A 115,343-nucleotide genomic window follows, 5' to 3' on the forward strand; every position below is an offset into this window, starting at 1 on the left:
CCCTGTATGGTGGATTCATGGGAAGTCTGGGCAGATGACTTTAAGCCATTGGCGAATCGTCCATTTGGCAATAAACCCGTCTGGGTGGGCTATGACCCTGCCGAAAATGGAGACAGTGCAGGGTTAGTGGTGGTTGCACCACCAGATGCAGATCATCCATATTTTCGGCTACTTGAACATCATCAATTCAAAGGCATGGACTTTGCCAGCCAAGCCCAATTCATTAAGAAAATTACGCAAAAATACCGTGTCACTTATATCGGATTGGATAAATCGGGTATGGGGACAGGGGTTGCTCAATTGGTGCAAGACTTCTATCCAAATTTAACGACTTTTAACTATAGCGTCGATGTCAAAACCCAATTGGTGATGAAGGGCATGGACGTGATTAATAAAGGTAGATTCCAATTTGATGCGGGTGCAACTGAAGTTGCTCAGTCGCTTATGGCCATTAAAAAAACTTTAACTGCATCGCAACGGCAAATGACCTTTGAGGCTTCACGTGCAGAAGCCATTGGTCATGCTGACCTTGCATTCTCTCTCTTTCACGCATTCTTCAACGAGCCTTTAACGCTTGATGACAACTCAAAATCTAAGAAATCCTCTATGGAGATTTACTAAATGTCGGACACCAACAATAAAATTCAAGCCTTTTCATTTGGTGACGCTGAACCAGTACTGAATAAAAATGACTTTTCACAGTTTTATGAAACATGGTTGTGTGGAAATTATTACGAGCCGCATATCAGCATGAATGGTTTGGCAAAATCTTTTAAGTCTATGCCTTATTTGTCTACGGCTATTTTCTTTAAAAAGAATCAATTGGTGTCATCATTTAAACCGACAAAATTAATGAGTGCAGCAGACTTTGAACGGATTGTTTTAGATAAACTGGTTTTTGGGAATGCCTATGCGCAGCGGATCGACAACCGACTGAATGAACCACATCACTACAAGGGTTTAATGGCCAAATATACGCGACGCATGAAAGACCCAAAAGAATTTCTGATGTTAATGAATGGCTATGATGAATTTGTTTTTGCATCGGGTACAGTTTGCCATATTAAGTCAGTCGATTTAGACCAAGAAATTTATGGTACGCCTGAGTATATTTCTGCACTGCAATCTGCTTTTTTAAATGAGTCAGCGACGTTGTTCCGTCGTAAGTATTACAACAATGGTTCACATGCTGGCTTTATTTTATATATGACCGATTCAAAAATTGATGATGACGATGTTGAAGGCATTAAACAGGCGATGAAAGACTCACGTGGTCCGGGGAATTTCCGTAATCTATTTTTACATGCACCAGGGGGGAATAAAGATGGTTTACAGCTTATTCCCATTAGTGAATTGGCTGCTAAGGATGAATTCTTAAATATTAAAAATGTGACCCGTGATGATGTACTTGCTTCACAACGGACGCCACCGCAATTGCTTGGTATTATTCCGTCCAATGCAGGTGGTTTTGGTTCTATTAAAGAAGCAAGAGAGTCTTACTGGTACAGTGAAATTGTGCCTGAGCAAAACCAAATTGCCCATGCAATAAATGAATGGGCAGGGCATGAAATAATTGGGTTCAAGTCTTTTGGAGAGGTAAATCCAATATGATTTTGAAAGTATTAAAGCATCTTTCGCGTATTGTCTTCTAAATGTGAAATCAGATTAGTGCTGAGGCTGATAATTTTATCAATAGATTTTTGATCTAAATGAATAATATGGTTGTTTTTCATTTTATAAATTTTTTTAATATCATTGTTAAATAAAATATCTTTTTGAGTATTGTGAGTTGAATAAGGTAGAAGTTTTTTATTATTATTTACTAGATTTTTTTCAAGACTAAGAATTGTATCATCTAGTATATTCTCTTGATATTCTAACTCTAAAGCATCAGATTTTTCTTTTGCATCGTTGGAAAAATACTTTTTTGTGCAAAAGAAAATAAAATAATTGAGTGGTCCACCATAAGGAAATGCATATAAATATTCACTTAAATAGTTTAGATGAGAATTGATTTTAGCTTTCAACACAATTAATTCAGTTAATGTTTTATCATCAACAATATCGCCAGCTTTTAAGTTATTTAATTTAAAAATAAATTCAATTAAAAAATCATTAATTTTTACGATTTCATCGGAAACTGCTTTCAAAGAACGTTGTTGTGCTTGATTGTGGACTCTTTGGATAAATACATATACTGGTATAATAACCAGAATTTTTAAAAAATTAATCGAAAGTATAAAATTAAAAAAGCCAATAATAATATTGGCTATAAAATTAATAAATTCACAGATCAAAATTCAGCTTCATTTATATAAGTTTCAATACGATCTTTAATAATCGGACGTCTTGGGCTTTTTATAACCAAAACGTTTTGAAGAAAATCTTTTGAAAATTTACCATTACGTACTAGCCCTCCAAATGCCTCTTCAAGAAAAGATGACCCAGCCATGGTTACACCTGTAAAATCTATAATTAAATGACTTCCAGATGAGGACTTAATCGCTTGAAGTTTTGGGGTAAGAAATTTTTCGCGGAAAGTTTCACCCGTGTATTCGCCATCTGCGGAAAAACGACCAGCAGGGCGGGGATAAAAATCCGTAGCGATGTTTATAATCATGTCACTCATATCCATCTCCTACTTCATTCGAACTAAGGTTCTGTGTGGTCAAAGGAGAGTTTAAGGGCAGTTTCCAAAAAATTATTGTACCATCTATTTCATCTTTGTAATTGATCAATTTTTTAAAATCTTGACCATTACTCATCCATATTCCTTTCTTACTATAAACGATTAATTTCGAATTTTGGACAGTTTTACAAACCTCCAACATATCACCAAAACCTTTTCCACGATGTTTTTCTTTTGTACTCGTTCTCCTAAACTCACTTGCAATATCAATAAGTTCAGCATCATTCATACCTAAGAAATTAGAAAAATCGAATAAGTTACTTAAACGATTTTTCATGTGATCATCTAGTCGATCTGGGACTGTTACAGGAATACTTTTACCTAAATCAGTTATCACTAAAGATAAGGATTCCTTTGTAACTTTCAAGGAAATTTTCCAACCTAAATACCGTTGATGTTTTTCATATGCATGATTTAAAACATTACTTACAGCTTCTGAAATTGCATCATTAACGATTAGGAAGGTTTCATCATCTAAATTTTTTTCTAAAATAGATTCGATTCTTGTGTAGTCGTTTCCAAACGTTAAATCTGTACCATTAAACGTATGCCAATTCATCATATCATGTGTCGAATGGCAAGGAGCTAACCCTAATTTGCTGTGCAAATCTAATTTCGTCATCATTGCTCTAACTATATTACTTTTATTAGAGGCTCGACTTCGTATGTTAACTTTTTGGTACTGTTCTAAATTATGAGCAAAAAAGATAGTAGCTGGTGCGTAAAGTGTATCAACTTTATTAAAATCTAAATATAAATTATAGTCAGAACTTGGGTTTTGTTTGCTTCTAATTAACTTGATTGTTCTTAAGAGAGTACTACGGCTTTGCTTATCTTGAAAGCTTAATACAGCGGGAAAAACAATGCTTATATTTGCGTTAAAAGTATCAGATTTATTATATTCTCTGGCCTTACAAATTAACTCTCTACGGATTGCAATTTTCTGTTTTAAAAACCATTTCTTATCTAATTTTTTCATAAAATCTCAAAATATAAATATATTGGTATTAAAGTTTTATTGACTGCATATAGTATCTAAAACATTCTCTAAAAACTACCTTTAAATGGCAGGCGAAATGAATTTTCTACGTCCACTTTACTAAAAATAGGGATGTATAAAATTCATTGAGTAATTATCTTAATTACTATTTAGATTACTTAATTTTAAGTGCTTTAATAATTTCAGCCGAAGATTTTGCCACATCAGAAGAAGTTTTAAGCTGTTCAGTTACGATATTTCCTATCTCATTTAATGTTGAATTATCATTATTATTTCCAAAATATTTAGGTATAAGTTCCTTACGTATACTTTTTATGTCTGCATCTTCGAAATCAAATATATAAGTTGGAAGTGCATCTAGTTCTAAGCGTGTACGTTCAGCTTGATCTTTCTTTTTTTGGTAATGTACAGCTTGTTTAATAAAAAAAGTGATAAGTGTTATAAAAATAAAAATGCTAGTGATTTTTAATGCCCAATAATCATAGTTATCTATACTGTAATTGGTTTTTAAATATGATTTTTGTTCTATGATGAATAAGGAAAACTTCATTATTCCTGCAATTGTAATAATTCCTAAACCAGAATATATATAAAATGCCATAGAATACTGCCTTTCAGCTTGTAGATAAACATGGCTTGTCTTAGAATTTTTGAGCACCTCATTTAATCTCCTGAATTTTTTTATTTCAGTATTCATCTCTTTGTTTATATCACTATAGAATTGTTTCATTCCCCTTTCATAGTTATCACGAATTGATTCGTAATTGGTTAATAATTTAGATATTTCTATGTAGTGATGGGCTAGATCATTTTTAGTAATAAGGTCGTAGTCAACTCCATCTAATGTTTTTTTTATTGTTTCTAATAAGTAAAATTCATTTAAAGTTAGTTTTTCTACACTGTTTTTAAGGCTACTTATTGTAATAAAAGGATTATAATTCTCTAAAAGAAAATTGGGCTTTTTATCAAAATGAATATTAATACTTTTTTTTAATTGATCCATCTCATTTATTTTGTCTGAGTTATTATTTTTACTGAAATTTTCATTGTAAAATTTTCCATTTTGATCCTTATCATTAAATAAATTTTTATAAATAATTGTTTTTATTTTATCGATTATTTTATTTAATTGGCTTGGAATTGTTTTTTTGAAACTTCTTGCTTTCTTTATGAAAAATGAATTTAAAAAAATTATATCTATTAAAAAAAATATATTAATAATTGATAATACTAAAGCCCAACCACTCATATCTAACCATTCAAGTCTTGGAAAAATAGAAAACAATTTGCCGCTGATTAAAAAAAATACAATAACTAACCCAAATAAAATATAATTAACCATTTTCGAAATTTTTATAAAGTATTGACCCGCGCATAGTATCTAAGTTACTCTAATTTCGCCACCCTACATTGGTGGACGAGTTTGGTCGCTCGGTTACTTAAGGCAGATATAAACCGCTGCTTTAGCGGTATTTTTATATCTGGAAACTCCTGTAATCTACGTTATGGTAGATCGGATGGGGAGGCGTAAGCCTGCCGTTTTCCTTTTGTAGCGGTCGACCAACCCTATTCGGTCTGCCACCCTCAAGTTTGGTCGCTTGAAGGTGGCGAAGTACAAAAGGAAAAATCATAATGAATAAATCTATTCAAGTACAACTTCGCCTAGACTCTCTATGTTTAAAGCGTTTAACTTCATCAGACTTTGCTCAAAAACAAAATCTTAAAACTCGCATTATCCGTTGGATGAAAGGCGGTGCAAAATGAATGCACTCGACCTCAGCCAAGCTGTCTTTATTCAAAATCAACAAATCAAAACCGATAGTAAAATTGTAGCTGATGTTTTTAATAAACGTCATGAACAAGTTTTAAGAAAAATTGAGTCTTTAGATTGTCCAAATGAGTTTAGCCAACACAATTTTATGTTGGCGAATTACATAGACGAACAGGGGAAACCTCGACCTATGTACGAAATGACCAAAGACGGTTGGATGTTCTTGGTCATGGGCTTCACTGGAGAGAAAGCCGCGCAAATCAAAATTGCATTTATCAACGCATTTAATGCCATGGCAACACTCCTGCAAAACCAACAAATCACACAACAGCAGGGCATTGCCGTAGGTTCAAAGGTTCGCCTAAATTCAGGCAGTCCAGAACTCACCATCAATCGACTAATCTCTAATGCAGAAGGACTACTCGAAAGCGTAGAAGTAACATGGTTTAGCAACCGACTGCATAAATCTACACTCTCAATTCATGCAGTGGTTTCAGCACCTGCATTGCAAAACAATGAGCTACAACAGTTTTGGCAATCTATTTATGAATACGGTTTAGACAAACTCAATCACAGCAAATACAGTCACTTAATTGCAATCAATTTGGTGCATATCAGTAAAGTTATTCCGAGCTTTGAAAAGAATCATGAGCTGACAAATCTTTTGAAGAATAGTGCAGTACCATATCCAAAATTTATAAAGTGCGGGCAGGTGTGGAGTGGCCTTGAAACCAAAAATGTTAAATGTTGGGTGTTTGAAAACAATAGCCAAGCATTGCTTACAACGTCGGGAGCATGAATATGATTCCATTATTAAAAGCTTCAAGCCATACACCACGCACAACAGAAGACTTATTGGAAAATGTCACCGACTCAATACAAAGGCTTGAGCAACACATTGCAGCCATGACACGTATGCACTTTGATGATGGTCTGCCAAGTGATGAGTTCAATGCCATCATGTGCAGTTTGCATCTACAAATCCATGAGATCACGCTGCAACTCGTACCTAAACCATAAATAATTTAAATAACGCAGAGAATGTGCCAAGTTGCATATTCTCTGTTTCAACGCGGGCGGTTGACCCCCCACCTCACCTGCACAGTAAATGTGTCGAGTATTCAACAGATTTTTGATGATGATCATGGACCATTTAAGCCATACCAGTAGTGGTATAGGGCACATAAAATGACTTAAAGATTAGTTCTACAATATTCCACACCAATTCTACAGATTGCTACAACGCATGTTTTTCTAAAACAAATTTCAAATCAAAATGAAACTTCAGATTGAGGTACAAGACCACTAAATCGTGACTTTTATGTATTTAAGTATCTGATATTTAATAAATATAATTCTAACAATGTTGCGGTACAAAGCTGTTGAGTAAATCCGAAAAAACACAAAATTATGTTATAAAACAAATAGATATTTGGTTGAGTGACCTAACCTTTTTTCGAGGTTGAATTTTACTTCAATCTAGCTAGAATCTAACAATTTTATTTTAACTATTAATTTATATATATTAGATACTTATATAGTAATTTATAAAAACTCAACAATTCTAACCACTTTCAATTCTCACCTGAAATTTTCAAAAATCATCAAAAGCAGCTTAAAAGCCCTTTTTTGAGACTGTGGCCATTATTGTTATTAAATTATGTGTAATACAGACAATGACGAATATAGCTAAGGAATTATCAGGGTAGATGGTGTGCTAAAAGGGGAGTTTCTAGATATTGAAATAGAATCTAAGTGAATGATATTAAATTTGATAATTTTAATTTTGTGTCAGGAATACGTCAGGAATTTAGTAAGTAATTGTATTTAAATTATTTAGCCTGTCTTTGACATCGTAGAGGTCAACAGTTCGAGTCTGCTTATACCTACCAGATATAAATCAAAGACTTATAAGTTTATCAGATGCTTATAGGTCTTTTTTGCTTATTTGTCACATTTTATTTTTTGTTAGACTTGGGTAGCATTTTGAAAAATAACAATATTTCTGATAAGTTTTTGACAAAGTGAAAATACTAATACCTCAAAAATAAGGTGATACATATATAATAAAGTACTACTTGAAGTTTTAATGAGGATTGGTTGGTCTGAAAGGTGGAGCGGTTGGTGATTCAATTTTGCCTGAAACGACTAGTTTATTCGCTGTTTATGAAATATTGTAAATGCTGCAAGACAACTAGCCCGATTGATTATTTCAACGGGCAAGCCGCTATAACCAATATGTTGATTCAGTCGTTGAGCTGTACCATTGATAAAACCACTGTAAATTTTCTGATGATCAATTAGGCAAAGAAAGGCTGATTCTTTTCCCGATGATCTTTGAGATAAGAAATCATTTTATCTGTATAAAAATCAGATGAATAAAATTTTTCAGGTAAGGCTTCTTCTTTTCCATTATTTAAGTAGCGCGCTTTATAGTTGCCCGGGAACATTGGACTAGAGTCAAAATGTGCGGCTCCACCTTGGAGAAGGGCAAAAGAGTTAGAGAAGCCACGTGCGCTAGGAATGCTTTCAGGTGTTCCACCTAAGTGCCATTTTCCTGCCATGAACGTTGCATATCCATTTTGCTTTAAGACTTCCGCAATGGTAATGACTTTGTCATTTAAGCGACCTTCATAACCCGGTTTGCCTTTTTGTTTAGGTTGTAAAAACTCACTCATAGAGCCAATACCCGCTTGGTGGTTATCATTGCCAGTCAGTAGCATGGAACGGGTGACAGAGCAGGTCGGGCCTGCATAGAAATTAGAAAGGACAGCCCCTTGAGTGGCTAACTTTTTAAGATTAGGTGTATGTATTTCTCCACCAAACGGTTCTGTATCGGAGAAACCTAAATCATCGGCAACAATCAGTAAGATATTTGGTTTTTGTGTTTGCGCTGCAAAAGCTGTGCTATTCAGTAATAAGGTTGGAATAAAGCATACCAACGCTATTTGTTTAAATCTCATAAGAATTCCTTTTTTATGAACAAAAATCAGTTATTTGTGTCGCGACGTTCTATGTCAGAAATTAGCGCTTGAGTTCAGTTTTCTACGAACTCGGTATTAAATTTCATGTATTTCAATCGCTTTTACTGGCTAAAAAACGATGAACTAGTTGTATTTACATATCTTGGTTTAATCAGCGGGTTTATTTCTAGGTGGTTCATCAGCTCCTTTGATGTATGAAAAATAGAATGAAATGACCAGTAACGATAATGAAACAGATCATTGCGGTAGTGCAAATTAGCAGTATCTGAGATATCAGCCATGATATAAATGCTTAAATATGCCTAAATAAAGCTGAACGAGATTGGTCAGAAGCGCCATCAGCGGCACTTAAGAAGCGCTCGGTATGAATATCTTTTTCAAATAGGCGACTTTGCATTAAAGTCGAAATGGCAGCATCAATCATGGGTGGTGGGCCACATAAATAGGCTTTATGACCACTGCATTTATGCTCAAAATAATCGGCCACGGCTTCGTGTACAAAACCTGTAAATCCTGTCCAGTGATCTTCTGCTTTGGGTGCATTCAGTGCTGGAATGTAGCGGAAGTTAGGATAGTCCTTCACAAGCTTTTCAAAGATTTCATGGTTATACAGTTCAGCAACATCACGCGCACCTTGGAACAAATAAATAGTACGGTTATCACCTTGTTCCAATAGATCCAAAATCATGGATTGTGGGCTAGATAAACCTGAGCCACCTGCAATAAAAATGGCATCTTTTTCATCCGACTTACGCACAAAGAACTGTCCATAAGGCCCAGAAACCTCTAGTTCATCGCCCACTTGCAGGGTTTCGTGTACATACGTAGTGGCTGCACCGCCTTGTACTTGACGAATATGGAGTTCAATAATGCCTTCTTCGCTTGGTGAATTCGCGATAGAAAATGCGCGTGTTCCTTCAATATTTGGTAATTGAAGATTGATATATTGCCCAGCCTGAAATTCCATTGGACGGTCAATCTGTAAACGTAGCCCTTTAATGGTCGGTGACAGTTGTGTGATCTCTAAAACTTTGGCTTGATAGTCTTGGACTAAATAGCCTAAGAAATCCTCATCTTCATCGACATCGGCTTCAATTACCATGTCAGATTCAGGTTTACAGCAACAGGCGAGGACTTTATTTTCTTCACGCTCAATATCCATCAGCGCAAAAGGGGAGGCTTCACCGACATCATAAAAACCGTCAGTGACTTGAACTTTACACGTGCCACATGTGCCGTGCCCACAGGCAAAGGGTAACCAAACGCCTTGACGTAAAGCGGCGTCTAAAATGGTTTGATTTTCTTCGACTTCAATGGTCATGCCCACAGGTTCAATCGTGACTTGATAACTCATGATGCTTCTCCCTTATACATGCGTGCCGTTGTAGCCATTTAAACCGGGCGTCACAAAGCGCAGTAGAGATTTATGATCAAAACCTAAATCAGCCAAGCTTTTAGAAAAGTCCACATCTGTTAAAAGTTGACGATTCAAAGTGAATTGTACGGTTGACCAATTGATATGTTCAAAGTCTGGATGTTGATTGAAACCCGTCTGAATTTGCTGATCAATCAAGTCTTGTAAACTTTGTTGTGGTGAAACCACAAAAGCATGTGCGGCACAAAAGAGAGTGTGATGATCCCATCCCACATAGAGCAACATGTTGTCGCCGTAATTTTTTTGTGCATCACGTGCATCAAATTCATAATGTTGTTGAATGGCTTGTACTGGCATGAGAAAACTCCTAAATTCCTTGTGTGAAGCCATCCCGAAATTTTTATTCATGAGATGACTTCTGATCCTTTATTATTTAAGCGGTTTGACCTTTCCATTTTCTCCAACGCTCTTGGTCTGGAGAACCTTCAATATCAAGGTTGTCTGCACCGACGTTAAAGTTGTAATAGTCACGTAAAATGCTTTCTAAATCTGGACCACCACAGTTGCCTTGTAGAATTTGGTTCACTGGCAACCACGCTTGAATATATTTTTCAGGTTCACGTTCAAAAATGTCATGACAGCCGTCTGAACAGGTGTGGTAACGCTCACCTTTATAAATACTGTCGCGGTAGCTAAACATGGTTGGGTCGCCATCCATTTCAGTAAAGGTCATTGGAATCTGACAGATTTGACACAGTTGCGGTAAACCATTGCTATAGAAGCGTTTCCCTTCAGCTTCTAACTTACGCGCTAATTCCCATTTCGGACGGTAATATTTATCAAAGGTATCTGGATATTTCTCAGATAACCAATCCATTTCTTCATCGGTTGGAATCCAGGTATGGAAACCTGCAGCATGACCAAAGTTATAGAAAATCCACCATGCTTGATGTGAAATATGCTCTTTTTCTTTCACAATCACGTCTGAATATTTTGGCATACGAATACCGTAACGGCTGAGGTCTTTAAATAACGCACCGCCCGCTTCTTCGAAATAGGTTTCCCAAGCTTCTTTCCAAGACATGACTTTATTTGGCAACATGTAGTCCATCATCATGCCAACAATAGACAGCAGGCGAGTACCGCGCCAGAACCATTTATCAATCCATTCCTGAACAATTGGAACGTTATCTTCATGCTGTTCTAGTAAGAATTTGACGATTTCCAAACCTAATGTCATGTGGCGTGCTTCATCTGACTGCGCACTAAAGCCAAAGGTTACAGTGGCCATGTCACCGTTATAGGCAGCACCTGACATGAATGGGACAAACAATAAGTTGGTCAGCACATATTCAAAAGAGAAGCTAATCGCCAATAAGAACTCGAATGGGCCTGCTGAACGTGCATCTTCAAAGAAAGATTTTGGTACAGACAGATACCAAACGCGGTCATGCATGTGTGCCCAGTCTTGGAAGCCATCAAAGAACTTGTTGTAATGGCTCATAGCATGAATTTGCGTTTGGACATGACGCAGTTCATCAATAGATTGCATTTGTGAAGCAATACGCGCACCGATACCGCTAAATTGGCGGCCGACATGCGCATAACCTTGATAGGCTTGATATTCCAGTGGCGTCACGGCGGTTAAGAACAGTTTGATGGCATTGAGATAGCGTTCATTGCTGACATTCATCTGACCGTTATTTTGAGAAAATGCATCAAAAATGGCATACAGTTTTTTCTCTTTTTCTGCCTGATATTTCCAGTACGAATCCATGGTTAAACGGAACGGGTCTTCCCATTTTGACCAATCTGTAATTTTAATGCCTTCGAACTCTTCGTAAGGAAAAGCTTCTTTACGATCTGCATAGGAAAAATCCCAATCCAGATCACGAGTCAACATACGGTAACGGTCTTTCGCATTGATTTTTTTAGTTGCAGTTTTGGTCGCACTTTTTGCTTGGCTATTCATCTTCTTGATCATCCTTTTCAATCTGTTGAAGCGCTTGGCTTCTGATATTTTTTCCGTGTGGGATTAATTCCACTGCAAGGTAAAAGTGTCATCATCTTCATCAACGTTGCCACCTAGGGTAATCATGTTGAGTTGCAACTCTTGAATATCCCAATCTTGTCCCAGTTTTTCAGAAACCGTTTCAGCACGAACCACTAATTTTCCGAGGTTTTCCACACGAATCATGGCAGGAAGATATTGAATCGTGGCTTCTGGATTGTCTTGCTCAATCGCTTCAATGATGTAGCGTGAAGTATCGTTATCTTGTAATGCCAAATAAACTTTTGAGCTCATGTCTGCGTATCCTTATGCAACTGAATCTAATTCGAGGGTTAAACCCGCTTTTTTACTGCGTTCTGCAATCACGGCTAAGCCATTGTCAATTGATGCAGTCCCAAGCGCCGTATTTGCCCACGCACTAAAAGCATCTGTGACTTCGGGTAACAGAGTGTCTATCCAACCTTGAATAAGAGCTTTATTTTCTTCAGATTCAGCCACCGCTGTTTTAAAAACTGGGTCTGACCATTTGCGTAAATCGGTTAAACAGTCCGTCATAAATTCGGTCAGCATTGCTACATCGCGTGCGCCGTGTTCAACTAACCATTGATCTAGTTCACCGTAAACCAGTTCTTTAATTAAGCTGTCGATAAGTAGATTTTGCAGGACATACAGTTTGAACCAATCGTGTTCAGTTAAACTTTGCTCACACAGCTTACGCAGTGGTTGCCAAGTGGCATCATTCATCCAAGCATCTTTGGCTTGCTGTAATGAGTCGCCTGTATTGCCATCCAGAAGTAAACCAATCCGAGACAAGTATTGCGCCATGCCCAAACGATCCATGGCTGCAAAAATACAAGCTTGGGTAATGACTGTGCCATAGCCGTAAGCGCTACCCGACATCATGTGTAGGTTGGCGGTTTGTTCGACATAACGAAAGGGTAATAAACAAGTGATGATTTTCTGTTTCACTTCATCACTTAAATTTTCCACCAAATGACGTTTTTCAAAGAATGAATAACTGCTTTCGGCCGTGTCTTGTAAACGCGCGCGATGTTGCACATACGCACCATAATAAAATTGGCGTGGATCTTTAAACGCATACCAATCTTGCATTTGCAAAGCAGTATGAGTGTGATCATTTAATATTTTGTCTGGTTTCCATAAGGGACGATAATGAAAATTGGTCGCACCTTGGATGTCAAAACTGACTTCTTGATAACGCGTCGCAGGTTTTTTACCAAAACGACGTTCGATATAGGCATAGGTTTGACGAATAGGTTCTAAATTGGATGTTTTAATTTCTAAAGTCATCACGATTTCCTTATGGGCTTAAGATTGATCTTCTTGATCTAAATGTTCACGGGCTTGGCTTAAAATGGTGGGTTCAACGCCATAACGCCATTTATCTTCTTGTGCATCATTCCAAGCTTGTTGCTCAGCGGTCATTTCAATGACATGGTTAATTTCACAAAAGTGTTGAAAAGCCTGCTGAGGAAGAATCAGTTCGACAAACAGCGTTGGGTCATGAATTGCGAAGTCAAATTCAACAAACTTGGCATTACGGTCACCTGTGATACGAATATATTTGGTCAGTTGATCTGGTTGTAGGGTTTGAGTCATTGGGATAATCCTTTTATCTCTACGCTGAAATCATTTCAGCTGTGACGCAATTTTTTGTTCCTTGCTTGTGATATATCAAAAGTCATGCCAACTTTAATTAATGTTTATTAATCATGTGTTTATAGTTTTTGTATTTTTTTTTAAATTAATTTTAGAAATAGAACTTCATCGAATGATGAATATCGAAATATCGGGTTTCATCAAATCATGAATGGATGGGGTGCAAAGCTAAAAATATATGAACGTGCTTCAATGTGTTCTGTGACTTGAGGATTTTTATATCTATATGATTTTAAAATATTAATTCAAAAGTACTTTAATGGTATAAAGTTATAGCCATAAGATAGTGCCGCTTTTTGGTCGGAATTGAGTAAGATAAGGAATCGACCTATAGCCAAGGATGGATATTCAGTCATGTCTCAAGCCAAAGACGCGAAGTTTTATACTCAAATTTTGGAAAAAAATAAAGATATTCAAGATTTATTGGATAAAATTCAGTTTGATAGCCAGCATGGCAAAATTTGGTTTGAAGAAAACCGCATGTTGTTGCTACATACCAGCATCATGGGTTTTTTAAGAAAAGACTTATACAACATGTTGGGTTGGGAACGTACCAAACGATTTTTTATTCGCTTGGGCTATCAGGCAGGTGTACGAGATGCCGAAGTCACTTCTAAGCTACGTCCGAATTTAAATGAAGCAGAAGCATTTATGGCTGGCCCACAGATGCATGGTATTCGGGGCATGGTACAAGTTGAAGTCAATGAACTGCAATTAAGTCATGACAAACATCAATTTTATGCAGATTTTAATTGGCGTAATTCTTTTGAAGCTGAAGTTCATTTAAGTGAATTCGGTGCTTCTGAAGAATCTGCTTGTTGGATGTTATTGGGCTATGCTTGCGGTTATAGCAGTTTTGTCATGGGACAGACCATTATTTATCAAGAAACCCATTGTGTAGCCAAAGGGGATGATTGCTGTCGTATTGTTGGTAAACCCCTAAAGGAATGGCAAAATGCCGATGAATTGATTCAGTTTATGTCCCCCGATCCTGTTTCGGATGAATTAATTGCCTTACAAGCTGAATTGAATGAGTTAAAGAAAAATATCTATACCGATGTAGAAGCAGACTACACCATGTTTAATTCGATTGGTGAATCTGTGGCTTATCGTAAAGTCTGTGACCTTTTGAAAAAAGCCGCGGGCAGTAAGGTTGCTGTATTGCTACAAGGTGAAACAGGCGTAGGGAAGGAAGCGTTTGCACGAGGGATTCATGAAGGCAGTTCCCGTAAAGGTCAGCCTTTTGTTGCGGTAAACTGTGCTTGTATTCCGCCAGATTTAATTGAAGCCGAACTTTTTGGGGTTGAAAAAGGTGCGTTTACAGGCGCAACGCAAACCCGAAGTGGAAAGTTTGAACGTGCTCATCAAGGGACTATTTTCTTAGATGAAGTGATTGAGCTTTCACCACGTGCACAAGCTGCTTTATTGCGAATGTTACAAGAGGGAGAATATGAACGCGTCGGTGATCATCAAACTCGAAAGGCGGATGTACGCCTAGTTGCGGCCACCAATGAAGATTTGGAACAAGCCGTGAAAGAGGGACGATTCCGCACGGATTTATATTACCGCTTGAATATTTTTCCCGTTATTATTCCACCACTGCGTGAGCGCCGTGATGATATTCCTTTATTGATTACGCACTTTTTATTACGTTTTGAAAATATGTATGGCAAGACTTTAAAAGGTTTAAGTGATAGAGCTAAAAATTTTGTAATGACCTATGAATGGCCTGGGAATATTCGAGAATTGGAAAACTTATTAGAGCGAGCGACCTTACTGACAGATCATCAGCAGGAAATTAAACTTAATCATCTATTTCCTCAAATTAAACAAGATATTGAGCCAAAGTCTGAAAACGTAGATTTAAATGCAATGATACAGGATGGGTTTTGTCTGGAAGATCATGAAAGGCAATTGATTTTGATTGCTATGCAAAAAGCGAATCAGAATGTTTCTGAAGCAGCCCGTGTATTGGGTATTAGCCGAGCAGCTCTGGATTATCGATTAAAAAAATATACTGTACGGTAAATTAGCTTATTCGTGGGATATTAAATTACATGATTAGAGTTCTTTCATAAATCATTTTGCACTCAACTCAATGTTGTAAATTCCAGCAATTAAATTGAATCTCAAACCGAGTCTTTTACCTCGGTTTCGATAATGTTCAGTATAAGTATCTTGAAAGTTTTTAGACGACCAAATACATGCTTAATACCTATTCTCCTTTTATTGATTTCTCGATTATAGACTTTTAGTGCAGGATTTAATTTACAACGTCTCTTGGCTTCAAAGGTAATAGACTATTGGAATGAACATTATAAACTCCTTGATAACCTTCATCTGTAAGGATAAAAGCCCCTAAAAGGAATCTGTTGTAAATTACGTTTGAATTACTCGAAATCATGCACCGAGCCACGACTGCTATATAAACTCAGTATTTGCTGAATTTTGTAGTGAATAATGGCCTGGACTTTAAAGGTATGCTTCTTTTTCTTACTGCTATAGCTGTTTTTAGGCCTTTATATTGGAATTTTCGTGGCATCTACGATCACAACATCCCAGTCAATGCCTTCATCTTTGGGTAAATTCTTCGGTAAACTAAAAAGATTCGACTAAATCAAACTGTCTTCCAGCATGACGTATAACTCTTGAGGCTGTGGGCTCTGAAACCTCGTAACTAGTAGCAACATGAAATAAAGTTCTGTATTCCCGCCAATAGCTGATACAAAGCAGAACTTGATCCTCCCCACTTAACTTTGGAGGTCTACCTTGAGTTGTAGCATACTTTTATCCGCAGATTATGCACGATAGTTCTGAAATGTTATATATGAATATTAATCCAAAAGAAGATCATTTTTTGATTTAGGAAAGAGATCTATTGCTAAGATATTTTAATTAAAATTATCTTACTGTAGCAAAATAAATTATTTATTTCATTGAAAATTATTATTGATGTACATCTACTTTTGGGTGGTTTTTTAGACCTCAGGAAAAGTAGTTATAGAGAGCAGTTGTCATTACAGATTAAACTTATTAATCTTAATATTAGCGCAATCATAGAAAATCTGAATTTGAATCTAGTTTATGAATCGCTTGCAATAGAAATCCAAGCAGCTTTATTAAAATATTAGGTAATCTTTTTTAGAAATCAGTAATTAGGTGCGCAAGTCCATATCCTGAAGTTTATTCCTGCATTTTAAAATTTCTTTATCATTTTTTGATTATATTTCTAATATTGTCGACAATACTGTTGAAATTTATTTTAAATTAGCTTATTTATAGTGTGATTTTATTTAATTGTTGACAATATAGCGAATGACCATCTCTGCGCAATCGATTAAACCAGTCTCAACAGAGACTTTAACCGATCAGATCTTTAGAAAGATTCAAATGGCGATAGTCAGTGGTGAAATTGCAGCTGGCAGTAAAATATCAGAGCCAGAATTAGCTCGAACGTATGGTATTAGCCGTGGGCCATTACGTGAAGCGATTCATCGCTTAGAAGGTCAAAAGTTAGTTGAGCGAACTGCACATGTTGGAGCACGTGTAGTCTCTTTGTCTCAACAACAATTATTAGAGCTGTATCAAATTCGGGAAAATTTGGAAGGTCTAGCGTGCCGTTTGGCCGCACAAAGTATAGATAAACAAAAAATTTTAACCCTAAGAGCACTTTTACAATTACATGCTCAAGATCAAGATTTTAAAGAGGGCAAAGGCTACTACTTGCAGGAAGGTCAGGATGACTTTCATTACTGCATTATTAAAAGTTGTGGCAATAAAACTTTAGAACATATGTTGTGTAATGAGCTGTATCACTTAATTCGAATGTATCGGGTACAGTTTTCCAATACGCCAAATCGTCCGAATAAAGCATTTTCAGAACACATTCAAATTTTAGATGCGATTGCTGAAGGAGATGCGGAGCTTGCAGAACTACTCATGCGCCGACATATCGCAGCGTCCTATCGAAATATTCAACAATACTCAGTGTAAAACAAGGAGACTTTTCTTATGTCAAAATCTACAGCAGGTCAAAAATTTAGAGATGCAGTTGCGAGTGAGCATCCATTACAAGTGGTTGGTGCCATTAATGCCAATCATGCATTACTTGCACAGCGTGCAGGTTATAAAGCAATTTATTTATCGGGTGGTGGTGTAGCGGCAGGTTCATTGGGTTTGCCTGATTTAGGCATTAGTAATCTGGATGATGTATTGACTGATGTACGTCGTATCACGGATGTCTGTGATTTACCTTTGTTGGTTGATGCCGATACGGGTTTTGGTGCTTCAGCATTTAATATGGCGCGAACCACAAAATCGTTGATTAAGTTTGGTGCAGCAGCCATGCATATTGAAGACCAAGTCGGTGCTAAGCGTTGTGGTCATCGCCCAAATAAAGCGATTGTATCGACTGAAGAAATGGTGGATCGCATTAAAGCCGCAGTAGATGCACGTACTGATGAAAGCTTTGTGATTATGGCACGTACAGATGCTTTGGCCGTAGATGGATTGCAGGCTGCAATTGACCGAGCTGGTGCTTACATTGAAGCTGGTGCAGATATGTTATTTCCAGAAGCGATTACTGAACTTGCAATGTATAAACAATTTGCGCAAGTGACTCAAGTCCCAATTTTGGCCAATATTACAGAGTTTGGTTCAACGCCATTATTTACCACGGATGAGTTGGCATCGGCTGACGTGAGTATTGCACTGTATCCTTTATCTGCATTTCGTGCCATGAATAAGGCCGCCGAAAATGTTTATGAAACATTACGTAGAGAAGGTACTCAAAAGAATGTGATTGATAGCATGCAAACACGTCAAGAGCTTTATGAGCGTATTAATTATCATGCTTTCGAACAGTATTTGGATGCTTCTTTTAGCAAAACCAAATAAATTGTCAATGCACAAGTAAAAATAATTTATGAGTCGCAGGTAAGCGATTGCTACAGATGAAAACACACAAGGAATAGAATGATGACAACTGAAACAACAACAGGTTTTAAACCTAAGAAATCGGTAGCACTAAGCGGTCAAGTCGCAGGGAATACAGCATTGTGTACCGTGGGGCGTAGCGGCAATGATTTGCATTACCGTGGTTATGACATTTTGGATCTTGCCGGTAGTAGTGAGTTTGAAGAAGTTGCTCATTTGTTGGTTCATGGCAAATTGCCGAATGCGGCAGAACTTCGTGCTTATAAAACAAAACTTAAAGCTTTACGTGGTATACCATCTGCACTAAAAACGGCTTTGGAACAACTTCCACCTTCTGCTCACCCTATGGATGTGATGCGTACTGGCGTTTCAGTTTTGGGTTGCCTCACGCCAGAGCATGAAGATCACAACTATGCAGGCGCACGTGATATTGCTGATAAGTTAATGGCAAGTTTGGGTTCTATGCTGTTGTATTGGTATCACTTTAGTCATAACGGTCGTCGCATTGAAGTAGAAACAGATGATGACTCGATTGGTGCGCATTTCTTACATTTGTTGCATGGTCAACAACCAAGTGAGCAATGGACGCAAGCCATGCATACTTCACTGATTTTATATGCAGAGCATGAATTTAATGCTTCTACATTTACTTCACGTGTGATCGCGGGTACAGGTTCTGATATGTACTCTGCAATTACAGGTGGGATTGGTGCATTGCGTGGACCGAAACATGGTGGAGCGAATGAAGTTGCCTTTGTTATTCAACAGCGCTATGACAATGCAGATGAGGCAGAAGCAGATATTCGTAAACGTGTAGAGAATAAAGAGGTCGTGATTGGTTTCGGTCATCCCGTTTATACCATTGCTGATCCACGTAACGAAGTCATTAAGAAAGTGGCACATGATCTTGCTGTTGCACATGAAAATCAAAAAATGTATCTCATCGCAGAACGTTTAGAAACGGTGATGAAAGAAGTGAAAAATATGTTCCCTAATCTGGATTGGTTTAGTGCAGTGAGTTATCACTTGATGGGTGTGCCAACAGCAATGTTTACACCATTGTTTGTGATTGCACGTACAGCAGGTTGGTCTGCGCACGTGATTGAACAACGCCAAGATGGCAAAATTATTCGTCCAAGTGCGAATTACACTGGCCCAGAAAATTTAAGTTTTAAGCCATTGGCTGAACGTGACTAAATTGAATGGTTTAATTGAAAAATAAGCTTGGTTTAAAACTAAATAAATGAAAGTGCCTATCTTTTAGATAGGCACTTTCATTTTTACAGCATAAAATAAAAATTACAGATATGTTCTGATACAGCTAAATGGCAGTTTTTGATCATTTGCTTTTTTATTCTTAAAAATATGATTTACGCATCAGGCAGATTCTATTCATTAATTCAAATTCAAAATTCCCCTGCATAGCATTATAAATTTTAATTGATGTGAATGACCAAATGACAAATTTAAATGACTGAAAGACAAAAAAGAATCGGTATTAGTTTGTAGTTTAATTGAAGAGCCAAGGGATGGTTCTGGAAATCAATAAAAATGATAGATGCTGATTAAGTTTATGCAGCATATCGATCTAAAAATGGAAAATAACATGAATTTTCAAGGAAAAATTATATTAATTACAGGTGTTGGGCCAGGTTTAGGCAAAGCATGTGCCGAAGCATTTGCTCAAGCTGAAGCAAAACTAGTGATCTGCGATGTGAATGATCAGAATTTAGCAGATGCAAAAAATGCCGTTGAGCAACACGGTGCTGAGTGTTTGGCCATACAGTGTGACGTTTCTTCAAGTTCCCAAGTGAGTCACATGTTTGAACAGCTTATTCAGCGCTATGGAACTTTAGATGTGTTGGTGAATAATGCAGCATTGACTCCTACCACGGACTTAGACACTCAACGTCGTACCATTTTATATGATTATAACGCGTTGCCAGAACCACGACGTTCTTTAAGTTTTACCAGTTCGATCACTGATGCGGAGTGGGAGAAATATTGGGGAGTAAATGTAAATGGTGTGTTTTATTGCATGCGTGAAGCATTAAAGTTAATGGAAGCACAGGGTTCTGGGCACATTGTCAATATTGCTTCTATTGCAGGATTGTCCAGTAAAAGTGCACATAGTCCAGCTTATAGTGCAACCAAGGGTGCTGTGATTGCATTGACTAAGTCGGTGGCATATGAGGTTGCAGGTGCCAATATTTTTGTCAATGCCTTGGCACCGGGTGGCGTTGCAACGCCGCAATTTAATCAATATTTAGAGACTGTCGGTGAAGAAGCGTGTAATCGACTTTGGCAAAGTGTGCCTTTAGGGCGTTTTGGGACGCTTGAAGAGTATGCCAGTACGGTCTTGTATTTAAGTGGTGAGCATTATCTCGTCGGACAAGTGATTAGTCCCAATGGTGGCATTGTTATTTAGTTTTTCGAGGTCGGTGTAAAAGTGAATAATACATTAAATTATAATGCCTTAAGAGCTGCAGGTTTGTTTGATGCTTCTTTTGATCGGATGGCAGAGTGGGCGCCTGAGTGGACTGAGACATTTATGACCTTGGTGCAAGAAACCCAATTGAACAATGTTCTCGATCCAAAATTGGTAGCATTGATTCGTTTGGTGATTGATGTGACCGCAACACATTTATACGCATCAGGTGTTAAACGGCATATTCGAGATGCACTTAAAATGGGTGCTAGTCGTGTTGAAATTCTAGAGGTTTTTAAGCTAGCAAGTATTGTTGGTATACATGCTTGTGCATTTGGTGTTCCCATTCTAGAACAAGAATTGGAAGCAGCAGGTTGTGTTGATGAGCCTCAAGCGCTTGCAGTAGAAACCCCTATCTGTGACGAAATGCGTGCCCAAGGTAATTTTAATCCTCTGTGGGAAACGCTTTATTGTTGGGATCCAACGTATTTAGAAGATTTTTTAAAAATAGCCACTTCTTTTTGGAAAAGTAATGTGCTTCCACCGCTTTGGATCGAATTACTGTGCATAGCAGGTGATATCACGATTACTCATATGTGGGCACATGGTACGCAGCGACATATTCAAGCAGCACTCACATTAGGTGCAACTCGAGAGCAAATTTTAGAAGTTTTTAAAATTGTGAGCTTACAAGGGATTGAAGCTTGTGAAATAGGCATTCCTCTGCTTGAACAGGCACTACAACAGTACGTTGATTGATTGCTACTTCAGTTTATTGCTGTGCTGTTTCAAGGCGTAAGAGTAATAAGGATATTGATAATAAAACATGAGGAGATTCATGTGAACGGAATAAAAGAAAGTATACCTATTGGGCTTGATTCCATTAGTGCCGAAGAACAAAATGCAACCTTTAAAAAAGTCATATTTCGAATTGTTCCATTTATATTTTTAGCCTATTTATTAAATATTGTTGATCGAATTAATATTTCTTTTGCAAAACTACGAATGTCTGAAGATTTATTATTAAGTGATGCAGCTTATGGAATAGGAACTTCTTTATTTTTTATTGGTTATTTGATTTTTGAAATACCCAGCAATATGTATTTAAAGAGAGTCGGTACTCGTGCAACTTTAACGCGAATTATGGTGTTGTGGGGAATTTTAACGATTCTCATGAGCACAGTTGAAAGCACCACCAGTTTTTATGTATTTCGTTTTCTGATCGGTGTTGCTGAAGCAGGTTTTGTCCCCGGCGTTATTTTATATCTCACTTATTGGTTTCCTAGCTTTTTACGTGGACGAGTAACGTCTATTTTTTTAATGGCCGGTCTTATTGCAGGTATTATTAATGGCCCTTTAGCAACATGGATTATGGCAACATTTGATGGTTGGTTAGGGTTAAGAGATTGGCAAGTTTTGTTTGTTATTGAGGGAATTCCAGCAGTGCTGTTGGGGGTATTTACTTGGTTTTGGTTGGTTGATAAACCAGAGCAAGCAAAGTGGTTAACTGCACGTGAAAAACGTATTGTACGCCTCAGTTTAGAAAACGAAAACCAGACGACGGGGCAAGAGCGAAGCTCTTTTAAACAGGTGTTTTTAGATCCTCGAGTACATCTGATTGGGATCGTGTTTTTGTGTATTTATTCTGCAACCAATACGATTACTTATTGGATGCCAACCTTAATTCAAGAGTTTGGTGTGAAAGACATACGCCATATTGGCCTTACTTCAAGTTTACCTTTTATATGTGCATTGATTTCAATGTATTTACTCTGTCGAAGTTCCGATAAACATTTAGAGCGTCGTTGGCATTTGGCCTTAACGATGGCTGTTGGCGCAATCAGCTTTATGTTATTGGGTTTAGTTCAGCATGATTTGATTTTGTCGGTTGTACTGTTAACGATAGGTGGAGGAGCTTGTTTTTCTGCAGCAACACTTTTTTGGACAATTCCACCTGCATATTTATCTGTGAGTGCAGCTGCACTTGGAATTGCATGGATTAATGTATTGGGAAGTTTAGCAGCAGTAGTCAGTCCTGCTTTGGTTGGAACCATCAAAACGCAAACTGGCAGTATTTATTTTGCTTTTAGTATTATCGGTGCATTACTCATTTTCGGCGGCATTACCATCTTACTTGCCATGCCTAAGCGATTGTTAAAAGAACAAAAGATGAAGGTTAATCTTCAACAAGATGAATCTAATAGTTTGCTGGTATCAGCAGAAAATCAAAAATAAGTCATATCTATATGGAGATGATATGGTGAATAAATCGATAGGTTTAAAGGGAATGAAGAAAAATTTAGTCATGCAATATATAATTGCTTGTGGTTTGATGTTTTCTGTATCTAAGGCAGCAGCGATAACTTTTGATATCAATGAGGATTGGAAGTTTGAAACAAATACCAGTCTAAGCCTTGGGGCTAGTTGGAGTATGCAAGATTCTTCAGCTTCACTGCTTTATAAGCCTGATGCCAATCACATTGGAAAAGAAGGTCATAGTTTAGACGTAAATGCCGATGATGGTCGAATTAACTTCAGTAAGCATGATGCAATTTCGCAAATGATTAAAGGTTTAACCGAGTTTAAGCTGAGTGGCCATCGACAAGGTGCAGTACTGAGTACGAGATATTGGTATGACCATGCGTATGAAACAGGGCATGGGGATTTAAAAGCCTTTGATGACTCACCTTGGCCAACACTTGCAAAATTTAAAGGAATTGCGCTGTGGGATGCCTATGTGTGGAAAAATTTTGAATTAGATCAGATTGATTCTTTAAATGTGAAGCTTGGAAAACACAGTTTAAATTGGGGGAAATCACAGTTTTTCTTAAATGGTTTAAACTCAGTCAGTGCAGTTGATTATACAGCGATGACTCGGCCTGGCGGTGAGGCTAAAGAAAGAATTATACCTGTTGAAATGTTTTCTTTTGATGCCTCTATTAATGAACATCTGAAACTAGAAGGTTTTTATCAGTTTAAATTTAGACCAGCGGTAGTTGATGGTTGTGGGACATTCTTTGCCATTTCGGATGTACTTCCTGCGGCCTGTGGTCCAATGTTGATTGCAGGAGGAGGTGATAAACTGTCAGATACGGCTTTACAAAATCATAGTTATATTCCGAGAACAGCAGATAGAATGCCCAAAGATAGTGGGCAATATGGTGTTGCTTTGAAGCAGACTTTACCCAGTTTAAATAATGCTGAATTGGGGATATATTATGCCAATTATCATAATCGTATCGCAAATTTTGATGCTACTACAGTGAAGGCACTCGGTGCTAAAAATTTTAATACTGCAGCATTTTTTGCGGTATATCCTGAAGATATTGAAATGTTTGGTGCAAGTTTTACTGGAAAATTAGGGACAACCACTGTTTTCAGTGAGCTTAATTATAAACCAAATCAACCATTACAATTGAATGGTCCAGATTTGGTTTATTATCAGATTTTATCCAATGAAACGCCGTTTACACCCCCAGGTACTGCACCAAAGCTAGATGAATATATCCAAGGTTATGTACGTTTGCCTGTCACGCAGTTCTCTATTGGTGCGACGGATAGTATTGCTCATCTTTGGGGTGCTAAAGCATTGTTGTGGTCTGCAGAATTTGGAGCCAATCATATTGCAAATATAGGCAATAATCGTATTGGTCGTAGTAGTGCATTTAGTCGTAGTGAACTCTCTACAGGGGCTTATAATCCTGAAACTGGCGAATTTAAGTGTACAGCCTATGGGACAGCCAACTTAAGTAATAAGGAGGTTGATCGGTTAAATGAACAGTTTTGTGATGCGAAGGGTGGATTTTTTAGTGAGTGGTCTTTCGGTTATCGATTACGTGGGGCATTAAATTATGATGATTTATTTGCTGCGACCGTCATCACTCCTAGTTTAATTTTCCGTCATGATGTCTATGGATTTAGTCAAAATTTTCAAGAAGGGCAAATGAGTGTAGCCGCAGCATTATCTGCGACTTACCAGAAAAAATATACCACTGAAATTGCTTATCAGAGTTTTTTTGGTACCAATAAATACAGTGTCATTGACGATAGAGATTTTGCCTCTTTGGTTTTTAAAGTGAACTTTTAACGAGGCAGTGATGGGCGTTTTATATCTATAGTGCAAAAAAACTGAGCGTTCATTTATAAAGTGGCACGAAAATACATATCATTTAGATATGTGTTTTCGTATAAACACTGAACAAAATATTAACTCTAATTTAATGCTTGTTTTTTGATATTTGAACTTCATATATAGTCAAATCATGACTTAAATCAATTTATTGGTTGATGGAGGATTAAGAGTTAAATATTTATTTTTATGATAATGTAGTAGGTTATACATTGATAAAAATGATGATTGAGTTAACTAAAAAACCAAATGGATTTGGAGTGCAATAAGCTTATTTTGATAACTGTATATAGGAATTAAACTGAGCAGCATTTGGCTTAGGGTTGCAATTTAAATTATTGAAACTAATTACAAAATAATTTTTTCTTTATCTTGAAAAGGAGGTTGAGATGAAAAATGTCAATTTAGAAATTAAAGAAAAATCCACACCTATCGGCATACTTTCTTTCTTATCTCGTTTTTTACAAGATCAAGGTTTCGATCCATGGTTGTTGTTTCAGCAATTTAATATTCGACAAGAAGATTTAGATCACAAGCTCACTCCAATTTCTTTTCAAACCCATGGTGAAATTTATGAAGCTGCAAAGCAATTAACAGGTTGTGATCATTTGGGCTTGTTGGTTGGTCAGGATGCATGTCTGACGAATATTGGTCCATTGCGCTTTTTAGTATTGAATGCAGCGACATTACGTGATGCTATGCAAAGTTTATTTCATTATAGTAACTTGTGGTACAAAGGCATTCATTTTATTTTAACAGAAGAACAAGGATACGCAGGGATTCGGATTGCGATAGAAGGTAATATTCCCAGTAAAGAACAATTTCAAACAGGATATCTGGTTGCAATGGTTTCAATTATGGAGATGATTTTAGGACAATCATGGCGCCCAACATTGGTACGAATATCATATCCTAAGCCTGCATCAGCTCATTTATATGAGGCATTTTTTCGATGTCCTGTATGGTTTGGACAGTCGCAATGTGAGTTATTGTTTCCACAGGTGCAACTCGATCAGCAACGTATCGGACATGACAATCAATTAGACCATTTTCTACGTGGCCATTTATCAGCGTTACACACCACACATAAAGATTTTGATTTAGATGTACAGGTATGCCAAGTGATCGAAGCATTATTACCACAAGGTATCTGTACGATGGATCGAGTCGCAGAACATTTTTCAGTGCATCGTTTTACTTTATATCGTTATTTAAACAAATATAAGACCACATTTGAGTCACTCTTAGATGAGGTTAGAAAGAAAAACTCGATTCGACTATTAACCAATAAAAACCTACTTATTGTTGATGTTGCCAATCAACTGGGTTATGAAGATCAAGCTAATTTTACTCGTGCCTTTAAACGTTGGTATCAGATCACCCCAGGTCGTTGGCGAAGAGGGTTAGCTTAGATATTGTATTTTTTAATAAAATGAGAGGGCATCATGGTTTTGGAAGGATGAGTACATGGCTATTATTTAATTGAAGATAAGAAGAATAAATAAAATAGAAAAAATATTAATAATAGTGACTAAATGATAATTTTTAGTGACCAGATGACAAAATGTAAATCATTAGAGTCTGTAGTTTCTTAGCTTAAAAATCGATGTCATCTGATTTAAAACTTAAAATTTACTTGATTATCATCGGAAGATAAGGACATTTCAATGCATGGAAATATGATGTTTCAGCCACTTTTAATTAGTAATTTAATTGAACATGCTGAAATGTATCATGGGGATACTGCCATCATTTCTAAGAATACAGATGGTAGTATGACTCAAACCAATTGGTCGAAAATTGCAAAAAATTCAAAACGTTTTGCCAATGTTTTACAATCATTTGGATTATCTTTAAGTGATCGAGTCGCAACCATTGCATGGAATAACCATCGTCATTTAGAAGCATGGTATGCGATATCTGGAAGTGGCTTAATTTGTCATACTATTAATCCTCGACTTTTCCCTGAACAGCTCATTTACATCATTAATGATGCACATGATAAAGTGGTAATTTTTGATAAAACCTTCTTGCCTTTAATCGTCTCAATTAAAGCATCTCTTCCCCATGTAGAACATTTTATATGTTTGGATCATTATGATGCAGCAGTCATAGAATCCTTTCCTGAAGTGAAGTTCTATGATGAGTTGATTGCAACGCAATCGGATCATTATGTGTGGCCACAAGTTGAAGAGAATTTAGCAAGCTCACTTTGCTATACATCGGGAACAACAGGAAATCCTAAAGGCGTTCTTTATAGTCATCGCTCAACGGTATTACATAGTTATGCAATTAGTTTGCCTGACTCACTCAATTTATCTGCACATGACACTATATTACCTGTGGTGCCAATGTTTCATGTCAATGCTTGGGGCACACCTTATGCCGCAGCGATGGTGGGTTGTAGTTTAGTTCTTCCTGGGCCAATGCTAGATGGCGTAAGTTTGGTCAATTTAATTGATCAGTACAAAGTCACTAACGCCTTAGGTGTACCGACGATTTGGCAAGGATTATTAACCGCAGCTCATGATTTGGGTAGTCGACTCGTCAGCCTGAAACGGAATGTGGTGGGTGGAGCTGCTTGTCCACCTTCTATGATTACTACATTTCGAGAGCTATATCAGTGTGAAACGATTCATGCTTGGGGGATGACGGAAACAAGTCCAGTCGGTGCAGTCAATCAGTTAAAAGCCAAGCATTTTGAATTATCTGAAGCAGAGCAATTTAATCTTCGATTCTCACAAGGCCGTCCGCCCTTTGGTGTGACATTGCGCATCAGTGATGAAGAGCAAGGCATGAAAGAATTGCAACGTGATGGTCAAACGGCAGGTCATTTGCAAATTAAAGGGCATTGGATTATCGATTCTTATTTTGGTAAGAATGAAAATGCATTAACTGTAGATGGTTGGTTTGACACTGGCGATATTGCCACACTGGATGAAGATGGATATTTATCGATTAGAGATCGCTCCAAAGATTTAATTAAATCAGGTGGCGAGTGGATTTCATCCGTTGAATTAGAAAATATTGCAATAGGACATCCTGAAATTGATAGCGTGGCTGTCATTGCCGCTCGTCATGCAAAATGGGATGAACGCCCAGTGTTGATTGCTAAAAAATCAGTTGCAAGTCAAATCACGGAAGCCGATATTTTAAATTATTATTCGGACAAAATTGCGAAGTGGCAAATACCAGATAAGGTTATTTTTGTGGATGTGATGCCCATTGGTGGTACAGGGAAGCTTCTTAAAAAAGATTTGCGTGAAAAATTTGGTTCAGTCCTTTTAGATGCTTAGAACATTGAGTATTGTTAAAATTGCATTGATATTAACAAGCTAAGTTGGAAAAGTACGGTTGGGTGTGATTAAAAGCAGTGGTTTGATTTTGATATATTATTTACAACTGTACAGGGATGTTAGAAGTAGTTGCCGCCGTTGGTCAAAATTTGGAATGGTGGCAATAAATAAGTGTTTAATAAGTTAAAGTGTTCATAAATAGAAAGTTAAAATGATGATAGTAATCTTTTTTTTAGCTTTCTATTTTTTCTAGTTGCTCTATTCATTCAAATTGGAATGTGGAGTTCCTATTTGAAAGTTTCTTGAGAGTGGATGTTTCAGTAGATGTTCTAAGTTCATTTTACTTTTGAAATCATTATATTGATGTGTTTAATGCTATGAAGTCATCATGCATATCAACATCAAATTTTTAGTCTAACTGATCAATAGATTCATCTATTTAGTAATGAAACAGATTCTATAATAATTTTTCAAATCCAATACTCTGACCGAGTGGTAACAACTTATCATCGGTATTCATAAAAATATTTAAACAATATGTTATAATTCGTAAAATATCATACGATAAAGAAAAATAGTCTAGTCACTATTTCATCTTGATTTAAAAGCTGCTTACAGGCAGCTTTTTTAGTTCAGTAGATTGCTTTATCGGGAAAGTCATTTTGGTATGTTTATTGAATGCTTCATTCGAGCTACATTTGCCAATGTTCATTTAATGAATGCTCAAAACTTCACTTAACGCCTAGCTCAAACTCAATAGGGGCTCAACAATGACCACTTCAAATCCTTCAGCGGGTTTGCTTGAACGCTTATTTAAACTTAGCGAGAACAAGACTACATTCAGAACCGAAGTCCTTGCAGGTGTAACCACATTTTTAACGATGTGTTATATCATTATTGTCAATCCTTTGATTCTTTCAGCAACTGGAATGGATCATGGTGCAGTATTCGTGGCCACATGTTTGGCCGCTGCAATTGGTTGTTTGGTGATGGGGATTGTGGCGAATTATCCGATCGCACTCGCACCGGGAATGGGCTTAAATGCTTATTTCACTTATTCAGTGTGTATTGGAATGGGTGTGCCTTGGCAGACTGCACTTGCTGCTGTATTTATGTCGGGTTTGATCTTTATTGTAATCAGCATGTTTAAAATCCGTGAAGCGATTGTCAATGCAATTCCAATGTCTTTGAAGTTTGCTATTGGCGGTGGTATCGGTTTATTCCTTGCCTTGGTTGCATTAAAAAATGCAGGAATTATTGTTGATAATCAAGCGACCTTAGTGGGCCTAGGTGATATTAAACAACCGACAGTATTATTGTCATTGTTGGGCTTCTTCCTTGTGGTGATTATGCATCACTTCAGAGTGCGCGGTGCAATTATCATCAGTATTCTAGTGATTACTGTATTGGCAACGGCACTCGGTTTAAATGAATTTAAAGGTGTTGTAGGGGCGATTCCATCTATTGCACCGACATTCTTACAAATGGATTTTAAAGGTTTATTCACTGCAAGTTTAGTGGGTGTAATTTTTGTTTTCTTCCTTGTAGATTTGTTCGACTCAACTGGTACGTTGGTTGGTGTATCACATCGCGCAGGTTTACTTAAAGATGGTAAATTGCCACGTTTGAAAAAGGCACTATTTGCTGATTCGACTGCAATTGTTGCAGGTGCAGCTTTAGGAACATCTTCAACGACGCCTTATATCGAATCATCAGCAGGTGTCGCTGCAGGTGGTCGTACGGGTTTAACTGCTGTTGTTGTAGGTTTACTGTTTATTGCATGTTTATTCCTTGCACCATTGGCTCAATCTGTACCAGGTTTCGCCACAGCACCTGCACTATTGTTTGTGGGCGTGTTGATGATTCAAGGCATTGTGAATATCGAGTGGGATGATATTACCGAAGCCGTTCCTGCATTTTTGACCATTGTATTTATGCCATTTACCTACTCAATCGCAGATGGTATTGCCATGGGCTTTATTAGTTATGCATTGATTAAATTGTTTACCGGTAAAGCGGCTACTGTGCCTTATATGGTATGGATTATTGCAGTGCTTTGGATGATTAAATTTGCTGTATTTGGTGGCTAATTTATTCATTTAGATTGAGGGTGTAAACTTGGTTTGCACCCTTTTTTATTTTGGTTATTTAGATGTTTTATACTGAGGATATCTCGTGAATAGAATTGAACTCATTCGTGCTTTACCAAAAGCTGAATTACATGTACATATCGAAGGAACGTTTGAGCCAGAACTCATGTTTGCGATCGCTCAGCGTAATCAAATTGAGATTCCATATAAATCAGTTGAAGAGCTCAAGCAGGCATATAACTTCCATAATTTGCAATCATTTTTAGATATCTATTATGCGGGTGCCAATGTTTTGGTACATGAACAAGACTTCTATGATTTAGCTTGGGCTTATTTTGAAAAATGTGCTGAAGATAAAGTGGTACATACTGAAATATTCTTCGATCCACAAACGCATACAGATCGTGGTATTGCATTTGAAACGGTATTCAATGGTTTAAAACGTGCATGTACTGATGCCCAAGTTAAATTGGGAATTAGCGCTGAATTGATTATGTGTTTTTTACGTCATCTCAGCGAAGAGGCAGCGTTTGAAACTTTAGCACAGGCATTGCCATTTAAAGATCAAATTATTGCAGTGGGTTTAGATTCAAGTGAATTGGGTCATCCGCCTGCTAAATTTGAACGAGTATTTGCAAAAGCACGTGAGGAAGGTTTTCTTGTCGTTGCACATGCTGGCGAAGAAGGTCCAGCGGAATATGTTTGGGAAGCTTTAGATTTATTGAAAGTAAACCGTGTTGATCATGGTGTACGTTCAGAAGAAGATCCAAAATTACTAGAACGTCTGATTGCAGAAAAAATGCCACTCACAGTATGCCCATTGAGTAATTTAAAACTCTGTGTGGTAGATGATATGGCTGAACATAATATTCAGCGATTATTGCAGCAGGGTGTACATGTCACGGTAAATTCAGATGATCCATCTTATTTTGGTGGCTACATGAATGATAATTTTATTGCGATTGCTGAGTCTTTAGATTTGTCCAATGCAGAACTTAAAAAGCTCGCAAAAAATTCGTTTGAAGCTTCGTTTATTACAGATGTAGAAAAACAAAAGTGGATGCAACAAATTGATGCTCTAGCATAATTGTGATGTTCTTGATTTAAAATTTAAGCGTTTGTTTATTTAAATAAAGCAGTATCTGATGGGTACTGCTTTATTTTTAAAGGATGTATTGTGCGATATTTATTAAAGATTCTATTGGGGCTCATTTTTATGAGCAGTTCAATGGTCTATGCTGCAACTTCAGGTAAAGAACTGTCATTAATCCAGAAAATGTTAAAGCCACTGATTGAACAACAATGTGCTTCTGAATTAAAAGCATCAAAAATTTGGCAAGCATCCGCATTGTTTTTATCAGCTGCTCAACAAAGTCGTACTCAAAACAAAGTCTGTGGATGTGTGAGTGAAAATGCAATGCGTGATATTTCCGCAAAAGAAATTTTAATTGCTTCTGTAAATGAATCAGCCAAAAATGAATTAATGACGCGGGCTGTAATGAATAGTTTAAAAGGCTGCGCACAGAATTTTTAAAATAACTATGCTAAAAAAAGCGCATGTATTCGCTCAATAAAATGCGGACATGCGCGGATAATATTATTTTTCCTGACGAAGCATACTGCGTAGAACATTGTCTTTATCAATAAAATGATGTTTTAGAGCCATGAATATGTGGCCTAATACAACGATGCCTGCAAACCATGAAAGATAAATATGAATCGGTTTTATAATATCGAGTAAATCAGGATTATCTTGAACTAAACGTGGTATTTCAAATAAGTAAAGCACAGGTGCGGGGTGTCCAGCACTCCAACTGAATATACAACCAGTGATAGGTAAAGCCAATAACAACAGATATAAAACCAAATGACCTAAATGTGCCATAGTTTTCATGGTTGGTGACATGGCATCGGGTAATTGTGGGGCAGGGTGTGTATAACGCCAAAAAATTCGAATGATCACTAAAAAAATAATGACAGTGGCAATATTCTTGTGCAGGGTGATGATTGTGCCTTTTAAACTGCCATCCGTATCATAGCTGAGAAAATTTCCACTATAAAAGCCAATGAGCCATGCACTTATAAATATAATTGCCATAATCCAATGCAGGTATTGCGCCGTTCTTGTATAGTATTGTGTTTTTTTTTGCATGCTGCTCTCTAAAATAAGTGTTCAATTTAGTTCATATCATATTTATTTTTAAAGATTAAATCAGTGCTAAAAAATCAACGTATTGTTTTATAATTGAAACGTTATTCGATAATGCGTTGAGAATTTAAGCGACTAAGAGCACATTGCGTGCATACCGAGTATTTTAGGTGTTATCTCGGCATAAGATTAGGCACAATACGCGCACTTATTTTCAGAACCAAAGGATCAACTGTGAAAAAATTAGTTGCTATGCTTGCACCTCTTTGCCTTGTTTTAACAGCGTGTGCAACTACTGATTCAATGGGTACATCGGCTGCTGGTACGACTACGCAACAATTGGGTACAGTCGCTTTAAAAATTGCAATTAATACAAAATGTACCACTGAACTGAATAATCTTCCAGCATGGAAAACTGCAACTAAATTGATGACTACTGATCAAAAAACTAATGTTCAAGGTGAAATTTGTGGTTGTGTGAGTGATAAAGCACCACAAAGTATAACGGCTGTAGATATAGCAACTGCTGCATTAGATCCAAGTGCACGTGCAACGATTGTTGCGAATGCAGTCACCAAAACAATTAATGCATGTGTAGCTGAAGCGGTTCGCTAATCTCATGTTAGAATTGAAGAGGCTGACAGGTTCAGCCTTTTTTGATATAGATAGGTAAAGACATGTTAGTTGCTGGTGTAGATGAAGCAGGGCGTGGACCTTTGGTTGGTTCTGTGGTTGCTGCTGCTGTGATTTTAGATCCCAATAATCCTATTGAAGGATTAAATGATTCTAAAAAACTCACTGAAAAAAAACGTGAAAAATTATTTAAAGAAATACAAGAAAAAGCCATTGCGTGGGCAATTGCGGAAGCATCGCATCTGGAAATTGATGAAATCAATATTTTACAAGCATCTTTACTTGCCATGCGCCGTGCAGTCGAAGCCTTAAAGGTTCCAGCTGAGCATGTGTTGGTGGATGGTAATAAGGTACCACAGGGCTTAGTGGTCAGCTGTGATGCTGTCGTGGGGGGGGATGCAATTCACGCTGAGATTAGTGCGGCGAGTATTTTAGCAAAAGTGACTCGTGATCATGACATGGTGGAGCTAGACAAGTTATATCCACAATATGGCTTTGCTCAACATAAAGGCTATCCGACCAAAGCACATTTTGAGGCGATTGCCATACATGGTGTGATTGATCAGCATCGTCGCAGTTATGCACCCGTTAAAAGAGCATTAGGTTTGGAATAAACCTTAAAATTAGACTGAATGATAAATTTAAAGCGGCCTTTTGAGCCGCTTTATTTTTCAAAACTTAATAATCTCATCGATTATAGTTGTTTTGTGCCACATTATCATCTTCGAAAGAAGGCTGATAATCTTGGTCAATATGTTGAAGATGCTCGTGCATGGCGCGTTCATGTTGAATGCGTTGGTAAATTTCTTCACGATGGACAGAAACTTCTTTCGGTGCATTCACACCAATACGAACTTGATTGCCTTTGACACCAAGTACAGTAACACTGACTTGATCTCCAATCATTAATGTTTCTCCGACACGACGAGTCAGAATCAGCATGTTTATCTCCTTGCTTAAACGCTAAACCTGCGATAGTTTTTTCAAAAAAGTGAAAGCAACAACCTCGGTATCAGATGGAATCTTAACAGATAATTGTGATGAATTATGCAATTCTAACAGCTCTGTTCAGTTTTTCCAAAAAAACCTGTGGGTTTAATATAACAGAGCCACTATAAGAAAAACTATAGTGGCTCAGATTTTTTTATTATTTGATATAAACTAATAAATCATTCAATAAAAGCTTAAAAATTAAGCACGAACACTTGATTCGCCATGTTCACGGTCTAAACCAAAAGCGGTGTGAAGTGTACGTACAGCAAGTTCTAAGTAATTTTCTTCAATGATCACAGAAATCTTAATTTCTGAAGTCGAAATCATCAAAATATTGATACCTTCACTTGCTAAAGCAGTAAACATTTTACTTGCAACACCTGCATGTGAGCGCATACCAACACCGACGATAGATACTTTGACAATATCATCACGAGTGGCAACTTCACGTGCACCAATTTTTTGTGCTGTGTCTTCAAGAATTGCGGTAGCTTTTTTCAATTCACTGCGATTAACGGTGAAGGTGAAATCAGTGGTTCCATCTTCTTCAACATTTTGGATAATCATATCCACTTCAATGTTTGCATCACCAATCGGACATAAAATTTTAGCAGCGATACCTGGTTCATCCGGCACACCTAAAATAGTTAATTTAGCTTCGTCACGATTGAAAGCAATACCTGAGATAATAGGATTTTCCATGTTGTCTTCCGTTTCAGTGGTGATTAGTGTCCCGACATTTTGTTTGAAATCTTCATCAAATGCGCCATCATCATCATTATCAAAACTCGATAATACACGTAAAGGCACTTGGTATTTTCCAGCAAATTCAACCGAACGAATTTGCAAGACCTTAGAGCCGAGAGATGCCATTTCAAGCATTTCCTCAAATGAAATACGATCAATTTTTTTAGCTTTTGGTGCAACACGAGGGTCAGTGGTATAAACACCATCGACATCCGTGTAAATTTGGCATTCATCTGCTTTTAAAGCCGCTGCCAATGCAACACCTGAGGTATCAGAACCACCACGACCTAAAGTCGTGGTGTTGCCATTACTATCAAAACCTTGGAAGCCTGCAACAACTATGACACGACCTGCATCTAAGTGACTGGTCATGACATCAGTATCAATCGATTCAATACGTGCTTTGGTAAATGCGCTGTCCGTTTTAATCCCGACTTGACGACCCGTTAAAGACTTAGCTTCGACACCAATTGAATTGAGCGCCATCGCTAACATTGAAATCGTGACCTGTTCCCCTGTAGACACCATTTGATCAAGTTCACGTGGGTCAGGGGTTTCGGTAATGGCTTTCGCTAAAGCAAGTAGACGATTGGTTTCGCCACTCATTGCAGAGACTACCACAACCACTTTGTGGCCGTGGTCATGCCAGCGCTTTATACGACGAGCAACATTTAAAATGCGCTCGGGAGTACCCATAGAGGTACCACCATATTTTTGAACGATTAATGCCATAGTTGTTCCATAAAAGCCATAATCCTGAAGTACCTTTTCAGGATTCGTTACACAAAAAGTGAAGTTATTTTTGCTCAAGCCAAGCAGTTAAACCTGCCATCACTGGATCAAACTTCTCGTTAAGTGGCGCGCCACCTTGTGCTAAATCAGGTTTACCACCACCTTTACCACCAAGTTCAGTAGCTAAGTGTTTGATGATGTCACCTGCTTTAATATTTGCAGTAAACTCTTTCGCTACAGATGCAATCAGGCTCACTTTGTCACCATCGACACCTGCAAGAACGATTACTGCATTGTCTAATTTAGATTTCACACTGTCGTGTAAATTACGAAGGGACTTCGCATCTTGACCTTGAACAGTGGTAATGAGCGTTGAGCGAGTCGCAATCGTTTGAACTTGGCTTAAAAGTTCAGCAGATTGGAAATTCGCTAACTTTTGATTCAATTGATCTATGTGTTTTTGCAGCTGATGTGCAGTTTCAACCATCGCTTCAACTTTTTCAACAGTCTGATTTTTTTGTGCTTTCAATAATGCATTGATGTGTTGAATATCTGCATCAGTTTTTTGCACGATGTCTAAAGCTTGAGTACCTGTAACGGCCTCAATACGACGTACGCCAGCAGCAACACCACCTTCAGATGTAATTTTGAATAAACCAATATCACCAGTGCGTTTGACGTGAATACCGCCACACAGTTCAATGGAGAAGTTTTTATCTTCTTGGATTGAGCCCATAGAAAGTACACGAACTTCGTCACCGTATTTTTCATCAAACAACATCATTGCACCTTTTTCTTTGGCTGCATCAATGTCTAAAAGTTCGGTTGAAACGGCTGTATTGGCAATCACCTCGCGATTCACAATGCGTTCAACCTGTTGCAATTGCTCGAAAGTTACAGGTTGGTCATTGGCAAAGTCAAAGCGTAAAATATCGCTAGCAACCAAAGAACCTTTTTGTTGTACATGAGAACCTAAAACTTGACGTAGAGCCGCATGTAACAAATGTGTTGCAGAGTGATTGCGGGCAGTAGCTTCACGAATGTCCGCTTTTACAATGGCGTCAACACTTTGATTGGCTTTTAAGCTACCCATAGTCACGATACCTTGATGGACAAATGCACCACCAGATTTTTTGGTATCTTGAACTTCAAAAATACCGGTATCGTTTTTGAAGAGACCTGTATCACCAATTTGACCACCACTTTCTGCATAGAAAGGCGTTTGGTTTAATACGATGAGGGCTTCATCGCCTTCAGTGACTTCATCAACTTGTTCGCCATCTTTATAGATTGCAATGATTTGACCTTGACCTTGAGTTGCATCATAGCCATCAAATTGAGTTTCACTCTCTACTTTAATGATACTGTTATAGTCAACGGTAAATTTACCCGCATCACGAGCACGTTGACGCTGAGCTGCCATTTCAACTTCAAAACCAGCTTGATCAATTTCTAAATCACGTTCACGTGCAATGTCAGCGGTTAAGTCAGCTGGGAAACCATAAGTATCATAAAGTTTGAAAACTGTTTCACCAGGGATGATTTTGCCTTTTAGGTTACTCAATTCACCTTCAAGTAATTTCAAACCTTGTTCAAGTGTTTTAGCAAAAAGTTCTTCTTCACGAATTAAGGTTGCTTCAATCACACTGCGACGTTCAACAAGTTCAGGGTATGCTTCACCCATAACTTCAATCAGCGGTTGCAACATTTTGTAGAAGAATGTACCTGTAGCACCCATTTTGTTACCGTGGCGAACTGCGCGACGAATAATGCGACGTAATACATAACCACGGCCTTCATTGGATGCATTTACGCCATCAGCAATCAGGAAGCAGCACGAACGTGCATGATCAGCAACGACTTTTAATGAAGCAGGATAGTCTACAAGGCTATTTTTTTCTTTGGCTTCAGCTTCAAGAGCTGATGCATCAAAACCAATAATGTCGGTCGATGCTTTTAATAAGTGTTGGAACAAGTCAATTTCATAGTTTGAATTAACATGTTGCAGTACAGCAGAAATACGTTCTAAGCCCATACCTGTATCGACAGAAGGGGCGGGTAAAGCATGTAACACACCATCAGCAGTACGGTTGAACTGCATGAAGACGTTGTTCCAGATTTCAATGAAACGGTCGCCATCTTCTTCAGGTGTGCCAGGTAAGCCACCCCAGATGTGGTCGCCATGGTCAAAGAAGATTTCTGAACAAGGACCACAAGGACCAGTGTCACCCATTGCCCAGAAGTTATCAGACGCGTATTTTTCGCCTTTGTTATCACCAATACGGATAATACGATCTGCGGCTAAACCAATCTCTTTATTCCAAATGTCGAAGGCTTCATCATCGGTATGATAAACCGTGGCATAGAGTTTATCTTTAGGCAGTGCTAACCATTCATTACCGGTTAAAAAGTCCCAAGCAAACTTGATGGCATCACGTTTAAAGTAATCGCCAAAAGAAAAGTTACCCAGCATTTCGAAGAAAGTGTGGTGACGTGCTGTATATCCGACATTATCTAAGTCGTTATGTTTACCACCAGCACGAACACATTTTTGTGATGTTGTTGCACGAACATAATCACGTTTTTCTAAGCCAAGGAAGCAGTCTTTAAACTGGTTCATACCTGCATTGGTAAACAGCAAAGTAGGGTCGTTGGCGGGTACAAGTGAACTCGACGCGACACGTGTATGCCCTTGCGATTCAAAGTAACGCAAAAAAGCTTCACGTATTTCAGCAGTTGTCATAAAACGAGTACTCACAACCAAGTCACTCCTTAATTTTCGTATTGGCTAAAAGCATACTAACTGAGTCTAATCATGTTTGCTCGCTTAGTATGCGCGGCTTAATTTTTAAAAAACGCCAAATTATAACGGAAAAAGCCTGATCCACCAATGATTTTAAGCTGAATTAATGACAATTCTAATAATTTGAATTTAGTACTTTAGTTTAAGCTTTAGCAGAAAAATTAACATCTTAATGCATTCTTTATACTGCATGGATGAATTTAGGTGCTTCATAGAAATTGTTGATGAAAAATTTAAAAACATGAATGGTTGATGATTATTTTATGTGAACGTTAAAGTCAAATATTTATTACTGAGTCGAATTTTAATCAATTCAGCAATAAACATAAGATATTTACATTCTGATTTAGCAAATTATAGCGGTCATAAACATAAATCCGATAACATATAGGCAGTGTTAAAAATAATGCTTTTCACATAAAGGACAAATGATGCAACGAGTGGCGATAAATGGATTCGGGCGAATTGGGCGAAACGTATTACGAGCTTGGTTTGAAAATCCAAAGAACTTCCATTTTGAAATCGTTGCGATTAACGATATTGCTGATGTTGAAACCTTAGTACATTTATTTAAATATGACTCAACGCATGGTCGGTTTAATGGAAAGGTCAATGTCGTTCAAGAAAATGAACACATTTATATGCAAATAGAAGCAGCACAAACCCAATTAAAAGTACAAGTTTTGTGTGTGGAAGATCCTGAATTATTGCCTTGGAATATCTTGGGTATCGACCTTGTTTTAGAATGTACAGGTTTATTTCGATCTAGAGTTGCAGCCACTAAACATATAAGAGCAGGGGCGAAACGCGTCATCATTGGTGCAGCTCCGTTTGATACGGTCGATGCAGCAATTGTGTACGGTGTAAATCATCATGAAGTTCAAGCCAGTGATCAAATTATTTCAGGTGTTTCATGTACGACCCAAGCCTTAGTTCCATTGGTTAAAATTATTGATGATGCTTTTGGTATAGATACCGCATTAATGACCGAAATTCATGCAGTCACAGCCGATCAATCCGTTTTAGACCATGCGCATCGTGATTTACGTCGTGCGCGAGCATCAGGGCACAATATTATTCCAACAACATCTTCTGCTTTGGGGGCTTTAAAACAAGTGATGCCAAAAATGGAAGGTCGTATTGACGGTTATTCCATACGTGTTCCAACCATTAATGTAGCGGCCATTGATTTAACTTTTATTTCTCAGTCGCGTATTACAGTGCATTTAATTAATGAAGCGCTGATCAAAGCGGCTGCTGTGGATTATGCTGAAATTATGTCAGTTACAGAAGAGCCACTCGTCTCGAGTGATTTTAATCATTCACCTTATTCTTTGATTGTCGATTTAACTCAAACCATGGTGGTTGGGCAGCAAGCGAAGGTATTTGCTTGGTATGATAATGAGTGGGGGTATGCAAACCGATTACTGGATTTATCTGAATCTTTTTATTTTTGATAGATTGGATTATTATTTTAAAATAATTTTACAAGCTAGGGCACTGTAACCTAGAGGAGACGAATATGACGTCTGTAATATTGGGTATGATCTTACTCTACGCTGCGGTTGTTTTTTAGTATGGCAGTTGGGATTATTAAATAAAGAGCAAAAGCAATTGGCGCAAATGATGGGAGAGGAAGACTCTCGTATTGTTGCGCAGGAAGAGCATCTAAAAAGAACCTTGGAAATTATGCAAGATCTCGCAAAAAAAATGCACATGCAACAAGAGGTTTTGGATAGAACGACAGCGAAATTGAGTCAGATAGAGTTACAGAATGCTGAACTGATTCAAATATTACAAAATAGTTCTTCAAACCTGAGATAAAACGATTGTTTTAAAACAGATTTTGAGCGGTGGTTATTATTTTAGATATTATTTCTGAGGTTTAATCAAAGAAGGTTTGTAGAAAATCATTGTTTTTGATAGGGAATTTATGATATTAGCTTGGCGTAGATAAACAAGAAAGATTTCTATTTTTTTCTTAAAAAGTCTAATGCACAGTGCTGACTATCGTGCTAAAATAAGAGAAATCGGGTGTGCTCCCGATTTTTTTATGCGGATTATTTCCGCGCTGACAAGAATTTAGGTTTACAACATGCCCATTTCAGAGACATGGTTATTACCAGATGGTGTAGCTGATGTATTACCAGAACAGGCGCAAGTGATTGAAACTTTGCGTCGTGACGCACTAGATTTCCTCGCATCCCGAGGTTATCAATTGGTGTACACGCCATTTATCGAATACATTGAATCTCTATCTTCTCTTTCAGAATCAAATCAAGATTTAGACTTAGCCACTTTTAAAGTCATCGACCAACTTTCAGGCCGTTTACTGGGTGTCCGTGCCGATATGACACCACAAGTGGCTCGTATTGATGCACATGTACATCAAGTACAAGGTGTGGCACGTTACTGTTATGCAGGAACGGTTTTACATACGAAACCTCAAGGGTTTAATACCACACGTGCACCACTCCAATTGGGTGCAGAGTTATTTGGTTCAGACAGTATTGATGCCGATGTCGAAATGGTCGACCTCATGCTGAATCTAATCAAAACAGTTGGTTTGGTTGATGGTATTCATCTTGATTTAGGACATGTTGGTTTATTCCGCAGTTTAGTGAAACATGCAGGCTTAAGCCGAGCAGTTGAAAAGCAATTGTCGGATATCTATCAGCGTAAAGCATTGCCAGAACTTGCAGAATTTACTCAAACATTGAAGTTCGGCTCAGATTTCTATGCATTAGGACGTTATTCAAGTGATCTTAATGCATTACAAACACATTTAAGTGCAGCAATATTGGCAGATGATGCATTTAAATTGGCATTTGATGCGTTGCAAACCACACAAACTGAAATTCAGGCACGCTGGCCGAATCTCCACATTGGAATTGATGTGGTGGAATTACGTTCATACCATTATCACACTGGCTTAATGTATGCTGTGTATGCACCAAACCGTGCTGCACCATTAGCTCAAGGTGGTCGTTATGATGGTATTGGCGAACATTTCGGTCGTGCGCGACCTGCAACAGGCTTTAGTTGCGACTTATATGCACTTAGCGCAGGCCAGTTTAAGCAAACGACGATTGTGGTTGCGCCTAAAGGTACATCGCATGATTTGCTTGATGCAATTGCTCAAGTTCGTTTACAAGGCTTAGGCTTGATTCAGTTATTGGGTAATGATGATTTCAATTCAATTCCTCATGCAACACATCAATTGGTGAACGTTGCAGGTGAATGGAAAGTCGAACAGATTTAATGACGTGAATTAGTTTCAAGTGACTAATTTAAGTTTTCAATTTTAACAGCATGATGCAATGAGGCTATTATGGGCAAAAATGTTGTGGTACTCGGTACCCAATGGGGCGACGAAGGTAAAGGTAAGATTGTCGACCTGCTCACAGATCAAGCGGCTGCGGTAGTTCGTTACCAAGGCGGACACAACGCTGGTCATACACTCGTGGTTGGTGGTAAGAAAACTGTATTACACCTCATTCCATCTGGTATTTTACGTGAAAACGTACTGTGCTTAATTGGTAATGGTGTTGTACTTTCACCTGCTGCACTAATTGAAGAAATGGCTATTCTTGAAAAAGAAGGCGTGCCTGTTAAAGAACGTTTACGTATCTCTCCAAACTGTCCTTTAATTCTTCCGAACCATATTGCACTTGACCAAGCACGTGAGAAAAAACGTGGTAATGCGAAAATTGGTACAACAGGTCGTGGTATTGGCCCAGCGTATGAAGATAAAGTTGCACGTCGTGCAATTCGTGTTGCTGACTTAGTGCGTGGTGGTGAACATCTTAAAGCTCAACTTGAAGAGCTGCTTGAATACCATAACTTCCAATTAACTCAATTCTATGGTGTAGAAGCGGTTAATCTTGAAGATGTACTTGCGCTTTGCGACCAATGGCGTGAAGTTGTAGCTCCACTTGTTGTGGATGTAACAACTGAATTGCATAACTACCGTAAAAACGGTGAAAACATCATGTTTGAAGGCGCTCAAGGTTCACTTCTTGACGTCGATCATGGTACATATCCGTATGTAACATCTTCAAACACAACAGCTGGTGGTGTAAGCTCGGGTTCAGGTTTAGGTCCATTGCACCTTGACTATGTGCTTGGTATCACTAAAGCATATACAACACGTGTAGGTGCAGGCCCATTCCCAACAGAGTTGGTTTATGATGCTGCAAATGACGTAGGTGATGCAATTGGTAAACACCTTGGAACTAAAGGTTCTGAATTTGGTGCGTCTACTGGCCGTCAGCGCCGTTGTGGTTGGTTCGATGCAGAAATTTTACGTCGCTCTGTAGATGTAAACTCACTTTCTGGTATTTGTTTAACTAAACTTGACGTTCTTGACGGTTTAGAAGAAATAAAAATCTGTGTAGGTTACGAATCTGTGGATACAGGTTGTGTGGGTTCTTCTGATGCACTTGCATTTGGAGCGTTAAAACCAATTTACGAAACTATGCCAGGTTGGTCTGAGTCAACTTTCGGTGCGAAAAGCATGGAACAATTGCCAGCAAATGCAATTGCTTATGTAAAACGCATTGAGCAGCTTATTGAATGTCCAATCGATATCGTTTCAACGGGTCCTGACCGCGAAGAGACCATTGTGTTGCGTCATCCATTTGATGCTTAGGCATTGATGTTAAAAGAGCTCCTTCGGGAGCTTTTTTTATGCTCAATTAAAAATAATCATACTTTAAGTTGGATTTAATTAGCATTTAAAACTCTATTGGAGTCGGTATTTCCATTTTAAGTCATTAAATTTATTTAAAATAAGTTTTGATGTGTGAAATATTTTTTAGATGAGAGATATCTTTCAAGACTAAAGTTGCATGTTGAATTACTTTGTAGCAGACTCCTGCTTGTTAAAATACAAAGAGAAAATAAGGATATGAGTAAAGTAAATGCATAAGAATATCTCAGGAACGATGTTTTATTCCTTACTTTTTGCAATAGGTGGAGCACCAACCATTGCTATGCTAATTATCACAGCGCAAACCAATGATCCAGATGTGATTAACACTGCGCTACTTGGTCTGAGTGTGATTATTGCTTGTATTTTGGTTCCTGTTATTTTAATTCAAAATGCTTTTTTGTTTTATAAAAGAAAAAGTATGCAGCTCGAAGAAAATATCAAGCCTTTATGTCATATTTATTTGGGATTAAATGTGCTGTGTCTGGTTTATTGGTTATATATTCAGTTCTTTTAATTGAGTAATGATTACATAATTGCTATGAATATGAAGCAATAACTAATTTATGGGTAGAAATCAATTGGATATAATCGCCTTAATTATAGATGTGTATGTTTGGAAGATATAAATAATGAATAAAAATTTACTATTCAGTGTGTGTGCAGTGACAGCAGTTTCAATATCTGGTTGTACCACAATTGCAGATATGGCAGGAGCAGATTCAGCCACGTTGAATGTTGCAGCAGCTCAAGGTTTTAATAAAACGGTTCAAGAGGCGCAGGGTAATAAAACTTTAGATACTAGCTCATCGACTTATCAGCGAATTAATGCTGTATTTAATCGTTTAAAACCTTATGCAGACCAAGTGAATCAAACTGGTCAAAAATTTAATTGGCAACTGGCAGTGCTTAAATCAGATCAAGTGAATGCTTATGTTGCACCGGGTGGTAAGGTTGTGTTCTATACTGGTATTGTGAATAAGCTTAACCTCACTGATGCTGAAATTGCTGCGGTGATGGGGCATGAAATGATTCATGCTTTAGAAGAACATTCAAAAAATAAAATTGGAGCTCAAGCACTGACAGATTTGGCTTTAAATGTTGGTTTAGGTTATGCGGGTGGTAATGTTGGGCAGCTCGGAACGGCAGCTGCACAATTAGGGAGTCAGATTGGGGTGGGTTTACCTTATTCACGTAGTCTGGAAAGTCGTGCAGACCAAGGTGGCTTAATGTTGATGGCTCGTGCTGGTTATAACCCACAAGCGGCTATCACGCTGTGGGAGAAAATGAACAAGCTTGATGGTGCGAGTGGATCATCTTTCTTATCTACTCACCCATCAAATTCTCAGCGTATTGATGCGATGCGTAAAAATTTAGCAGCAGCTCAAGCAATTTATAACAAGCGTTAATAAGCAGTTATGTTTAAAAAAGGATGCGATAAGCATCCTTTTTTTTATAATTTTTTTGATTTTGAAAATCATAAATTATTTGTGACAGGTGAAGCAGTGCTTCACCTTAACAGGTAATTGAGAAATATCTATGGTGCAGGATTGGGTTGTTGACGATGAATATTTTCAATGCCTTGTAATATTTCTTCGGATAAATTGGTATCAAATGCAGCTATATTCTCTTTGAGTTGCTGCATCGTAGTTGCACCAATAATGGTGCTGGTGACGAAAAATTGTTGTTTAATAAATGCTAAAGCAAGTTGTGTTAAGCTGAGGCCATGTTTTTCTGCCAATAATGCATATTGTTCTGTAGCCCAGATACTTTCAGGATTGCTATAGCGTGAGAAACGAGAAAATAAACTAATCCGCCCAGTGGCAGGTTTTGCACCATGTCGATATTTACCGGTTAAATAACCAAAGGCAAGCGGAGAGTAGGCTAATAGTCCAATACCTTCATGTTGAGCAATTTCGGACATCCCAATTTCATAAGTGCGGTTTAATAAATTATAAGGATTTTGTACGCTGACTATTTTCTCAAGTCCTAATTTTTCCGCCAATTGTAGAAATTTCATGGTTCCCCAAGCTGTTTCATTAGACAGCCCGATATGGCGGATTCGTCCATTTCTGACTTCTTTGGAGAGTGCGATTAAAGTGTCCTCTAAAGGTGTGATGTCTATGCTCTGTTGAGCTTGCGGGTTGTTATAACCTAATACACCAAAGAAGTTAGTTGGGCGTTGTGGCCAATGTAGTTGATACAAATCAATATAATCAGTTTGTAAGCGCTTTAATGAACCATCAATGGCTGAAGAAATTTCACTTTCAATAAATTTAGTTTGGCCATTACGAATTTGGCTACCACCTTGTTGTGGCCCTGCTATTTTAGATGCAATAAACAGTTGATCGCGTTGTCCATTTTTTGCAATCCAATTGCCAATCATGGTTTCAGTTGAGCCTTGAGTCTCAGGTTTAGGGGGAACAGGATACATTTCGGCAGTGTCCCAGAAATATAGTCCTTGATCTAAAGCATAGCTGAGTTGTTCAAAAGCTTCAGATTGAATATTTTGTTCGCCAAACGTCATCGTTCCTAAACAAATTTCAGGAACCAGTAATCCAGATTGGCCAAGTACTTTTAACTTCATTTTAAAATATCCTTAAACAATAATGATTTAATTTTTCTCTTGAGCTTTGATCAATAAAATTTTGAAAAATTGATGATTAAAAAACAGCTGTGTTAAGTCAAACTCACTTAAATGGCATAAAAAAAGCAAATCCGAAGATTTGCTTTTAATTGCTATTTAGCTGAGGAATTACTCGTCAGCAGTGTTTAATTCATTTTCAGGGCTTGCAGATTCTTCTAATGAAACATCGAAGATTAGAATAGCTTTACCATCAGTTTCGATCATGCCTTGTTCTTCAAGTGTTTTAAGAACACGACCGACCATTTCACGTGAACAACCAACAATTCGCCCAATTTCTTGGCGAGTAATACGAATTTGACGGCCGTTTGGTAAAATCATCGCTTCTGGTTGCCCAGATAAGTCGATTAAGCAACGTGCGATACGACCAGAAACATCAATAAATGCAAGATCTGTCACTTTACGCGTTGTGTTCTTTAATCGGCGAACCAATTGAGCAAATACCGCATAGCTTAAGTCAGGATATTGTTTGCTGATTTCATGGAAATTCTCATAAGAGATTTCAGCAATTTCACAGACATCACGAGTTCTGACTTCTGCAGTACGTTGTGGGTTTGACTCAAATAACCCCATTTCCCCAAAAAAATCCCCAGGGTTCAAATATGCTACAACAATTTCACGGTCATCATCTTCACGTAAAATAATTGAAACTGAACCTTTTAAAATAAGATACAGAGACTTTGACTCAGAACCTGCATCGATGATTGCTGTACGCTTCGGGAATCGATTAATGTGGGCTCTTTTGAGTAAAGCTTTGACTGATTCAGGTAGCTGGCCTGGAGACAAAGCATCTGTACTAAGTTGTTGTGCAAAATTAGAAGACATGCTAAAAAATTCCGAATTGGATAGTAACTAGATCTGCTGATCTAAATTGAACTCGTCACATAGGAGCAGTAGAGATGAAATTCCTTATCAACTCATTTTATGCTAGTGTACAGGTACCCTGTAAATCTATAGTTTTTTTAAGGTAGTTGCAATGCAAACTAGCGTTCATTGGTTAGAGAATGTTGCTTTTGAAGCAAAATCAGAAAGTGGACACCAAATCGTGATGGATGGCTCATCAGCGTATGGTGGTGAAAACCGTGGTCCACGTCCTATGGAGTTGATATTAATGGGACTTGGTGGTTGTGCTTCGTTTGATATTGTGACGATATTAAAGAAATCTCGTCAAGATGTGACAGGTGTTGTGTGTGAGTTGAAAGCTGAGCGTGCAGAAACTATTCCTGCAGTTTTTACCAAAATTCATTTGCACTTTGTTGTGACTGGCAATGATGTTAAAGAGAAGCAAGTAGCTAAAGCTGTTGAACTCTCTGCAGAAAAGTATTGTTCTGCGAGTAAAATGCTTGCTGATGGTGGTGTTGAAATTAGTCATGATTTTGAAATTAAACCAGCCTAATAACTACAAATTTCAACAAAAAAGCTAATGACTACAATTGGCTTTTTTAATCGTTTTCATATAAAAAAGAGATGACTGGATAGATATTATTTGTTCACAATTAATTATTACAAAATATGTTTTTTATAAAAGCTTAGGCAGATTATTTAGATTTTACAAAATATTGATTTTTAAATGACAGATGATTTTATTATCGGGCTAAAAATAATTGAGGATCGACTCTCGCATTATTCAAATTCATGCCCCAATGTAAATGTGGGCCAGTGACTCGCCCTGTTTGACCCACTAATCCCAATAATGCACCTTGTTTTATGGGTTGTCCTTTTTGAACATTAATCTGGCTTAAATGACAAAACATACTGATTAAGCCCTGACCATGATCAATCAGTACAGTATTCCCATTAAAAAATAATGCCCAGTAGCAACGACCATACCATCTGCAGGAGCAATGACTTTTTGTCCGATAGGTGCTGGAATATCTAGTCCAGAATGTGGTGCACGTTCTTCTCCATTAAAAAAGCGTTTACGTCCAAATGAATTGCTAAACTTGCCAGTTGTAGGTCGAATGAATTGTGGAAAACTTATCCAGTTTGTGGGGGTGAATGATGTATATATATCATTTTGTTCTTTAGCTTCTTGCGCATAACGATCTAATTGAGCCTGCTTCGGATTCACATAATCATTATTTTTAACGGTTAAGTGTTGTTCTGCATATGAATAAGCCTTAATTTCAATTGGAATGACTCCAGCGTTGGTTTGGAGTTGTAAAGAACCGATAGGCGTTGAAAGCGGGATTCCAAATATTGCGTATTTTGTATTTGCTTCTTGTATTACTAAAATAGGGGCATTTTTAAAAGTAACATGAGTAATATTTGGATTTAAAGGAATAACCGCAATTCCACCAGCTCGACGCGAATCTTGGGGGAGTTGTGCGTAGAGTGTTGTTATAGAAAGTGATAATAAAACTAATACAGAGTTTGAAAAGTTCATGATTAATCACGGTGAACTAAAATATGGTATTAAAGTATGCTGATTTAAAAAAGCTTGAGCAAGTTAGGTTTTATTCATTAAGCATTCAAAAGTTCCCTTTCAATAGCGCACTTTTTATTTTAAGGGTTAAAAAATAACTATTTTAATAAAAAGATCCTATTACAGATATAAAAAGTAACTTGAAAAAGACCGAATATGCACGCATATTATAACTGTGGTTTAAGAGTGTTTGGTTATTTCTTAGTGATTGATAAATAAAATATTTTTAGTCTTTTGTGTTGAAAAAAATGAAACCATTCCCATATATCCATTAACTTGAAAATTTGTTGTGAGGAAAAATAAGAATGCGTTTTGAAAAATTTACAAATCGCTTACAACAAGCGTTATCAGATGCCCAATCTTTAGCGATGGGTAAAGACAATACCGCAATTGAAGGTATTCATATTCTCTCTGCACTATTGGATGAGCCATCTAATATTAGCTTGTTACAGCAGGCGGGTGCGAACTTACGTGATCTGCAAACCAAGTTACAACAAGCATTAAATGATGCAGCAACGATTGCACATCCAACGGGCGATATTAATTTAAACCCTGAAGCTGTACGTGCTTTGAATTTAGCAGATAGCTATGCACAAAAGGCAGGGGATGAATTTTTATCTACGGATTGGGTCATTCTTGCTTTAGCAGAAACTGGTACAACTAAAACATTATTAAATAGCGTAGGCGTGACAACGGATAGGCTACGTAAAGCAATTGAAAATATTCGAGGTGGTGACAAAGTTATGGCAAATAACCATGAAGACCAACGAGACTCTCTAAATAAATACACCCTTGATTTAACTGAACGTGCAATGTCAGGTAAATTAGATCCTGTGATTGGTCGTGATGAAGAAATTCGTCGTACCATACAGGTTTTATCGCGTCGTACTAAAAATAATCCAGTACTCATTGGTGAGCCAGGTGTAGGTAAAACTGCAATTGTAGAAGGCTTGGCGCAACGTATTGTTAATGGTGAAGTACCAGAAAGTCTCAAAGGTAAACGCGTATTATCTTTGGATTTAGGCTCGTTGCTTGCGGGTGCAAAATATCGCGGTGAGTTCGAAGAGCGTTTAAAAGCATTATTGAAAGACCTTGCAAAATATGAAGGTGAAATCATCCTCTTTATCGATGAATTGCATACCTTGGTCGGTGCAGGTAAGGGTGATGGTGCAATGGATGCAGGCAATATGTTAAAGCCTGCTCTAGCACGTGGTGAATTACGTTGCGTAGGTGCAACCACGTTAGATGAGTATCGTCAATATATTGAAAAAGACGCAGCTTTAGAACGCCGTTTCCAAAAAGTTTTGGTAGATGAGCCAAGTGTAGAAGACACCATTGCGATTTTACGTGGTTTGAAAGAGAAATATGCCACTCATCATGGTGTGCAAATTCTCGATTCAGCAATTATTGCTGCGGCAAAAATGTCGCATCGTTATATTACAGATCGTCAGTTACCAGACAAAGCAATTGATTTGATTGATGAGGCCGCTTCACGGATCAAAATGGAAATTGACTCTAAACCAGAGCCATTGGATCGTTTAGATCGACGCTTAATTCAATTGAAAATGCAATTGGAAGCTGTGAAAAAAGATGCTGATTCCGTCAGTAAAATTGAAGTTGAAAACTTGGAAAAACAAATCGAAGAAGTTCAGCGAGAGTATAACAATCTGGAAGAAGTTTGGCGTGCTGAAAAAACCTTAGTGGAAGGCACGAATCAAGCGCAAGTTGAGTTGGACAAAGCACGTACTGCATTTGATAAAGCACAGCGTGAAGGTGATTTGGCAGAAGCGAGTCGCTTGCAATATGGTGTTATTCCAGAATTGCAAAAACGCTTGGCTGAAGAAGAAGTTGCAGAAGTGAATGAAGAGCCAAAACTCATTCGAACTAAAGTGACTGAAAATGAAATTGCTGAAGTGGTGAGTGCAGCAACAGGAATTCCTGTATCGAAAATGCTGCAAGGTGAACGTGAAAAGCTTTTAAATATGGAAGGCTTCTTACATAACCGTGTGGTTGGGCAAGATGAGGCTGTAGTAGCGGTATCTAATGCAGTACGCCGTTCACGGGCAGGCTTGTCGGATCCAAACCGTCCAAGTGGTTCATTCTTGTTCCTTGGGCCAACAGGTGTCGGTAAAACAGAGTTGACAAAAGCACTCGCAAACTTCTTGTTTGATAGTGATGATGCCATGATTCGTATTGATATGAGTGAATTCATGGAGAAGCACTCTGTCAGCCGTTTAGTGGGAGCACCTCCAGGTTATGTGGGTTATGAAGAAGGCGGTGTTTTAACTGAAGCTGTACGTCGTAAACCCTATAGTGTGGTGTTGTTTGATGAGGTTGAGAAGGCGCATCCAGATGTATTTAACATCTTACTTCAAGTGTTGGATGATGGTCGTTTAACGGATTCACAAGGCCGAGTGATTGATTTTAAAAATACGGTGATTGTCATGACATCCAACCTTGGTTCACAAGACGTTCGTGAGCTGGGTGATGGTGCAACTGATGATGAAGTGCGTACGGTGGTTATGAATGCTGTTTCACAGCATTTCCGTCCGGAGTTTATTAATCGTATTGATGAGCTGGTGGTTTTCCACTCATTGAAAAAATCACAAATTCGTGGCATTGCGGATATTCAATTGGATCGTTTACGTTCTCGCTTGAATGACCGCGACATTGGCTTGAAAGTGGATGATGCTGCTTTTGATTTGTTGATTGAAGCTGGCTTTGACCCGCTGTATGGTGCGCGTCCATTAAAACGTGCTATTCAGCAACAAGTTGAGAATCCGCTTGCTCAGAAAATTTTAGCAGGTGATTTTATTTTAGGTGATACCATTTTAATTGGTGCTGAAAATGGGCATCTTAGCTTTGATAAGTTGAAACTTAGTTAATTTTGCGTTGTCCATAAAAAAACCCAGCTTTGGCTGGGTTTTTTTATTCAGGTTACAGGTGTACCTGAGTTTACTCAGGTGAATTAAATGATTTTGAATTAATGATATTGGTTTTAAATGGTATGTTTTTAAATAAATCCAAGATTGTGAGTTTAAGCAGGGGGAATATGTTTAATAGATGCAATAGATGGTGAAGCCTAATGTAGATTTGATTTTTTATTATAAATAACAGAAAAATATATAGTTTTAAATAACATACCTATTATCGGGAAGATTGTTCTTGATATTGCAGTTGACATGGAAAGTTGTTAGCGTTGAACAGGAATAATAAAAATGGATTAGGGGTTATGAGAATTAAAACCAAGAAATATAAGCACGTTGTTTTTACTGCTTTAGTGTTATCAGGCGTTGTTTGGGGCATTGTACCAAGTTTTGCAGTAGCCTCTTTGGATGATGCATCGTTGGCTCAGGAAAGTATCCATTTAGAAACATTGACACCGACAGTGATCACTGCTTTAAAAGAAAGTGTTGATTTATCAGCTGAAAGTCAACAAATACTTTATGACAAAATTGCACAACAGCGCACAGATGATCAACAAGAAAATATGATTGACAGTAGTGTGTTGACAGATTATCAGTTACAAAAGATTGAAGAGAATATCACCACGGGATTGGACGAGAAACAAGCTTTTATCCCGGCTAAATATCGAACAGTTGAATATGGCGTGAGTGCAAAAAATAATATGGTAAGAGTCACGACTGAAGATAAAATTACCATCTATGTCAGTCGTGACACTCACTAAAGTTTAAAAATTACACTGGATGATGAGTGATTTTCCAAGCTTTATGAATTTTAGTATTACGTTTGAAGTCTAGACCAATCGTTTCACTGGTGATTTCCTCAACATTAAACATCGCTTGAACTTCTTCATCCATTTCAAAACCACGATAGTTATTTGAAAAATATAAAGTTCCTGCAGTGGTCAAACGATTCATTGCTCGTTTTAATAACGAGTTATGGTCACGTTGTACATCAAAAGTACCGTGGAATTTTTTCGAGTTAGAGAATGTTGGTGGATCGATAAAGATAAGATCATATTGTTCGTGACCTTCTTTTAGCCATTCAAAACAATCACCTGCAAAGAATTGGTGTTGTTGGTCTGGATGATCGACGGTTAAGCCATTCAGTACAAAGTTTTCTTTAGACCAATTTAAATAGGTATTGGAAAGATCGACACTGGTCGTACTTGCAGCGCCGCCTAAAGCAGCATGTACGCTTGCAGTAGAGGTATAGCTATACAGATTTAAGAAATGTTTACCTTTGGCTTCAGCAGCAATACGTAAACGCATTTGACGGTGGTCAAGGAATAGACCTGTATCTAAATAGTCAGTTAAATTGACTAAAAATTTTGCTTTGCCTTCTTGTACAATAAAACGCTTAGAAGCAGTACTTTGTTTGGCGTATTGAGTTTTACCTTCTTGGCGTGCACGTGTTTTGATAAAGATCGCATCACGACCTAAACCAGTCACGGCACGAATTGATGCAAGTGCTAAGTTAAAGCGTTTCTTGGCTTTTTCAGGATCAATGATTTTAGGTGGTGCGTATTCTTGTACGTGTAAACGATCGCCGTATAAATCGACTGCAACATTAAAATCAGGTAAATCGGCATCATATAAACGTAAGCAATAAATACCTTCTTTTACTGCCCATTTTTTCAAAGTTTGCATATTCTTTTGCAAACGATTGGTAAAGTCTTCTGCACCTTCAATCGCTTCAAATTGTTGCGGCTGCCAAGTTTCTAGGAAAGGATGCATGACTGTTGCAGGTTTAATATCACCAAAACGAATATAAATAGGGAGCTTACCATTCATTAAACGTAATAGTTGTGGATTGTTGAATGCTAAAACATCGGCTTGTTCAACAGCAGCAGCAATTACAGCAGCATATTGATTTGGAAAGTTTTTCTGTAATAAAGCAGATAAACCCAAATATAAAGAACGGTTTGATGCTTTTTCACCTAGACGCTCACCATAAGGCGGGTTAGTCACGATAAATGAAGTTTTACCTTCAGTTTGGAAATCAGGCCAATCTGCTAATGTACGTTCTTCAATACGAATTGAATCCAATTGATCTTCAAAACCGGCAGCAATAATATTATGTTTAGTCGCTTTTACTGCTTCCCAATCTGCATCATAGGCATAGAATTGTGGTAAATCATCTTCTAAGGCTTTTTGATGGCGTTCTGCTGCTTCAGCTTTAATGGACATCCATAATTCATGGTCATGTCCATTCCAGCCATTAAAACCGAAACGACGCACGAAACCAGGTGCGCGGTCGGTCAACATCATTAATGCTTCAATGATAAATGTACCAGAACCACACATTGGATCTAAAATAATATCTGGATTACGTTCTTTAAGTTTAGCTTTGTATAGAATCGCCGCTGCAAGATTTTCTTTAATCGGTGCATCGGTCATATAGTGACGGTAGCCACGTTTATGTAAAGAATCCCCAGATAAATCTAAGCAATAGGTATGTTCTGTTTTACCTGCTAATACATATAGTGTAATTTCAGGTTGTTTAATATCAATACTTGGACGTTTGCCCACTGCTTCCATAAAGGCATCAACGACACCGTCTTTCACACGTAAAGTGGCGAATTGACTATTGACCTTAATTTCACGTTCAACATGCAAACGAACGGCAAAGGTGCTCTGTGGTGCGAAGATGAGTGACCAATCGAAGCTATTGGCGCCTTCGTATAATTCTTCGGCAACATCACGTGCATCATGAGTGAATTCTAATTCATGGGTATGAATCGGAGTGAGTACACGAGAGGCAAGGCGTGACCACATACACACGCGGTAAGCTTGTTCTAATGTACCTTTGAAAATTAATCGACCCGGAAAACGTTCAATGTTTTGAACCCCTAAACCTTCAATTTCTTCTTGAAGTAAGGTTTCTAGTCCATCCGCACAGGTGACCCAATATGTAGAAAGACGTGGTTTCGAATTCATGAACATTTCCAAAGACAATAAAGCAATCTGCTATTTTAACGTATTTTACTGACGAAAACTCATCGAATAAAAGACATGAATGTATTTTTTATCTTTGCTGTTTATAAAATTGATTTGGCATGCTTTTAATGTGTTGAAAATATATACCGTATTCTTTGTGTTATTTATTTTGATGCCATTCGCTTTAGTCTATATAAATATTCTAATCAACAATGTGAATCATCATTTTTAAATCGACTTTTGTCTTTAACTTTGGCGGTTTCTAAGTTTATTAAGAAAAATCAGTTTCAATCAAAACAATTAAATTAAAAGTGGTATGGATTTTGCTAAATAAAAATAATTAAAAAACAGTCGATTAATTCTGTATTGATCGAACTTTAACTGAGTTAAACAAGGGGAAAGACATGCAGAGTGAATTTAATCAAAGTTTTGAGGCACAAGGTGAAGCCTTTTCAATTGCAACCTTAATGTATGCAAGACTTCGACGTATGTTTGGTCGAATTATTGATGTGATGTATGTGGTTCAAGATAAAGATTACGCATGCTATGTAATTGCTTTTGCTATTGCGACAGAGGATGATGAGTTGAAACGGCTGGCATCTAGAATGCAGGCTTTAATAGAACAAGAAGTTGAATCTCAATCTAAAACATCGGATGCTTTAGTGCAGCAAGGCACCGTTATACACCCCATAGCAGAGCAGACCGAAATAATCGATGAGGTTTATCAAGCCCAGATTTCACATCACTATATTGGTGCATTGCGATAATATGTAGGCTCTAAATAGCACTTTTATTTAGAGCCTATGCTAAAAATGGTGTAGTTGTGAACGCAGCCCGATAAAATAAATGGATTTAAGGTAAAGCTAAATGTTTGAAAATATATGGACTATATGGTTGATTTAAGTAAATACTCTTTTGAGTGATTAAAACTTCAACTGCTAAAGTCGCTAAAATGTCTGTATAATATGTCAACTTAACCTCTCAGGAATCTCTCATGCACTTGGCGGCATTGCATACTCCGAGTCAGATTCAACTTAATCAAGATGGTCATTTAAAACATTTTCTCACCATCGAAGGGCTTTCTAAAGCAACCCTGACAAAAATTCTAGATACAGCCAATTCTTTTTTTAACGATCAAAACCAGCTGATTACGACCCCGCTTCTTGAAGGTCGTACAGTGATGAATCTTTTTTTTGAGAATTCAACACGGACGCGTACCACCTTTGAAGCAGCAGCAAAACGACTGTCGGCGAATGTACTGAATATTGATATTGCACGTTCAAGTACGTCAAAAGGTGAAACATTACGCGACACGTTGTGGAATCTTGAAGCCATGGCAGCTGATATTTTTGTGGTTCGTCATTCATCTTCAGGCGCAGCACATTTTATTGCAGAGACCGTTTGTCCAAAAATTGCGATTATTAATGCAGGCGACGGGCGGCATGCACACCCAACTCAAGCGATGTTGGATATGTTGACTATTCGCCGTGAAACCAATAAAAAATTTGAAGATATGAGTGTCGCTATTATTGGGGATATTAAACATTCTCGTGTAGCACGTTCGGATATTGCTGCTTTACAAACTTTGGGCTGTAAAGATATTCGCGTGATTGCTCCGAATACGTTATTGCCATTTGGTTTTGATGAATATGGGGAAGACGTTCGTTTATTCAATAAAATGAATGCGGGTATTCAGGATTGCGATGTCATTATGACTTTACGTATTCAGAATGAGCGTATTGATTCACCCGCGCTGTCTTCTCAAGCTGAATTTTATAAAATGTATGGCTTAAATAAAGAACGTTTAGCTTTGGCAAAGCCGGATTGTATTGTCATGCATCCTGGCCCAATGAATCGTGGCGTGGAAATTGATTCCAGTATTGCAGATGGGCCACAAGCGGTCATTTTACAGCAAGTCACCAATGGTATTGCGGTACGTATGGCTGTGTTGGCACTTGCAATGCAAGGTCAACTACAAGAAAAAGGTTTGTTAGATGCGATTGCGGGATAAGGGTTAGTCACATGAGTATTATTAAAATTGAAAATGTACGTGTCTTAGACCCCATTAAAAAGCTTGATTATGTACAAACCGTTTATATTGAAAAAGGTAAATTGGTTGCCGCAACCGATTTAGTTATAGAAACGATTGATGGGCAAGGTAAGTGGTTGATACCGACCATGGTGGATTTGTGTGCTCGTTTACGCGAACCAGGTCAACAGCAGCATGGAACGCTTAAATCGGAAGGTAATGCTGCACGTGAAAATGGTATCTTGCATCTTTTCACACCACCAGATTCACAACCGATTGTTCAAGACAATGGTGCTTTGATTCATGGTTTAGTTGAAAAAGCGATGTTGGATGGTGGGATCCATTTACAAGTGATTGGTGCGCAAACCCAAGGCTTAAATGGTAAACAACCAGCCAATATGGCGAGCCTAAAAAAAGGGGGGTGTACAGCAGTCACCAATGCCAATGCACCTTTTGAAAATGATGATGTGGTCATTCGTACCTTAGAATATGCAGCTGGTCTAGATATGACTGTGGTGTTTTATGCCGAGGAACATCAAATTGCAAAAGATGGTTGCGTCCATGAAGGTTTTATTGCATCACGTCAAGGTTTGCCAATGATTCCGGTTTTAGCAGAAACGGTTGCGATTGCAAAATATTTGCTCATGATTGAAGCAACCGGTGTACGTGCACATTTTGGATTGTTATCATGTGGTGCATCGGTAGAGCTGATTAAAATGGCTAAAGCGAAAGGTCTACCTGTGACTGCTGATGTGGCAATGCACCAGTTGCATTTAACGGACAGTTTAATTGATGGCTTTAATTCTTTAGCACATGTCCGTCCACCATTGCGTTCAGAGCGAGATAAAGACTTACTTCGTCAGGGTTTAAAAGATGGTGTCATTGATGCGATTTGTACGCATCATGAACCTTTAAGTAGTTCAGCTAAATTAGCGCCATTTGCAGAAACTCAATCAGGTATTACTGCTTTTGATACCTATGTGTCATTTGGTATTCAATTGATTAATGAAGGTTTATTTGAGCCATTACAATGGGTTGAAAAAGTAACAATTGCGCCGGCTCAAGTTGCGAATATGGCACAGCGTTGGGAGAAAGAAGCTGGATGGGCTTTAGTTGATCCTGAGCTGGAATGGACTGTATCAAAACAGAGTATTATTTCCCAAGGTAAAAACACACCTTTAATCGGACAAACAATTAAAGGTAAAGTCGTAAAAACCTTTTTAGTTTAAGTCGGTCTTTATGGCTTAAGAGTCAGCTTCGGCTGGCTTTTTTAATTTAAAGATTAAAAACTTATTTTGATTGAAAAGTAAACATAAATACAATATTTGTAGGTTGAAGAAGTCTTTAAAATGGTGAGCGTGAAATGTAAAAACCAATTTTAAAAAAAAGGAGCATTTTATGGATTTGATCAATATTTTAAAAGAAAAAGTCACTCCGATTGTTTTAAAGGACACAACTAGTCACATCACTGAAAAAGGAAATGTCTTGACGACATTTTATCCATTTTTCCTTTCATTACTTAAAGCACGCCCAGATTTAATCTCAACTTTACAAAATAGTCTGAATCCGCGTCTAGTCGATATTTTTCATAGTAATTTTGCAGCTAAAGATCATTTATTACAGGCAATTAATTTAGGTTTACCACAACATGAGTTGGAAGCAACCTTAAATCAATCCATTGCTCCTACTTTGGGGGTATTACAAGATTTAGCTGGTAGCGATAAGAAGCAAGATATTCTACAGTTATTAGAGCAGAATGCTGATTCATTTACAGGCTTACTACCACCTTGGGCGAAATCAATTGTCGGGACAGTAGGTTTAGCCTCTGTGGGTACAGCAGCTTCAGCCATACGGCAAGCAACACCAGCAGCTACACATAAAAAATCTGGCTTTTTATTACCAATTATCGCGTTATTAATATTGGCGGCTATAGCCGCTTTACTTTTTAAACAATGTAGTCATAAACCATCCACTCCAACGGCAGGGATGATGACTGAGAGTACATCATCGTCATCTACTATGGCCGCCTTACAACCTGCCGAACTGCATATTGCCACTGGCGTAGATGGTAAAGTGGAAAATTGCCAAGCTTTGGTTGGCAGTCAGGCATTGTTAGATCAGATTAAATCACAGCTTTCTTCTATATTTGGCCAAGCGGAGATTTGTCATGCGAGTGCTGATCAACAATTTGCAGGAGAATTAACTGATCAACAAGCCATGGAAAAGGTTTTTGCTAAAATTAAAGGAATCCCAAATGTTTCTTTGGTTTGGGTTGGTAATCAATTGACAGTTCAAGCACCAGATCTAGCTCAAGCTCAGAAATTGGCTGAAGAATTAAAAGTATTGGTACCCAATATGCAAGTTGTTGCAAGTCAGTCAGCAGATGCATCTAATTCTGTAGCTAAGGGCAATGCTCAGGCAGGTCAGGCACTAGCCAGTATTCAGCCTGATCAAGCGAATGCCAACGATATTGTTGCAGCGCTAAATCTTCAAGTCATTAACTTCGCTACAGGTTCTTCTGAAATTCCTGCTGAAAATAAAGCAATTTTAGATAAAGCAGCGAGTTTACTAAAACAACTTCCTCAAGCTAAATTATTGGTGAAAGGCTTTACAGATAATGTTGGAAAACCAGAGTCAAATAAAGCGTTATCACACAAACGTGCACAATCTGTAGCCAATTATTTAACGCAACAAGGTGTTAACGTAGACCAACTGACAGTCATCGGTTTGGGGCAAGAAAACCCAATTGCAGATAACTCTACCAAAGAAGGGCAATTTAAAAACCGTCGTATTGAGTTTGAGGTGGTAAACACTGAAACAACGACCACACATTAACCCTTAGATAAGGATATTTAATAAAAAATTTAAATGAAACATAAAAAAACCTCGATTTCCGAGGTTTTTTTATGCATGCTATCACCCTGCAAAAGTAATTTTTTTTAAATATATATAAAACAAAGACAATAAGGTTCTAGAGAATGAATAAGTTAGTATTAATTACAGCATTATCAGGTACGTTGCTGATGTCAGGTTGTGATTTTTTTAAACCTAAAAAAGAGGAAGTAAAAGCAACTGAGGTGGATGAGTGGAGCTGTACCAATCAAGCAAATATCAGTCAAATTCAACAATATTTAAAAGATGAATATTTAAAGCAAATTGATAAAGATTTACGAAATTCGAGCTATTATGAAGCAGATCAAGAGCTTTTAAGTAAAATTAATAATGGTTTAAAATTTGAGATCAAAAATATTCGAACGATAACAGCAGATCCTAAAGCAGCTACGCAGTTAGAGTGTGAAAGTCAATTAACTGTAAGTTTTCCAAAAGGATTACAAAAAAGAGCAGAAAATGCATTTTTAGAACAGCCCTGTGAAGAATGTGAAGGAAAGTCTACACTTCGTGATCGTCTCGAAACAAATGAGTATAAGTTGACTCTAGACAATGACACTTTAAAAGGGGCATTTAATTATAATATTATTAAAACAGACAAAGAAGGTTTGAGCTTAAATGTACAAAATCAAAATGCCGTGATTGACGGGGTTGTTTTAGTGGCTGTAACCGCTGTGCAATATGAAGCTTATGTAAAACTAAATAAGAGTAACCAAGAACAAAGTGAAAAATATGATATAGAAAATGCGGAGCAAACTGAATTGGCTCAAAAGGCCATGAATATCCGTAAGAAAGAGTTAGATGAGGAAAAAGCTAAACAGGTTGATCGCTTAAATCAAACTTGGGATCGTTTTACGGATGAGCAGAAAGCACAATTGCAACAAGATCAGTCTGAATGGTTTGAAAAGCGTGACGTTGATTGTAAGGTGATCTCTCAAAAATCTGTAGGTCAACTTTCTGATAATGAAAAAGAAACTTATCAAAAACAATCAAATTATTGGGATGATGCTTTAAGAGCTCAAAATCAGGAAATGCAATACACCAAGTGCTTTAATCAAAAAACCACTGAACGTATTGTTTATTTAAATAATGTTTTTAATTAATTTTTGAAAAAACTGAAAAGGACGAATTGATTCGTCCTTTTTTTATTGGCATGCTGTCGTGAATTATTTTATTTAGTCTATTGAAATGCGTATTAGTTTTATTGGTTCAGGACGAGTTGCAACACATTTAGCCCACGTTTTATCGATCTCACATGAGATTGTACAGATTTATAGTCAACAAATAGAGCATGCTCAAATACTTGCTCAAAAAGTACAGGCTCAGGCGGTTAATCAATATCAACAGATTGATCAAAATATTGACTTAATGATTATTGCTGTGAGTGATCAAGCGATTGCTAAAGTGATTGAACAGCTTTCGATTTATTTAAAAGACACTCTAATTGTGCATACGTCAGGTAGTACAAGTTTAGAGTTGCTGACACAATATCACCCAAAGTCAGGTGTTTTCTATCCCTTGCAAACCTTTAGTTTAGAGCGAGACATAGACTGGTCAAACACGCCATTATTTATAGAAGCAATAGAGGTTGATGATTTGCGACGGTTAACTGATCTTGCAAATAGCCTAAGTAATCACGTGTATTTATATTCATCCGAACAACGGCTCAGTTTGCATTTGGCTGCCGTATTTGCCTGTAACTTTAGCAATTATTGTTATGATATGGCAAAACAGGTGGTGGACGCTCAACAGGTTGATTTTGGTTTGCTTTACCCACTGATATTAGAAACGGCAAATAAAGCGACCCAGAGTGATCCAAAGAGGGTACAAACAGGACCTGCAGTTAGGAAAGACTTAAATATTTTAGACATGCATCAGCAGATGTTGTCGGGTTCGGGGCGAGATGATTTAAAACAGGTCTATGCGCTGTTGAGTCAAGGCATTATACAAAGGCATGAATCCGAATAGATTTGATGTTTTAACTTAAATTATTAGATAAAATATCTGAGCTAAAAGGGATTAGAATCAGTTGAGTTGTAATGATCAAAAAATAAACTTGCAACTTAAGGTTCTAAAACTTATATTTTGATTTAAGTTAATAAAAAAATATATAAAAATGAATCAGCATAGTCACTTATTACAAAATGTTGAATGGAAAGATTTGGTCAAATTAAATTTATTTGATGTGGTCAATGAATTATTGCTGTCTTTACCATGGCTCATTCTTTCCTTTATTTGTGCATTTCAGCAGTGGTATCCAATCGCATTATTCTGTTCTTTTATGTTTTTCTTAACAGGTTTAAGACAAGTTCATAATGCTTTTCATTTTGCGTTAGGGATTGGTCGCCAACAGACACATTGGGTGATGTTTCTTCTGAGTATATTGATGCTCGGTTCAATGCATGCGGTGCAAATTAATCATCTTAGACATCATCAACATTGCATGCAAGATGAAGATATAGAAGCAAAAAGTGCCAAAATGAAATGGTGGCAAGCTTTTTTATTTGGGCCATTTTTTCCTTTGATGTTGCATAAAAAAGCCTTTGAGGTAGGTACTATGATTCAACGGAAATGGATGAGTGCTGAGTTACTAACGAATGTGATAGGGCTTATTCTTGTATTTACCATATTCGATATAACTTTACTGAAATATCATGTGGTTGCAATGCTGATTGGGCAATGTATGACGGCATTTTTTGCAGTTTGGACGGTACATCATGATACTGAAGATCATATTTATATGGCACGTACCGTGCGAAATGAGTTCAAACGCGTGGTCACTTACAACATGTTTTATCATGTTGAACATCATCTTTTTCCTGCTGTACCGACACGGAATTTACATATATTGGCCAAGCGTTTAGATGACTATGATCCAACAGTTGAGATTAGGAACGTATTTTAATTCTAAAGTTGCTCATCGAAACATAAAAAACAGAGCTTAATTGCTCTGTTTTTTATGTTTTTATTTAATAAATTAATGAATTTTCTTAAATAAGAAGTCATTAATTTTATGACCTTCTTCTAAGCCACGACGTTCAAATTTAGTTTGTGGACGCCAATCTGGGCGAGGGTAGTTATTACCTTTACCTGCCATATTTTCAAGATTTGGACGATTATCTAAAACATCCAACATCCATTCTGCATATGGTTCCCAATCTGTGGCTGAGTGGAATGTACCGCCCATTTCCAGTTTTTGTTCAACCAATGGCATACGGTCATGTGAAACGAAACGACGTTTAAAATGACGTTTTTTCTGCCAAGGATCAGGGAAATATAATTGAATGGCATTAATACTGTTGTCAGGCATTTCACGCAATACTTGAATCGCATCCGCATCTAAAAGGCGTAGATTTTTGACTTCTGCCATACCTGCTTCATAAGCACATTGTGCAATACCTGGAATATGAACTTCAATACCGACATAGTTACGTTCAGGATTTGCTTTGGCCATGAGTACCAATGAACGACCCATACCAAAACCAATTTCAACAGTCAAAGGACGTTCAGGGTGTTCAAACTGCTGACGTAAGTCACCAACAGGATATTCCAAAATTAAATCACGATGTTGTTCAAGTGCACTACGTTGTGACGTATTTAGCGGTGAAGAACGGCGCATAAAAGTCACAATTTCACGGTGCTCTTGCAAATTGTCTAATTCTACAACTTGCGAATCTAATTGATCGTTTGACATAACCTTGGCAAATGTAAAAATTCAAAAACGGTATTGTAAGACCTCAGCCAATCAAGTCAAACTTTTTTATCTTTTAGTATGAGAATCTCTCTAAATTTAACAAAGCAATTCCAACTGAAACGATCATCAATTATTTGTCGGGATGTTGTGTATAAAAATCAATCTAATTAAAGCTTTTAATAACTATTAGAGATTTCTCACATGAGTTGCTGCTAATGTCCAAGCAATGAGGTGCTGATGTGTGGTACTTGATTCTATGATGATATTAGAGCGAACAATAGCGTTGCTTAATCCGTTATGTAAATCATGGAATCGGATACATTCTTGTTGCTTGACATTGATGAATTCAAGTTGATGATGTGTATTTTGAATTAAATTCAGCCATCTAAAAAACCTAAGTTTCTTGCAGTATCTATTGCTTTGGTTCTTGTACATACAGCCAGTTTTCGATAAATATTTTTAATATGAGATTCAACTGTATAACGTGAAAGGCTAATGTGAGTGGCAATCTCTTTATTGCTTAATCCTTGTGCAACTAAAGTTAAAACCTCATGTTCTCGTGCAGAGAGTAAGTCATTTTCATGTTGCGGTTTGATTTCTTCTTTATTCTGAATAGGTGGAGTTTTTTCATTAAATTGGAATTTTTTTAGAATTTTTTGTGCAATAAACGGATCAATGGGAATTCCCCCGCGTAATACACTACGTATCGACAAGGCCACTTCAATATCATCTCGTTCCTTTAAAATATAACCTGTCGCACCTGAGGCTAATGCATTTAAAATAGAATCTTCAGTACTCCATGCGGAGATCACCAATATTGCTATGGTTGGATTCTGGCTTTTTAAGGTTTCTATAACCTCTATACCATTACCATCGGGCAGTCCTAAGTCAACTAATGCAAAAGATACAGAATGTTCAGAGAGTAATTTATTTGCTAATGCCTTGCTTTGTGCAAAATATAAGTCTTCAGGTTTATAGCCGATATCAAATAAAATTTGTTTAAGTCGGATTTGAATAAGCGGCTCATCTTCTACAATAATGACGGGAACTGGTAGTTTTAACTCGTTACTTATCATATAAATGTTACCGATATTGAGATGGTTTATAATTTGCCATATTAATTGCTTTATTGCACAAGTATTTAAAAGATAAGGCTGCTTTATCTTTGTTAAGTTTAAGGTGTCACTGAGGTGCGTAGCCTGCCTAATATAGCAACATGAGCTTCATGCTCATTTGCCTGTTTGTCAAATTTTTTGACTTTAACTGTTTTACTAAACATCTCACCCGATTATTTTTTATTGGTTAGAAATAATATAATTCAGCTTGAAAAAGAGCGGCTTTTCCTGAATATTTAAAGTGTCAAATTTTTTACGCTTTCTTGCAATTTAATCGATTCAAAAACTTGCAAGATGTCTCGAAGCGTTCTAAAACATTAAGAGTTGAATAACAAGGATCAATTATGAAATTATATTATTCTCCAGGTGCATGTTCACTTGCCGCACATATTATTTTAAATGAAATTAATGTCGATTTTGACTTAGAACGTGTTGATTTAAAAACGCATAAAACAGAAAAAGGCACAGACTATTTTACGATTAACCCTAAGGGTTATGTGCCTGCTTTGGAGATTAATCCGGGTTTAATGTTGACTGAAAATGTGGCAATCTTACCATTCCTTGCACAACATGATCCAAAACAAGATTTAATTCCACCATCGGGCTTAGGTCGTGCCAAAGTATTGGAATGGTTAGGTTATCTGAATTCGGAATTACATGATGCTTATTCCGTATTTTTTGGACCAGCTTTATCGCCAGAAGAAAAAGAACGTGGTTATGCAACAATCAATAAAATTTTAGAATATACAGATAATTATCTACAAGAGTCGGATTATGATTATTTAGTGAATGATCACTTTGGTCCTGCCGATGCCTATTTATTTGTACTTACCAATTGGTCTAATTCGATTAATCATGATTTATCACCATTTAAAAATGTGATTGCATTGCGTAATAAAGTCGCCGGTCGCCAGTCTGTACAAATTGCGATGCGAGATGAAGGTTTAATTCCTTAATTTTATGTTTGTGGTTATAAAATAGCTTCTTTCAAGAAGCTATTTTCATTGCAGTATGGGCTTAAAATGGACAGTATAATTGATGTCCATAATGCTCATTATTGATTGTTTAGCAATAATGTTTTGCAGTATTTTGACTTTTTCTCAAGAGTTATTCTGATTATATTGACTGTAATTCAATAATCTTTGGTTAAATCATGAGTAACATCCTTATTATCAATGGCGCTAAACAATTTGCACACTCCAATGGTGAGTTAAATGATAGCTTAACTAACTTGGCTCACGATGTATTGTCTGAGCTTGGACACCAAGTACAAATAACACGCGCCGATAGTGATTATGATATTCAGCAAGAAATACAAAAATATGTATGGGCAGACACGATTATCTACCAAATGCCAGGTTGGTGGATGGGTGCTCCTTGGACTGTTAAAAAGTATATCGATGATATTTTTACAGAAGGGCATGGAACGCTTTATGCCAGTGATGGTCGGTCTCGTACAGATGGGGCAAAAAAATATGGTTCTGGCGGTTTAATTCACGATAAAACTTATATGTTATCGCTAACGTGGAATGCACCCATGGATGCTTTTACTGATAAAAATCAATTTTTTAATGGCATTGGTGTAGATGGTGTGTATTTACCTTTTCATAAGGCCAATCAATTTTTAGGTATGCAAAGTTTAGCGACATTCATTGTGAATGACGTCATTAAAGCCCCTGATGTTGCCTTATATGACGCTGAATATCGTAAGCACTTAATGACTGTATTTGCTTAATTAGGATTAAAACGATGTTCACTGTTATTGCGGAAATTTTAATGCCATCGGAGCAGGACTTTAAAATAGTTTTAGCGTCGTTTAATAGGGTTATGGGTATTGTTCGAAAAGAACAAGGTTGTCATGGCTATGAGCTTTATGTGGATAGTCAAATCGATAGTCAGATGCAAACCAAAGTTCCATATTCTATTGTGATGTATGAAAAATGGGAAACCATTCAGCATCTAGAAGAACATATGCAAACTACACATATGTTAGCTCACAAAGAAGCAGTTAAAGATAAAGTTTTGGATATCAAGATTCGAATTTTAGAGAAGGGTATTTGAGACGCATTTAAACTGTATTTTCAAATATTAAAAATAAAGCCAACATTATTGTTGGCTTTATTTTGGCTTATTAACGTTAAATATGATTTAAATCGAATGATTATTTAAAGAAATAGCCTGTTTCTGGTGAACTTGCATGTGCCGTACGTTTACGTGGCATACGACCCGCTAGATAAGCTTCACGTCCCGCTTCAACTGCTTTTTTCATCGCAGATGCCATTAAAATTGGGTGTTTCGCAGCTGCAATGGCGGTATTCATCAGTACGCCATCACAGCCTAGCTCCATTGCAATCGCAGCGTCACTTGCAGTACCGACACCCGCATCAACCAATATTGGAACTTTGGCATTCTCTTTAATAATAGACAGTGTATGTGGGTTTAAAATTCCAAGACCTGAACCAATTAAGCTGCCTAAAGGCATAATGGCCACACAGCCCATGCTTTCTAATTCTTGTGCAACAATTGGATCATCTGAAGTGTAAACCATCACTTCAAAGCCATCTTCAACTAGCGTACGAGCAGCTTTTAAGGTATCTATGACATTGGGGTAAAGTGTTTTTTCATCACCGAGTACTTCAAGTTTGACCAAGTTGTGGCCATCTAAAAGTTCACGTGCAAGCATACAAGTGCGAATGGCGCTATCTGCATCAAAACAACCTGCAGTATTAGGGAGAATGGTATATTTTTCAGGAGAAATAACCGAGAGTAAATTGGGTTGATCCGGATGTTGCCCAATATTTACACGACGAATAGCAACAGTCACAATTTCAGCAGCACTGGCTTGAATCGCTAAATCGGTTTCATTTAAATCTTTATACTTACCTGTTCCAACCAATAAACGCGATTTAAAAGTACGTGAACCAATAATAAGAGGGGTGTCTTGCATAGGAGAGCTCCGAATTAGCCGCCACCGACAGCGTGAATAATTTCAATACGATCGTGTTCAGAAAGAGGTGTATTTTCGAGTTTGCTTTTGGAAATAATTATTTCATTTTTTTCCACTGCAAATCGTTTGCCATCTAAGGCCAATTGCTGAATTAATTGCAATAAATTGAGGCAAGTGGTTTCTTGCTGCTCGCCATTGAGATAGATTTGCATAGACATTCCGTGTATGACCCATTATTTTGAGTATTTAAAAGCATTCCAAGCGAGAACTAACCAGCCTAGAATCATTAAAGTTCCACCAATAGGCGTAATGGCGCCGAATATTCGAGGAGCGCCAAGGCTCATTAAGTATAATGAACCACAAAATATAATAATGCCGAGTTGAAATAAGCTAAAACTTATTTTAATCGGAAGTTGAGGGGCAACTTTTGCAAGGATTCCCAAGGCCAACAGTCCTAAGGCATGATAGAAAAAATATTCAGTTGCTGTATGCCACCAAGCGAGTTGTTCTGTACTGGCATAGGTTTTTAGACCATGTGCACCAAATGCGCCTAAAATAACAGCCAATGCTAAATTGAGAGCTGCGATTGCAATCCACATAAGCAGGATACGCCTGAATAAATATGGGCATAACCTTAACATAGTTTTAAGGATTGAAAAAAGACCAAAACCACCCATTTTATCTAGCTAAAACAGCGGTAAAATATAAAAAAATAATATGGCATATTAAAATGCTGCCTTATTAGTTAGTAATAAGGCAGCATATTTTAAATAGTTAACGAGGTGTTATTAACTAGTTGGAGGACATTGCGACTTTAATTTTTTCCATCGCATTTTTTTCTAACTGGCGAATACGCTCAGCAGAAACATTATATTCAGCTGCAAGTTCATGTAAGGTAGATTTATCATCATCTAACCAACGACGTTGCAAGATATTGCGAGAGCGATCATCGAGTTGATCCATTGCTTCGTGAAGTGCAGAAGTACTTTGTTGTTCGTAATCCTCCTCTTCAACTAATCGAGCTGGATCATAACGAGTATCTTCTAGATACAGTGCAGGTGCAACATGGGTTGAACCTTCATCGTCATCATCACCTTGAGCTTCAAAAGCAGCATCATATGCTGTTAAACGACCCTCCATTTCCAAGACTTGTTCTGCGGTCACATTCAGGTCATTCGCAATGGATTGGGCTTCTGCTAGTGTAAGTTTCTTACTTGATTTCTTTAAGCTACGTAAATTAAAGAATAATTTACGTTGTGCTTTGGTGGTCGCAATTTTCACAATACGCCAGTTACGGATCACATATTCATGAATTTCGGCTTTAATCCAATGCACAGCAAAAGACACCAATCTAACCCCCATGTTGGGATCAAATCGTTTAACGGCTTTCATTAAGCCGAGGTTGCCTTCCTGAATCAGGTCACCTTGAGGTAGGCCATAACCTGCATAACTGCGCGCAATATGGACTACAAAACGTAAATGAGACATCACTAACATTTTTGCAGCATCTAAATCTTGATCATAATAATAACGATCAGCCAACTCTTTTTCTTGTTCAGCTGTCAAAATAGGAATCTGATTTACGGTGCTAATATACGCCCCAAGATTTACGCCTGGCGCAGATAAGGACAGGGGCATCAATTGCTTGCTGCTGTCACTCATGAGTTCTCCTTATCGGAATTTCGTTGTATGAGCAATGTATTCATCTTAATTCGAATAACATCCATAAGTAAGGAAATTTGGGTATAGAAATGTAATTTTTTATACAAAGATGCAATCAAAAAATCAATTAAAATAATTAAGATTCAATTAAGTAATGAAATTCAAGTTCAGATACTTTAATGAATTGACACTTAATTTGATGCATTTGACAGTATCGCAATAAGTCTATTTCACTATGAGGATCTGATGCTTTTAATATAAAGGCCTGATGAGGCTGTGCCTTTTTTAATTCACGTTTTAACATTAATAATGGCATAGGGCAGGGTTTCCCCATCGCATCAATACAAATTGGTTTAGTCATTTCCTATTTATGGTTTAGGATAATTGAGGAAGCCTATCTTATCAAACTTAGTTTATTGTTCCAAAAAGATTTTATAAAATAATTGCAGCAAAAATGCTTGAATTTTTATAGCAATAAAACTGCGTAATTTATATTCACACTTTTATCGCTAATTATCTAAAAAAATTCTATTAATTGTCATAAACCCATGTTAAGCTCTTTGCGTAATTAGGATTCACAGCAAAAGTTTTTTGTTTAGAATACTGATTATTAATGGATGTAACCGGGATTTTGTTAATAGTTTTATAGAATGATTACAAACTTTGAAATACAAAAATATTTTAAACTTTGTTTGCTCTGCTGTTTGCAACACCGGGTGGTCCTTTTTTCATCATACTGAGGATTAACTTATGACAGCTCGCGAACAAGGCGTTGTTAAATGGTTCAACGATACTAAAGGTTTTGGCTTTATTCAACGTAGTGGTGGAGATGATGTATTTGTTCATTTCCGCGCAATTCAAGGTGATGGTCACCGTTCACTTCGTGACGGCCAACGCGTTGAATTCAGTGTTGTTCAAGGTCAAAAAGGTTTTCAAGCTGAAGAAGTTCAGCCTTTAGACTAATATTTGGTTTTCGAACTGAATAAAGGAGCGCCCTAATATATATTAGGGCGTTTCGTTTTTAACAATATGATAAACCACAGAATAAAACTTATAAGCTGTTCCAAGCTAGGACTTCTATTCACGTTATCACTTATAATCATAATAAATAGCAATATTGATTTTTCATGCGGCTAAGCAAGCTCTGTGGATTAAATAATGATAAAAAAATCAATTAGGGCTATAATCAAGATCATCATAAATTTAAGTTATAAGTCAAGATGTTAGAGTTTTGATCTGATTGAGTTCTTTGTTAATTTAAACTTATGATTTTATTTGATTTTTATATTCATAATATCACAATATTTTATTGGGTATTTTGTTTATAATAAGCACGTTTTTTATTATTAAGTTAGAGCACGCATTTATGGCATCTGGTTTCCAAAGCTTGAATTTACATCCGCAATTAAGTCAAGCGATTGATGCTTTAGGGTTTACAGAGATGACCCCAATTCAGCAAAAAGTTTTAAAATATACTTTGGCTGGTCATGATGCAATTGGTCGTGCGCAAACAGGTACAGGCAAAACGGCTGCATTTTTAATTAGTATTATTAATGACTTACTCAACAATCCAATTAAAGAGCAGAGATTTCGTGGTGAGCCGCGTGCGCTAATTCTAGCACCGACACGTGAACTTGCGATTCAAATTGAAAATGATGCCAAAGACTTAACTAAATTTTCCAATCTTAATGTGGTGGCTTTGGTTGGTGGTGTGGATTTCGATAAGCAGCGAAAGCAACTTGATAAGGGTTTTGTTGATATTTTGGTGGCCACACCAGGACGCTTAATTGATTTTACTGAGCAGAAAGAAGTTTGGTTAGATCAAATTGAATTTTTAGTGATTGATGAGGCCGATCGTTTACTGGATATGGGTTTTATCCCATCTGTAAAACGGATTGTGCGTTATTCACCTCGTAAAGAACAACGTCAAACGCTGATGTTCTCTGCAACCTTTAGTTATGATGTGTTGAATTTGGCACAGCAATGGTTATGCGAGCCTGTAACGGTTGAAATTGAGCCTGAAAAGAAAACCAATGCTGATGTTGAGCAACGGGTTTATATGGTTGCAAAGCAAGATAAATATAAGCTTTTACAAGAGATCTTGCGTGATGAGCCGATTGAAAAAGTTATGATCTTTGCCAATCGTCGTGACCAAGTGCGTAAGCTGTATGATCATTTGAAAAGAGATGGTTATAAGGTGGTCATGTTGTCGGGTGAAATTTCACAAGATAAGCGTTTGAAAATGCTAGATCAATTTAAAAATGGTCAACATAACATCATGATTGCTACGGATGTCGCAGGCCGCGGTATCCATGTTGATGGTGTTTCACATGTGATTAATTTTACTTTACCTGAGCAGTCTGACGATTATGTTCATCGTATCGGGCGTACTGGTCGAGCTGGTTCACAAGGTGTAAGTATTAGTTTCTTATCTGAAGATGATGCTTTTTACCTGCCTGAAATTGAAAAAGCGATTGGACAAAAATTACCATTGACACGCATGGAAGGTTATTGTTAATTCCTTTTGCTGATAAAAAACACCCTCTTTTACAGAGGGTATTTTTTATCAGCATTACAATTATATTAACTTGCAGTCTTACAACTAAACGTCAATGTGGTTTGATAGTCGGTATCTTTTTCAATTGCTGTACTTTTGCCAAGTACAGAACCTAAAATATTGGCTGCAGCTGTAATTAATTGTCCAGTCTGTTCGTCGACAACGCCTTTTAATGCACCGCTATATTCAGTCTTCTCATTAATGAGTATCGGGGCAGCTTTTTTACCACAAGCATTATTTGCTGCGGCAATGGCATTGTTTTTGGCAATAATCTGACTTTTCCCTAGGCCGGTGACTTCGTATTGATTATTGTCTTTTTGAATTGCTAAACTTTGCTTAGGTGTTGTAGCACATGCTGTTAAGCTGAGAGCTGTTATCACGGTAAAGCTGATTGCTAAGATATTTTTCATTACTAATCCCCAAAATAAATTAAATACGATTCATGCTATTGCAACATAGCATGATGTAAAAGTTGAGGGAAAGTTGTATAGAAATTGAAGCAATTTTCTATATTGCTGTGATTTTAAAGTATTTCACTGGTGCAAAGCCCAGTCCATATGAGGCATTTTTTTAAGATTATGCTAAGCTTGCTCAATATCGGTTTCTAATAGATTAAAAGTCCATGATAGATTCAACATTGCAAGTTGTTCATGACAATATTCATCAGCGTCAATCGATTGGACATTTGGTTGAGCCTGCACCTAATGTAGAACAGTTAGAGTTGGCTTTTCAAGCCGCACTGACTGCACCTGATCATCATCGTTTAAAGCCTACACATTTTATTGTGGTTTCAGGTGAGCAGCGTGCTGCATTTGGTGAATTGTTGGCGCAAGCAGTTGCTGATTTAAATGAAATGGATTCAGTACAAATAGAGCGTGTTAAGCAGCATCCATTTCGTGCACCCTTATTGGTTTTGGCGGTGACTCGATTTCAAGACCATCCGAAAGTTCCCTATTTTGAACAAACTTTGAGTTCGGGGGCAGCGATTCAAAACTTTTTATTATCTCTACAAGCACAGGGTTTTTCGACCATGTGGCGTAGTGGTGCTGTTGTAGAATCTGGGTTTTTAAAAAAAGCTTTAGGATTAAATCAACATGATTTAATTGCAGGTATTATCTATGTGGGGACTGCAGTTAAAGCGATTGCCCCTCGTGCTGTAATAGATACTCAAGCCTATGTCAGTGTTTGGCAAAGTGATTCATTGTAAAGTTGTATTGAATTAAAAAGTAAATTAAGTGATTTGGGATAAAAATAATGTCGGAATTGAAATTTACAGATCTGATAGCGCCTGTAGTTGTTGATCAAAAAACGGCTTTACGTGTGACCATATTAGGTGGGGGAAGTTTCGGGACAGCTATGGCGAATACAGCTGCTCGGAATGGTTGTGATACGATCATTTGGATTCGGGATGAATTGATTGCAGCGGAGATTAATACAACACATATCAATCAGCGTTATTTGCCTGATTACACGCTCGAAACTTCTTTACGTGCAGAATCAAACCTAGAAAAAGCGGTAAGTGATCGAGATATTATTCTTGTAGCAATTCCAAGCCATTCATTTCGAGATGTATTGCGTCAGATTAAACCTTTTATTAGTGCTCAAGCTATTGTTTCACTCACTAAGGGGGTTGAAGCAAAAACCTTTAGCTTTATGAGCGATATTATTCGTGAAGAATTGCCTGAGGTCTCTTATGGTGTGCTTTCTGGGCCAAATCTTGCGAAAGAAATTATGGCGGGAATGCCAGCAGGTACGGTGATTGCCAGTAATTCAGAATTGGTTCGCTATGCCGTGCAACAGGCTTTACATAGTGCATTATTCCGCGTATTTGGCAGTGATGATGTGCATGGTGTTGAGCTAGGTGGAGCATTAAAAAATATTTATGCTGTAGCTATGGGGATGGCGGCCGCTTATAAAGTGGGTGAAAATACCAAGAGTATGATTTTAACGCGTGCCTTAGCTGAAATGAGTCGTTTTGCAGTCAAGTTAGGGGCAAATCCGTTAACATTCTTGGGTTTATCAGGTGTGGGGGATTTATTCGCTACTTGTAATAGCCCACTGAGTCGAAATTATCAAATAGGTTTTGCTTTAGGTTCTGGAAAAACGTTAGAGCAGGCGACTAAAGAACTCGGTCAGACTGCTGAGGGGATTAACACTATTGTACAAGTGAATGCGCGAGCGAAAGAGTTGGATGTTTATATGCCAATTACTGCAGCATTATACGAAGTGATTTTTGAAGGTGCACCCGCATTAAATATTGCAGTATCACTGATGAAAAATGGGCATCGCAGTGATGTGGAATTTGTGCTTCCACATAACGAAGTCTGATGATGATTCATAAAAGTGGTGCTAAAGGTAAAATTTTCACCAGGTTATCAAAAAAGAGATCATTTGATCGAAATGTCATAAATTTTGGATATACTGGGTTTTAAGCAGAAAAGGGATTGTAGATGCAACTGACTTTAGTTCGACATGGAGAAGCTGTTCCTCCTGTGAATGGTAATGATGATAAACGACCTTTAACACAACGAGGTCATTTACAGGCAGCACAAACCGCGACGTTTTTAAATGACCAAGATACGCCTGATATTTTTGTGGTGAGTCCGTTGTTGCGGGCACAAGAAACTTTGGCGCATATTCAGATATATTTTAACGATGTGCCTGTTTTAATTTGTGATAATATCAAGCCAGATGATGATGCGAAAGCTGCGATAGAGTGGCTGTCACAACTTCCATTTGAGAGAATTGTGGTGGTGTGTCATATGAATGTGGTTGCACATATTGCAGAGCAACTAACGCATGATCATTTCAATCCTTTTGCTTTAGCAGAAGCTCGAATTTATGAGCAGACAGTTATTGCCAATGGTTTATCAACACAACGTAAAGCCTTTGTTCCGACAGTATAGAATTTTATATAAAATTAATTAAACGGCAGAAAACGATAAATGTTGTACTTATGGATGCCTGAGGCCAATGGGGTTTGGCAATGGTCTCGTGGGGGAAGCTGGAATCAGACGCAGAGTCTGGAGCAGTTGCTACAAGAGATTAAATTAGAAAAAAGTGAAGAAGCAGTCGTTTTCTTTCCGAGTCGTGATGTGCAAATTATTCAGCAGAATTTGAATAAAGCTCAATATAAGCAATTGGGCGTGGATGGGATTAAATATTTACTCGAAGAATATGTGATTCAGCCCATTGATCAGATGAGGGTTTTTTCGCATTTTCAGCAACCAGATCAAGTCTCAATCTTGGGTGTTGCACAGAATACCGTGCTGACATTACAGCATTCTCTTGCTCTGATTCCCGTTAAAGTCATTGCTTTATTGCCTGATTTTTTAATTCTACCAGTGCCGGCGGAAAATGAAATCATATTGGCTAATGTTAATGGGCGTCTATTGGTACGGGAAAATGAATTCTTAGGGAATTCTATTGATGATTTGGCTTTGTATTTGGAATTCGCTCAAAAAGTTACTAGCTATAAATATAGTAATTTAACTAATGAGCAAGCAGAAAGCTTATTTGCAGTGAGTACGTCGGATATTCGTGAGAGTTTTAATTACCAATTTATTGAAATTCTTAAACCTAAGAGTCACCCTTACAATGTTTTACCTAAAGCGAAACAAGAGCAGTCTACAGTCTCTGGTTATTGGAAAGCATGTGCTGTTTTAGTATTCGCCTTGCTGGTTACGCAGTTTAGTTATGATGCTTTGCGCTGGGTGAAACTTAAGAAACTCGCAGACCAAACTGCGATTCTTGCCATTGATCAATACAAATCGTGGTTTGGTAATGCTGGGCGTGTGACAGAGCAAAATCTTCGGAGTTCTTTTGAAGGGAATTTAAGAGCAAGTCGAAATGCCAATACTCAAGCATTGCAATTGTTGAGTCGGGTCGGGCCAATTTTGATGCAACATCAAATTGTGGCGAATCGGATTAATTATGACACGGCTATTTTAAATATGGATTTGGTCGCAAAATCGACTGAAGGTCTGAATACTTTGGTGCAGCAACTAAATCAGCAGGGATTTAAAGCTGAATTAGGGAATGTGCAAACGCAAGGTACATCTGTGGTTGGTTTGGTGAAAATACAATAATGAAAAAAATACTAACTATACGAAATAGTCTGGATCTCTGGTTAGAGCGTATTTCTGAAAATTTAGAAAAAATGTCAATGCGCGAACGTATGCTCGTAATTTTTACGAGTGTATTTGTTGTGGTTGCTCTGCTGGGTTCGGCATTATGGTATATGCATGCAGCAGCAGAAAAACAACAACAGCGGGTTAATGAATTGAAAGACCTTGTTATTTGGATGCAGAGTAATGTGGTGACGATGAAGCCAGCTGATAATTTGGCACTGACGTCATTTGAAAAAATTCAGCGAGTTGCTCAACAGCAAGGTTTATCTGTTGCATCGCAACAAGTGGGGGAGCAAATGCAGATTGTTGCTCAGCATGAAAATTACGCTATTCTGGCAAATTTTTTAACTCAATTGGCGCAAATAGGGCTGAGTGTTGAAAAGTTAGAACTGATCAAGGTGGATAGTCAGATTAAATTAACAGCGACAGTACAATAGCCAGTAAAATAAACATTGGTCAGGCATGGTGTTTTAATGGGGCTGTGCCTATAATAAGGCAACTTAAAAAGCTGTAGACTTTTATAGATATGTTGTATTCACTTGCTCGCCCTTTGTTGTTTTCTTTGGCACCAGAGCGTGCACATGAACTGACATTATCATTACTTAAATCTTCCCATAAAATGGGTGTAATGCGTCAAGTTGTGGCAGCAAAACCGATCACGTGTATGGGTATTGAGTTTCCAAATCCTGTGGGCTTAGCCGCGGGATTGGATAAGAATGGTGCTTATATTGATGCTTTAGCCGGTTTAGGTTTTGGCTTTATTGAGATTGGTACCATTACACCTCGTCCCCAAGCGGGGAATCCTAAACCGCGTTTATTCCGTATTCCACAAGCCAAAGCGATTATTAATCGTATGGGTTTTAATAATGACGGCGTAGATCAATTGATAGAAAACGTCAAAGCTGCGAAATTCAAAGGCATTTTAGGCATTAATATTGGTAAAAATGCAGATACTGCGGTAGAAGATGCCGTTGCTGATTATTTAATTTGCCTTGAAAAAGTTTATAATTACGCGTCATACATCACTGTAAATATCTCCTCTCCAAATACTAAAAATTTACGTAGTTTACAAAGTGGTGATGCGTTAACAGAATTACTGGAAACACTGAAAAAACGTCAATTGGAATTGGCTGAAGAACATCAGCATTATGTGCCTTTAGTACTGAAAGTTGCCCCAGATTTAACGCAATCAGATATTGAATTTATTGCATCGCAATTGCTTGAATTTAAAATTGATGGTTTGATTGTGACCAATACTACTTTGTCTCGTGAAGGAGTCGAAGGGCTACCATTTGGTGATGAAGCTGGTGGTTTATCTGGCGCGCCAGTTTTTGAAAAAAGTACAGCATGTTTAGCTGAATTTTCTAAGTTACTCAAAGATCAAATTCCTTTAATTGGTGTTGGTGGAATTTTAACGGGTGAGCAAGCTGTCGCTAAGCAGCAAGCAGGTGCAAGTTTGGTACAGATTTATAGCGGCATGATTTATACAGGCCCAAGCCTGATTAAAGATTGTGTGCATGCTATGATTTGATCATGAATACCATAGATATTATCTTACTGATTATATTGCTTATTGGAGGGCTGAACGGTTTGCGACAAGGATTCGTTAAGGCCTTTGCGAACTTGGTAGGCTGGATTTTTGCACTGATTGTCGGCGCAAAATATGCCAATATTATCGCACCTTTAATGTCATCACTCAGTCAAGATCCTGTGGTGCAAAAAATTGCTGCTTTTGCATTTATTGTCTTAATTATTATTGTTCTCACTTGGCTTGTTACGGCTTTTTTAAATGGTCTTTTAAAGACACTAAAGCTAGGCCCTTTAAACCGCTTAGCGGGTGGTGCCTTTGGAACCCTGAAAGGTCTAATGATTGTTTTGGTGACAATGCAAGGGTTAAGCCCTTGGGTGGAGAGTTCACCGCATTGGAAACAATCCAAGCTCATACAAGTTTTATTGCCTTTTGCACCATTAGCAACGGAACTTTCCAAAGATGCAGCCAATCATGCATTGAGTGAAATGAAATCCGAAGATCCTCTTGAATCTAAACATGTAGATAAAGAAACTGATTCTGTTAATAAAGAACAGTCTTCTCATTCTACCAAAAACCCTTTTTATTAATCCTAGCTAGTCTGCGAGGTAGTTATGTGTGGAGTCGTTGGTATAGCCGGTAAAGCGCCTGTTAACCAAATGTTATTTGATGCGTTAACGATGTTACAACATCGTGGACAAGATGCAGCTGGGATCGTGACTTGCCATAATGGTCGTCTTTTTTTAAGAAAAGACAATGGTATGGTCCGTGATGTATTTCATACACGTCACATGCGTGCATTATTAGGTAACTATGGTATTGGCCACGTGCGTTATCCTACAGCGGGTTCGTCGAGCAGTGCTGAAGCGCAACCTTTTTATGTAAACTCTCCGTATGGGATTACATTGGCGCATAATGGTAATTTAACCAATGCTGCTGAAATTCATGATGATTTATTCAAAACTGACTTACGTCATATGAATACTGATTCAGACTCAGAAGTTTTGTTAAATGTCTTTGCGCATGAGCTACAAAAGTCAGCATCACTTGAGCCTACGCCAGCAGATATTTTTCATACCGTAAAGCGTGTCCATGAGCGTTGTAAAGGTGCTTACGGTGTGGTTGCAATGATCACAGGACACGGAATTGTGGGATTCCGCGATCCAAATGGTATTCGTCCACTGATCTATGGTTCACGTTTAACTGAATCTGGTGAGAAAGAATATATTATTGCGTCTGAATCTGTTGCAATTACGGCATTGGGATTTAAAGTTGAGCGCGATATTGAGCCTGGAGAAGCGGTTTTTATTAACGCTAAAGGCGAATTATTTGCGCAACAATGTGCAGAAAATCCGCAATATCGTCCATGTATTTTTGAATATGTGTATTTTGCACGTCCAGATGCAACGATTGATGGTATTTCTGTTTATAAAGCCCGTTTAAAAATGGGTGAAAAATTAGCGTATAGTATTTTACGTGAATGGGGTGAAGACCATGATGTCGATGTGGTCATTCCAATTCCAGATACCAGTCGTACTTCGGCAGTAGAGTTGGCCAGTATTTTAGGGGTGAAGTTCCGCGAAGGTTTTATGAAAAACCGTTATATCGGACGTACCTTTATTATGCCTGGTCAACAACAGCGTGAAAAATCTGTGCGTCAAAAGCTCAATCCTGTTGAGCTTGAATTCAAAGATAAAAACGTTTTATTGGTCGATGATTCAATTGTTCGCGGCACCACCTGTAATGAAATTATTCAAATGGCGCGTGATGCTGGTGCCAAAAAAGTTTATTTCGCATCTGCTGCACCTATGGTGAAATATCCAAACGTGTATGGTATTGATATGCCAGTTAAAGATGAATTGATTGCTTCTAACCGTAGTGTGGAAGAAATTGAGAAAATCATTGGTGCAGACCGTTTAATTTTCCAAAATTTGGAAGATTTAAAAGATGCTGTACGCACCAGTAAAGTACCAGCTGTAACTGAATTTGATTGTTCAGTATTTGATGGTCAATACGTAACTGGCGACATTGATGATGCTTATCTGGATAAACTGGAGCAAAATCGAAATGATTCTGCTAAGAAACAGAAAGACGGTTATATTGATGTCAATATTGATGCTGCTTCAGTCGATTTAAGCGGTATCAAAGAAATGTAATTGTAGTTTGAATAAACAATTAAAAAAGCGGGTATTTCCCGCTTTTTTAATTTAAGATAAATGGGTCTGCTGGAACATTCATTCTTGTATTTTTTTTTCACATCATGGGATGAATGATCATGCGCCAGAAGCAATGTAATGGGGAATTTTACATTGAAAGAAGTCAGTTATTATTTCATTAAAAACAAAAATATGCTGTGGTCTGCAAGTATTTGTTTGCTTGCGGTTATTTTAACCATTTTTATTTTAAATGCTATTTTGGGTTTATTGGTTTATTACCTTGATCCTACTCAATCCATTTTCTGGAATTTTTTAAGCCCTTATTTGGTTTGTCTATTACTTTTGGTCATGGGCGGCTCTATTGCCTATGAATTTTATGTTTTTCGTTCAGGTGGTCATTCACTGGCGAAGCAACTCAATGCAAGACGTTTAAGTCTTGTTGAAAGCACACCAGAAGAAAGCATCGCTTTAAGATTGACGGATAAACTTGCAGTCAGTTTTGGTATAGATTTACCAGCAGTGTATGTTTTGCCCGATGAAGTGGGGGTTAATGCGCTGACGGCAGGTTATCATCCTAAAGATACTGTTATTATTTTAACATGGGGTGCATTACAGAATCTTGATGAGCTTGAACTTTATGGTTTATTGGGGCATGAGTTTAATCAAATTTTATCGGGCGAGGCGAATGAAAATACGCGCTTAAAAATTTTGTATAGTGGCTTAACCACATTTAGCCAGTGGGGCAGTAAAATTGCAAAGCAGGGATTTAATCGCTATAGAGAGACGCGACATAAGTTTGAAACCAGTTTTGTCGCAGTCGGTGGGGTAATTTGGTTAATTGGAAGTATGGGGATTCTGATTACTCGCTTAATTAAATATTTTACCTTGGGTGGGCGTACTTTTTATAATGATCATAAGACTAAACGTCTATTGCTAAATAATGCCAATATTCAAACGTTATTAAGAATTTATGTACATCATGCCGGTTCACAAATTCATAGTGAGTATTCCGAAGCGATTGCACATATGTGTTTTGCAAATTCACTTAGCCCACAAAGTTGGTTGAACATCCATCCAAGCATTGAAGATCGTATTTATGAACTTAATCCAACACTTTTACAAGATTTACAGTTAGAAAATTTAAAAAAATTAAAAAGTCAGCCGTTATTTAGTTTGCTACGTCCATTAGAGGAGATTAATGCTGAGGTTTATAATCCGTGGGTTTCTCCACAACCATTGCCTTTGCTACGTTTGTCACCGATTAGTTTTGCTTTAAATGATGCAATCAAACCGCTTAATCCAGAAGTTAGACAGCATTCAGAACGTCCAGAGCTGATTCAGCGTGCTATGCAAACAGCAACGGGTTCGCGTGAGGTGATGGTTGCGATTCTTATGATTCGTCAATATCGCGAGTTTATTCCCTCTGGTGCTGAAGTCAGTCGAGCGATTGTGGACTCATTGCTGCATTTAGATGGTCGTATTCATATTCAAATTTTTCATGATGCATGTGCAAATTTAGGCAATATGCCTGCGACGAGCGCACGTCAATTTATTACTAAACTGGCTAAAATTATTCAAGAAGATGGTGAAATTGGGCTTTTGGATGCGTTATTGATTGAGCGAGTAAAATTTGAGTTAAATCTTTTACCCATGCACACACCATCATCATTAGAAATTGTAAAGCCGCAAATTGTTCGGTTGATTGATGCATTGTTACATGTACAACAAATTAATAGTGCAAATCAACTAGATGTACGCTATCAAATTTTAGAGCGCGTATTAAATAAAGAAGAGTTGGAGTTATTTGAGGAAATTTCTGATGAGCCGATTGATTTGGGTGAAATTGTCAATGATATTGCGGGGCTATTACTCAGAGATCGGTTAAGTATTTTAGGTGTTGCTGAAATTTGCTTATGGAATGATCGAATCATTACTCAGGATGAATTGGATGTTTTGGAGTTGTTGTATTGGCGCTTAGGTTTTGAAACCAATGAGATGATTGAGCTGATGCAAAAGAAAAATAGCATTATGATTGTTTGATGTGAATCTTTATAGCTATAAATATTTGCTGATGTCATTTTTTCATTAGTATAAAACACAGTAAATACTTTAAAAATTCGTTAAAATGCTGCTCAGAGAAATGATGACTAGATGGCGATGAATGTAAATAGGGTTGAACATCAGCGGAGTGTTTTGGCTGCTTTAGGTATTGATATTTGGATGCCGAAGAGTGGTGTGCAAGCTAGAAGCTATCAGAATACCTTATACCGCGATGTTGTAATGCCTGAAGCTTTACCTGTTGTAGTTGTGCCTGAAATTAATTTTCAAGCAGCAATACCACTCGCCACAATGCCGGATCAACAGGTCATGCGGCAAGCTGACGTGACTATACTACGTGTAGATGAGAATTCACAGCCTTCAAATACCATTCGGCCATTACAAAATATTAAAGAAACTGCCAAAGAATTAAAAAATGATATAGAGCTTTCTACATTATTAAAAATTGATGCATTTGAATTGCAGGCCTATTGCTTAGAGCATTGTGTGTTGGTGATTAATGCAACACAGCTCAGTGCTGAGCAATTACAACTATGGCGCAATATACGGACAGCTAAAATAGGCACATATGCGGAATTGAAATGGCCATTTCCTTTACTGCAATTTCAAGATGCTCGTGGCGCATATCTATATATACAAGGTTTTTTGGATGCTTTAACGCAAGATAAACAAGTACTGGGTCTGGGTGAAATTCCGCATTGGCATAATCAAAAAATCATAGCATTAGCGAGTTTACAAGACATGCTAGATCAACCCATATTAAAAAAACGATTATGGCAATTTATGCAAAATTAGGGTATTAAATTTAAGTTATTAAAATAATAGAGTTAAATGGATCTGTCATGCGTAAAAAAGTTGTGGTATTTAGTCAAATTGATTCGGAAATATTAAGTCGCTTACAAGCTCAATATGAAGTGGTGCAGATTAGTCCTAAGTTGGGTGATGTAAATACGCAAATTCAAACTGCTGTACAAGATGCGGATGGCATGATTGGTGCAGGTCGACTGTTAAATGCATCTAATTTGTCAGCGGCTAAACAACTAAAAATAATTTCATCTGTGAGTGTTGGTTATGATAATTATGATGTGAATTATCTTAATTCACATCATATTTGGCTTGCGCATACACCACATGTACTCACTGAGACTACGGCAGATTTGGCTTTTACTTTGTTGATGAGTGCTGCCCGCCAAGTACCTGCATTAGATCAATGGACTAAGCAAGGTGAGTGGAAACGGACGGTTGGCGAAGCGCAATTTGGTCAAGGTATTTTTGGAAAAACGCTCGGTATTATTGGTTTAGGAAATATTGGTACTGCAATTGCACGACGTGGTTTTCACGGTTTTAATATGAATATTTTGTATCATAATCGACATGAAAAATTAGAGTTGGCTCAAGCTTTAAGTGCACAGTATCGAAGTTTAAATGAGCTGTTACAACAGTCTGATTTTGTGGTGGTTGCAGTCGATTTAAATGATGACTCTAAAGAGTTGATTGGTGTAGAAGAGTTTGCACAAATGCAAAAGCATGCAGTTTTTGTCAATATTGCTCGTGGTTCGGTAATCAATGAGCAGGCGTTAATTGATACATTAAAAAATAATCAAATTTTTGCAGCAGGTTTGGATGTTTATAAGAAAGAGCCATTACAAGTTTCTGAGTTATTTGATTTAAATAATGTTGTGACTTTGCCACATATAGGCTCAGCAACGGCTGAAACACGTCAACAAATGGCTGAACTTGCATATCGGAATTTGGTTGATGTGTTGGAAGGGAGAACACCCCGTTATTTGGTAAATCCACAGTTTAGTTAAAACAACATAACACTTCATTGCAAATGTGTTCAAAATTCAATGTTATAGTTGATTGGTCGAATACTTTTGAGTTCATGCTTTGAAAAAAACTTTACTTGCCTTGGGTCTAAGTTTGAGTGCAGTCATAAGTTCTGCGGATGATTTTAGTTCGGTTAAAGTGCCACAGTTTGACGTACCTGAAATAGGCGGTGGAGTTGGTTTAATTGATCAACAAAAAGAAAAAATGATTGGAGAAAAAGTTTTTCGTGAAGTCCATCATCAGTTTTCGACGATTCAAGATCCATGGTTAGAAGATCAGTTTATGTTGGTTTTCACGCGGATTCTGAGTCAGACTCAGCTTGGGCAACCGATTGGTCTTATTGTGGTTAAAGATCCTCAGATCAATGCTTTTGCTGTACCAGGCGGTTTATTCGCACTAAATAGCGGTATGGTGACTTCGTCAAAAAGTATGGATGAAGTGGCGGGAGTGATGGCACATGAGATTGCGCACGTAGCTCAACGGCATTACAGTCGTTCACAAGAAGCATTTAAAGGGCAGGGTTTATTGGCACTTGCAGGCATTGTTGTAGGAGCAGTACTTGCTTCTAAGGCCGATGGTGAATTGGGTGGTGCAATGATGCTCGGTACCCAAGCAGCATTGCTAGATCGTCAGTTGAGTTATAGCCGGAATCAAGAGCGTGAAGCAGATCGTATTGGGATGCAGTTTATGTATAGCTCAGGTTATAACCCTGAAAGTATGGCAGATTTTTTTGAAACTATGAATCGTGCAACCAGTCGGCTCAGTTTTTTGCCCGATTTTTGGTTAACTCATCCATTAACCACGGAACGCATGAGCGAAGCGAGATTAAGAGCTAATCAATTTCCGCATGTACCTTTGAGTAATAATCAGCAAGAATTTGAAATTATTAAATGGTATACCAGTGTTATTTCAGATCAAGCCAATGAACAGCAATTAAAAATACTGGCTCAGCAAAAAAAATATGCTGGTTTAGTCGCTTTAAGTGCATTTTATTTAAGACAGGGCGATTTTGTTCAAGCACAGCAACAGCTTGATTATGCAAAGCAGATGAATAACGAGCATAATTTAGTGAGTTTGATTCAAGCAGATATTTATTTAGGCCAAAATAAAGTTGATGATGCATATCAATCTATAATTAATAAACAAAGAACAATGCCTGAAAATAGAGCACTGGCATATAAATTAGTTGAAATTTATATTCGTCAGAACAAACCAAAAGATGCTGAAAAAATGGTTAACCGCTTTATTAATAAAAATAATCGTGATGTTTCAGGCTGGTTGTTATTACAACAAGCTGCAAATTTAGAAAAAGAAAATCCGATGCGAACTATAAATGTGCTTCGAAATCGTGCTGAAGCTCAATATTGGTCTGGTGATGAGGAAAATGCAATTAAATCATTATTACATGCTCAACGTTTAGCAAAAGGCAATAATGCGATGACTGCTAAAGTTGATGCACGTTTAAAAACAATGCAGGATGAGCGTAAATTAAAAATATAAATTTGATTGAGCGATGAATCATGAAGATATTCTTATTTATATTGATGTTAGGCTTAAATCCATCAATAATTTTACACAAGAAGTGGGGGGAGATATCTGATGAGTTAAATGCTTTATTCAACCAAATGAATGAACGGTATGGCCTGCAATTTGAAATAAGAGTGAATTAAGTAATTGGAGAGCGTTTAATTGGTACTGAAATTAAAAATGATAATCGAGAAAAATCTATAACAAAAATAACTTATATGCAATATTTTAAAATTGTTGAAAATTTAAAATTTGGCTGTCAATATTACTCATGATTAAGCAATAAGATTATTGGGAAATAAAAATTAACTATCTATTTTTCTTGGAAAAAGATAATCTTATTCATAAATTTATAGATAAAACTTTTTACATTATATGAAAAAATTTATAATGGCTTTAGTTGTAATGTTGGGTTCTGCTCAAGCATTTTCAGCTAATGTGCCTGAGCGCTATGTTCGTGATATTGAAAAAATTTCTGCGCAATATAATACAGATATGAAAATTTTTTTGAAGAGTTTAAGTCCGCAACTTAAGCAATTTAATCCACAGCAACAAACGCAATTTTGTGGAATTGTTAAACAGTATGTTGACGATATGTATAAAACGACTGATCAGAATAGAGAATATTTACCACTTTCTTATACGTCTCTAACAAAGCTGGATGTAATAAATAAAGTCATGGCATCGCCAGAGATGCAAATTTTAAAGCAATATAATATTCAGTGTGATTTGAAATAATTATTAAATGATTAGTTATTTGAAATAAAGCAGGGTTTTGCAAAACATTTGAATAAAAATATAGAATGGAAAAATCTGGGCTATTTAATCAATTATTTTAGGATTAAATAGTCCAAATCAAACAAAAATTATAAAGATGAATGGCTGGGATTATGCAAGTTTTGCTTTAATTTTTGCAGAAACCTGTGCAGGATCGGCACGCCCGGCTATGATCGGACGTAGAGAATTCATCACCTTACCCATATCTTTCATGCTAGTAGCTTCTTGCGCAAGAATAGTTTGCGCAATGATTGAATCAAGTTCTTCCTCAGTCATAGCTGCTGGTAGAAATTGAGAGATAATCTCAACTTCGGCTTGTTCCTTACTAGCTAAGTCTTGTCGATTAGCACCTTCGAAGGCTTTAATCGATTCTTTACGTTGTTTGATTTGCTTTTCAATGACCGCAAGAACTCGACTATCATCAAGCTCTACGCGTTCATCGATTTCAATTTGCTTAATTGCTGCTTGTAGACCACGTAGAACCATTACTGTTGCCATATCTTTGGCACGCATAGAAATTTTCAATGCATCAGTAATTTGGGTTTTTAAAGTCGTCATATTTTATCCAAGCAGTTAATTAGTCACAAATTAATTTTAGTAAAGGCGAGTAGTACGTACAGATTCACGCGCCAATTTCTTTTGGTAGCGTTTAACTGCAGCAGCTTTTTTGCGTTTACGTTCTTGAGTTGGTTTTTCATAGAATTCGCGTTTACGAACATCAGCTAAAACACCCGCTTTTTCGCATGAACGTTTGAAACGACGGATAGCTACGTCTACTGGTTCGCCTTCTTTCAATTTAACTTGTGGCATGAAGAATCCTCATTAAGTTATGGATAAGATCTAGGCTGGATTGCCCAAGATCGCAAGTGAAGGACAGTATTTTACTCATTTACATCTCATACCACAAGTCTATAATAGCTTTGGCAAAATTTAGATACAGGCAATAGGTAGTTTAATGATCGTTCTTGGCTTGGAAACTTCCTGTGATGAAACAGGTTTAGCACTTTATGACAGTGAAGTCGGCTTAAGAGGACAAGTACTTTATAGTCAGATTAAACTACATGCAGAATATGGTGGCGTGGTGCCTGAACTGGCCTCCCGTGACCATGTTCGTAAGCTTGTGCCTTTAATTAATCAACTGCTTGAAGAAAGTAATATTCAAAAATCACAGATTGATGCGATTGCGTATACGCGTGGCCCGGGTTTAATGGGTGCGTTGATGACGGGTGCATTGTTTGGGCGGACTTTGGCTTTTGCTTTAAATAAACCTGCTATTGGTGTACATCACATGGAAGGGCACATGCTTGCCCCTTTGTTATCTAAAACACCACCAGAATTCCCATTTGTCGCTTTATTGGTCTCGGGTGGACATACCCAGCTCATGGCAGCGCATGGTATTGGTCAATATGAACTGCTTGGCGAGTCGATAGATGATGCGGCAGGTGAGGCTTTTGATAAAGTTGCAAAAATGATGGGCTTGGCTTATCCAGGTGGGCCAAATATTGCTAAATTAGCCTTACAAGGTAGTGCAACTGCTTTTGATTTTCCACGTCCAATGTTACATCAAGGTTTAGATTTCTCTTTTAGTGGTTTAAAAACATCGGTTTCAAATCAGTTAAAAAAAGTGGAAGGTCAAGGCCGAGAAGCAGACATTGCTGCCTCTTTTCAAGAAGCTTTGGTAGATACTTTGGTGAAAAAATCGGTTAAAGCTTTGAAGCAAACGGGTTTAAAGCGTTTGGTGATTGCAGGTGGTGTCAGTGCCAACTCACGTTTGCGTGAGCGTTTAGAAGCCGATTTAGCGAAAATTAAAGCGACGGTTTACTATGCAGAACCTGCATTATGTACTGATAACGGTGCCATGATTGCTTTTGCTGGTTATCAGCGTTTAAAAGCGGGTCAACACGATGGGTTATCGGTAACGACGACACCGCGCTGGCCGATGACGGAATTGACCAATCCTGAACAGGGGTAAATATTGAGATTTTGAAAAGAGGTGAAAGCCTCTTTTTTTATCTTCATTTATCTAAATATAAATGCTTTTAAGTCGCGTATTGTTAAAAAGAAACTTGAAACAATAAAAAGAGCAATTTCTCAATCAGAAATTACTCTTTTTATGATGAACTTAATAAATTAGTCTTGACGAATCAACACATTGAATTGTTCTTTAAGCTCAATATATTTTGGATTTAATTTTGCTTGATCGCTTTTATCTTTAAAAATTTTCGCCACAGTCACTTTGACTTCATCCGCATGGCTGCGTGGCTGTTTTTCAGTTGTTATAGCGTCATTGGGTAACACTTTAATCTTGGGAGTCACACCTTTATTTTTTCGGCCAGTTTTAAGCGTGCCTTTTTTATGATTTGCATAACGACGTGCACGAGTATAACCCATAAGCAAAAACTTTCTTGCCATGTCTGCGCCAACAAAATCATTTTTCTCTAAATATTCTAAGAATAATGCAAAGATTTTTGTACTACTTTCAGTAGCTTGTACTTCATCTTCAAATTGCCAAAAGGGTAAAATCTCAGACTTATACGGTTCAACCAATAAAACACCTTCCTCACCACGACCAATGCGATATAACTTCGGACGCTTTCTAAAATTAATATTTTCAAAGTCGAGTGAAAAGTCAAAACTGCGTGAAAATGGTTTAGCAGCAGACTGAAGCGTTAATGAAACTTGTTCATTATCGGTCATGGGGTATTCCTTAAAATGTGTAATTTCTCTGAATAATGAACACTATTCATAGAGAGTTTAGATAGTGTTTAAACATTGTGATCGGTCAAAAATGCAATGTATATAACCACAGCTTTTTATATCGCTAAATAAAAGGATTCAATGTTTTGAGAGAGAAGATATTAAACAATCAATAATCTAGAGTTTTTTGCAAATAAGAACGACTGAAATAACAATCTAAAATGATTGTACACTTGAATTTAGATTATTATTTCAGAAATCACGAGAAATTAAAAGGCTGCCAATTGTTGCGAACCAATCCAATGTTTAGAAAATTGATAAGCCGCACGTCCAGAACGTTGACCACGTAATTGACACCATCGCAAAGCTTCTGCACGAACATCTTCTGTTAAATTAATATCGTTTTTTGAGAGATAACTTTCGACAATTTCTAAATATAGATTTTGATCCATAGGGTAAAAAGATAACCACAAGCCAAAACGATCCGACAATGAAATTTTCTCTTCAATCGCCTCTTGAGGATGTAATTCTTTATATTGTGGAACATCAACTTTCGTAACAGGCGTATTTTCATGCATAAATTCAGGCAGTAAATGACGACGGTTACTCGTGGCATAAATAATAAAGTTACTTGAACCTGATTGTAATGAACCATCTAGGACGCTTTTTAAGCTGCGATAATTTTCATCTTCCGCATTAAAAGCCAGATCATCACAATAGACAATAAACTTTTCAGGTCGATTGACAATTAATTTTTGAATCTCAGGGAGGTCAGATAAATCATCACGTTCAATTTCAATTAAGCGTAAGCCCGCATGTGCATACTGACTTAAAAGGGCACGGACAATGGATGATTTTCCTGTACCACGTGAACCCGTGAGTAAGACATCATTGGCTGGTAAGCCTTTTAGAAATTGTAATGTGTTTTGAATGATTTTTGCTTTTTGCTTTTCAATGCCTTTTAAGTCATCGAGCTGAAAAACTTTAGGTTGATAAATCGCTTTAAGTTGCTTGTCTTGCCATCTAAAGGCGGGTGCAGAAAAATCGGTTTCTTGTTTAAGTTCAGGCAAAGCTTGCTGTAATTGTTGAAGAACTACAGATAACGATTGAATCAAATGTTCAGGTAAATCTAAAGTCGGCATTATTATTCGCTGAAAATTTTTAATAGCCAGATAGTAGCACTAGAAAAGTGCGCTGTTGTAGCCTGAACTTTAAATTTGATGATAAAAACAGTAAATAATTCGTTTGAGCTATTGATAATCTTAAGGTGATCTCACATATTGGAAAAGCGGATATAAATATTTTGGATTAATATCAAATTAAAGAGGCAGCTATGATTTTAGATACAGTTCGTGATCTTAATCCACATCAGGCATATCGTATAAAAAAACTTAAAAGACAATTAGATAAATCGGAAAGTTATGATGAGTGGAAGTCATTTGCGCTGAAACTTGATGAAGAAAGTGGGGCACAAGAATGGAAGTACGATAATAGCTCCCCTTATTTTGATGCAGAAATTATTTCATACCGCTTAAACTTATTAAAACGTTATCGTCAGCAGCAGCGAACTGCGGATTTGATTTATATATTACGCGAAGGTTTTAGTCATGATGTGGCCAATATTGGGCATCCAATGTTGTTTACCCAAACCTATTTTGGTACCAAAAAGTTAATTGATGATTACATTGAAGAAGTCAGTAATGCATTGGCTTATATCGCTTCAGAAAAATGTGAAAATTTAAGTTTAAAAGATAAGTTAAGTTTTTTAGAAAATTGTCAAAAAGCGTATGGGCAACCAGCACTGATGTTTTCTGGTGGAGCGACATTGGGCTTGTTTCACAGTGGCGTATGTAAGGCTCTGTTAGAGCAAGATTTAATGCCAAAGGTCTTGTCTGGCTCAAGTGCCGGTGCAATTATGACGGGGATGTTGGGGGTTGCAGAGCCAAGTGAAATTCCAAACTTGCTGATGGGAGATCACTTTTATAGTGATGCTTTCCACTTTAGACATATTAAAGAATTGCTGAAGGGGAATGGTGGTTTTGCAGATGTTAAATATCTGAAGAGATTTTTAGTTGAAAACTTGGGTGACGTCACCTTTGCTGAGGCTTTTGAAAAATCGGGTTTGGATATTAATGTAACGGTAGCGCCATACGATGTAGCACAAGAAGATGCACGTATTATGAATAAATATACCTCGCCAGATTTGTTGGTGTGGAGTGCAGTCTTGGCTTCTTGTGCTGTGCCTATTTTATTTCCACCAGTTCGTCTGACCAGTAAGCGCTATGATGGTGTGCATACGCCTTATTTAGCCAATACACGATGGGTTGATGGTAGTGTGCGCAGTGATTTCCCTCAGGAGCGAATGTCTAGGCTCTATAACCTGAATTACACCATTGCCAGTCAGGTCAATCCGCATATTGTGCCATTTATGCAGAATGATGCAGAACGCTTCCGTAAAGACTTACTGAGCTGGCCTGAGCGTATCGTTCGTACTCAAGGAAAATTAGCCGCAATGGGGGCAATGGATTTTACCCGAAACAGAATGGGACGAGTTCCTTCCGTTCGCCGCTTACTGGATCATGGTTACGGCATTGTGGATCAGCGTTACTATGGTGATGTGAATATTGTTGGGAATTATAGTTTGCGACATTATGGTTATATGTTGCAAAATCCTCGTCCGCATTTGTTCAAGTTATTACAAAGAGAAGGCGAGCGAGCAACTTGGCCGAAAATTTCCAGTATTGAAACCCATGCCCGCATAGGTAAAACCATTCAACATTGCTTAGCTGTGTTAAAACACGCGCAAGAGAATTCTGAAACTTCCAATTCAAATGTTTAATCTTGATATTCGTGATCAGTTGCAGTCGGCATGTAATTCACTACACAGCCAAAGTCTTGGTCGTCGGTTGTATCAAATTCAACAAGGTGAAAGTCGATATTGGGTGAAAGCACAACTTTTTGGACTCAACTCGATCAGTGAACAGGCTTTTTTGAATGAGTTGCATGTCTATCAACAACTGGCACGACAAAAAACTAAGATTTTATTGCCCTTTGAAATTGTCGATAGTCAGACATTATTTAACGATGCTGAGCAGTATTTACAGCCCACACTAATAATACAGCACTCAACAATGCTGTTTGAACAATCCTCCATACACTTCAGTCGTGCTGAAGTACTACATCGATTGTTAAAAAGTTTAGATGTGGTGTCTGATTTACATCAAGTCGGTTATTTACATGGTGATTTAAAAGCTGAGCACTTTCGACTGAATGGTAAACAATGTTATTTGATCGATTTTGAGCAAGCTACTCTACTAGATCAATTGAACCCTCATCATTCTGCGACACCACGTTATATGGCGCCTGAATTATTCCATGCCGAAGCAAAATCGATTCAATCGGATATCTATGCTTTGGGGATTATTTGGCTGGAATGGTTAACACAGCAAAGATTGCAAGAAAAAAGCTATATGGATTGGGCTTATTTACATTGCCAGCATTTACAAGTGCAATTACCTGAGCCATTTGAGAGGTTCGAACCTGTTTTGAGTGTCATGTTGCACAAAATAAAAGCGCATAGAGCAGCCAATATTAATGAAATAAAACAAAGATTAAGCGAATTTGTATAAAGATAAAGCAGTAGTGGGAATTTTTGTTTAATATTGAATCAAACGAGAAGTTTTTTTATAAAAAGGCTTGTCATGACCTAATGATCTCTATAATATACACAGCCATTGGGGACGTGGCGAAATTGGTAGACGCACTGGATTTAGGTTCCAGCGCCGCAAGGTGTAAGAGTTCGAGTCTCTTCGTCCCCACCAAGTAACTTAATTAAGTGGTTCTAAAGCTTAGTTAATTTGCAATAGAGGATTGGTGTAATGGTAGCATGACGGTCTCCAAAACCGTTCGTCAAGGTTCGAGTCCTTGATCCTCTGCCAAGTTTTATAAGAAACCACTTAAGTGGTTTTTTTATTCGGGGACGTGGCGAAATTGGTAGACGCACTGGATTTAGGTTCCAGCGCCGCAAGGTGTAAGAGTTCGAGTCTCTTCGTCCCCACCATATATGAAAAAGACAGGATTTATATCTTGTCTTTTTTTTGCATAAAATTTAAGGCATGTATTCGAAAGAATAAGCATGCCTTTGGGCTTGTACTAAATCATTGTATTGATGATAAATAAATAATAGAATTAAATTGATATCAAGCAAGTTTAGGCTTTTAAGTGATCTTCAAACTCTTCACCTAATTGTACAGCCAAGGTATTTCCCGACAGCTCACAGGTGACTAAACCATATTCTTTTTTGAAGCTGAAAGTAAATCCTTTACCATCGGCTAAATTTTTAACTGAATATCCTAATTTTTCTAACCAAATTCGGAATGCGATTAAATTTTTTGCTTTAACAACCTTTTTCACAGTAGATGTCCTTAATTCCTGTCTAATATTTTAATAGGGATGCATGACAAGCTTTTAAAGGGGTGAGGATGTAAAAATATTTTTTTATTACAAATTTTAATCAATGAAAAATGGGCTGTTTAAAATAATTAGAGGATTAATGCAAAAAAGTTTTATTAGCTTGGATTGGTATGGAATGAAAAACATATAAAATTCAATTGATAACATAGTGGTTTTTATATTTTACTTTCTATTTTAATAAAAATAAGAGAAGTTGAAGTTTTATCAATTTATTTATTGGGCATATTTTATCAATTTTTAATGCTATTGAATTTTGGGATCAAGTGTAAGTAAAAGTGTCAAATTATTTGAATATTATCGTATTGATCTCAATAGCTCTAATCCATCAAAAAATTTAAGCATGAAGACTTGTTCAGCAAAATTGAGGAAATTTTAGTTGTGCTTTTGGATCTCAATGAATCACAGAATATGTTTGGATTGTTTTATCTGGTGCTAATTTTAAATCGGGATATGGTCTGAATTTATTGTTTAATGGGTGAGGTAAGACAAAAACCATGTTTATTATGTATGTGATTATTTTTATTTTATGATTCAGTATTTACTGAATTGATAAACTCAATAAATACTGAATCACAAATTGTGATTGGCTAAAAATTATCTTTTAATTGTCGTATCTTGGCAAAATCTTCAACACTTTCTGCACGTAAAAATGGATTGGTTTCAAGTTCTAATTCTATGCTGCTAGGTAGTGTGATTTCACCACGATCACGTAGGAGTTGAATGTGTTGGGCGCGATTTTGAATGGCCAGATTATCAGGTTCAACATGCAGTGCAAACTGAGCATTGGCTAGAGTGTATTCGTGTGTGCAATATACTTTGGTTTGCGGCGGTAGGGCAGCTAAGCGATTCAACGAGTGATACATTTGTGTAGCTGTGCCTTCAAACAGTCGACCACATCCCATCGCAAATAAAGTATCACCACTAAATAAAGTTTCTAGTTTATCAATAAAATAAACAATATGACCTAAGGTGTGGCCTGGTACGGCAATAACTTCGATTTTTAAATGATGAAACTGGAAATGATCATCATGCTGTAAAGGATGGCTAATGACATGAATCTTACTGAGCTCTTCACGAGGCCCATAGACTGGAATTTGATGGTTAGAGAGTAAATCGGGAACACCGCCAATATGATCTTTATGCCAGTGTGTTAACCAAATTTGGCTGAGATTTAATTGGTTTTTTTGACAATATTCTTCAACTAAATGTGCTTCAGTAGGATCAATAACAACAACATCACGGCTATTAGTTTCTTCCAAAAGCCAAATATAGTTTTGTAATTGATTTTTAACCTCGATTACGTGAATTTTAAAAGTCATTGTTGTATTCCATTAAACTTTATTTGAGTGTATGCAAAAACTAGCTTAAATGTCACTAAAAATCTAAGTGGTGTATTTGTGTTACTTAAGAGAAGTTGTTGATCATGGTTGTGGGGTGATTATAAGAGAATAAAATGAGCATTGCTGTTAATAAAAAACCCTCTATAGAGGGTTTGATCGCTTATAGATTTATCTAATTTTAGAAAGCCAATCACCTAATGTTTGCACGATTTGAACCAAAACTAAAAGTACAATGACGGTCAGAATGACTACACTGGTATCAAAGCGTTGGTAGCCATAAGAAATAGCTAAATCACCGATTCCACCTGCGCCTACAGCACCTGCCATGGCTGTTGCACCAATCAAGCTAATGGTCGCAGTAGTGAGGTTTAAAATTAAGGAGCTACGTGCTTCAGGTACAATAAATTTAAAGATAATTTGCCAAGGTGAAGCCCCCATTGCCTGAGCGGATTCAATAATTCCTTCATTGACCTCGAGTAATGAAGTTTCAATTAAACGCCCCATATATGGACCAATATAAATAGTCAGTGGAACAATGGCTGCCCAAGTGCCAATTGATGTGCCGACTAAAAATTTAGTCAAAGGGATAACTGCAATCAACAAGATAATGAATGGCAGGGAGCGTAAGGCATTCACAATGGGGTTGAGTACATGGTGAATAATCTTATTGGGTAAAATACCATTTGGACGAGTAACGAGGAGAATAATCGCTTGAATGAAGCCCCAAATTCCGCCAAATAACATGGCAAAGAATACCATGTGAATGGTTTCTTGAAGTGCGGTAATAAATTGATCAATGGATAGTGAGCTGTGCCAAAATGGAGCTGTAATTTCAGTTAACCATTGTACGATGAGATCTCTCATACCGTGACTCCTGATTGTTCAACTCTGACACCATGTTGTTCTAAAAACTCAATTGCTTGTTGAATGATTAAGGGATCACCCAGTAATTGAATAAACATTTGACCAATAACCGCACCATTAATTTCGGTCATATTGGCAAACAGAATATTAAGACTAATATCAAACTGTTTAATCACCGCTTGTACTACAGTTTCTTGTGCAGAAGTGCCTAAAAACTGAAGGTTATAAATACTATTATGATTTTGGTTATCAAGATTTTTTAAAATATTGACAGGTAACTGTTGCTGTAAAACTGTTTGAATAAAATTCTTGGTGGTCGGGTGTTGCGGTTGACTGAAAATTTCAAGAGTTGATCCAGTTTCAATCACTTGACCTTGTTCCATGACGGCCACACGATCACAAATTGATTCAATCACATCCATTTCATGTGTCACCATGACAATGGTAATATTCTGTTCTTGATTGATTTTTTTGAGTAAAGCTAAAACTGATTTGGTTGTTTGTGGATCAAGAGCAGAAGTTGCCTCGTCACACAGTAATATTTTGGGGTGATTTGCTAAAGCACGTGCAATTCCGACTCGTTGCTTTTGACCACCTGAGAGTTCATCTGGAAAAGCATCTTTTTTATGTTTTAGGTCAATAAATTCGAGTAATTCCTTTAAGCGTTTTTCACGTTCTACTTTGGAAACGCCAAGAAGTTTAAGTGGCATTTCAATATTTGCTGCGACCGTTTTGGTTTGCAATAAATTAAAATGCTGAAAAATCATGCCAATATTTGCACGTTCTTGACGTAATGAGCGCGCATCTAAAGCGGTAAAATCTTTCTGATTGATAATGATTTGACCTTGAGTTGGGCGTTCAAGTAAATTAATCAAGCGGATTAAAGTACTTTTACCTGCGCCACTATAGCCAATAATGCCAAAAATACTACCCGCTGGAATTTCCAAATTAATTTGGTCCAGTGCGTGTAAGGTTTGACCCTTGAGCTCGTAATCTTTTGAAATGTTTTTAAATTCAATCATATCGTCAAATATTATGCAAAAATGAAAAAACAGGCAAAGTCACTTTGCCTGTTTTATTTCAGTGATTATATTACTATTTTGATTCTGTAAGATAGCTTACAGGTTTGTTTACATCAACTTTAGTTCCACCAAAGTGTTCTTGCACATATTTTCCAACAGCAGCTGAGTGATAAAGTGTACCTAACTTTTGTAAAGTTGGATCATCTTTACGAGATTCTGCAACAGCAATGATATTTACATTTAGTTTGGTTGATTGGTCAGTAGGTTCATGGAAGATGGAATCTTTTAATACATTTAAACCGCCTTCCATCGCCAGTACGTTGCCCAATACAATGGCATCCACTTCACTTTTAACGCGAACTGCCGTCGCCATTTGAACAGGTTTGATATCTAATTTTTTAGTATTTTCAATGATGTCGCTCGGTAAACCTTTTGCAGGGTCAAAATCTACTTTAAGTTTGATTAAGCCGGCAGATTGTAAAAGTAATAATGCACGAGCTTCATTTGCCGCATCATTGGGAATGGCAATAGATGCACCCTGTGGGAATTCTTCAACTCTTTTGTATTTCGTTGAATAGATGCCCATTGGTTCGAGATAAGTGGTCGCAAGTGGCGCAATTTTATCTTTATTATTAGTGTTATAGGCAATCATATAAGCATAAGATTGAAATGCATTCGCATCAATTTCTTTGTTGGCTACAGCGGTATTCATTGAAACATAATCAGTGAAATTCTGAACTTTTAAATCAATTCCTGCTTGCTTTGTTTCAGGTAAAGTAGCGATATAATTCCAAATATCGGTATCAGAACCACTTGAAGCAAGTGTGACTTTGGTTAGTTCACCTGAAGTTGTATCCTTTGCTGGTTCTGTTTTTGGTGCTTCTTGTTTGCTACACGCACTAAGTGTTAATACGGAGGTGCTTAGGAGAATGCTAATCAGCTTTTTCATGTATAAATCCTGAAAAAATATGAAATAAGTAGGTGTTATGCTACGATTCCAATAATAATTTGGTTTTAGAGTTTTGGTTTCACATCCTTGTGATGATTCATGTATTTGAATATCGATAGAAATCATAGTTTAATTTAACTATCTGAAAAACCAACTCTAAGATTTTATTCATCATATCAATAAATTTTCATTTTTTATAGCGTTGAAAGAGGGATGTGGCATTTCTTGATTTTCCTTAAAAATTAGTGATTTGTATAAATTAATAAGTAAAACAAGTACTTTTATTAAATTGGGGTGGCGTTCTGGTTTATTTTTATACTTATTCATAATATATAAGTATTTATGGATTTATTATCTGTTTATTGGATATAGGAGGGCCTGCAATTGTGGACTCTTAATAGTTGGTTTTATTGGGTTTTAGTTTATCAATTTTTATTTGGTAATTTCTTTACGTTCAATTGCTTCGCTTTCTAATAAAAATAGCTCATTCACTAAAAGAAACTCTCGGGTCAATTTAGAATAAGGTAAATCAGCTTCTTTATGAGCACGAGCATTTCTAAATGCTTGATATATATTTACAAAAAGTCTTCCTTTGGCTTGAGTCTCCCCAATGCTTATTGAATTCCATGTTAAAGGTGAATCTTTTTCACTTAGGGCGATTTTAAATAGTTCTGTGGAGTGAAGATGATTGAGTCCTGATCTTTTTCGAACTATATCTTCTAATCGTGTAAAAGCAGACATAATGGCTGAATTTGGATCCTCTTTAAATTTTAATGCAAGATCAAAGATTCGTGAGTCAATCAAATGATAAGGGAGCTCATTTGAATAATAATGGTTGTTGTTTTTCTGATAGTCTAAATTTTCGTAAATTGCATAGATGTATTCATATATTTGTATAGGGCGAACATAGCGAGAGTTTGAAATATTTTCTACATCAGTACTTGATAACAACGCTTTATTTAATTTTTTCATGAGTTTTGAGGAAATATTTACTTCTTCAATTTCAATGTGATGTTTTAAAAGTAATTGCAAGGCTGATGCTAAACCTTTTGTTCCTTCACCGAAATAACCTGAGCTAAAGCCTGATCGAATTACGTAAGTATTTTGTTCCGATATTATTAAAAAAGCATGAAATCCATTATTGGATAAAAGTAGTGCTTTTTCTATATATGGTTGGGTCTGAAGAATAAAAGTAATTGCTTTGAGATAATCCTGCGTATAAGGAGTTCCTAAATATTGAATTTCTTCTGAGGAATTATTGAAAAAATAGCTAAATATATTTTTAAGTGCATAATTTTTATGAGTTAAAATTAATATACAATAAAAAAGTCCGCATAAAGCGGACTTGTTTAAATTTTTGGAAAAACTAAGTTTTAAGCTTGTTCACGTGCAATGGCACGGTAACCAATATCTTTACGATATTGAACACCGTCAAAAGTTACTTTTTCACAAAGTTCTAATGCTTTTGCTTGTGCTTCACCAATGGTATTGCCCAATGCTGTTACGCAAAGCACACGACCACCCGCAGTCACAATCTCGCCATTTGCATTGACAGCAGTACCAGCGTGGAAAACTTTAGCGTCGGTCATTTCGGTGTCTAAACCGTAAATCACATCATCTTTGCTTGAAGTTTCAGGGTAGCCTTTAGATGCAAGTACGATACCGACGGTTTTACGCTCATCCCATTCAGCTTCCGCAGGTAAGTTTCCTGCAATACCAGCTTCAACCAAATCCACTAAAGATGATTTTAAACGCATCATGATCGGTTGGGTTTCAGGGTCACCAAAACGGCAGTTGAATTCGATGACACGAGGCTGACCTTGTTCATCAATCATCAAGCCTGCATACAAGAAACCTGTATAAACATGACCATCAGCCGCCATCCCATCAACCGTTGGGCGCATCACTTCTTTCATGACTTTATCGAAAACTTCAGCCGTCACCACAGGAGCAGGAGAGTAAGCACCCATACCGCCAGTGTTTGGTCCTTGGTCGCCTTCAAAGATACGTTTATGATCCTGTGAAGTTGCCATTGGCAAGATGTTGTGTCCATCAATCATGCAAATGAACGATGCTTCTTCACCAGCAAGGAATTGTTCAACCACAACACGAGAACCTGCATCGCCAAATTTGTTGCCTGCAAGCATGTCATCAATGGCATCAAATGCTTCTTGATTAGTCATGGCAACAATTACACCTTTACCAGCAGCAAGACCATCAGCCTTGATGACAATTGGTGCGCCATTTTGTTCAACATAGGCTTTAGCAGCATCAACTTCTGTGAATACATCATAGAAAGCGGTAGGAATGTTGTGACGTTTTAAGAAATGTTTAGCAAATGCTTTAGAGCCTTCAAGCTGTGCGGCAAATTGGGTCGGACCCCAAACTTTCACATCAGCAGCACGGCAAGCATCAACCACACCATTGACGAGAGGTGCTTCTGGACCAACAACAATTAAGGCAACATCATTTTCTTTAGCGAAAGCAATAATTGCAGCATTGTCTAAAATATCGATATTGACATTTTCGCATTTATTTTCAGTTGCAGAACCCGCGTTACCCGGTGCTACAAATACTTTTGCGACTTTGTCATCTTGTGCGATTTTCCATGCAAGTGCATGTTCACGACCGCCACTACCCAAAACTAAAATATTCATCGCTTCATACTCCATGAATCGAAATAACATGAAAGTCCTCATCCCAAAACAGGAGAGGACTTTCATGTAAGATTTAGAAATCTGTTTTAAACATGTATGACTTTGTCATTACAGTCAGGATTCCATCAATTAATGACGGAAGTGACGCATACCTGTGAATACCATTGCGATACCGGCTTCATCAGCAGCAGCAATGGTTTCTTCATCACGCATAGAACCGCCCGGTTGAATGATGCATTTGATCCCTGCTTTAGCAGCGTTATCAATACCATCACGGAATGGGAAGAATGCGTCAGATGCCATAACAGCACCTTCAACCACTAAGCCTGCATGTTCAGCTTTAATTGCAGCAATACGCGCTGAGTTTACACGGCTCATTTGACCTGCACCTACACCAATGGTTTGACGACCTTTGGCATAGACAATCGCATTTGATTTTACGTATTTTGCAACTTTCCAAGCAAAGATTAAATCGTCGATTTCAGCTTCAGTCGGTGCAACTTTGGTCACCACTTTAAGGTCATCTTTCGTGATCATGCCTAAGTCTTGGTCTTGAACCAATAAACCGCCATTCACACGTTTGTAGTCAAGCTGAGTTTGACGTGCATCAAGTGCAGGAAGTTCACCACAGACAAGAACACGAACGTTTTTCTTCGCACCAGTTACGTCAAGTACGCCTTCAGCAATACTTGGTGCAATAATGACTTCAACGAATTGACGGTCTACAATGGCTTGCGCAGTTGCAACGTCTAATTCACGGTTGAATGCAATGATGCCACCGAATGCAGATTCAGGATCTGTTGCGTAAGCAAGGTCATAAGCCGCAGCAATGCCATCTAAAGACACCGCAACGCCACATGGGTTTGCATGTTTTACAATTACACATGCAGGTTTAGCAAAAGATTTCACACATTCAAGCGCTGCATCGGTATCTGCAATGTTGTTATACGATAATTCTTTACCTTGCAGCTGTTTCGCAGTTGAAACAGAAGCTTCAGTTGCTGTGCTTTCAACATAGAATGCAGCAGATTGATGTGGGTTTTCACCGTAACGAAGGTCTTGTGCTTTATTTAACTGTGTATTGAAAGTACGTGCAAATTTGTCAGCTTGACCCTCTTCTTTACCGACGCGAGCGCCTAAGTAAGAAGCGATCATGCCATCATATTGTGCAGTATGTTCGAATGCTTTAACCGCAAGATCAAAACGAGTGGTATGAGATAAAGCACCATCTGCTTTAAGTTCTGCAATTACCGTGTCGTAATCAGATGCGTTAACTACAATACCCACAGACGCGTGGTTTTTTGCAGCAGCACGAACCATTGTAGGACCGCCGATGTCGATGTTTTCAATCGCATCTGCTAGTGAACAGTTTGGTTTCGCAACAGTTGCAGCAAATGGATAAAGATTTACAACCACTAAATCGATTGCATCGATGTTGTGTTCAGCCATGACAGCTTCGTCTAGACCACGGCGAGCTAAGATGCCACCATGAATTTTTGGATGTAGTGTTTTTACACGACCATCCATCATTTCTGGGAAGCCTGTGTGCTCTGAAACTTCTACTACAGCGATATTGTTGTCTTTAAGCAACTTATATGTACCACCAGTAGATAAAATTTCTACCCCAAGAGCCACGAGGTTTTTAGCAAATTCAACGATCCCTGATTTATCAGATACAGAGATTAAAGCGCGTTTAATAGTCATGATTTTCGTCAACAATATTAAAGGTCTAGATTAAAAACAATTGGGCATAAAAAATGCCCACGGCGTGAGCATTTTATCATTTATTCACTCATTAAACCGTGAGCTTTTAACTTTTTACGTAAAGTACCACGGTTAAGTCCGAGAATCTCGGCAGCGCGTGTCTGGTTGCCGCGAGTATATTCTAGAACAACAGATAAAAGAGGTTTCTCCATTTCTGCTAACACCATGTCATACACTTGAGATGGTTGCTCACCTTGTAATTGTGCAAAATAATGGCGAACTGCGCGATCTACATGGATACGTAGAGCGACATCAGATTGTGCAGTAAAAATAGGAGATTTGCTATTCATGCGAGTTTAATCCGAAAATCAAATACCACTTGAGTAAAGTGATATATAAATGAGGTCTAAAAAATATTTGAGCTCCGTTTCAGATCCTAAAACGGTTGGCTCTAAAACAAGAACAATTAGCTTGCCACAACTTGAGCAATTGAGCGAAAAATAAGCGTAACAATAGATTAATATTTGTTACTGCGCTCTTTCACGCAAAAAAACGTTCTACTTGCGCAATATGGGTAATAAAGCACATAACTAGATTGTATTTGTTGTGAAAAATTGCGAGGAGTTTGCAGGACAAAGCTTTCGTGGCGCGTATGATACCATTGTCTAAGAAAAAATGAGCAAGAAAACTACATTTTTTTTATTTTTTTATCATTTTTTTTTGTTTTTAGGGGTGAATTATTTCTAAATTGTAATCATTGAAAGAATTTCTCGGTTGATTGATCGTAAATTTAAAGCGATATGGGCGTGTAGTTGGAATTCGACTAATCCCGCTCAATCCACCATTCAGATATTGAGATGAGGTTAAAGTATAAGAAGCGATATTTTTATCTTCATTTTTAAGGGTGATTTTAATAATGGGTAAAGCTAAGCTTTTTTCATAATTATTGATTAAAGTACCAGAAAAGGCAGTTTGATTTTTACCGACTTTTTCAACTTTTAACCGTTCAACTGCCATTTGGCTGTAGCGTTGATCTATAGTATCGCAGCTTAAAATGGCACAGGTTTTTGTAAATAGCGTGTTTAATGTAGCGTATTGATCTGTCAGTTTTGGATTGAACCATAAAATTTGGAAAAACAAGATCGAGAGGAGAATTAAATTGACAACACTCCAGATCGCATAATATTTAACTGTTTTGTGCTTCTTTTTGCTCGATGAGGTGGTTTGAGAAGATAAGTGTAAAGCTGGAATATTTTGTAAAGGTTCGCTATTAAATTGATTTAAGCTATTTAAATAAGTGCGTAGATCAATATTTGAGTTTTCTGTTTTGCGCCTGAATATATCTAAAATGCTCATTTCAGCTATATATGCAGATTGGATGAGTTCGGATTTTTTTTCTTGAGAAATTTGATTGTCTTGATTGACTAAACCCAGTAGTGCATTAAAGTTAGTCGAGCATTTAGGACAACAAACCATACCCTGAGAAACAGTAAGTTGTGTTACTGTCACTTTGTAGAGTGAATTGCAGGTTGGGCAGCGGGTTTGTTTATCAGTCATGCGTCAATATTGCTCTAATCTATTTTTTGCGTTTACCAGAAATTCGGTACCAATTTTCATCGCGTTTTTCAACGTCTAATATATCAAAAAATTCAGAATAAACACGAGAAACATCAGCAACTTGCTCTTCAATTATACCTGCAAGTGCGAACTCTCCTTCAGATTTAATTAAAGTTGAGAACTCTTTCGCAAGTGACATTAGTGGGCCTGCAAGAATATTGGCTACATGAATGTCTGCTTGTTTACCTTTAAAGGCTTCATTGAACTCTTCAGGCAAGCCGACATAGAGTTTGTCTAGGACGCCATTGAGCTCGGCATTTTGTTTTGTTGCAAGCACTGCTTGAGGGTCGATATCCGTTGCATAGACTTTTTTAGCACCCAATAATAAGGCCGCAACACCTAAAATGCCTGAGCCACAACCATAGTCGATGACAACTTTATCTTTAACATCGGTTTTACCGAGCCACTGTAGGCAAAGGAAGGTACTTGCATGGTTACCTGTACCAAATGCTAAACCTGGATCTAGTTTAATATTGACGGCATCAGCATCGGGTGCTTCCATCCATTCTGGGACAATCCAGAACTTTTCACTAATCTGAATCGGCTCATATGCATCCATCCATGTGCGTTCCCATGCTTGATCTTCTAGGAATTCATGACGCAAAGGTGCATCTGGTAGTTGAGTGCGAATAAATGTTTCAAGTGCTGCAACATCAATTTCTTCGTCATCTTCCTGCGCATAGATACCTGTAACAATGACATGGTTCCAAAGCGGTGTTTCACCTGGAAGTGGTTCAAGTAAATCCTGATTTTCAGCATCATCTAAAGTTACACCGCCCGCACCTAAAGAGTTAAGTAGAGTTTCTGTGTAATCGACTTGCGCTTGTTCAACAGTAATATGAATTTGTAACCACTTCACGAGAATAACCTAATGTATATTTTCAACTGGCGGCTATTGTAGCGGAAACCAAGCAGCTTCGCTTATATTCAAGCAAAAAATAAAAGAATGACTTTGGTCATTCTTTTATTTTAGGATGGTTGAATCAATGTTGAGAGGTTTAATTTGTTTGTAATTGAATCTTCTTGTTTATAGCGAACTTATTTAATAATGTTCCAAAAATTGCAGCAAAGATATACATGAAAATTGAATATACTGCAGCAGGCATGGCGATGGTTGAATTTACCATGACTGTTAAAGCAATGGTCATGGCTAAAGTACTGTTGTGGATTCCAATTTCAAAAGCACAGGCGCGTGCTTGTGCGCTATTAATACCTAGAAAACGTGGCACAAAATAGCCAATGCTTAAACTACAGATACAAAATATGACAGTCGCTAGACCGACCTGAGTGAGATATTCGAGAATTTGATGCCGTTCTTTGGTAATCGCACCAATAATAATTAAAACTAAAAACACCACGGCAAAAATTCGCAGTGGTTTGTTCAGTTTCTCTGTAAATCGTGGAGCAAAATGTCGAATCAGCATGCCGATGCAAACGGGAACAATAATAATGGCAAAAACTTGTAAAATTTTACTGAGTTGTAAGCTAATTTGTTGACCATCATTCATGAAGTGTTGAATAGAAAAATTGACAATTAAGGGTAAGGTAAAGGCTGCAACGACTGAATTGATTGCGGTTAAGGTGATATTCAGTGCAATATCACCTTTAAAGAGATAGCTAAATAAATTTGCAGTGCTTCCACCAGGTGAGGCTGCGAGTAGCATTAAACCAACTGCAAGAAGTGGAGGAAGTGCTAATACTTTACAGATCACAAAAGCAATGCTGACTAACACCACTAACTGACAAAATAAAGCAATTAAAACAGCTTTAGGGTGTTGAGTAACACGTGTAAAGTCTTTTGGAGTGAGTTCTAACCCTAAGCCGACCATAATAATAGCCAATGCTAAGGGAAGTAATATGGTAATAATCCCTGAATCCATTTTTTGTCCTTTGTTATCGTAAAAATTATGTTCTTATTCTTTGAATATATGTGTTTTTTTTAAACTTGCAAATATATTAATCCGTCTTGTTGTTCGCTTGAGAGCCTATGCTTTAAGGCAGGTAAGTTTCTATTGATTAAATGTGAGGGTTTAATAGGTAGGTATTGATGCGATCTATCTAGTTTTACAATATTTGAATTTTAAAGGCTTTAATAAATGGGTAAATAAAAAGTGGTTATAAAAATATAACCACTTTTATCGGGGATTGTTCGGAATTGTTTATGAATGTGGAGCAGGCGGCATGAATTGGAGCTTGCCATGCGCATTGTGTTGACAGGTACCGTTGAATAATACGCCTTTGTAGTTATAAGACACCCATTCACCTTGCTTTTTATTGTGACACACTTTCATTTGCAGTTGAGTCACAGCATTATGTGTTTCAGTTTTACTCATTTTGTGTTGAGCAGCATTGGCATAACTAAAACTCATTAAACACATGAGTGAAATAGAAAAAGCTTTTAATGCAATATTTTTCATTACAATATCCTTTTATATGAAGTTGGATGATTGTTGAGGATTTTGAACAGTTGATAATTATGTTTTATGAATCATCAGCTTAAAATTTAATCTATTTTTGCAGAATATTCATAGTGAAAATTGTCATAACAATGTATGCAGTTGTCTATTTTGTGTAGACAATTTTGAAAAACAAATATAAGACAAGCTAATTTTTTGCTATAATATGCAGTCATTTTTTTTATCTCTCAAACCATTATGCATTATCCTAAAGTTTACGATGTCATTGTTATCGGTGGCGGTCACGCAGGTACCGAAGCAGCACTTGCTGCGGCGCGTATGGGTCGACAGACATTGCTCTTAACTCATAACATTGAGACTTTAGGGCAGATGAGTTGTAACCCTGCCATCGGTGGTATTGGTAAATCACATTTAGTACGTGAAATTGATGCACTGGGCGGTGCAATGGCATTGGCTGCCGACAAAAGTGGTATTCAATTCCGTATTTTAAATTCGCGTAAAGGCGCAGCAGTACGTGCAACACGTGCGCAAGCTGACCGTGTGCGTTTTAAAGCAGCTATTCGTCATACGCTAGAAAATCAAGCCAACTTAGATATTTTTCAACAATCAGCAGATGACTTAATTGTAGATGGCGATACCGTTAAAGGTGTTGTGACGCAAATGGGTATCCGTTTTGATACGAAAACTGTCGTGTTGACTACAGGTACATTCTTGGGTGGTGTGATTCACGTAGGACTCGAAAAATCGAGCGGTGGTCGTGCCGGTGATCCTCCATCTATTTCATTGGCAGCGCGTTTACGCGAATTAAATTTACCTGTAGGTCGTTTAAAAACAGGTACACCACCACGTATTGATGCGCGTTCTGTTGATTTCTCTGTAATGACAGCGCAGCCGGGTGATTTTCCATCGCCAACCATGTCATTCATGGGCGATGCTTCTATGCATCCTGAACAAGTAAATTGTTATATTACGCATACCAATGAACGCACACATGACATTATTCGTGGTGGCTTAGACCGTTCGCCAATGTACACAGGTAAAATTGAAGGTGTAGGGCCGCGTTACTGCCCATCAATTGAAGATAAAATTCATAAGTTTGCAGATAAAGATTCGCATCAAGTGTTTTTGGAGCCAGAAGGCTTAGAGACACATGAGCTTTATCCAAATGGTATTTCAACGTCGCTACCGTTTGATGTTCAGTTTGAATTGGTTCGTTCGATTCGTGGTATGGAGAATGCACACATTCTTCGTCCGGGTTATGCAATTGAGTATGATTATTTCAATCCACAAGCATTGAAGTTCTCTTTAGAAACCAAAGCCATTAATAACTTGTATTTTGCAGGTCAAATTAACGGTACCACGGGTTATGAAGAAGCTGGTGCACAAGGTTTATTGGCAGGTTTAAATGCTGCTCGCCGTGCTTGGGATCAAGAGCAATGGACGCCGAAACGTGATGAAGCGTACATGGGCGTTCTTGTTGATGACTTGATTACATTAGGTACGAAAGAACCGTACCGTATGTTTACTTCACGTGCGGAATACCGTTTGATGCTTCGTGAGGATAATGCGGATCAGCGCTTAACGGCAATTGGTCGTGAAATGGGCTTGGTTGATGATACGCGTTGGGCAGCTTACTGTGAAAAAATGGAAGCAGTTGAGAAAGAAACCAGTCGATTACAACATCTTTGGGCTGCACCAAATAATCCAATGGGTAAAAAATTCGTTGAGATGACGGGTGCGGATCTTTCTAAAGAATGTTCTGCGATTGATTTATTGAAACGTCCAAATATTAATTTTGCTCAAATTGCAGAACTTACAGGTTCTGAAGTTACTCCATTTGTAGGCGAGCAAATTGAAATTGCAGTGAAATATGCGGGCTACATTAATCGTCAGCATGAAGATGTTGCGCAGATGAAACGTTTGGAAGACACCAAAATTCCAGTGAATTTTGATTATGACATCGTGTCTGGTTTATCACGTGAAATTACATTGAAACTGAAAGATGTACGCCCTGAGACTTTAGCGCAGGCGAGTCGTATTCCAGGTGTTACACCTGCTGCGGTGCAGTTAATCATGATTACCATTCGTAAGAATGCACAAACGAAAAAAACCGCTTAAATTTTAGCTTTTAATTAATTGAGCCTGCATCCATGATGTGGGCTTTTTTATCTTTGGAACATTATGAAAAAGCATTGCTGATTTTGTCTTCAGACATATATATGCATTGTTCAGCATTTTTCATTATTTTGCTATCGTGGGTTTAACCGTTATATTAATTTTACGTTCACAACCAGAGGTAAAACCATGACAATGAAATCTATACGTTATAATAGTGGTGAACTCGCATGCTGTACGATGTGATGAACCATAATTCTTTAATGAATCAGCATTCATGTTGTATTTGGGGGAATAAAATCCAATATGAATTATAGAAGCGACAACGATAATAAGAATAACAATATAACCATAAAATTATTAAGAGCCTAAAAGGCTCTTTTTTTATTTTCTAAAGTTATTCAATTTCATGTACTGCATTAAAAACTTCAATAGGTTCGATCCGAATGAGTTTTTTACCAAAGCTTCTAAGCCACCAGACTAATTGTGATGTAAATGGAACATTGGCCGTAATTTGATAAAGTTCTGGGGTGAGTTGTTCAATTTTTTGCGCTTTACTGAGTTGGCTCTCGGTGAAATATAAAGCATCATCTTCATTCATAAGTAGTTTTAATTCAATATTTTCTGTTGGTTTAGAAAAATCAACTCTAAAACCGAGTGCGCCAGAATCAATATAAACATCAATATCAAAATTAACAGGGTGCAATGCGCGAGAGTCTAAAACGGTTGCTGATTTAAAACGATGTAATGCAAAGGTTTGTACTTCAGATTTATCAAAGCGCGTGCAAATGAGGTAAATTATGGCACCTTTTTGCACTAAACCAAGCGGATTTAAGGTGTAGGTTTTCTCTTCGCCTTGATGCCCTCGCGCACGATAAATACATTCAATTTGTTTGTCTTGTAATAGACCTTCATAAATGGCTTGTTGCGCTTGTCGTTCAACCACGGGGGGGATTACAGGTTGGCTCGCAGGAACAATTCGAACTCGATTAATCCATTGGCGCACATTATTTTGTGTCGATAAACTGCGCCGTGCTAAATCAAACCAAGGATTCATTTCATCAATCAGGCTTGGCGGCAGGAGGTGTTTGAGATGTTCTTCCACCATCATGAATGTTACGGCTTGAGAGCTGGTCATGTGGGGCAGGCTTTGAATCGGTGCATCCGAACGCCAACGCCATCCTTGAGGTACGGTTTTATTGCTTTCAATCGGAAAGCGCTGAGAAATTTGATTTAAATCACGCTGAATGGTTCGTAAACTAATTTCGATACCTTCACGTTCTAAAGTCTCTTGTAATTCACGCGTACCTAACCACTTCCCAGTAGAGAGACGGGATAAAATTTGCCATTGACGATACAGGCTATTGGACGTTTCTTTTTCTTGTAAGGACATAATGAATATTAAATCAATTAACCGTTAAGTGAGGAATTTGAAAAGGTACTGCTACACAATAAAAAATATCCTGACGTTTCGCAAGAACTATCATCATCCTACCGATTTATATTTTGTATTGTTAAGCTCAATGATACTGAAATAAAAATCCAAGTAGAGACCTGGATTTTTAAAAATCATCCAGATTATTTACGAACAGGGCGATTGCTTAAACGACAAAGGAGTTCATAGCCAATAGTGCCATTGGCTTCTGCGACATCATCTACCAATCGATCTTTCCCCCAAAGCTCAACCACCGTACCTAATGTTGCATTTAGTCCAGTGACATCAATAGCAATCATATCCATCGCAACCCGACCAATGATCGGAATGGACTGTCCATGAATTGCAACATAGTTTTGTTTGGGGAATGCACGTGGATAGCCATCGCCATAACCAATTGAAACAATGGCAATATCAATTGCAGTTTCAGCAGTAAAAGTTGAACCATAACCCACAACTTCACCCGCGTGAATATGGTTGAGCGCAATAATTTCAGCAGTAAAAGTCATCACAGGTTGAAGATCTAGTGCTTGTACAGATTGATCTGCAAATGGTGATGCACCGTAAAGCATAATACCTGGGCGAACAAAATCGAAGTTTAATTCAGGCCATTTGAAAATAGCTGCTGAATTACAGCATGAACCCATCACTGGTGAACATGCTTCTTTCACCTGTAAAAACTGATTTTTTTGTTGTTCGTTTAAAAGATTATCGGCATCGGCATTGGCAAAATGCATGGCCAATACACAGGTGAAACCTGCTGCTTTCAGTGTATGAATGATCTTGATAATGTCTGGAACTTTAAAGCCTAGACGATTCATGCCACTGTTGAGTTTGACCCAAACTTTTAAATTTTTAGCTTGGTATGCCGCTTTGTGTGCAAGTAACCATTCAATTTGTGGCTGATGATGTACGATAATTTCAATATTACTGTTAATTGCGATTGCCATTTCATCTTCAGAAAATACACCTTCAATCAACGTGATGGGTTGTGTGTATCCAAGGTTACGAATTTCTAAAGCTTCTTCTAAGCAGGCGACACCAAAGGCATCGGTAGAACTTAAGGCTGCAAGACAGTCTTTGATTCCGTGTCCATAAGCATTAGCTTTGACCATGCTGACGATTTTGGCGGTTGGTGCAAGTTGTTTGACACGGTTTAAATTATATTGAAGTGCTTCTTGGTCAATATAAACTGTTGCTTGGCGCACCCTTGTTGCTCCTTAAGAATGACAATGCTTTAAACTAGACAATCAAGTGCTAGATATGCTTTGTGAGTTGGGGGATTTTAGAATGAAGCTTTAATCAAAAAAAGATTAGTCTTACATGGGAAAAATAAGTAATTATTGTAGTCCTATCATGTCAAAATGGACATTGGTTTAAATGGATTTATTTAATGTTCTTGTGAAAAACGAAGTCAAATTCAATGCAATCTAACATTCTAGTGAATAAAAAAATGGACAAAAAATTGCCCATTTTTTTTATTGGTTTGAAATCTATTCTTCATCATCATATTGAGAATAATATTCAGGGGATAGATTGCTAAAACGCGTATATTGACCTTCAAATGCCAAGCGTACTGTACCAATTGGACCGTTACGTTGTTTACCAATGATAATTTCAGCAGTACCTGCTTCTTTTGAGTCCTTGTTATACACTTCATCGCGGTAAATAAACATGATCAAATCGGCATCCTGCTCGATCGCACCCGATTCACGTAGATCGGACATTACAGGGCGTTTATTTGGACGGTTCTCCAAAGCACGGTTTAACTGAGACAGTGCAATCACTGGGCACATCATTTCCTTTGCCAAAGCTTTTAAGCTACGTGAAATTTCTGAAATCTCACCAACACGGTTGTCGCCCATTCCTGGGACTTTCATTAATTGTAGGTAGTCGACCATAATACAGCCAAGCTTACCACCGTGTTGTTTGGCAATACGCCGTGCGCGTGAACGCAATTCGGTTGGTGGTAGAGCAGAGGAGTCATCGATATAAAGATGCTTCTCTTGTAATTGTAAGATGGTTCCAGTGACTTTAGACCATTCCTCTCCATCCAATTTACCTGAACGTAAATGGCCTTGATGAACTTTACCATAGGCTGAAATTAAACGCATGGCGATGGAATCTGCTGGCATCTCCATAGAAAAGACCAATGCGGGTAGGTCACAGTTGAATAAGACGCTTTCCACTAAATTCATGGCAAAAGTGGTTTTACCCATCGATGGACGAGCAGCAACAATAATGAGGTCGCCAGCTTGCATCCCTGAGGTTTTATTATCTAACTCCATAAATCCTGAAGTTAAACCGGTGATGCTGCCTTCCATTTGTGAAAGTTCATTCAGCTTATCAAAAACATCGGCAACAACGGCTGATATGGCTTTTGGACCTTGGGCTTTGGCATTATTGTTATGTTGTTCTGCAATTGAAAAAATGTTAGTTTCGGCCAAATCTAGAATTTCACTGACTTCACGACCTTTGGTGTCATAGGCATTTTGTAAAATTTCATTGCCGACTTTAATCATACTTCTAAGTGTTGAAAATTCACGAATTTTATGTGCATAGGTTTCTAGATTGTAGAAACTTGATGGCGAATCTGCCATGAGTTGCATTAAATATTCTTCACCACCAATCGCATCTAGTAAATTTTGCTTAATCAGCCAGTCGTTGACTAATACTGCATCATAAGGCGAGCTTTCTTGCGCCAATTTTTCAATCGCACGGAAAATATATTTATGCCGAGTCGCATAGAAATCATTTTCATGTAGGGCATCACTGACTTGTTCAAATGATTCGGCAACCGTCATGAGTGCAGCTAGCACCGCTTGTTCAATCGCCAAATTATGCGGTGGCGTACGAAATTCCTTTAACTGTGCAGCAGTACTGGTTTTTGCATCAGTTTTAAAAGTATTTGTAGAAGCAGGGGCTGGTGCCTGAGACATATAAAACCTTGATTTTTAATAATAAAATAAATATTCAATGCATGCTTTTGCACTTGCTCATAATTAAGCAAAAGTGAGTTAAGAGCTTAACAGATTTAGCAATAAGAGGGTGATACTGTGTTAGAAAATAAAAATAAGATAGGAAAACTTAAAATTTAAAGATAAAAAAAGAGCATGCAAAAGCATGCCCTTTTTTTGCAAAAATTACTCAGCTACGATTGTAACGAGAACTTCAGCAGCAACATCATGGTGCAATTGGATTGCGATGTTGAATTCACCAGTATGACGAAGTGCGCCATTTGGTAAACGAACTTCTGCACGGTCTACAGTAAGACCAGCATTAGTTAACGCGTCAGCGATGTCACGAGTACCGATAGAACCGAATAATTTACCTTCGTCACCAGCTTTCGCCGTGATTACGATATTTACTTCGTTCAATTGGTCAGCACGTGCTTGAGCAGTAGCTAATACACCAGCTTCTTGTTTCTCAAGTTCAGCACGACGAGCTTCAAAAGCAGCAGTGTTCGACTCAGTCGCAGCAACTGCTTTACCTTGAGGGATAAGGAAGTTACGGCCGTAACCAGCTTTAACTGAAACTTTATCGCCTAATTTACCAAGGTTTTTAATGCGTTGTAATAAAATAATATCCACAGCTCAACCTCACTTATGATTGTCAGTGTAAGGGATCAAAGACAAGTAGCGAGCTTGTTTAATAGCAAGCGCTAATTGACGTTGGTAACGAGCTTTAGTACCTGTAATACGGCTAGGAACAATCTTGCCATTTTCAGTGATATACTGTTTTAAAGTATCGATATCTTTGTAGTCGATGTAAGCAACTTTCTCAGCTGTAAAGCGGCAGAACTTGCGACGACGGTAAAAACGTGCCATTGATTGTTCTCCTTATGCTTCAGCAGAATCTTGAGCTTGTTGTGCTTCTTCACGTTGAGCTTTACGCGCACGTTTTTCTTCAGCACTCTTAGCAAGTAAAGACTCTTCAGTGATTGCGTTTTCACGACGGATAATCACATTACGAAGGATTGCATCGTTATAACGGAACAATTCTTCTAATTCATTAAGCGTAGTTTGACCACATTCAACGTTCATTAAAATGTAGTGCGCTTTATGGATTTTGTTAATTGGGTAAGCCAATTGGCGACGGCCCCAATCTTCAAGACGGTGAATTTGACCTTCAGCATCTTTGATGTGAGAAATGTAGCGTTCTACCATTCCCACAACTTGATCGCTTTGGTCTGGGTGTACCAGAATTACGATTTCGTAGTGACGCATTGTCAGCTCCTTACGGTTTATGCAGCCTCAAACTTTTTAAATAAAATTTGAAGCAAGGAGTCACAATCAAATATATTGATTGAGCCGCAAAAATTGCGAGCGCTGATTATAAGGAATATAGCGATTTTTAGCAATCTTATTCAAAATATTTGTTATCTGAAAAATAGAATTTGAAATAAAGTTAATTGTTAATCCATTTTTACTGCTAATGAGGAGAGAGCTATATATAGGTGTAATTTTTTCTTGTAGAGCAAATGAAAGATTTTTATTTATAAAAATTAGTCAGTATGTTTTTGAATTAAATGATACATATTGTGATGTGCGAAAATTATTTTATAAGAATAAGTGAATTGAAGATGTGATGTTTTAATGGATATTCATCATGAGTGTATAAGTAAAAAAGTAGTAAGTAAAAAAAAGATAGAGAGGACTCTATCTTTTTTCTTAAAAAATTGGCAGATGTGGTGCAGGAGAGACGTAGCTAAAACTAAAACTAAAGCTTAGTGCTGTAATTAAAATTACAGAATATAAAAAATAGCGCTTTGCCCAAATTTGATCATTTTCAGCTTTGAAACCAATGATCGATAAATAAATCCAATAAGCACAAAGTGCATTAAAGGTAATCAAAAAGATCACATTGGTATAGCCAAAACAATACAATCCATTTAACACTGCAGCAAATAATAAAACATAAATCAAACTTTCAACTTTGGTTCGATAAATGGAGCGTGCAACAGGTAAAATTGGAATGCCTGCATTTTTATAGTCATCAAAACGATATATTGCAATTCCCCATGAATGTGGCATTTGCCAAAGTGCATATGCTAAAAAAATTAGCAAAGCGGCAACATCAAATTCATTTGAAACGGCGGTATAACCGATCACGGGAGGGCTTGCGCCAGAAATACTACCAATCACGGTTTGGTGGATAGTAGTACGCTTACTCCAGAGACTATAAAAAATTACATAAACCACAAAACCCAGTACTGCGAAACCAAAGGCATACGCATTAACAAAAAACCATAATAAGCCGAAGCCAATCAAACCGAGTGCCGCAGAAAATGCCAGCGCTACAGTTGGACTAATGGTTTTTTTGACTAATGCACGATTCATCGTCCGTTGCATTTTTTGATCAATATCTTGATCAATCACGTTGTTGACGACGCAACCAGAGGCAACCACAAGTGTTGTACCAAGTAAGGTAATCAGGAGGAGAATGAAATCTATAGAACCTTGAGCGGCTAAGAAAAAGCCGCCCAAAGTGGTAACAAAGTTACCAAAGAGAATTCCTGGTTTAGTCAGGAATAAATACTTTTTAAACATAATGATCAGTTTAGATCATCATGTTTGAATGTAAGTAATTCATAATCCATACAGAACCAACTAAAAGTACCGCAATAGTTAGAATTGTATAAATAAATGCAATCACGTTCCAACGCTGCTCAGATGACGAATTCATGTGTAAGAAGAACACTAACTGAACCAGTACCTGAGCAACTGCAGTAATCGCAATTGTTGCAATAATCGCACCACGGCTAAAATCTTCAGTATGCATTGCCATATAGAATGGAACAATAGTCAATAAAACTGAAAGAATGAAGCCGATAGTGTATTGCTTAACGTTACCGTGAGATGCACCAGCGGCATTATGATCATGGCTCATTATACAACTCCTAACAAGTAAACTACGCTGAATACGCAGATCCACACGATGTCAAGGAAGTGCCAGAACAAGCTTAAACATGCGAGACGACGCGTGTTTGCAGTGGTTAAACCATATTTTTTGATTTGCACCATTAATATGATCATCCACACCAAACCAGAAGTTACGTGAATACCGTGTGTTCCTACTAGAGTAAAGAACGCAGATAAGAACGCGCTGTGACTTGGACCATGACCTTCATGAACTAAATGAGTGAACTCATATAATTCCATACCGATGAATGATGCACCAAAGATAAATGTAACGATAAGCCACAAAATCACTTGGTTAACATTCTTTTTGTAAGAAGCAAGTACTGCAAAACCAAAGGTTACTGAAGAGATAAGGAGCGCAAAAGTTTCAGTTAAAACGAAACCTAATGTGTCACCAAAAAGCTCTTTAGGGCTTGGTGTTCCAGCTGGAATATGACTGCTTAATACAGCGAACGCGATGAAGAGTGTACCGAATAAAATCAAGTCACTCATCAAATAGGTCCAAAAACCAAAGACGGTGATGTCCGTATCATCGTGATGATGTTCATCGTGTCCGTGGTTGTCGTGATGAAGTACTTCAGCCATATCCTTAGTCCTTCTTCAAGTGTTTTTCAAGTAAAGCATAACGTTCGTTTTCGATACGTTCTACTTCAGCAGCAGGTACGTAATAATCCACTTTTTTAGTGAATGAACTTACGATGAAGCTGATTACAGCACCAAGGAAAGTAATTACGACTAACCACCAGATGTGCCAGATTAAAGCGAAGCCCATTGTCGTAAGGAACATTGCAATAACAAAACCAGCAGCACGGTCTGTAGGCATATGAATGTCTTCGTACTTAGCCGGACGAGCATATGCTACACCATTTTCTTTGTCAGTCCAGAAACGGTCAATACCATTACCATTTGGAACTTCAGCAAAGTTATAGAACGGAGCAGGAGATGAAGTCGCCCATTCAAGTGTACGTGCATCCCATGGGTCGCCAGTATTGTCCATGTTGTCATGACGTTGTAAATAACCAACGATAATTTGCATGAGGAAACAGGCGATACCAATCGCAACTAATACAGAACCGAAGAAAGCAATCGCCAAGTACGGATCCCA

General features: G+C 37.6%; 111 protein-coding genes, 3 tRNA genes and 2 pseudogenes (2 of these 116 cut by a window edge). 61 read left to right on the top strand and 55 right to left on the bottom strand.

Annotated elements, in window-relative coordinates:
- Together B9T28_RS06990 and B9T28_RS06995 are read left to right on the top strand one after the other, a co-directional pair.
- Window positions 1–621, top strand: the 3' portion of a protein-coding gene (locus B9T28_RS06990) for a terminase large subunit domain-containing protein (protein ID WP_086203279.1). 1,167 nt of this gene lie to the left of the window's left edge; the window shows 621 of its 1,788 coding nt (coding positions 1,168–1,788); its start codon lies beyond the left edge, outside the window; the stop codon is at window positions 619–621.
- Complete coding sequence (locus B9T28_RS06995) at window positions 622–1,611, top strand: phage portal protein (protein WP_086203280.1); 990 nt, start codon at window positions 622–624, stop codon at window positions 1,609–1,611.
- 11 nt (window positions 1,612–1,622) lie between these two features.
- Here B9T28_RS06995 and B9T28_RS07000 read toward each other — a convergent pair whose 3' ends face one another.
- The 4 genes from B9T28_RS07000 to B9T28_RS07015 all read right to left on the bottom strand — a co-directional run bounded on the left by B9T28_RS07000 (window position 1,623) and on the right by B9T28_RS07015 (window position 5,031).
- The gene (locus tag B9T28_RS07000) at window positions 1,623–2,297 is read right to left on the bottom strand and encodes a hypothetical protein (RefSeq protein WP_086203281.1); all 675 of its coding nucleotides are present in this window, start codon (window positions 2,295–2,297) and stop codon (window positions 1,623–1,625) included.
- On the bottom strand, window positions 2,294–2,629 hold the full coding sequence (locus tag B9T28_RS07005; RefSeq protein ID WP_086203282.1) for an STAS-like domain-containing protein: 336 nt from the start codon (window positions 2,627–2,629) through the stop codon (window positions 2,294–2,296). The genes B9T28_RS07000 and B9T28_RS07005 overlap by 4 nt, the downstream gene beginning before the upstream one ends.
- Window positions 2,622–3,668 carry an ATP-binding protein gene (locus tag B9T28_RS07010; RefSeq protein ID WP_086203283.1) on the bottom strand — a complete coding sequence of 349 codons (1,047 nt, stop codon included), beginning with the start codon at window positions 3,666–3,668 and terminating at the stop codon, window positions 2,622–2,624. The genes B9T28_RS07005 and B9T28_RS07010 overlap by 8 nt, the downstream gene beginning before the upstream one ends.
- 175 nt (window positions 3,669–3,843) lie before the next feature.
- The gene (locus B9T28_RS07015; protein WP_086203284.1) at window positions 3,844–5,031 is read right to left on the bottom strand and encodes a hypothetical protein; all 1,188 of its coding nucleotides are present in this window, start codon (window positions 5,029–5,031) and stop codon (window positions 3,844–3,846) included.
- A gap of 290 nt (window positions 5,032–5,321) precedes the next feature.
- Here B9T28_RS07015 and B9T28_RS15105 point away from each other — a divergent pair, with 290 nt between their 5' ends.
- The 3 genes from B9T28_RS15105 to B9T28_RS07025 are packed head-to-tail and all read left to right on the top strand — an operon-like array spanning window position 5,322 to window position 6,480.
- On the top strand, window positions 5,322–5,453 hold the full coding sequence (locus B9T28_RS15105; RefSeq protein WP_286086814.1) for a hypothetical protein: 132 nt from the start codon (window positions 5,322–5,324) through the stop codon (window positions 5,451–5,453).
- A complete protein-coding gene (locus B9T28_RS07020; RefSeq protein WP_086203285.1) occupies window positions 5,450–6,259 on the top strand; it encodes a Rha family transcriptional regulator in 810 nt (269 codons plus the stop codon). The genes B9T28_RS15105 and B9T28_RS07020 overlap by 4 nt, the downstream gene beginning before the upstream one ends.
- 2 nt (window positions 6,260–6,261) lie before the next feature.
- Window positions 6,262–6,480: a hypothetical protein gene (locus B9T28_RS07025; protein ID WP_086203286.1), complete on the top strand. Its 219-nt coding sequence runs from the start codon at window positions 6,262–6,264 to the stop codon at window positions 6,478–6,480.
- 1,280 nt (window positions 6,481–7,760) lie between these two features.
- Here B9T28_RS07025 and B9T28_RS07030 read toward each other — a convergent pair.
- The 7 genes from B9T28_RS07030 to B9T28_RS07060 all read right to left on the bottom strand — a co-directional run bounded on the left by B9T28_RS07030 (window position 7,761) and on the right by B9T28_RS07060 (window position 13,450).
- Window positions 7,761–8,423 (bottom strand): sulfatase-like hydrolase/transferase, encoded by a 663-nt coding sequence (locus tag B9T28_RS07030; protein ID WP_086203287.1) that lies wholly within the window; start codon window positions 8,421–8,423, stop codon window positions 7,761–7,763.
- Window positions 8,424–8,736: 313 nt separating this feature from the next.
- Complete coding sequence (locus B9T28_RS07035; protein WP_086203288.1) at window positions 8,737–9,798, bottom strand: NADH:ubiquinone reductase (Na(+)-transporting) subunit F; 1,062 nt, start codon at window positions 9,796–9,798, stop codon at window positions 8,737–8,739.
- A gap of 12 nt (window positions 9,799–9,810) precedes the next feature.
- On the bottom strand, window positions 9,811–10,176 hold the full coding sequence (locus tag B9T28_RS07040) for a phenol hydroxylase subunit P4 (RefSeq protein ID WP_086203289.1): 366 nt from the start codon (window positions 10,174–10,176) through the stop codon (window positions 9,811–9,813).
- A 76-nt stretch (window positions 10,177–10,252) separates the two neighbouring features.
- Window positions 10,253–11,791: an aromatic/alkene/methane monooxygenase hydroxylase/oxygenase subunit alpha gene (locus B9T28_RS07045; protein WP_086203290.1), complete on the bottom strand. Its 1,539-nt coding sequence runs from the start codon at window positions 11,789–11,791 to the stop codon at window positions 10,253–10,255.
- Between the two features lie 63 nt (window positions 11,792–11,854).
- The gene (locus tag B9T28_RS07050; protein WP_086185130.1) at window positions 11,855–12,124 is read right to left on the bottom strand and encodes an MmoB/DmpM family protein; all 270 of its coding nucleotides are present in this window, start codon (window positions 12,122–12,124) and stop codon (window positions 11,855–11,857) included.
- Window positions 12,125–12,136: 12 nt separating this feature from the next.
- The gene (locus B9T28_RS07055; protein WP_086203291.1) at window positions 12,137–13,141 is read right to left on the bottom strand and encodes an aromatic/alkene monooxygenase hydroxylase subunit beta; all 1,005 of its coding nucleotides are present in this window, start codon (window positions 13,139–13,141) and stop codon (window positions 12,137–12,139) included.
- Between the two features lie 18 nt (window positions 13,142–13,159).
- Window positions 13,160–13,450: a phenol hydroxylase subunit gene (locus B9T28_RS07060; RefSeq protein WP_086203292.1), complete on the bottom strand. Its 291-nt coding sequence runs from the start codon at window positions 13,448–13,450 to the stop codon at window positions 13,160–13,162.
- 414 nt (window positions 13,451–13,864) lie between these two features.
- Here B9T28_RS07060 and mobR point away from each other — a divergent pair, with 414 nt between their 5' ends.
- Window positions 13,865–15,538 (top strand): phenol degradation transcriptional regulator MobR, encoded by a 1,674-nt coding sequence (gene mobR / locus B9T28_RS07065; RefSeq protein ID WP_086203293.1) that lies wholly within the window; start codon window positions 13,865–13,867, stop codon window positions 15,536–15,538.
- A gap of 570 nt (window positions 15,539–16,108) precedes the next feature.
- Here mobR and B9T28_RS15140 read toward each other — a convergent pair.
- Window positions 16,109–16,255: pseudogene (locus B9T28_RS15140) on the bottom strand (helix-turn-helix domain-containing protein); the annotation flags it as partial.
- Window positions 16,256–16,825: 570 nt separating this feature from the next.
- Between B9T28_RS15140 and B9T28_RS07080 the strand changes: the two are divergent.
- The 12 genes from B9T28_RS07080 to B9T28_RS07135 all read left to right on the top strand — a co-directional run bounded on the left by B9T28_RS07080 (window position 16,826) and on the right by B9T28_RS07135 (window position 31,922).
- On the top strand, window positions 16,826–17,503 hold the full coding sequence (locus B9T28_RS07080) for a GntR family transcriptional regulator (protein ID WP_086203294.1): 678 nt from the start codon (window positions 16,826–16,828) through the stop codon (window positions 17,501–17,503).
- A gap of 18 nt (window positions 17,504–17,521) precedes the next feature.
- Complete coding sequence (gene prpB / locus B9T28_RS07085) at window positions 17,522–18,406, top strand: methylisocitrate lyase (protein WP_086203295.1); 885 nt, start codon at window positions 17,522–17,524, stop codon at window positions 18,404–18,406.
- A gap of 78 nt (window positions 18,407–18,484) precedes the next feature.
- Window positions 18,485–19,642: a bifunctional 2-methylcitrate synthase/citrate synthase gene (gene prpC / locus B9T28_RS07090; protein ID WP_086203296.1), complete on the top strand. Its 1,158-nt coding sequence runs from the start codon at window positions 18,485–18,487 to the stop codon at window positions 19,640–19,642.
- 409 nt (window positions 19,643–20,051) lie between these two features.
- Window positions 20,052–20,873: an SDR family NAD(P)-dependent oxidoreductase gene (locus tag B9T28_RS07095; protein ID WP_086203297.1), complete on the top strand. Its 822-nt coding sequence runs from the start codon at window positions 20,052–20,054 to the stop codon at window positions 20,871–20,873.
- A gap of 21 nt (window positions 20,874–20,894) precedes the next feature.
- Window positions 20,895–21,632, top strand: coding sequence for a carboxymuconolactone decarboxylase family protein (locus tag B9T28_RS07100; protein ID WP_086203298.1), 738 nt, complete (start codon window positions 20,895–20,897; stop codon window positions 21,630–21,632).
- Window positions 21,633–21,713: 81 nt separating this feature from the next.
- A complete protein-coding gene (locus B9T28_RS07105) occupies window positions 21,714–23,108 on the top strand; it encodes an MFS transporter (RefSeq protein ID WP_086203299.1) in 1,395 nt (464 codons plus the stop codon).
- A gap of 70 nt (window positions 23,109–23,178) precedes the next feature.
- The gene (locus B9T28_RS07110; RefSeq protein WP_434057124.1) at window positions 23,179–24,960 is read left to right on the top strand and encodes a DUF1302 domain-containing protein; all 1,782 of its coding nucleotides are present in this window, start codon (window positions 23,179–23,181) and stop codon (window positions 24,958–24,960) included.
- 431 nt (window positions 24,961–25,391) lie between these two features.
- A complete protein-coding gene (locus tag B9T28_RS07115) occupies window positions 25,392–26,414 on the top strand; it encodes an AraC family transcriptional regulator (RefSeq protein WP_086203301.1) in 1,023 nt (340 codons plus the stop codon).
- A 255-nt stretch (window positions 26,415–26,669) separates the two neighbouring features.
- Complete coding sequence (locus B9T28_RS07120; RefSeq protein ID WP_086203302.1) at window positions 26,670–28,298, top strand: long-chain fatty acid--CoA ligase; 1,629 nt, start codon at window positions 26,670–26,672, stop codon at window positions 28,296–28,298.
- 770 nt (window positions 28,299–29,068) lie between these two features.
- The gene (locus tag B9T28_RS07125; protein WP_086203303.1) at window positions 29,069–30,388 is read left to right on the top strand and encodes an NCS2 family permease; all 1,320 of its coding nucleotides are present in this window, start codon (window positions 29,069–29,071) and stop codon (window positions 30,386–30,388) included.
- Between the two features lie 85 nt (window positions 30,389–30,473).
- Complete coding sequence (locus B9T28_RS07130) at window positions 30,474–31,475, top strand: adenosine deaminase (RefSeq protein WP_086203304.1); 1,002 nt, start codon at window positions 30,474–30,476, stop codon at window positions 31,473–31,475.
- A gap of 129 nt (window positions 31,476–31,604) precedes the next feature.
- Window positions 31,605–31,922, top strand: a complete 318-nt coding sequence (locus tag B9T28_RS07135) for a hypothetical protein (protein WP_086203305.1) — start codon at window positions 31,605–31,607, stop codon at window positions 31,920–31,922.
- 63 nt (window positions 31,923–31,985) lie between these two features.
- On the opposite strand, the gene B9T28_RS07140 is transcribed toward B9T28_RS07135, so the two are convergent.
- Window positions 31,986–32,540 carry a cytochrome b gene (locus B9T28_RS07140; RefSeq protein WP_086203306.1) on the bottom strand — a complete coding sequence of 185 codons (555 nt, stop codon included), beginning with the start codon at window positions 32,538–32,540 and terminating at the stop codon, window positions 31,986–31,988.
- Between the two features lie 231 nt (window positions 32,541–32,771).
- On the opposite strand from B9T28_RS07140, the gene B9T28_RS07145 reads away from it, so the two are divergent.
- Together B9T28_RS07145 and rnhB are read left to right on the top strand one after the other, a co-directional pair.
- Window positions 32,772–33,152 (top strand): hypothetical protein, encoded by a 381-nt coding sequence (locus B9T28_RS07145; protein ID WP_086203307.1) that lies wholly within the window; start codon window positions 32,772–32,774, stop codon window positions 33,150–33,152.
- Window positions 33,153–33,214: 62 nt separating this feature from the next.
- Window positions 33,215–33,784, top strand: a complete 570-nt coding sequence (gene rnhB, locus B9T28_RS07150) for a ribonuclease HII (RefSeq protein WP_086203308.1) — start codon at window positions 33,215–33,217, stop codon at window positions 33,782–33,784.
- 73 nt (window positions 33,785–33,857) lie between these two features.
- On the opposite strand, the gene csrA is transcribed toward rnhB, so the two are convergent.
- The 3 genes from csrA to alaS all read right to left on the bottom strand — a co-directional run bounded on the left by csrA (window position 33,858) and on the right by alaS (window position 38,400).
- Complete coding sequence (csrA, locus tag B9T28_RS07155) at window positions 33,858–34,112, bottom strand: carbon storage regulator CsrA (protein ID WP_086203309.1); 255 nt, start codon at window positions 34,110–34,112, stop codon at window positions 33,858–33,860.
- A 249-nt stretch (window positions 34,113–34,361) separates the two neighbouring features.
- Window positions 34,362–35,642 (bottom strand): aspartate kinase, encoded by a 1,281-nt coding sequence (locus tag B9T28_RS07160; RefSeq protein WP_086203310.1) that lies wholly within the window; start codon window positions 35,640–35,642, stop codon window positions 34,362–34,364.
- 64 nt (window positions 35,643–35,706) lie between these two features.
- The gene (gene alaS / locus B9T28_RS07165; protein ID WP_171263471.1) at window positions 35,707–38,400 is read right to left on the bottom strand and encodes an alanine--tRNA ligase; all 2,694 of its coding nucleotides are present in this window, start codon (window positions 38,398–38,400) and stop codon (window positions 35,707–35,709) included.
- 476 nt (window positions 38,401–38,876) lie between these two features.
- Between alaS and B9T28_RS07170 the strand changes: the two genes are divergently transcribed.
- The 6 genes from B9T28_RS07170 (at window position 38,877) to B9T28_RS07195 (ending at window position 44,565) form a co-directional block, all read left to right on the top strand.
- The gene (locus B9T28_RS07170; protein WP_086203312.1) at window positions 38,877–39,902 is read left to right on the top strand and encodes a type I glyceraldehyde-3-phosphate dehydrogenase; all 1,026 of its coding nucleotides are present in this window, start codon (window positions 38,877–38,879) and stop codon (window positions 39,900–39,902) included.
- A gap of 166 nt (window positions 39,903–40,068) precedes the next feature.
- A complete protein-coding gene (locus tag B9T28_RS07175) occupies window positions 40,069–40,269 on the top strand; it encodes a hypothetical protein (RefSeq protein ID WP_434057125.1) in 201 nt (66 codons plus the stop codon).
- A 271-nt stretch (window positions 40,270–40,540) separates the two neighbouring features.
- Window positions 40,541–41,707: an ATP phosphoribosyltransferase regulatory subunit gene (locus B9T28_RS07180; RefSeq protein ID WP_086203313.1), complete on the top strand. Its 1,167-nt coding sequence runs from the start codon at window positions 40,541–40,543 to the stop codon at window positions 41,705–41,707.
- Between the two features lie 69 nt (window positions 41,708–41,776).
- A complete protein-coding gene (locus tag B9T28_RS07185; protein WP_086203314.1) occupies window positions 41,777–43,096 on the top strand; it encodes an adenylosuccinate synthase in 1,320 nt (439 codons plus the stop codon).
- Between the two features lie 271 nt (window positions 43,097–43,367).
- Complete coding sequence (locus B9T28_RS07190) at window positions 43,368–43,673, top strand: hypothetical protein (protein WP_086203315.1); 306 nt, start codon at window positions 43,368–43,370, stop codon at window positions 43,671–43,673.
- Window positions 43,674–43,788: 115 nt separating this feature from the next.
- Window positions 43,789–44,565 carry a M48 family metallopeptidase gene (locus B9T28_RS07195; protein WP_086203316.1) on the top strand — a complete coding sequence of 259 codons (777 nt, stop codon included), beginning with the start codon at window positions 43,789–43,791 and terminating at the stop codon, window positions 44,563–44,565.
- Window positions 44,566–44,693: 128 nt separating this feature from the next.
- Here B9T28_RS07195 and B9T28_RS07200 read toward each other — a convergent pair whose 3' ends face one another.
- Together B9T28_RS07200 and crp are read right to left on the bottom strand one after the other, a co-directional pair.
- The gene (locus tag B9T28_RS07200) at window positions 44,694–45,743 is read right to left on the bottom strand and encodes an NADP(H)-dependent aldo-keto reductase (RefSeq protein ID WP_086203317.1); all 1,050 of its coding nucleotides are present in this window, start codon (window positions 45,741–45,743) and stop codon (window positions 44,694–44,696) included.
- Window positions 45,744–45,911: 168 nt separating this feature from the next.
- Window positions 45,912–46,625 carry a cAMP-activated global transcriptional regulator CRP gene (gene crp, locus B9T28_RS07205; protein ID WP_086203318.1) on the bottom strand — a complete coding sequence of 238 codons (714 nt, stop codon included), beginning with the start codon at window positions 46,623–46,625 and terminating at the stop codon, window positions 45,912–45,914.
- 151 nt (window positions 46,626–46,776) lie between these two features.
- Between crp and B9T28_RS07210 the strand changes: the two genes are divergently transcribed.
- Window positions 46,777–47,196, top strand: a complete 420-nt coding sequence (locus B9T28_RS07210; protein ID WP_086203319.1) for an OsmC family protein — start codon at window positions 46,777–46,779, stop codon at window positions 47,194–47,196.
- A gap of 190 nt (window positions 47,197–47,386) precedes the next feature.
- On the opposite strand, the pseudogene B9T28_RS07215 reads toward B9T28_RS07210, so the two are convergent.
- Window positions 47,387–48,186 (bottom strand): annotated as a pseudogene (locus B9T28_RS07215) (peptidoglycan DD-metalloendopeptidase family protein).
- Between the two features lie 344 nt (window positions 48,187–48,530).
- Here B9T28_RS07215 and clpB point away from each other — a divergent pair.
- On the top strand, window positions 48,531–51,110 hold the full coding sequence (gene clpB, locus B9T28_RS07220; protein WP_086203320.1) for an ATP-dependent chaperone ClpB: 2,580 nt from the start codon (window positions 48,531–48,533) through the stop codon (window positions 51,108–51,110).
- Between the two features lie 347 nt (window positions 51,111–51,457).
- Window positions 51,458–51,913, top strand: coding sequence for a hypothetical protein (locus B9T28_RS07225; RefSeq protein WP_086203321.1), 456 nt, complete (start codon window positions 51,458–51,460; stop codon window positions 51,911–51,913).
- A gap of 10 nt (window positions 51,914–51,923) precedes the next feature.
- Here the strand turns inward: B9T28_RS07225 and rlmKL are convergent, their stop codons facing one another.
- Window positions 51,924–54,128 (bottom strand): bifunctional 23S rRNA (guanine(2069)-N(7))-methyltransferase RlmK/23S rRNA (guanine(2445)-N(2))-methyltransferase RlmL, encoded by a 2,205-nt coding sequence (gene rlmKL / locus B9T28_RS07230; RefSeq protein ID WP_086203322.1) that lies wholly within the window; start codon window positions 54,126–54,128, stop codon window positions 51,924–51,926.
- Window positions 54,129–54,532: 404 nt separating this feature from the next.
- Between rlmKL and B9T28_RS07235 the strand changes: the two genes are divergently transcribed.
- The 7 genes from B9T28_RS07235 (at window position 54,533) to B9T28_RS07265 (ending at window position 61,951) form a co-directional block, all read left to right on the top strand.
- Window positions 54,533–54,895 (top strand): hypothetical protein, encoded by a 363-nt coding sequence (locus tag B9T28_RS07235; protein WP_086203323.1) that lies wholly within the window; start codon window positions 54,533–54,535, stop codon window positions 54,893–54,895.
- Window positions 54,896–55,122: 227 nt separating this feature from the next.
- The gene (locus B9T28_RS07240) at window positions 55,123–56,139 is read left to right on the top strand and encodes an aspartate carbamoyltransferase catalytic subunit (protein ID WP_086203324.1); all 1,017 of its coding nucleotides are present in this window, start codon (window positions 55,123–55,125) and stop codon (window positions 56,137–56,139) included.
- 11 nt (window positions 56,140–56,150) lie between these two features.
- Window positions 56,151–57,386: a dihydroorotase gene (locus B9T28_RS07245; protein ID WP_086203325.1), complete on the top strand. Its 1,236-nt coding sequence runs from the start codon at window positions 56,151–56,153 to the stop codon at window positions 57,384–57,386.
- Window positions 57,387–57,555: 169 nt separating this feature from the next.
- On the top strand, window positions 57,556–58,992 hold the full coding sequence (locus B9T28_RS07250) for an OmpA family protein (RefSeq protein WP_086203326.1): 1,437 nt from the start codon (window positions 57,556–57,558) through the stop codon (window positions 58,990–58,992).
- 143 nt (window positions 58,993–59,135) lie between these two features.
- Complete coding sequence (locus B9T28_RS07255) at window positions 59,136–60,149, top strand: hypothetical protein (RefSeq protein WP_086203327.1); 1,014 nt, start codon at window positions 59,136–59,138, stop codon at window positions 60,147–60,149.
- A gap of 85 nt (window positions 60,150–60,234) precedes the next feature.
- A complete protein-coding gene (locus B9T28_RS07260) occupies window positions 60,235–61,014 on the top strand; it encodes a Rossmann-like and DUF2520 domain-containing protein (RefSeq protein ID WP_086203328.1) in 780 nt (259 codons plus the stop codon).
- A 148-nt stretch (window positions 61,015–61,162) separates the two neighbouring features.
- Window positions 61,163–61,951: a fatty acid desaturase family protein gene (locus B9T28_RS07265; RefSeq protein WP_086203329.1), complete on the top strand. Its 789-nt coding sequence runs from the start codon at window positions 61,163–61,165 to the stop codon at window positions 61,949–61,951.
- Between the two features lie 72 nt (window positions 61,952–62,023).
- On the opposite strand, the gene trmB is transcribed toward B9T28_RS07265, so the two are convergent.
- Both trmB and B9T28_RS07275 read right to left on the bottom strand, forming a co-directional pair.
- A complete protein-coding gene (trmB, locus tag B9T28_RS07270; RefSeq protein ID WP_086203330.1) occupies window positions 62,024–62,740 on the bottom strand; it encodes a tRNA (guanosine(46)-N7)-methyltransferase TrmB in 717 nt (238 codons plus the stop codon).
- A gap of 377 nt (window positions 62,741–63,117) precedes the next feature.
- Complete coding sequence (locus B9T28_RS07275) at window positions 63,118–63,816, bottom strand: response regulator transcription factor (RefSeq protein ID WP_086203331.1); 699 nt, start codon at window positions 63,814–63,816, stop codon at window positions 63,118–63,120.
- 383 nt (window positions 63,817–64,199) lie between these two features.
- Between B9T28_RS07275 and B9T28_RS07280 the strand changes: the two genes are divergently transcribed.
- The 3 genes from B9T28_RS07280 to B9T28_RS07290 all read left to right on the top strand — a co-directional run bounded on the left by B9T28_RS07280 (window position 64,200) and on the right by B9T28_RS07290 (window position 65,916).
- The gene (locus B9T28_RS07280) at window positions 64,200–64,811 is read left to right on the top strand and encodes a glutathione binding-like protein (RefSeq protein WP_086203332.1); all 612 of its coding nucleotides are present in this window, start codon (window positions 64,200–64,202) and stop codon (window positions 64,809–64,811) included.
- Window positions 64,812–65,008: 197 nt separating this feature from the next.
- Window positions 65,009–65,590 carry an NAD(P)H-dependent oxidoreductase gene (locus B9T28_RS07285; RefSeq protein ID WP_086203333.1) on the top strand — a complete coding sequence of 194 codons (582 nt, stop codon included), beginning with the start codon at window positions 65,009–65,011 and terminating at the stop codon, window positions 65,588–65,590.
- Window positions 65,591–65,604: 14 nt separating this feature from the next.
- Window positions 65,605–65,916 (top strand): putative quinol monooxygenase, encoded by a 312-nt coding sequence (locus tag B9T28_RS07290; RefSeq protein ID WP_086203334.1) that lies wholly within the window; start codon window positions 65,605–65,607, stop codon window positions 65,914–65,916.
- Window positions 65,917–66,016: 100 nt separating this feature from the next.
- Here the strand turns inward: B9T28_RS07290 and B9T28_RS07295 are convergent, their stop codons facing one another.
- The 5 genes from B9T28_RS07295 to B9T28_RS07315 form a co-directional block, all read right to left on the bottom strand.
- Window positions 66,017–66,802, bottom strand: a complete 786-nt coding sequence (locus tag B9T28_RS07295; protein ID WP_086203335.1) for a thiazole synthase — start codon at window positions 66,800–66,802, stop codon at window positions 66,017–66,019.
- Between the two features lie 14 nt (window positions 66,803–66,816).
- A complete protein-coding gene (gene thiS / locus B9T28_RS07300) occupies window positions 66,817–67,014 on the bottom strand; it encodes a sulfur carrier protein ThiS (protein WP_086203336.1) in 198 nt (65 codons plus the stop codon).
- Between the two features lie 21 nt (window positions 67,015–67,035).
- The gene (locus B9T28_RS07305) at window positions 67,036–67,401 is read right to left on the bottom strand and encodes a DUF423 domain-containing protein (protein WP_086203337.1); all 366 of its coding nucleotides are present in this window, start codon (window positions 67,399–67,401) and stop codon (window positions 67,036–67,038) included.
- Between the two features lie 193 nt (window positions 67,402–67,594).
- Complete coding sequence (rpoH, locus tag B9T28_RS07310) at window positions 67,595–68,464, bottom strand: RNA polymerase sigma factor RpoH (protein ID WP_086203338.1); 870 nt, start codon at window positions 68,462–68,464, stop codon at window positions 67,595–67,597.
- 136 nt (window positions 68,465–68,600) lie between these two features.
- Entirely contained in the window at window positions 68,601–68,825 is a 225-nt protein-coding gene (locus B9T28_RS07315; protein ID WP_086203339.1) for a sulfurtransferase TusA family protein, read from the bottom strand.
- Between the two features lie 389 nt (window positions 68,826–69,214).
- Here B9T28_RS07315 and B9T28_RS07320 point away from each other — a divergent pair, with 389 nt between their 5' ends.
- Both B9T28_RS07320 and rhlB read left to right on the top strand, forming a co-directional pair.
- Window positions 69,215–69,427, top strand: coding sequence for a cold-shock protein (locus B9T28_RS07320; protein ID WP_086203340.1), 213 nt, complete (start codon window positions 69,215–69,217; stop codon window positions 69,425–69,427).
- 403 nt (window positions 69,428–69,830) lie between these two features.
- A complete protein-coding gene (gene rhlB / locus B9T28_RS07325; RefSeq protein ID WP_086203341.1) occupies window positions 69,831–70,982 on the top strand; it encodes an ATP-dependent RNA helicase RhlB in 1,152 nt (383 codons plus the stop codon).
- 65 nt (window positions 70,983–71,047) lie between these two features.
- Here rhlB and B9T28_RS07330 read toward each other — a convergent pair whose 3' ends face one another.
- Complete coding sequence (locus tag B9T28_RS07330) at window positions 71,048–71,431, bottom strand: hypothetical protein (RefSeq protein ID WP_086203342.1); 384 nt, start codon at window positions 71,429–71,431, stop codon at window positions 71,048–71,050.
- A 212-nt stretch (window positions 71,432–71,643) separates the two neighbouring features.
- Here B9T28_RS07330 and B9T28_RS07335 point away from each other — a divergent pair, with 212 nt between their 5' ends.
- The 13 genes from B9T28_RS07335 (at window position 71,644) to B9T28_RS07395 (ending at window position 84,988) form a co-directional block, all read left to right on the top strand.
- Complete coding sequence (locus B9T28_RS07335) at window positions 71,644–72,228, top strand: nitroreductase family protein (RefSeq protein ID WP_086203343.1); 585 nt, start codon at window positions 71,644–71,646, stop codon at window positions 72,226–72,228.
- A 47-nt stretch (window positions 72,229–72,275) separates the two neighbouring features.
- Window positions 72,276–73,349: an NAD(P)H-dependent glycerol-3-phosphate dehydrogenase gene (locus B9T28_RS07340; RefSeq protein WP_086203344.1), complete on the top strand. Its 1,074-nt coding sequence runs from the start codon at window positions 72,276–72,278 to the stop codon at window positions 73,347–73,349.
- 122 nt (window positions 73,350–73,471) lie between these two features.
- Entirely contained in the window at window positions 73,472–73,927 is a 456-nt protein-coding gene (locus tag B9T28_RS07345; RefSeq protein WP_086203345.1) for a SixA phosphatase family protein, read from the top strand.
- 39 nt (window positions 73,928–73,966) lie between these two features.
- Window positions 73,967–75,109, top strand: coding sequence for a type II secretion system protein GspL (gene gspL / locus B9T28_RS07350; protein ID WP_086203346.1), 1,143 nt, complete (start codon window positions 73,967–73,969; stop codon window positions 75,107–75,109).
- Entirely contained in the window at window positions 75,109–75,588 is a 480-nt protein-coding gene (locus tag B9T28_RS07355) for a type II secretion system protein M (RefSeq protein ID WP_086203347.1), read from the top strand. Before gspL ends, B9T28_RS07355 begins: the two co-directional genes overlap by 1 nt.
- A gap of 89 nt (window positions 75,589–75,677) precedes the next feature.
- Window positions 75,678–76,682: a quinone-dependent dihydroorotate dehydrogenase gene (locus tag B9T28_RS07360; protein WP_086203348.1), complete on the top strand. Its 1,005-nt coding sequence runs from the start codon at window positions 75,678–75,680 to the stop codon at window positions 76,680–76,682.
- 2 nt (window positions 76,683–76,684) lie between these two features.
- Window positions 76,685–77,269: a CvpA family protein gene (locus tag B9T28_RS07365; protein WP_086203349.1), complete on the top strand. Its 585-nt coding sequence runs from the start codon at window positions 76,685–76,687 to the stop codon at window positions 77,267–77,269.
- Window positions 77,270–77,293: 24 nt separating this feature from the next.
- Window positions 77,294–78,835, top strand: a complete 1,542-nt coding sequence (purF, locus tag B9T28_RS07370; RefSeq protein ID WP_086203350.1) for an amidophosphoribosyltransferase — start codon at window positions 77,294–77,296, stop codon at window positions 78,833–78,835.
- A gap of 153 nt (window positions 78,836–78,988) precedes the next feature.
- Entirely contained in the window at window positions 78,989–80,875 is a 1,887-nt protein-coding gene (locus B9T28_RS07375; protein ID WP_086203435.1) for a M48 family metalloprotease, read from the top strand.
- 111 nt (window positions 80,876–80,986) lie between these two features.
- On the top strand, window positions 80,987–81,688 hold the full coding sequence (locus B9T28_RS07380; RefSeq protein WP_086203351.1) for a hypothetical protein: 702 nt from the start codon (window positions 80,987–80,989) through the stop codon (window positions 81,686–81,688).
- Between the two features lie 47 nt (window positions 81,689–81,735).
- Complete coding sequence (locus tag B9T28_RS07385) at window positions 81,736–82,704, top strand: 2-hydroxyacid dehydrogenase (RefSeq protein ID WP_086203352.1); 969 nt, start codon at window positions 81,736–81,738, stop codon at window positions 82,702–82,704.
- Window positions 82,705–82,783: 79 nt separating this feature from the next.
- Entirely contained in the window at window positions 82,784–84,223 is a 1,440-nt protein-coding gene (locus B9T28_RS07390; protein WP_086203353.1) for a M48 family metalloprotease, read from the top strand.
- A gap of 402 nt (window positions 84,224–84,625) precedes the next feature.
- Window positions 84,626–84,988 (top strand): hypothetical protein, encoded by a 363-nt coding sequence (locus B9T28_RS07395; protein WP_086203354.1) that lies wholly within the window; start codon window positions 84,626–84,628, stop codon window positions 84,986–84,988.
- Between the two features lie 150 nt (window positions 84,989–85,138).
- Here B9T28_RS07395 and B9T28_RS07400 read toward each other — a convergent pair whose 3' ends face one another.
- Window positions 85,139–85,585 carry a GatB/YqeY domain-containing protein gene (locus tag B9T28_RS07400; RefSeq protein ID WP_086203355.1) on the bottom strand — a complete coding sequence of 149 codons (447 nt, stop codon included), beginning with the start codon at window positions 85,583–85,585 and terminating at the stop codon, window positions 85,139–85,141.
- 36 nt (window positions 85,586–85,621) lie between these two features.
- Window positions 85,622–85,837, bottom strand: a complete 216-nt coding sequence (gene rpsU / locus B9T28_RS07405; RefSeq protein ID WP_001136722.1) for a 30S ribosomal protein S21 — start codon at window positions 85,835–85,837, stop codon at window positions 85,622–85,624.
- 145 nt (window positions 85,838–85,982) lie between these two features.
- Between rpsU and tsaD the strand changes: the two genes are divergently transcribed.
- On the top strand, window positions 85,983–86,999 hold the full coding sequence (tsaD, locus tag B9T28_RS07410; RefSeq protein WP_086203356.1) for a tRNA (adenosine(37)-N6)-threonylcarbamoyltransferase complex transferase subunit TsaD: 1,017 nt from the start codon (window positions 85,983–85,985) through the stop codon (window positions 86,997–86,999).
- A 158-nt stretch (window positions 87,000–87,157) separates the two neighbouring features.
- Here the strand turns inward: tsaD and B9T28_RS07415 are convergent, their stop codons facing one another.
- Both B9T28_RS07415 and B9T28_RS07420 read right to left on the bottom strand, forming a co-directional pair.
- Window positions 87,158–87,724, bottom strand: coding sequence for a DUF4385 domain-containing protein (locus B9T28_RS07415; protein ID WP_086203357.1), 567 nt, complete (start codon window positions 87,722–87,724; stop codon window positions 87,158–87,160).
- 269 nt (window positions 87,725–87,993) lie between these two features.
- Window positions 87,994–88,866, bottom strand: a complete 873-nt coding sequence (locus B9T28_RS07420) for an ATP-binding protein (protein WP_086203358.1) — start codon at window positions 88,864–88,866, stop codon at window positions 87,994–87,996.
- Between the two features lie 191 nt (window positions 88,867–89,057).
- Here B9T28_RS07420 and B9T28_RS07425 point away from each other — a divergent pair, with 191 nt between their 5' ends.
- From B9T28_RS07425 to B9T28_RS07445, 5 genes are all read left to right on the top strand, one after another.
- Entirely contained in the window at window positions 89,058–90,563 is a 1,506-nt protein-coding gene (locus B9T28_RS07425) for a DUF3336 domain-containing protein (protein ID WP_434057121.1), read from the top strand.
- Entirely contained in the window at window positions 90,556–91,353 is a 798-nt protein-coding gene (locus B9T28_RS07430) for a protein kinase domain-containing protein (protein ID WP_086203359.1), read from the top strand. Before B9T28_RS07425 ends, B9T28_RS07430 begins: the two co-directional genes overlap by 8 nt.
- 107 nt (window positions 91,354–91,460) lie before the next feature.
- A tRNA-Leu gene (locus tag B9T28_RS07435) sits at window positions 91,461–91,545 on the top strand.
- Between the two features lie 43 nt (window positions 91,546–91,588).
- Window positions 91,589–91,662, top strand: a tRNA-Trp gene (locus tag B9T28_RS07440).
- A gap of 37 nt (window positions 91,663–91,699) precedes the next feature.
- Window positions 91,700–91,784: transfer RNA gene (locus B9T28_RS07445), tRNA-Leu, on the top strand.
- 149 nt (window positions 91,785–91,933) lie between these two features.
- On the opposite strand, the gene B9T28_RS07450 is transcribed toward B9T28_RS07445, so the two are convergent.
- From B9T28_RS07450 to B9T28_RS07510, 13 genes are all read right to left on the bottom strand, one after another.
- Entirely contained in the window at window positions 91,934–92,137 is a 204-nt protein-coding gene (locus tag B9T28_RS07450; protein WP_086203360.1) for a hypothetical protein, read from the bottom strand.
- A gap of 647 nt (window positions 92,138–92,784) precedes the next feature.
- On the bottom strand, window positions 92,785–93,516 hold the full coding sequence (gloB, locus tag B9T28_RS07455; RefSeq protein WP_086203361.1) for a hydroxyacylglutathione hydrolase: 732 nt from the start codon (window positions 93,514–93,516) through the stop codon (window positions 92,785–92,787).
- A gap of 189 nt (window positions 93,517–93,705) precedes the next feature.
- Window positions 93,706–94,401: a methionine ABC transporter permease gene (locus B9T28_RS07460; RefSeq protein ID WP_086203362.1), complete on the bottom strand. Its 696-nt coding sequence runs from the start codon at window positions 94,399–94,401 to the stop codon at window positions 93,706–93,708.
- Window positions 94,398–95,423 (bottom strand): methionine ABC transporter ATP-binding protein, encoded by a 1,026-nt coding sequence (locus tag B9T28_RS07465; protein ID WP_086203363.1) that lies wholly within the window; start codon window positions 95,421–95,423, stop codon window positions 94,398–94,400. The genes B9T28_RS07460 and B9T28_RS07465 overlap by 4 nt, the downstream gene beginning before the upstream one ends.
- Window positions 95,424–95,496: 73 nt before the next feature.
- Window positions 95,497–96,372: a MetQ/NlpA family ABC transporter substrate-binding protein gene (locus B9T28_RS07470; protein WP_086203364.1), complete on the bottom strand. Its 876-nt coding sequence runs from the start codon at window positions 96,370–96,372 to the stop codon at window positions 95,497–95,499.
- 432 nt (window positions 96,373–96,804) lie between these two features.
- Window positions 96,805–97,404, bottom strand: coding sequence for a TIGR02391 family protein (locus B9T28_RS07475; RefSeq protein WP_252053539.1), 600 nt, complete (start codon window positions 97,402–97,404; stop codon window positions 96,805–96,807).
- Window positions 97,405–97,745: 341 nt separating this feature from the next.
- A complete protein-coding gene (purD, locus tag B9T28_RS07480; protein ID WP_086203437.1) occupies window positions 97,746–99,029 on the bottom strand; it encodes a phosphoribosylamine--glycine ligase in 1,284 nt (427 codons plus the stop codon).
- Window positions 99,030–99,158: 129 nt separating this feature from the next.
- Window positions 99,159–100,733, bottom strand: a complete 1,575-nt coding sequence (gene purH, locus B9T28_RS07485) for a bifunctional phosphoribosylaminoimidazolecarboxamide formyltransferase/IMP cyclohydrolase (RefSeq protein WP_086203366.1) — start codon at window positions 100,731–100,733, stop codon at window positions 99,159–99,161.
- A gap of 80 nt (window positions 100,734–100,813) precedes the next feature.
- Window positions 100,814–101,083, bottom strand: coding sequence for a DNA-binding transcriptional regulator Fis (gene fis / locus B9T28_RS07490; RefSeq protein ID WP_001086304.1), 270 nt, complete (start codon window positions 101,081–101,083; stop codon window positions 100,814–100,816).
- Between the two features lie 376 nt (window positions 101,084–101,459).
- On the bottom strand, window positions 101,460–102,290 hold the full coding sequence (locus B9T28_RS07495) for a DUF3426 domain-containing protein (RefSeq protein WP_086203367.1): 831 nt from the start codon (window positions 102,288–102,290) through the stop codon (window positions 101,460–101,462).
- Between the two features lie 19 nt (window positions 102,291–102,309).
- On the bottom strand, window positions 102,310–103,209 hold the full coding sequence (prmA, locus tag B9T28_RS07500) for a 50S ribosomal protein L11 methyltransferase (protein WP_086203368.1): 900 nt from the start codon (window positions 103,207–103,209) through the stop codon (window positions 102,310–102,312).
- Between the two features lie 139 nt (window positions 103,210–103,348).
- The gene (locus tag B9T28_RS07505; protein WP_086203369.1) at window positions 103,349–104,230 is read right to left on the bottom strand and encodes a bile acid:sodium symporter family protein; all 882 of its coding nucleotides are present in this window, start codon (window positions 104,228–104,230) and stop codon (window positions 103,349–103,351) included.
- A gap of 279 nt (window positions 104,231–104,509) precedes the next feature.
- Complete coding sequence (locus tag B9T28_RS07510; protein WP_086203370.1) at window positions 104,510–104,767, bottom strand: hypothetical protein; 258 nt, start codon at window positions 104,765–104,767, stop codon at window positions 104,510–104,512.
- Window positions 104,768–105,004: 237 nt separating this feature from the next.
- On the opposite strand from B9T28_RS07510, the gene mnmG reads away from it, so the two are divergent.
- Window positions 105,005–106,885: a tRNA uridine-5-carboxymethylaminomethyl(34) synthesis enzyme MnmG gene (mnmG, locus tag B9T28_RS07515; RefSeq protein WP_086203371.1), complete on the top strand. Its 1,881-nt coding sequence runs from the start codon at window positions 105,005–105,007 to the stop codon at window positions 106,883–106,885.
- 394 nt (window positions 106,886–107,279) lie between these two features.
- Here mnmG and B9T28_RS07520 read toward each other — a convergent pair whose 3' ends face one another.
- From B9T28_RS07520 to cyoB, 10 genes are all read right to left on the bottom strand, one after another.
- Window positions 107,280–108,275 carry a helix-turn-helix transcriptional regulator gene (locus tag B9T28_RS07520; RefSeq protein ID WP_086203372.1) on the bottom strand — a complete coding sequence of 332 codons (996 nt, stop codon included), beginning with the start codon at window positions 108,273–108,275 and terminating at the stop codon, window positions 107,280–107,282.
- Window positions 108,276–108,460: 185 nt separating this feature from the next.
- Window positions 108,461–109,525, bottom strand: coding sequence for an alanine racemase (gene alr / locus B9T28_RS07525; protein ID WP_086203373.1), 1,065 nt, complete (start codon window positions 109,523–109,525; stop codon window positions 108,461–108,463).
- A gap of 285 nt (window positions 109,526–109,810) precedes the next feature.
- A complete protein-coding gene (gene dnaB, locus B9T28_RS07530) occupies window positions 109,811–111,256 on the bottom strand; it encodes a replicative DNA helicase (RefSeq protein ID WP_086203374.1) in 1,446 nt (481 codons plus the stop codon).
- A gap of 204 nt (window positions 111,257–111,460) precedes the next feature.
- Window positions 111,461–111,907: a 50S ribosomal protein L9 gene (gene rplI, locus B9T28_RS07535; protein ID WP_086203375.1), complete on the bottom strand. Its 447-nt coding sequence runs from the start codon at window positions 111,905–111,907 to the stop codon at window positions 111,461–111,463.
- A gap of 9 nt (window positions 111,908–111,916) precedes the next feature.
- Window positions 111,917–112,144 (bottom strand): 30S ribosomal protein S18, encoded by a 228-nt coding sequence (gene rpsR, locus B9T28_RS07540; RefSeq protein WP_004648825.1) that lies wholly within the window; start codon window positions 112,142–112,144, stop codon window positions 111,917–111,919.
- A 12-nt stretch (window positions 112,145–112,156) separates the two neighbouring features.
- On the bottom strand, window positions 112,157–112,543 hold the full coding sequence (gene rpsF, locus B9T28_RS07545; protein WP_086191056.1) for a 30S ribosomal protein S6: 387 nt from the start codon (window positions 112,541–112,543) through the stop codon (window positions 112,157–112,159).
- A gap of 444 nt (window positions 112,544–112,987) precedes the next feature.
- A complete protein-coding gene (gene cyoE, locus B9T28_RS07550; protein ID WP_086203376.1) occupies window positions 112,988–113,866 on the bottom strand; it encodes a heme o synthase in 879 nt (292 codons plus the stop codon).
- 10 nt (window positions 113,867–113,876) lie between these two features.
- Window positions 113,877–114,209 carry a cytochrome o ubiquinol oxidase subunit IV gene (gene cyoD / locus B9T28_RS07555; protein ID WP_171263359.1) on the bottom strand — a complete coding sequence of 111 codons (333 nt, stop codon included), beginning with the start codon at window positions 114,207–114,209 and terminating at the stop codon, window positions 113,877–113,879.
- Window positions 114,206–114,823, bottom strand: coding sequence for a cytochrome o ubiquinol oxidase subunit III (gene cyoC / locus B9T28_RS07560; RefSeq protein WP_086203378.1), 618 nt, complete (start codon window positions 114,821–114,823; stop codon window positions 114,206–114,208). The genes cyoD and cyoC overlap by 4 nt, the downstream gene beginning before the upstream one ends.
- Before the next feature lie 4 nt (window positions 114,824–114,827).
- On the bottom strand, window positions 114,828–115,343 hold the 3' portion of the coding sequence (gene cyoB, locus B9T28_RS07565) for a cytochrome o ubiquinol oxidase subunit I (protein ID WP_086203379.1). It continues 1,473 nt past the right edge of the window; 516 of the gene's 1,989 nt are visible here — the last part of the coding sequence; its start codon lies off the right edge, out of view; it ends in the stop codon at window positions 114,828–114,830.

The sequence above is a fragment of the Acinetobacter silvestris genome (assembly GCF_002135235.1).
In the GTDB taxonomy this organism is placed as follows: Bacteria; Pseudomonadota; Gammaproteobacteria; order Pseudomonadales; family Moraxellaceae; genus Acinetobacter; species Acinetobacter silvestris.

Coding starts and splice junctions, on each gene's coding strand:
- B9T28_RS06995 (WP_086203280.1), top strand. CDS start 622: ATGTCGGACACCAACAATAAAATTCAAGCCTTTTCATTTGGTGACGCT.
- B9T28_RS07005 (WP_086203282.1), bottom strand. CDS start 2,629: ATGAGTGACATGATTATAAACATCGCTACGGATTTTTATCCCCGCCCT.
- B9T28_RS07010 (WP_086203283.1), bottom strand. CDS start 3,668: ATGAAAAAATTAGATAAGAAATGGTTTTTAAAACAGAAAATTGCAATC.
- B9T28_RS07015 (WP_086203284.1), bottom strand. CDS start 5,031: ATGGTTAATTATATTTTATTTGGGTTAGTTATTGTATTTTTTTTAATC.
- B9T28_RS15105 (WP_286086814.1), top strand. CDS start 5,322: ATGAATAAATCTATTCAAGTACAACTTCGCCTAGACTCTCTATGTTTA.
- B9T28_RS07020 (WP_086203285.1), top strand. CDS start 5,450: ATGAATGCACTCGACCTCAGCCAAGCTGTCTTTATTCAAAATCAACAA.
- B9T28_RS07025 (WP_086203286.1), top strand. CDS start 6,262: ATGATTCCATTATTAAAAGCTTCAAGCCATACACCACGCACAACAGAA.
- B9T28_RS07030 (WP_086203287.1), bottom strand. CDS start 8,423: ATGAGATTTAAACAAATAGCGTTGGTATGCTTTATTCCAACCTTATTA.
- B9T28_RS07035 (WP_086203288.1), bottom strand. CDS start 9,798: ATGAGTTATCAAGTCACGATTGAACCTGTGGGCATGACCATTGAAGTC.
- B9T28_RS07040 (WP_086203289.1), bottom strand. CDS start 10,176: ATGCCAGTACAAGCCATTCAACAACATTATGAATTTGATGCACGTGAT.
- B9T28_RS07045 (WP_086203290.1), bottom strand. CDS start 11,791: ATGAATAGCCAAGCAAAAAGTGCGACCAAAACTGCAACTAAAAAAATC.
- B9T28_RS07050 (WP_086185130.1), bottom strand. CDS start 12,124: ATGAGCTCAAAAGTTTATTTGGCATTACAAGATAACGATACTTCACGC.
- B9T28_RS07055 (WP_086203291.1), bottom strand. CDS start 13,141: ATGACTTTAGAAATTAAAACATCCAATTTAGAACCTATTCGTCAAACC.
- B9T28_RS07060 (WP_086203292.1), bottom strand. CDS start 13,450: ATGACTCAAACCCTACAACCAGATCAACTGACCAAATATATTCGTATC.
- mobR (WP_086203293.1), top strand. CDS start 13,865: ATGTCTCAAGCCAAAGACGCGAAGTTTTATACTCAAATTTTGGAAAAA.
- B9T28_RS07080 (WP_086203294.1), top strand. CDS start 16,826: ATGACCATCTCTGCGCAATCGATTAAACCAGTCTCAACAGAGACTTTA.
- prpB (WP_086203295.1), top strand. CDS start 17,522: ATGTCAAAATCTACAGCAGGTCAAAAATTTAGAGATGCAGTTGCGAGT.
- prpC (WP_086203296.1), top strand. CDS start 18,485: ATGATGACAACTGAAACAACAACAGGTTTTAAACCTAAGAAATCGGTA.
- B9T28_RS07095 (WP_086203297.1), top strand. CDS start 20,052: ATGAATTTTCAAGGAAAAATTATATTAATTACAGGTGTTGGGCCAGGT.
- B9T28_RS07110 (WP_434057124.1), top strand. CDS start 23,179: ATGCAATATATAATTGCTTGTGGTTTGATGTTTTCTGTATCTAAGGCA.
- B9T28_RS07115 (WP_086203301.1), top strand. CDS start 25,392: ATGAAAAATGTCAATTTAGAAATTAAAGAAAAATCCACACCTATCGGC.
- B9T28_RS07120 (WP_086203302.1), top strand. CDS start 26,670: ATGCATGGAAATATGATGTTTCAGCCACTTTTAATTAGTAATTTAATT.
- B9T28_RS07125 (WP_086203303.1), top strand. CDS start 29,069: ATGACCACTTCAAATCCTTCAGCGGGTTTGCTTGAACGCTTATTTAAA.
- B9T28_RS07135 (WP_086203305.1), top strand. CDS start 31,605: ATGAGCAGTTCAATGGTCTATGCTGCAACTTCAGGTAAAGAACTGTCA.
- B9T28_RS07140 (WP_086203306.1), bottom strand. CDS start 32,540: ATGCAAAAAAAAACACAATACTATACAAGAACGGCGCAATACCTGCAT.
- rnhB (WP_086203308.1), top strand. CDS start 33,215: ATGTTAGTTGCTGGTGTAGATGAAGCAGGGCGTGGACCTTTGGTTGGT.
- csrA (WP_086203309.1), bottom strand. CDS start 34,112: ATGCTGATTCTGACTCGTCGTGTCGGAGAAACATTAATGATTGGAGAT.
- B9T28_RS07160 (WP_086203310.1), bottom strand. CDS start 35,642: ATGGCATTAATCGTTCAAAAATATGGTGGTACCTCTATGGGTACTCCC.
- B9T28_RS07170 (WP_086203312.1), top strand. CDS start 38,877: ATGCAACGAGTGGCGATAAATGGATTCGGGCGAATTGGGCGAAACGTA.
- B9T28_RS07175 (WP_434057125.1), top strand. CDS start 40,069: ATGATGGGAGAGGAAGACTCTCGTATTGTTGCGCAGGAAGAGCATCTA.
- B9T28_RS07180 (WP_086203313.1), top strand. CDS start 40,541: ATGCCCATTTCAGAGACATGGTTATTACCAGATGGTGTAGCTGATGTA.
- B9T28_RS07185 (WP_086203314.1), top strand. CDS start 41,777: ATGGGCAAAAATGTTGTGGTACTCGGTACCCAATGGGGCGACGAAGGT.
- B9T28_RS07190 (WP_086203315.1), top strand. CDS start 43,368: ATGCATAAGAATATCTCAGGAACGATGTTTTATTCCTTACTTTTTGCA.
- B9T28_RS07195 (WP_086203316.1), top strand. CDS start 43,789: ATGAATAAAAATTTACTATTCAGTGTGTGTGCAGTGACAGCAGTTTCA.
- B9T28_RS07200 (WP_086203317.1), bottom strand. CDS start 45,743: ATGAAGTTAAAAGTACTTGGCCAATCTGGATTACTGGTTCCTGAAATT.
- crp (WP_086203318.1), bottom strand. CDS start 46,625: ATGTCTTCTAATTTTGCACAACAACTTAGTACAGATGCTTTGTCTCCA.
- B9T28_RS07210 (WP_086203319.1), top strand. CDS start 46,777: ATGCAAACTAGCGTTCATTGGTTAGAGAATGTTGCTTTTGAAGCAAAA.
- clpB (WP_086203320.1), top strand. CDS start 48,531: ATGCGTTTTGAAAAATTTACAAATCGCTTACAACAAGCGTTATCAGAT.
- B9T28_RS07225 (WP_086203321.1), top strand. CDS start 51,458: ATGAGAATTAAAACCAAGAAATATAAGCACGTTGTTTTTACTGCTTTA.
- rlmKL (WP_086203322.1), bottom strand. CDS start 54,128: ATGAATTCGAAACCACGTCTTTCTACATATTGGGTCACCTGTGCGGAT.
- B9T28_RS07235 (WP_086203323.1), top strand. CDS start 54,533: ATGCAGAGTGAATTTAATCAAAGTTTTGAGGCACAAGGTGAAGCCTTT.
- B9T28_RS07240 (WP_086203324.1), top strand. CDS start 55,123: ATGCACTTGGCGGCATTGCATACTCCGAGTCAGATTCAACTTAATCAA.
- B9T28_RS07245 (WP_086203325.1), top strand. CDS start 56,151: ATGAGTATTATTAAAATTGAAAATGTACGTGTCTTAGACCCCATTAAA.
- B9T28_RS07250 (WP_086203326.1), top strand. CDS start 57,556: ATGGATTTGATCAATATTTTAAAAGAAAAAGTCACTCCGATTGTTTTA.
- B9T28_RS07255 (WP_086203327.1), top strand. CDS start 59,136: ATGAATAAGTTAGTATTAATTACAGCATTATCAGGTACGTTGCTGATG.
- B9T28_RS07260 (WP_086203328.1), top strand. CDS start 60,235: ATGCGTATTAGTTTTATTGGTTCAGGACGAGTTGCAACACATTTAGCC.
- B9T28_RS07265 (WP_086203329.1), top strand. CDS start 61,163: ATGAATCAGCATAGTCACTTATTACAAAATGTTGAATGGAAAGATTTG.
- trmB (WP_086203330.1), bottom strand. CDS start 62,740: ATGTCAAACGATCAATTAGATTCGCAAGTTGTAGAATTAGACAATTTG.
- B9T28_RS07275 (WP_086203331.1), bottom strand. CDS start 63,816: ATGATAAGTAACGAGTTAAAACTACCAGTTCCCGTCATTATTGTAGAA.
- B9T28_RS07280 (WP_086203332.1), top strand. CDS start 64,200: ATGAAATTATATTATTCTCCAGGTGCATGTTCACTTGCCGCACATATT.
- B9T28_RS07285 (WP_086203333.1), top strand. CDS start 65,009: ATGAGTAACATCCTTATTATCAATGGCGCTAAACAATTTGCACACTCC.
- B9T28_RS07290 (WP_086203334.1), top strand. CDS start 65,605: ATGTTCACTGTTATTGCGGAAATTTTAATGCCATCGGAGCAGGACTTT.
- B9T28_RS07295 (WP_086203335.1), bottom strand. CDS start 66,802: ATGCAAGACACCCCTCTTATTATTGGTTCACGTACTTTTAAATCGCGT.
- thiS (WP_086203336.1), bottom strand. CDS start 67,014: ATGCAAATCTATCTCAATGGCGAGCAGCAAGAAACCACTTGCCTCAAT.
- B9T28_RS07305 (WP_086203337.1), bottom strand. CDS start 67,401: ATGTGGATTGCAATCGCAGCTCTCAATTTAGCATTGGCTGTTATTTTA.
- rpoH (WP_086203338.1), bottom strand. CDS start 68,464: ATGAGTGACAGCAGCAAGCAATTGATGCCCCTGTCCTTATCTGCGCCA.
- B9T28_RS07315 (WP_086203339.1), bottom strand. CDS start 68,825: ATGACTAAACCAATTTGTATTGATGCGATGGGGAAACCCTGCCCTATG.
- B9T28_RS07320 (WP_086203340.1), top strand. CDS start 69,215: ATGACAGCTCGCGAACAAGGCGTTGTTAAATGGTTCAACGATACTAAA.
- rhlB (WP_086203341.1), top strand. CDS start 69,831: ATGGCATCTGGTTTCCAAAGCTTGAATTTACATCCGCAATTAAGTCAA.
- B9T28_RS07330 (WP_086203342.1), bottom strand. CDS start 71,431: ATGAAAAATATCTTAGCAATCAGCTTTACCGTGATAACAGCTCTCAGC.
- B9T28_RS07335 (WP_086203343.1), top strand. CDS start 71,644: ATGATAGATTCAACATTGCAAGTTGTTCATGACAATATTCATCAGCGT.
- B9T28_RS07340 (WP_086203344.1), top strand. CDS start 72,276: ATGTCGGAATTGAAATTTACAGATCTGATAGCGCCTGTAGTTGTTGAT.
- B9T28_RS07345 (WP_086203345.1), top strand. CDS start 73,472: ATGCAACTGACTTTAGTTCGACATGGAGAAGCTGTTCCTCCTGTGAAT.
- gspL (WP_086203346.1), top strand. CDS start 73,967: ATGTTGTACTTATGGATGCCTGAGGCCAATGGGGTTTGGCAATGGTCT.
- B9T28_RS07355 (WP_086203347.1), top strand. CDS start 75,109: ATGAAAAAAATACTAACTATACGAAATAGTCTGGATCTCTGGTTAGAG.
- B9T28_RS07360 (WP_086203348.1), top strand. CDS start 75,678: ATGTTGTATTCACTTGCTCGCCCTTTGTTGTTTTCTTTGGCACCAGAG.
- B9T28_RS07365 (WP_086203349.1), top strand. CDS start 76,685: ATGAATACCATAGATATTATCTTACTGATTATATTGCTTATTGGAGGG.
- purF (WP_086203350.1), top strand. CDS start 77,294: ATGTGTGGAGTCGTTGGTATAGCCGGTAAAGCGCCTGTTAACCAAATG.
- B9T28_RS07380 (WP_086203351.1), top strand. CDS start 80,987: ATGGCGATGAATGTAAATAGGGTTGAACATCAGCGGAGTGTTTTGGCT.
- B9T28_RS07385 (WP_086203352.1), top strand. CDS start 81,736: ATGCGTAAAAAAGTTGTGGTATTTAGTCAAATTGATTCGGAAATATTA.
- B9T28_RS07395 (WP_086203354.1), top strand. CDS start 84,626: ATGAAAAAATTTATAATGGCTTTAGTTGTAATGTTGGGTTCTGCTCAA.
- B9T28_RS07400 (WP_086203355.1), bottom strand. CDS start 85,585: ATGACGACTTTAAAAACCCAAATTACTGATGCATTGAAAATTTCTATG.
- rpsU (WP_001136722.1), bottom strand. CDS start 85,837: ATGCCACAAGTTAAATTGAAAGAAGGCGAACCAGTAGACGTAGCTATC.
- tsaD (WP_086203356.1), top strand. CDS start 85,983: ATGATCGTTCTTGGCTTGGAAACTTCCTGTGATGAAACAGGTTTAGCA.
- B9T28_RS07415 (WP_086203357.1), bottom strand. CDS start 87,724: ATGACCGATAATGAACAAGTTTCATTAACGCTTCAGTCTGCTGCTAAA.
- B9T28_RS07420 (WP_086203358.1), bottom strand. CDS start 88,866: ATGCCGACTTTAGATTTACCTGAACATTTGATTCAATCGTTATCTGTA.
- B9T28_RS07425 (WP_434057121.1), top strand. CDS start 89,058: ATGATTTTAGATACAGTTCGTGATCTTAATCCACATCAGGCATATCGT.
- B9T28_RS07430 (WP_086203359.1), top strand. CDS start 90,556: ATGTTTAATCTTGATATTCGTGATCAGTTGCAGTCGGCATGTAATTCA.
- gloB (WP_086203361.1), bottom strand. CDS start 93,516: ATGACTTTTAAAATTCACGTAATCGAGGTTAAAAATCAATTACAAAAC.
- B9T28_RS07460 (WP_086203362.1), bottom strand. CDS start 94,401: ATGAGAGATCTCATCGTACAATGGTTAACTGAAATTACAGCTCCATTT.
- B9T28_RS07465 (WP_086203363.1), bottom strand. CDS start 95,423: ATGATTGAATTTAAAAACATTTCAAAAGATTACGAGCTCAAGGGTCAA.
- B9T28_RS07470 (WP_086203364.1), bottom strand. CDS start 96,372: ATGAAAAAGCTGATTAGCATTCTCCTAAGCACCTCCGTATTAACACTT.
- purD (WP_086203437.1), bottom strand. CDS start 99,029: ATGAATATTTTAGTTTTGGGTAGTGGCGGTCGTGAACATGCACTTGCA.
- purH (WP_086203366.1), bottom strand. CDS start 100,733: ATGACTATTAAACGCGCTTTAATCTCTGTATCTGATAAATCAGGGATC.
- fis (WP_001086304.1), bottom strand. CDS start 101,083: ATGAATAGCAAATCTCCTATTTTTACTGCACAATCTGATGTCGCTCTA.
- B9T28_RS07495 (WP_086203367.1), bottom strand. CDS start 102,290: ATGACTGATAAACAAACCCGCTGCCCAACCTGCAATTCACTCTACAAA.
- B9T28_RS07505 (WP_086203369.1), bottom strand. CDS start 104,230: ATGGATTCAGGGATTATTACCATATTACTTCCCTTAGCATTGGCTATT.
- B9T28_RS07510 (WP_086203370.1), bottom strand. CDS start 104,767: ATGAAAAATATTGCATTAAAAGCTTTTTCTATTTCACTCATGTGTTTA.
- mnmG (WP_086203371.1), top strand. CDS start 105,005: ATGCATTATCCTAAAGTTTACGATGTCATTGTTATCGGTGGCGGTCAC.
- B9T28_RS07520 (WP_086203372.1), bottom strand. CDS start 108,275: ATGTCCTTACAAGAAAAAGAAACGTCCAATAGCCTGTATCGTCAATGG.
- dnaB (WP_086203374.1), bottom strand. CDS start 111,256: ATGTCTCAGGCACCAGCCCCTGCTTCTACAAATACTTTTAAAACTGAT.
- rpsR (WP_004648825.1), bottom strand. CDS start 112,144: ATGGCACGTTTTTACCGTCGTCGCAAGTTCTGCCGCTTTACAGCTGAG.
- rpsF (WP_086191056.1), bottom strand. CDS start 112,543: ATGCGTCACTACGAAATCGTAATTCTGGTACACCCAGACCAAAGCGAT.
- cyoE (WP_086203376.1), bottom strand. CDS start 113,866: ATGTTTAAAAAGTATTTATTCCTGACTAAACCAGGAATTCTCTTTGGT.
- cyoC (WP_086203378.1), bottom strand. CDS start 114,823: ATGGCTGAAGTACTTCATCACGACAACCACGGACACGATGAACATCAT.